The sequence below is a fragment of the Roseimaritima multifibrata genome (genome assembly GCF_007741495.1).
Taxonomy (GTDB): Bacteria; Planctomycetota; Planctomycetia; order Pirellulales; family Pirellulaceae; genus Roseimaritima; species Roseimaritima multifibrata.
The window spans coordinates 4,440,700-4,556,042 of sequence record NZ_CP036262.1; the positions used below are offsets into that span (position 1 = coordinate 4,440,700).

General features: G+C 53.5%; 95 protein-coding genes and 2 pseudogenes (2 of these 97 only partly in view). 50 read left to right on the forward strand and 47 right to left on the reverse strand.

Features of this window, described 5'->3' with window-relative positions:
* From FF011L_RS16020 to FF011L_RS16035, 4 genes are all read left to right on the forward strand, one after another.
* Positions 1 to 954 carry the 3' portion of an AAA family ATPase gene (locus tag FF011L_RS16020; RefSeq protein WP_145352638.1) on the forward strand. It extends 27 nt beyond the left edge of the window, so only the last 954 of its 981 coding nucleotides appear in the window; the start codon falls outside the window, past its left edge; its stop codon occupies positions 952 to 954.
* A gap of 4 nt (positions 955 to 958) precedes the next feature.
* On the forward strand, positions 959 to 2,041 hold the full coding sequence (locus FF011L_RS16025) for an ADP-ribosylglycohydrolase family protein (RefSeq protein WP_145352639.1): 1,083 nt from the start codon (positions 959 to 961) through the stop codon (positions 2,039 to 2,041).
* A 329-nt stretch (positions 2,042 to 2,370) separates the two neighbouring features.
* Positions 2,371 to 8,811 carry a DUF3320 domain-containing protein gene (locus tag FF011L_RS16030; protein ID WP_145352640.1) on the forward strand — a complete coding sequence of 2,147 codons (6,441 nt, stop codon included), beginning with the start codon at positions 2,371 to 2,373 and terminating at the stop codon, positions 8,809 to 8,811.
* Positions 8,812 to 9,066: 255 nt separating this feature from the next.
* Positions 9,067 to 9,570: a rhodanese-like domain-containing protein gene (locus tag FF011L_RS16035; protein ID WP_218932669.1), complete on the forward strand. Its 504-nt coding sequence runs from the start codon at positions 9,067 to 9,069 to the stop codon at positions 9,568 to 9,570.
* Positions 9,571 to 10,507: 937 nt separating this feature from the next.
* On the opposite strand, the gene FF011L_RS16040 is transcribed toward FF011L_RS16035, so the two are convergent.
* Positions 10,508 to 11,509 carry a DUF3179 domain-containing protein gene (locus FF011L_RS16040; protein WP_145352642.1) on the reverse strand — a complete coding sequence of 334 codons (1,002 nt, stop codon included), beginning with the start codon at positions 11,507 to 11,509 and terminating at the stop codon, positions 10,508 to 10,510.
* 140 nt (positions 11,510 to 11,649) lie between these two features.
* On the opposite strand from FF011L_RS16040, the gene FF011L_RS16045 reads away from it, so the two are divergent.
* Both FF011L_RS16045 and FF011L_RS16050 read left to right on the forward strand, forming a co-directional pair.
* Positions 11,650 to 11,829, forward strand: a complete 180-nt coding sequence (locus tag FF011L_RS16045; RefSeq protein ID WP_145352643.1) for a hypothetical protein — start codon at positions 11,650 to 11,652, stop codon at positions 11,827 to 11,829.
* Between the two features lie 600 nt (positions 11,830 to 12,429).
* The gene (locus FF011L_RS16050; protein ID WP_218932670.1) at positions 12,430 to 13,092 is read left to right on the forward strand and encodes a DUF2726 domain-containing protein; all 663 of its coding nucleotides are present in this window, start codon (positions 12,430 to 12,432) and stop codon (positions 13,090 to 13,092) included.
* A gap of 239 nt (positions 13,093 to 13,331) precedes the next feature.
* Here FF011L_RS16050 and FF011L_RS16055 read toward each other — a convergent pair whose 3' ends face one another.
* From FF011L_RS16055 to FF011L_RS16070, 4 genes are all read right to left on the reverse strand, one after another.
* Positions 13,332 to 14,051: a phospholipase D family protein gene (locus tag FF011L_RS16055; protein WP_145352644.1), complete on the reverse strand. Its 720-nt coding sequence runs from the start codon at positions 14,049 to 14,051 to the stop codon at positions 13,332 to 13,334.
* Positions 14,052 to 14,134: 83 nt separating this feature from the next.
* Positions 14,135 to 14,611: a DUF6884 domain-containing protein gene (locus FF011L_RS16060; RefSeq protein ID WP_145352645.1), complete on the reverse strand. Its 477-nt coding sequence runs from the start codon at positions 14,609 to 14,611 to the stop codon at positions 14,135 to 14,137.
* Positions 14,612 to 17,083, reverse strand: coding sequence for a DUF2357 domain-containing protein (locus FF011L_RS16065; RefSeq protein WP_145352646.1), 2,472 nt, complete (start codon positions 17,081 to 17,083; stop codon positions 14,612 to 14,614). It abuts the gene before it with no gap.
* A 2-nt stretch (positions 17,084 to 17,085) separates the two neighbouring features.
* Positions 17,086 to 20,172, reverse strand: a complete 3,087-nt coding sequence (locus tag FF011L_RS16070; RefSeq protein WP_145352647.1) for an MrcB family domain-containing protein — start codon at positions 20,170 to 20,172, stop codon at positions 17,086 to 17,088.
* A gap of 1,258 nt (positions 20,173 to 21,430) precedes the next feature.
* Here FF011L_RS16070 and FF011L_RS16075 point away from each other — a divergent pair.
* Positions 21,431 to 22,315: a TIGR02452 family protein gene (locus FF011L_RS16075; RefSeq protein WP_145352648.1), complete on the forward strand. Its 885-nt coding sequence runs from the start codon at positions 21,431 to 21,433 to the stop codon at positions 22,313 to 22,315.
* An 80-nt stretch (positions 22,316 to 22,395) separates the two neighbouring features.
* On the opposite strand, the gene FF011L_RS16080 is transcribed toward FF011L_RS16075, so the two are convergent.
* Positions 22,396 to 23,967, reverse strand: a complete 1,572-nt coding sequence (locus tag FF011L_RS16080) for a protein kinase domain-containing protein (protein ID WP_145352649.1) — start codon at positions 23,965 to 23,967, stop codon at positions 22,396 to 22,398.
* A gap of 2 nt (positions 23,968 to 23,969) precedes the next feature.
* Here FF011L_RS16080 and FF011L_RS16085 point away from each other — a divergent pair, with 2 nt between their 5' ends.
* From FF011L_RS16085 to FF011L_RS16105, 5 genes are all read left to right on the forward strand, one after another.
* A complete protein-coding gene (locus tag FF011L_RS16085; protein ID WP_145352650.1) occupies positions 23,970 to 24,230 on the forward strand; it encodes a 4Fe-4S dicluster domain-containing protein in 261 nt (86 codons plus the stop codon).
* Between the two features lie 975 nt (positions 24,231 to 25,205).
* Complete coding sequence (locus tag FF011L_RS16090; RefSeq protein WP_145352651.1) at positions 25,206 to 25,769, forward strand: hypothetical protein; 564 nt, start codon at positions 25,206 to 25,208, stop codon at positions 25,767 to 25,769.
* 71 nt (positions 25,770 to 25,840) lie between these two features.
* Complete coding sequence (locus FF011L_RS16095) at positions 25,841 to 26,560, forward strand: alpha/beta fold hydrolase (RefSeq protein WP_145352652.1); 720 nt, start codon at positions 25,841 to 25,843, stop codon at positions 26,558 to 26,560.
* Positions 26,561 to 27,160: 600 nt separating this feature from the next.
* Positions 27,161 to 28,303 (forward strand): hypothetical protein, encoded by a 1,143-nt coding sequence (locus FF011L_RS16100; protein WP_145352653.1) that lies wholly within the window; start codon positions 27,161 to 27,163, stop codon positions 28,301 to 28,303.
* A gap of 745 nt (positions 28,304 to 29,048) precedes the next feature.
* Positions 29,049 to 29,966: an NAD(P)-dependent alcohol dehydrogenase gene (locus tag FF011L_RS16105; RefSeq protein ID WP_145352654.1), complete on the forward strand. Its 918-nt coding sequence runs from the start codon at positions 29,049 to 29,051 to the stop codon at positions 29,964 to 29,966.
* An 825-nt stretch (positions 29,967 to 30,791) separates the two neighbouring features.
* Here FF011L_RS16105 and FF011L_RS16110 read toward each other — a convergent pair.
* The 9 genes from FF011L_RS16110 to FF011L_RS16140 all read right to left on the reverse strand — a co-directional run bounded on the left by FF011L_RS16110 (position 30,792) and on the right by FF011L_RS16140 (position 40,621).
* The gene (locus tag FF011L_RS16110; protein ID WP_145352655.1) at positions 30,792 to 31,475 is read right to left on the reverse strand and encodes a DVUA0089 family protein; all 684 of its coding nucleotides are present in this window, start codon (positions 31,473 to 31,475) and stop codon (positions 30,792 to 30,794) included.
* A gap of 761 nt (positions 31,476 to 32,236) precedes the next feature.
* Positions 32,237 to 32,641 (reverse strand): leucine-rich repeat domain-containing protein, encoded by a 405-nt coding sequence (locus tag FF011L_RS16115; protein ID WP_145352656.1) that lies wholly within the window; start codon positions 32,639 to 32,641, stop codon positions 32,237 to 32,239.
* A 532-nt stretch (positions 32,642 to 33,173) separates the two neighbouring features.
* The gene (locus FF011L_RS16120) at positions 33,174 to 34,403 is read right to left on the reverse strand and encodes a hypothetical protein (RefSeq protein ID WP_218932671.1); all 1,230 of its coding nucleotides are present in this window, start codon (positions 34,401 to 34,403) and stop codon (positions 33,174 to 33,176) included.
* 95 nt (positions 34,404 to 34,498) lie between these two features.
* On the reverse strand, positions 34,499 to 35,851 hold the full coding sequence (locus FF011L_RS16125) for a DUF1552 domain-containing protein (protein WP_145352658.1): 1,353 nt from the start codon (positions 35,849 to 35,851) through the stop codon (positions 34,499 to 34,501).
* 1,185 nt (positions 35,852 to 37,036) lie between these two features.
* Entirely contained in the window at positions 37,037 to 37,435 is a 399-nt protein-coding gene (locus FF011L_RS16130) for a four helix bundle protein (protein ID WP_246109447.1), read from the reverse strand.
* A 20-nt stretch (positions 37,436 to 37,455) separates the two neighbouring features.
* Positions 37,456 to 37,578: a hypothetical protein gene (locus FF011L_RS27055; protein ID WP_261342538.1), complete on the reverse strand. Its 123-nt coding sequence runs from the start codon at positions 37,576 to 37,578 to the stop codon at positions 37,456 to 37,458.
* 35 nt (positions 37,579 to 37,613) lie between these two features.
* A complete protein-coding gene (locus FF011L_RS26385) occupies positions 37,614 to 37,808 on the reverse strand; it encodes a hypothetical protein (RefSeq protein WP_218932672.1) in 195 nt (64 codons plus the stop codon).
* A gap of 6 nt (positions 37,809 to 37,814) precedes the next feature.
* Positions 37,815 to 37,937, reverse strand: coding sequence for a hypothetical protein (locus tag FF011L_RS27060; RefSeq protein ID WP_261342539.1), 123 nt, complete (start codon positions 37,935 to 37,937; stop codon positions 37,815 to 37,817).
* Positions 37,938 to 38,122: 185 nt separating this feature from the next.
* A complete protein-coding gene (locus FF011L_RS16140; protein WP_145352659.1) occupies positions 38,123 to 40,621 on the reverse strand; it encodes a DUF1592 domain-containing protein in 2,499 nt (832 codons plus the stop codon).
* Between the two features lie 1,095 nt (positions 40,622 to 41,716).
* Here FF011L_RS16140 and FF011L_RS16145 point away from each other — a divergent pair.
* The 16 genes and pseudogenes from FF011L_RS16145 (at position 41,717) to FF011L_RS16225 (ending at position 54,168) form a co-directional block, all read left to right on the forward strand.
* Positions 41,717 to 43,114 carry an alpha/beta hydrolase family protein gene (locus tag FF011L_RS16145; RefSeq protein ID WP_145352660.1) on the forward strand — a complete coding sequence of 466 codons (1,398 nt, stop codon included), beginning with the start codon at positions 41,717 to 41,719 and terminating at the stop codon, positions 43,112 to 43,114.
* A gap of 285 nt (positions 43,115 to 43,399) precedes the next feature.
* Positions 43,400 to 43,670, forward strand: a pseudogene (locus FF011L_RS16155) (CoA-binding protein); the annotation flags it as partial.
* Positions 43,671 to 43,834: 164 nt separating this feature from the next.
* Positions 43,835 to 44,296, forward strand: a complete 462-nt coding sequence (locus FF011L_RS16160) for a hypothetical protein (protein WP_145352661.1) — start codon at positions 43,835 to 43,837, stop codon at positions 44,294 to 44,296.
* On the forward strand, positions 44,286 to 44,738 hold the full coding sequence (locus FF011L_RS16165; protein ID WP_145352662.1) for a MarR family winged helix-turn-helix transcriptional regulator: 453 nt from the start codon (positions 44,286 to 44,288) through the stop codon (positions 44,736 to 44,738). The genes FF011L_RS16160 and FF011L_RS16165 overlap by 11 nt, the downstream gene beginning before the upstream one ends.
* 4 nt (positions 44,739 to 44,742) lie before the next feature.
* Complete coding sequence (locus FF011L_RS16170; RefSeq protein WP_145352663.1) at positions 44,743 to 46,143, forward strand: alkyl/aryl-sulfatase; 1,401 nt, start codon at positions 44,743 to 44,745, stop codon at positions 46,141 to 46,143.
* Between the two features lie 194 nt (positions 46,144 to 46,337).
* Entirely contained in the window at positions 46,338 to 46,760 is a 423-nt protein-coding gene (locus FF011L_RS16175) for an ACT domain-containing protein (protein WP_246109448.1), read from the forward strand.
* A 610-nt stretch (positions 46,761 to 47,370) separates the two neighbouring features.
* A complete protein-coding gene (locus FF011L_RS16180; RefSeq protein ID WP_145352664.1) occupies positions 47,371 to 47,685 on the forward strand; it encodes a hypothetical protein in 315 nt (104 codons plus the stop codon).
* On the forward strand, positions 47,672 to 47,947 hold the full coding sequence (locus tag FF011L_RS16185; RefSeq protein ID WP_145352665.1) for a DUF3302 domain-containing protein: 276 nt from the start codon (positions 47,672 to 47,674) through the stop codon (positions 47,945 to 47,947). The genes FF011L_RS16180 and FF011L_RS16185 overlap by 14 nt, the downstream gene beginning before the upstream one ends.
* Entirely contained in the window at positions 47,944 to 49,260 is a 1,317-nt protein-coding gene (locus FF011L_RS16190) for an HlyD family secretion protein (RefSeq protein WP_218932673.1), read from the forward strand. Before FF011L_RS16185 ends, FF011L_RS16190 begins: the two co-directional genes overlap by 4 nt.
* 65 nt (positions 49,261 to 49,325) lie before the next feature.
* The gene (locus tag FF011L_RS26390; protein WP_218932674.1) at positions 49,326 to 49,694 is read left to right on the forward strand and encodes a hypothetical protein; all 369 of its coding nucleotides are present in this window, start codon (positions 49,326 to 49,328) and stop codon (positions 49,692 to 49,694) included.
* A complete protein-coding gene (locus FF011L_RS16200; RefSeq protein ID WP_145352667.1) occupies positions 49,682 to 51,331 on the forward strand; it encodes an ABC1 kinase family protein in 1,650 nt (549 codons plus the stop codon). The genes FF011L_RS26390 and FF011L_RS16200 overlap by 13 nt, the downstream gene beginning before the upstream one ends.
* A 69-nt stretch (positions 51,332 to 51,400) precedes the next feature.
* The gene (locus tag FF011L_RS16205; RefSeq protein ID WP_218932675.1) at positions 51,401 to 51,643 is read left to right on the forward strand and encodes a hypothetical protein; all 243 of its coding nucleotides are present in this window, start codon (positions 51,401 to 51,403) and stop codon (positions 51,641 to 51,643) included.
* Positions 51,555 to 51,773 (forward strand): DUF1214 domain-containing protein, encoded by a 219-nt coding sequence (locus FF011L_RS16210; protein ID WP_246109449.1) that lies wholly within the window; start codon positions 51,555 to 51,557, stop codon positions 51,771 to 51,773. The genes FF011L_RS16205 and FF011L_RS16210 overlap by 89 nt, the downstream gene beginning before the upstream one ends.
* Before the next feature lie 107 nt (positions 51,774 to 51,880).
* Positions 51,881 to 52,912, forward strand: a complete 1,032-nt coding sequence (locus FF011L_RS16215) for an HAD family hydrolase (protein ID WP_246109450.1) — start codon at positions 51,881 to 51,883, stop codon at positions 52,910 to 52,912.
* 38 nt (positions 52,913 to 52,950) lie between these two features.
* Positions 52,951 to 53,280: pseudogene (locus FF011L_RS16220) on the forward strand (alkyl sulfatase dimerization domain-containing protein); the annotation flags it as partial.
* A 192-nt stretch (positions 53,281 to 53,472) separates the two neighbouring features.
* Positions 53,473 to 54,168, forward strand: coding sequence for a transposase (locus tag FF011L_RS16225; protein ID WP_145352669.1), 696 nt, complete (start codon positions 53,473 to 53,475; stop codon positions 54,166 to 54,168).
* A 106-nt stretch (positions 54,169 to 54,274) separates the two neighbouring features.
* Here the strand turns inward: FF011L_RS16225 and FF011L_RS26865 are convergent, their stop codons facing one another.
* Entirely contained in the window at positions 54,275 to 54,451 is a 177-nt protein-coding gene (locus FF011L_RS26865; protein WP_246109451.1) for a hypothetical protein, read from the reverse strand.
* Here FF011L_RS26865 and FF011L_RS26870 point away from each other — a divergent pair.
* Positions 54,437 to 54,724, forward strand: coding sequence for a Rossmann-fold NAD(P)-binding domain-containing protein (locus tag FF011L_RS26870; protein WP_246109452.1), 288 nt, complete (start codon positions 54,437 to 54,439; stop codon positions 54,722 to 54,724). The two genes, FF011L_RS26865 and FF011L_RS26870, sit on opposite strands and share 15 nt — an antisense overlap.
* A 764-nt stretch (positions 54,725 to 55,488) precedes the next feature.
* Here the strand turns inward: FF011L_RS26870 and katG are convergent.
* Together katG and FF011L_RS16240 are read right to left on the reverse strand one after the other, a co-directional pair.
* Positions 55,489 to 57,729 carry a catalase/peroxidase HPI gene (gene katG, locus FF011L_RS16235; protein ID WP_218933214.1) on the reverse strand — a complete coding sequence of 747 codons (2,241 nt, stop codon included), beginning with the start codon at positions 57,727 to 57,729 and terminating at the stop codon, positions 55,489 to 55,491.
* 372 nt (positions 57,730 to 58,101) lie between these two features.
* Positions 58,102 to 58,995, reverse strand: a complete 894-nt coding sequence (locus FF011L_RS16240; RefSeq protein ID WP_145352671.1) for a LysR family transcriptional regulator — start codon at positions 58,993 to 58,995, stop codon at positions 58,102 to 58,104.
* 217 nt (positions 58,996 to 59,212) lie between these two features.
* Between FF011L_RS16240 and FF011L_RS26395 the strand changes: the two genes are divergently transcribed.
* Both FF011L_RS26395 and FF011L_RS16245 read left to right on the forward strand, forming a co-directional pair.
* A complete protein-coding gene (locus FF011L_RS26395) occupies positions 59,213 to 59,389 on the forward strand; it encodes a hypothetical protein (RefSeq protein ID WP_218932676.1) in 177 nt (58 codons plus the stop codon).
* A gap of 138 nt (positions 59,390 to 59,527) precedes the next feature.
* Entirely contained in the window at positions 59,528 to 61,213 is a 1,686-nt protein-coding gene (locus FF011L_RS16245) for a di-heme oxidoredictase family protein (RefSeq protein WP_145352672.1), read from the forward strand.
* A 61-nt stretch (positions 61,214 to 61,274) separates the two neighbouring features.
* Here the strand turns inward: FF011L_RS16245 and FF011L_RS16250 are convergent, their stop codons facing one another.
* The 6 genes from FF011L_RS16250 to FF011L_RS16275 form a co-directional block, all read right to left on the reverse strand.
* Positions 61,275 to 61,511 carry a hypothetical protein gene (locus FF011L_RS16250; RefSeq protein WP_218932677.1) on the reverse strand — a complete coding sequence of 79 codons (237 nt, stop codon included), beginning with the start codon at positions 61,509 to 61,511 and terminating at the stop codon, positions 61,275 to 61,277.
* Positions 61,512 to 61,519: 8 nt separating this feature from the next.
* On the reverse strand, positions 61,520 to 62,626 hold the full coding sequence (locus FF011L_RS16255; RefSeq protein WP_145352673.1) for a hypothetical protein: 1,107 nt from the start codon (positions 62,624 to 62,626) through the stop codon (positions 61,520 to 61,522).
* Positions 62,623 to 65,298: a serine/threonine-protein kinase gene (locus FF011L_RS16260; RefSeq protein ID WP_145352674.1), complete on the reverse strand. Its 2,676-nt coding sequence runs from the start codon at positions 65,296 to 65,298 to the stop codon at positions 62,623 to 62,625. The genes FF011L_RS16255 and FF011L_RS16260 overlap by 4 nt, the downstream gene beginning before the upstream one ends.
* The gene (locus FF011L_RS16265) at positions 65,295 to 65,954 is read right to left on the reverse strand and encodes a sigma-70 family RNA polymerase sigma factor (protein ID WP_145352675.1); all 660 of its coding nucleotides are present in this window, start codon (positions 65,952 to 65,954) and stop codon (positions 65,295 to 65,297) included. The genes FF011L_RS16260 and FF011L_RS16265 overlap by 4 nt, the downstream gene beginning before the upstream one ends.
* 212 nt (positions 65,955 to 66,166) lie before the next feature.
* Complete coding sequence (locus tag FF011L_RS16270) at positions 66,167 to 66,394, reverse strand: carbon storage regulator (protein WP_145352676.1); 228 nt, start codon at positions 66,392 to 66,394, stop codon at positions 66,167 to 66,169.
* A gap of 88 nt (positions 66,395 to 66,482) precedes the next feature.
* Positions 66,483 to 66,788, reverse strand: a complete 306-nt coding sequence (locus FF011L_RS16275; protein WP_145352677.1) for a hypothetical protein — start codon at positions 66,786 to 66,788, stop codon at positions 66,483 to 66,485.
* 287 nt (positions 66,789 to 67,075) lie between these two features.
* Between FF011L_RS16275 and FF011L_RS16280 the strand changes: the two genes are divergently transcribed.
* Entirely contained in the window at positions 67,076 to 69,025 is a 1,950-nt protein-coding gene (locus tag FF011L_RS16280; protein WP_145352678.1) for a phosphatase PAP2 family protein, read from the forward strand.
* Positions 69,026 to 69,130: 105 nt separating this feature from the next.
* On the opposite strand, the gene FF011L_RS26400 is transcribed toward FF011L_RS16280, so the two are convergent.
* From FF011L_RS26400 to FF011L_RS16330, 10 genes are all read right to left on the reverse strand, one after another.
* Positions 69,131 to 69,379 carry a hypothetical protein gene (locus FF011L_RS26400; protein ID WP_218933248.1) on the reverse strand — a complete coding sequence of 83 codons (249 nt, stop codon included), beginning with the start codon at positions 69,377 to 69,379 and terminating at the stop codon, positions 69,131 to 69,133.
* Positions 69,380 to 69,427: 48 nt separating this feature from the next.
* Positions 69,428 to 70,951, reverse strand: coding sequence for a right-handed parallel beta-helix repeat-containing protein (locus FF011L_RS16290; protein WP_246109453.1), 1,524 nt, complete (start codon positions 70,949 to 70,951; stop codon positions 69,428 to 69,430).
* 119 nt (positions 70,952 to 71,070) lie between these two features.
* Complete coding sequence (locus FF011L_RS16295; RefSeq protein WP_145352679.1) at positions 71,071 to 71,283, reverse strand: hypothetical protein; 213 nt, start codon at positions 71,281 to 71,283, stop codon at positions 71,071 to 71,073.
* Between the two features lie 59 nt (positions 71,284 to 71,342).
* Complete coding sequence (locus FF011L_RS27245) at positions 71,343 to 71,480, reverse strand: hypothetical protein (RefSeq protein ID WP_218932678.1); 138 nt, start codon at positions 71,478 to 71,480, stop codon at positions 71,343 to 71,345.
* Between the two features lie 445 nt (positions 71,481 to 71,925).
* Positions 71,926 to 72,918, reverse strand: a complete 993-nt coding sequence (locus FF011L_RS16305; protein ID WP_246109921.1) for an HAD family hydrolase — start codon at positions 72,916 to 72,918, stop codon at positions 71,926 to 71,928.
* Between the two features lie 110 nt (positions 72,919 to 73,028).
* A complete protein-coding gene (locus FF011L_RS16310; protein ID WP_391560940.1) occupies positions 73,029 to 74,573 on the reverse strand; it encodes an arylsulfatase in 1,545 nt (514 codons plus the stop codon).
* Positions 74,574 to 74,684: 111 nt separating this feature from the next.
* Positions 74,685 to 75,083, reverse strand: coding sequence for a response regulator transcription factor (locus tag FF011L_RS16315; RefSeq protein ID WP_261342570.1), 399 nt, complete (start codon positions 75,081 to 75,083; stop codon positions 74,685 to 74,687).
* A 139-nt stretch (positions 75,084 to 75,222) separates the two neighbouring features.
* Positions 75,223 to 75,849: a response regulator transcription factor gene (locus FF011L_RS16320; RefSeq protein WP_145352683.1), complete on the reverse strand. Its 627-nt coding sequence runs from the start codon at positions 75,847 to 75,849 to the stop codon at positions 75,223 to 75,225.
* On the reverse strand, positions 75,846 to 77,615 hold the full coding sequence (locus FF011L_RS16325; protein ID WP_218932680.1) for a sensor histidine kinase: 1,770 nt from the start codon (positions 77,613 to 77,615) through the stop codon (positions 75,846 to 75,848). Before FF011L_RS16325 ends, FF011L_RS16320 begins: the two co-directional genes overlap by 4 nt.
* Before the next feature lie 1,103 nt (positions 77,616 to 78,718).
* Complete coding sequence (locus FF011L_RS16330) at positions 78,719 to 79,300, reverse strand: hypothetical protein (protein WP_246109454.1); 582 nt, start codon at positions 79,298 to 79,300, stop codon at positions 78,719 to 78,721.
* A gap of 160 nt (positions 79,301 to 79,460) precedes the next feature.
* On the opposite strand from FF011L_RS16330, the gene FF011L_RS16335 reads away from it, so the two are divergent.
* The gene (locus FF011L_RS16335) at positions 79,461 to 79,799 is read left to right on the forward strand and encodes a DNA polymerase beta superfamily protein (RefSeq protein ID WP_145352685.1); all 339 of its coding nucleotides are present in this window, start codon (positions 79,461 to 79,463) and stop codon (positions 79,797 to 79,799) included.
* A gap of 466 nt (positions 79,800 to 80,265) precedes the next feature.
* Here FF011L_RS16335 and FF011L_RS16340 read toward each other — a convergent pair whose 3' ends face one another.
* On the reverse strand, positions 80,266 to 80,451 hold the full coding sequence (locus FF011L_RS16340) for an SPFH domain-containing protein (RefSeq protein ID WP_145352686.1): 186 nt from the start codon (positions 80,449 to 80,451) through the stop codon (positions 80,266 to 80,268).
* A gap of 48 nt (positions 80,452 to 80,499) precedes the next feature.
* Here FF011L_RS16340 and FF011L_RS16345 point away from each other — a divergent pair, with 48 nt between their 5' ends.
* The 4 genes from FF011L_RS16345 (at position 80,500) to FF011L_RS16360 (ending at position 88,976) form a co-directional block, all read left to right on the forward strand.
* Positions 80,500 to 84,102 (forward strand): DEAD/DEAH box helicase, encoded by a 3,603-nt coding sequence (locus tag FF011L_RS16345; RefSeq protein ID WP_145352687.1) that lies wholly within the window; start codon positions 80,500 to 80,502, stop codon positions 84,100 to 84,102.
* Positions 84,099 to 87,215, forward strand: coding sequence for a sacsin N-terminal ATP-binding-like domain-containing protein (locus FF011L_RS16350; protein ID WP_145352688.1), 3,117 nt, complete (start codon positions 84,099 to 84,101; stop codon positions 87,213 to 87,215). The genes FF011L_RS16345 and FF011L_RS16350 overlap by 4 nt, the downstream gene beginning before the upstream one ends.
* 582 nt (positions 87,216 to 87,797) lie before the next feature.
* Entirely contained in the window at positions 87,798 to 88,442 is a 645-nt protein-coding gene (locus FF011L_RS16355; RefSeq protein ID WP_246109455.1) for an SDR family NAD(P)-dependent oxidoreductase, read from the forward strand.
* A gap of 102 nt (positions 88,443 to 88,544) precedes the next feature.
* Positions 88,545 to 88,976, forward strand: coding sequence for a DUF4437 domain-containing protein (locus FF011L_RS16360; protein WP_145352689.1), 432 nt, complete (start codon positions 88,545 to 88,547; stop codon positions 88,974 to 88,976).
* Here FF011L_RS16360 and FF011L_RS27250 read toward each other — a convergent pair.
* From FF011L_RS27250 to FF011L_RS16375, 3 genes are all read right to left on the reverse strand, one after another.
* A complete protein-coding gene (locus tag FF011L_RS27250; RefSeq protein WP_145352690.1) occupies positions 88,883 to 89,572 on the reverse strand; it encodes an RNA polymerase sigma factor in 690 nt (229 codons plus the stop codon). The genes FF011L_RS16360 and FF011L_RS27250 overlap by 94 nt on opposite strands.
* Positions 89,573 to 89,611: 39 nt before the next feature.
* Positions 89,612 to 90,013, reverse strand: coding sequence for an RNA 2'-phosphotransferase (locus tag FF011L_RS16370; RefSeq protein ID WP_246109456.1), 402 nt, complete (start codon positions 90,011 to 90,013; stop codon positions 89,612 to 89,614).
* Between the two features lie 136 nt (positions 90,014 to 90,149).
* Complete coding sequence (locus tag FF011L_RS16375; RefSeq protein WP_145352691.1) at positions 90,150 to 90,680, reverse strand: NUDIX domain-containing protein; 531 nt, start codon at positions 90,678 to 90,680, stop codon at positions 90,150 to 90,152.
* 714 nt (positions 90,681 to 91,394) lie between these two features.
* Here FF011L_RS16375 and FF011L_RS16385 point away from each other — a divergent pair.
* The 3 genes from FF011L_RS16385 to FF011L_RS16395 all read left to right on the forward strand — a co-directional run bounded on the left by FF011L_RS16385 (position 91,395) and on the right by FF011L_RS16395 (position 94,111).
* Positions 91,395 to 92,288, forward strand: coding sequence for a glycosyltransferase (locus FF011L_RS16385; protein ID WP_145352692.1), 894 nt, complete (start codon positions 91,395 to 91,397; stop codon positions 92,286 to 92,288).
* Positions 92,281 to 92,466, forward strand: coding sequence for a hypothetical protein (locus tag FF011L_RS16390; RefSeq protein ID WP_145352693.1), 186 nt, complete (start codon positions 92,281 to 92,283; stop codon positions 92,464 to 92,466). Before FF011L_RS16385 ends, FF011L_RS16390 begins: the two co-directional genes overlap by 8 nt.
* Positions 92,467 to 92,566: 100 nt before the next feature.
* Complete coding sequence (locus tag FF011L_RS16395) at positions 92,567 to 94,111, forward strand: aKG-HExxH-type peptide beta-hydroxylase (RefSeq protein WP_145352694.1); 1,545 nt, start codon at positions 92,567 to 92,569, stop codon at positions 94,109 to 94,111.
* Between the two features lie 59 nt (positions 94,112 to 94,170).
* Here FF011L_RS16395 and FF011L_RS16400 read toward each other — a convergent pair whose 3' ends face one another.
* Genes FF011L_RS16400 through FF011L_RS26880 form a run of 4 tightly spaced genes read right to left on the reverse strand, consistent with a single transcriptional unit; the run spans position 94,171 to position 96,388 of the window.
* On the reverse strand, positions 94,171 to 95,163 hold the full coding sequence (locus FF011L_RS16400) for a hypothetical protein (RefSeq protein WP_145352695.1): 993 nt from the start codon (positions 95,161 to 95,163) through the stop codon (positions 94,171 to 94,173).
* Between the two features lie 40 nt (positions 95,164 to 95,203).
* Complete coding sequence (locus tag FF011L_RS27255; RefSeq protein WP_145352696.1) at positions 95,204 to 95,410, reverse strand: DUF1569 domain-containing protein; 207 nt, start codon at positions 95,408 to 95,410, stop codon at positions 95,204 to 95,206.
* 58 nt (positions 95,411 to 95,468) lie between these two features.
* Positions 95,469 to 95,822 carry a TroA family protein gene (locus FF011L_RS26875; RefSeq protein ID WP_246109457.1) on the reverse strand — a complete coding sequence of 118 codons (354 nt, stop codon included), beginning with the start codon at positions 95,820 to 95,822 and terminating at the stop codon, positions 95,469 to 95,471.
* Positions 95,822 to 96,388, reverse strand: coding sequence for a TroA family protein (locus FF011L_RS26880; protein ID WP_246109458.1), 567 nt, complete (start codon positions 96,386 to 96,388; stop codon positions 95,822 to 95,824). Before FF011L_RS26880 ends, FF011L_RS26875 begins: the two co-directional genes overlap by 1 nt.
* 135 nt (positions 96,389 to 96,523) lie before the next feature.
* Between FF011L_RS26880 and FF011L_RS16415 the strand changes: the two genes are divergently transcribed.
* Both FF011L_RS16415 and FF011L_RS16425 read left to right on the forward strand, forming a co-directional pair.
* Entirely contained in the window at positions 96,524 to 96,916 is a 393-nt protein-coding gene (locus FF011L_RS16415; RefSeq protein ID WP_145352697.1) for a CoA-binding protein, read from the forward strand.
* 442 nt (positions 96,917 to 97,358) lie between these two features.
* Entirely contained in the window at positions 97,359 to 97,622 is a 264-nt protein-coding gene (locus FF011L_RS16425) for a hypothetical protein (protein WP_145352699.1), read from the forward strand.
* 74 nt (positions 97,623 to 97,696) lie between these two features.
* On the opposite strand, the gene FF011L_RS16430 is transcribed toward FF011L_RS16425, so the two are convergent.
* Positions 97,697 to 98,803: a serine hydrolase domain-containing protein gene (locus tag FF011L_RS16430; RefSeq protein WP_145352700.1), complete on the reverse strand. Its 1,107-nt coding sequence runs from the start codon at positions 98,801 to 98,803 to the stop codon at positions 97,697 to 97,699.
* A 472-nt stretch (positions 98,804 to 99,275) separates the two neighbouring features.
* On the opposite strand from FF011L_RS16430, the gene FF011L_RS16435 reads away from it, so the two are divergent.
* Both FF011L_RS16435 and FF011L_RS16440 read left to right on the forward strand, forming a co-directional pair.
* On the forward strand, positions 99,276 to 100,511 hold the full coding sequence (locus FF011L_RS16435; protein WP_145352701.1) for a polysaccharide lyase 6 family protein: 1,236 nt from the start codon (positions 99,276 to 99,278) through the stop codon (positions 100,509 to 100,511).
* A 403-nt stretch (positions 100,512 to 100,914) separates the two neighbouring features.
* Entirely contained in the window at positions 100,915 to 101,178 is a 264-nt protein-coding gene (locus FF011L_RS16440; RefSeq protein WP_218932683.1) for an alpha/beta fold hydrolase, read from the forward strand.
* A gap of 150 nt (positions 101,179 to 101,328) precedes the next feature.
* On the opposite strand, the gene FF011L_RS16445 is transcribed toward FF011L_RS16440, so the two are convergent.
* Entirely contained in the window at positions 101,329 to 101,838 is a 510-nt protein-coding gene (locus tag FF011L_RS16445) for a hypothetical protein (protein ID WP_145352702.1), read from the reverse strand.
* 25 nt (positions 101,839 to 101,863) lie between these two features.
* Between FF011L_RS16445 and FF011L_RS16450 the strand changes: the two genes are divergently transcribed.
* On the forward strand, positions 101,864 to 102,634 hold the full coding sequence (locus FF011L_RS16450) for a ribonucleotide reductase N-terminal alpha domain-containing protein (RefSeq protein ID WP_246109459.1): 771 nt from the start codon (positions 101,864 to 101,866) through the stop codon (positions 102,632 to 102,634).
* A gap of 317 nt (positions 102,635 to 102,951) precedes the next feature.
* On the opposite strand, the gene FF011L_RS16455 is transcribed toward FF011L_RS16450, so the two are convergent.
* Together FF011L_RS16455 and FF011L_RS16460 are read right to left on the reverse strand one after the other, a co-directional pair.
* Entirely contained in the window at positions 102,952 to 103,332 is a 381-nt protein-coding gene (locus FF011L_RS16455; RefSeq protein ID WP_246109460.1) for a hypothetical protein, read from the reverse strand.
* 69 nt (positions 103,333 to 103,401) lie between these two features.
* Entirely contained in the window at positions 103,402 to 103,854 is a 453-nt protein-coding gene (locus FF011L_RS16460) for a macro domain-containing protein (RefSeq protein ID WP_246109461.1), read from the reverse strand.
* Between the two features lie 526 nt (positions 103,855 to 104,380).
* Here FF011L_RS16460 and FF011L_RS16465 point away from each other — a divergent pair.
* Both FF011L_RS16465 and FF011L_RS27260 read left to right on the forward strand, forming a co-directional pair.
* A complete protein-coding gene (locus FF011L_RS16465; protein ID WP_145352704.1) occupies positions 104,381 to 104,614 on the forward strand; it encodes a hypothetical protein in 234 nt (77 codons plus the stop codon).
* Positions 104,615 to 106,211: 1,597 nt separating this feature from the next.
* A complete protein-coding gene (locus FF011L_RS27260; RefSeq protein WP_391560877.1) occupies positions 106,212 to 106,706 on the forward strand; it encodes a hypothetical protein in 495 nt (164 codons plus the stop codon).
* On the opposite strand, the gene FF011L_RS16475 is transcribed toward FF011L_RS27260, so the two are convergent.
* Positions 106,617 to 108,362, reverse strand: coding sequence for a hypothetical protein (locus FF011L_RS16475; protein ID WP_145352705.1), 1,746 nt, complete (start codon positions 108,360 to 108,362; stop codon positions 106,617 to 106,619). The genes FF011L_RS27260 and FF011L_RS16475 overlap by 90 nt on opposite strands.
* A gap of 1,513 nt (positions 108,363 to 109,875) precedes the next feature.
* Between FF011L_RS16475 and FF011L_RS16480 the strand changes: the two genes are divergently transcribed.
* The 3 genes from FF011L_RS16480 to FF011L_RS16490 form a co-directional block, all read left to right on the forward strand.
* Positions 109,876 to 110,274 (forward strand): hypothetical protein, encoded by a 399-nt coding sequence (locus FF011L_RS16480; protein WP_145352706.1) that lies wholly within the window; start codon positions 109,876 to 109,878, stop codon positions 110,272 to 110,274.
* A gap of 187 nt (positions 110,275 to 110,461) precedes the next feature.
* Positions 110,462 to 114,733, forward strand: coding sequence for a M36 family metallopeptidase (locus FF011L_RS16485; protein ID WP_145352707.1), 4,272 nt, complete (start codon positions 110,462 to 110,464; stop codon positions 114,731 to 114,733).
* Positions 114,733 to 115,343, forward strand: the start of a protein-coding gene (locus tag FF011L_RS16490) for a pyridoxal phosphate-dependent decarboxylase family protein (protein WP_145352708.1). The gene runs 1,636 nt beyond the window's last position; the window shows 611 of its 2,247 coding nt (coding positions 1-611); its start codon is at positions 114,733 to 114,735; its stop codon lies beyond the right edge, outside the window. The genes FF011L_RS16485 and FF011L_RS16490 overlap by 1 nt, the downstream gene beginning before the upstream one ends.

Below are 115,343 nucleotides of genomic sequence, written 5' to 3' on the forward strand. Positions count from 1 at the left end.
TATGCACCGCTGCATCGCGGGCATCAATTGATTATTGAGCGAGCAATTGCCGAGAACGACCACACCATCGTAGTGATCTACGACGCACCCGAAGTCACACCCGTTCTGCTGGAAACGCGAGCCGGTTGGATCAGGAAATTGTATCCGAGCGTCGAGGTCCTCCTGGCGAAGGATGGGCCAACCGTTGTGGGCAATACCCCCGAAATCACCTCGCTCCATGACGCCTATCTGCGTCAACTTTTGAAAGGCCGAGACGTCACGCACTTCTACAGTAGTGAATTTTATGGGCATCACGTGAGTCAGGCGTTGGGGGCGATTGACTGCCGCGTTGATGACGATCGAAAGCAAATTCCTATTTCCGCAACTACAATTCGCCGAGCCCCCTATCGTTTCCGCGACTACTTGGAAACCATCGTCTACAGTGACCTAGTGACAAAGATCGTATTTCTCGGGGCCCCTTCGACGGGCAAGACAACGATCGCTCGTGAATTAGCTAAACGCTTAAAGACGAAATGGGTACCGGAGTTCGGTCGCGAGTATTGGGAGTCACATCACGTCGACCGCCGGTTAACGCTGGAGCAGCTCGCGGAGATCGCGGTCGGGCATCGCGAACGTGAGGACCAGATCATAGCGAATGCGAACCGCTATCTGTTTGTCGATACCGATGCGACTACCACGTATCAATTCTCTCTTGACTATCATGGCAAGGCGCACCCAACGGTGGCAGAGTTGGCGGACTCATGTCGTGATCGATATCGTTTCTGCTTTGTTTGCGACACAGACATCCCGTATGATGACACATGGGATCGCAGTGGCGAAGTGCACCGCGCGAATTTCCAGATGAAGATTGAATCGGATCTCATTCGCCGAAATATCGACTTTATCAAACTCTCCGGTTCGCTCCAGAGTCGTGTTAACCGGGTCATCAAAAGTCTAATGTCGCTGAATTCATGAACACATGAACAAAGTTTCAAAACGTGAAGCCATTGTCGGATGTATCCTAGGAACCGCGGTCGGCGATGCGTTGGGGTTGCCCTACGAAGGCGTTTCATCGCAAAGGGCACCTAAATTACTTGGGCCGCCCGATCGCTACCGATTCCTGTTTGGTCGCGGGATGATTTCCGACGACACCGAGCACACATGCATGGTGGCTCAGTCGCTGATTGAAGCTAACGGCGACGTTGATATCTTCACCAAACGTTTCGCCAGTCGATTGCGGTGGTGGATCTTGGCGTTTCCGGCGGGCGTTGGCAAAGCGACCGCTCGTTCGGGGATCAAATTATGGCTAGGAGCAAAACCACAAAATGCCGGAGTCTTTTCTGCAGGCAACGGCCCAGCGATGCGAGCCGCGGTTTTTGGTGCGGCGATCGACGATTGTACGTTATTGCTGCATATGGTGCGAGCATCTTCACGGCTGACGCACAGTGATCCGAAAGCCGAATACGGAGCAATCGCCGTAGCGTTGGCAGCGAAGCACTCAAGGGATAACGAAACCGCAGACGCGAATCTATGGCTCGAGCAAGTTGCCGAAGCCGTCGGCAACGAAGGAGTCGAATTAACGGATCTGCTTCGCAAAGCGGACCAGAGCATCCGAACTGGAGAATCCACACCCGACTTTGCACAAGGTCTGGGGCTGGGCAAAGGCGTCACCGGATACACCTACCACACAGTTCCAGTCGCGATCCATGCTTGGCTAGCACACCCCAAAGACTTTCGCCAAGCTGTCGCCACCATCATCCGCTGCGGAGGCGACGCCGACACGACCGCCGCGATCGTTGGTGGCATTGTTGGAGCAGGCGTCGGTCGTGAGGGCGGGGAAGGGAATATTCCCGAAGAGTGGATCGATGGCCTGTGCGAATGGCCGCGGAGCGTAACATGGATGCGTTCACTCGGCGAATCGCTGGCCGCCTCAATCGATGCAAATCCGACCACTGGCACAAAGCCTCCCTCCATCAATCCGCTCGGAGTCCTACTTCGCAATCTACTGTTCCTTCTAGTCGTCCTCTTTCACGGCTTTCGACGGCTTGCCCCGCCTTACTAAAGACCACAAATTCATAAATCGTCATCCGCAACAAAATCAAAGCCAACCTCAATCTGCAAGTCCAACAACCTGCGCTAACTGAGCCTTCCCTACCGTCTTCACTCGATTTCTCAGTGACTTAGTCTTCTTGGCCTTTTACCAACTTACCTCGCACGTCCACGAATAAGAAACGAATGTTGATCGGCTTCTGCCTTTCAAGTTAACACTGTGATTCGGATACCTTCTTTTCAAATGTTGTTTTGCCGATTTGGGCCAATGAAAGATCTCATCGACTATACTTATCCAACGATTCGACCAGCATTTGGATTTCTTAGGGCAATGATCGCGGCATGACAGACAGTAAGCACAACGGCGGGCAGCAACAAAGCGAAAACGCAAGCGACAATGAACTGGACAGTCCTTGTTCCTGCTCGATTGAAGTCGTCGCTGAAGAGTGTTTCAATTATGCGGCTTGGCAGAACGCAGTGCCATTGTTACGTGAGTTAAAAGTCGTCAATTCCACAGATTCAGATCTGGCGTCACTCAAGGTTGAACTGACTGCGAATCCTGCGTTTGTTTCAAATCATGTATGGAGCATTGACCGGGTCGGTGCCAACAGTGAAGTTTGCATCAAAAACATTGACATCCAAATTCAGGCCGATTATCTGGATGGACTGGACGAAGCGATTCGTGGCACGCTTGCGTTTAGAATACTCAGGGGCGACGATGAGCTAACAGCAACCCATCATGAACTGCGAGTACTCGCTCGCGATGAATGGGGTGGTGTGACGGCAATGGGCGAATTACTGCCAGCCTTTGTAACCCCAAATGATCCGGCACTTGCACCATTGCTAAAGTCGGCCGCAGCCTCAATGCAGCTTCATGGCCATTCGCCAGCGTTAGATGGATACCAATCAGACGACCCGAACCGCGTTTATCTGCTAACTGCAGCATTGTGGTCGGCAGTCGCTGAGAAAGCGCTGACCTATGCCAATCCACCAAGCAGTTTTGAACGAGTTGGACAGAAAACTAGAAGAGTATCGGCAGTGTTGGCCGATGGTTTGGCGACTTGCTTGGACTCAACCCTCCTGTTTGCTGCTGGACTGGAAGCGATCGGGTTGAACGCTGTTTTGGTAATGGTACAAGGCCATTGCTTTGTCGGTGTCTGGCTGATCGACAAATCGCTGTCGAAACGGATTTCAACGGATCCGAGTGAGTTGCGCAAAGCTTACGTTGCGAAAGAGTTCGTCGTATTTGAGACAACCATGGTTACTCAACGGCCTCCCGCGATGTTCAACGATGCCGTAGCCGTGGCGGTCGACGCAATCAGTGAGGCAAAGGAATACGAGTTCGTCGCAGCGATCGACGTAGCGCGCGCTCGCATGTCACAGGTCCGCCCGCTCGCGTCTCACGGCAAGCGGTCAGAGGTGATAGAGAAAGCCAGTGAAAATGGCCCTCTGCCGTTGCCAGCTTCGCCTGGGTTTAAGACACCAACAATAGACGACGATCCAATTCCGCAAACACCAGCGGGCCGCATCGATCGCTGGCAACGCAAACTCCTGGATCTATCGCTACGGAATCGTCTGCTGAATTTCAAAACGAACAAGCAAACCGTACCGGTGCTGTGCCCTGATGTTTCGCGTTTGGAAGACCGGTTGGCTAGCGGCGGACGACTGCGGCTAGTATCACTGGTCGACGAGAATCAAGTGGCAGACCGAGATTCCAAGCTCTTCCAAGACCGAACTCAAAAGGACGTCGATCGAGAGTTTGCGAGAGAGGCATTGGCACGCGACGAAATTGCCTGCCAACTTGGAGCAAACGACCTTGATCGGCGTCTGACCACCCTATTCAGAAAGGCGAAAAACGATCTCGCAGAGGGCGGATCCAATACTCTGTATCTCGCGGTCGGTTTTTTGCGTTGGAAACAACAGGCTTCTACGTCGAGTACCTATCGGGCTCCTTTGCTGCTTATCCCCATCAAATTGACTCGCCGTAGTGCTTCATCGCCGTTTCACCTCAGCCATCACGATGACGATGTTCGATTCAACGCAACACTGTTGCAGTTGCTAAAAAAAGACTTCGACTGCGATTTAACGAATTTGGAATCAGACCTACCGACCGACGATAGCGGCGTGGATGTCCCCAAAGTACTTGGACGCGTTCGACGTGCCGTGCGTGACATTCCAGGGTTTGAAGTAGTCGAAGAAGTAGCAGTCGGATCATTTTCATTCGCGAAGTACTTGATGTGGAAAGACCTAGCTGAACGCGTCGATCAACTGGAAAAAAATCGCGTAGTTCGCCATTTGGTTCGAGACCCAGACAAGGCATTTTCGTCGGATGTGGGTTCACCGATGCCGAAACCATTCGAGATCGACACGCGTTACCGACCGGTAGATGTGGTGCACCCGTTACCAGCGGATTCGTCGCAATTGGCCGCCGTGATGGCCGCATCGGAAGGCCATGATTTGGTGATTGTCGGCCCGCCCGGTACCGGCAAGAGCCAGACGATAGCGAACCTAATTGCGCAGTGTTTATCCGTTGGCAAAACGGTATTGTTCGTTGCCGAAAAAACAGCGGCTCTTGACGTCGTGCATCGACGATTGAAGGAACACGGTTTAGGCGACTGCTGTGTTGAGTTGCATTCCAACAAGGCAGAACGCCGGCGGATGCTAGCCCAGCTTGAGGCGTCCTGGAAGCGAAGAGAGCGTCCAACCAAAGACAATTGGTTAGAAGTAAGTGAACGTCTAAAGATTCGGCGTGACGAACTGAATGCTTACGTTCAGGCAATTCATGCCACCCACGAGAATGGCTGGACCGTTTACGACGCCATGGGCGTGAGTGTCCGTGATCGTTCATTTCCTGCCGTTCAACTAGATTGGCCGCGAACGACGATCCATGATCGCGATGAATATAAGGCGCTGCACCAGTGTGTCGAAGATTTGTCGATCGCTTGGTCAGCATTGCCCCAAAGTGCAAATCTTGGGCGAGTTTGCGCTAGCGAATGGTCGATGGGATGGGAGACTGACTTTCTATCCTGTTGCGACGAACTAAAGCACGCTTCGACTGTCCTATCGGATTCGGTTGCGGCGCTTTCGACATCACTCGGGCTTTCGCTTGGAGATGACATTGTTGCTAAGCAGTTTCAAGCGGTCTATCGATTCACCAAAGAACTAGCAGCCGAGCGTCTTCCGCCAAGTGAGTTACTGCTTAACGATGAACTTGAATCATTAAAGTCAAAATTGGACGAGAGAAGTCATCTGCTTAATCAATACGATTCCGCAGAACGCGAACTGAACTCGGTAGTCATGAAGTTCGCAGCGTTGCTTGGTAGCGAAGAAACCTCCGACGTCCCCGAATCGACTCGTCCAGCACTCTATCGACTGGCAAACACAGTCGTACGGGGCGACCTACCACCAGACGCACTGGTTTTCCACACAAATTTTGACACCTTGCCTAACCTTCTTGCCGAACGCAAAAGGTTACTGGAACTGCGAGATGAAACGGCTAGAGCACTAACGGCTCGACAGTTTGATCCGGTGTTGATTGCAAAAATCAAACTTGAAGAAATAGAATCGGAATGGCAGAAAGCGAACAGTTCGTTCTGGCCGCTTTCAACCCTGCGAACCAAAGCGGTTGTGAAACGACTTAAGTCTACCATGTCCCCCAACGGAGAACCGAACCCAGAACTGGATCTATCTCTCCTTTGTGAGCAACGCGATCACATCTCCACGTTGAATGAAAACCTATTGTCTCTTGGCTTACCTGATGACCTTCAATCGATCGTTCAAGAAAATCCTTCGGGTTTGGACTTAGCGCTGCAGACCGCAGAAAGAATACGCACGAAGATAAAGGAAAGCGGATGGCTGCTTGAAACCGTAGCGAAGGCTTCGAGAGGATCCTTAAAGACGATTCGGGATGCGGCTAAAAGGCTGTATCCACCGGGGCAGAGACTGGAAAAGACCAAGGTATTGCTACGAGAGAATCTTGAATCACTTGGCCTGAAGAAAACGCTAACTGAGAAGGTTGACAAGGACGCTTCGGCACTCGAGACAGAACTCGAAGCAGCACTGCGAATTCGCGACGCATCGCGCACAATCGGCTTGGACAATGATAGCCTGCAGCGGGTGATAGAAGCCACAGCCGATGAACGTGTCAAGCATGTCAAAAAGTTTCAGCAAGATGCAAAAACGCTCGGTAATGCGTGGAAAGCTTATACGAAAATCGCTGGTATAACTCCAGCGTCGAACGAAACAACCCGCATGGCTAACGATGCGTTGGAGCAGGCTGAACGCGTTCTAAACAACCGAAAAATGCTGAAGCAATGGGTTATGTGGACGGCCGCAACAAACCGTGCGAAGAGTCTCGGACTGAACTCGTTTTGCGACTCACTGGTCAGCGGCGATACTAATTCGAAAGACTTATCAGAACAGTTCCGATTGGCTTATGCCCGATGGTGGCTTCCTATTGCCGTGGATAAATCTGATTCCCTACGGACGTTTGGGCGTGTGCAACACGAAGAGACCATTCGAGAATTCTGCAGACTGGATGAACTTGCACGCCAAGCGGCTGCACCACGCGCGAAACAGGCGATCTACCATGACCTGCCTAACTCCAATGATGTACCACGAAAGTCGGAACTTGGACTGTTGCGACATCAAATGGGGCTGAAACGCCCGAGCAAGTCGATTCGCGAAATGATCTCAGGGATGCCAAATTCATTTAACAAACTGGCACCTTGCTTGATGATGTCACCACTATCCATTGCACAGTACTTACCGACAGACCAAGAATTATTTGACGTCGTCGTGTTTGATGAAGCATCACAAATTCCGACTTGGGACGCTATCGGGGCCATCGCCCGGGGAAAGCAGACGATTATCGTTGGCGATCCGAAACAACTTCCGCCTACAAACTTCTTTGGGAAAACAGAAGACGACGAAGAAAATGACGAAATTGACGAGTGTGAGAAGGATCTTGAGAGCATCCTGGACGAGGCACAAGCGTCCGGTCTGCCAACCTTGCAATTGAATTGGCACTATCGCAGTCGTCATGAATCCTTAATCGCATTTTCTAATTGGCACTATTACAACAACGAATTGGTCACTTTCCCTGCAGCTCATTCGGAAGAGCGGGGTGTTTCATTGGTTCATGTTGCGGATGGTATTTATGATCGCGGCAAGAGTCGCTCAAATCGCAAAGAAGCGGATGCCATCGTCGATGAATTAGTGGTTCGTATGAAGCGATGCATGCAAAAATCGGAGGAAGAGCGACTGACCTATGGTGTGGTCACATTCAACAGTCAACAGCAGACGTTGATTCAAGATTTGCTAGATGAGGCTTTACGGAATTCACCAGAATTAGAATGGTTTTTCTCAGACGAACGAATCGAACCGACTGCCGTTAAGAACCTGGAAAATGTGCAGGGCGACGAACGTGACGTGATGTACTTTTCGATCACTTTTGGAAAAGACATAACCGGAAAGTTCCCTGTCGATTTCGGAGCACTTAATCGCACCGGCGGTGAGCGACGTTTAAACGTCGCGATTACACGTGCGCGCGTGGCACTTTGTGTTTACGCATCCTTCCTACCCGATGAACTTCGCGCGGAACGCTCAGGAGCACGAGGAGTCCACGATTTAAAGTCGTTCTTGAATTACGCACATCGTGGCTTCCAGTCGATCGCCGAACAGAACGAAGGTTCGGTGGGCGATTATGAATCCCCCCTTGAGGAAGCTGTTGCCCAAGCACTCATTGAACGTGGTTGGCAGGTTGAACCACAAATTGGTGTTTCTGGATTCCGAATCGACTTAGGCGTGATCCATCCTGATCGACCTGGTGCATACTTGGCTGGCGTCGAGTGCGATGGAGCGACCTATCACCGTTCCGCAGTTGCACGCGACCGCGACAAAACACGTCAACTTGTTTTAGAGAACCTGGGTTGGAATATTGCTCGAGTTTGGTCAACGGATTGGTGGTACGATCCTGACACGGCGATTGATGCACTACAGCAGGAGCTAGAGAAACTGCTGGAAGCGTCCAAGCACGAAATCCCCCCCCTCCCGAAGAACGCTCCCCAAACTAACGCAGTCAGCGATTTGCTCCCAGATGATACCACGCAGTTTAATGACTCGGATTCGGACGAACCTGCAAACGAACCGCAACAACCTCAAGAGATCCCCGATAGATCAGAAGTGTTCGCTGCCGCTACTGAAATATCACTCGTGTCGGAAAATAGAGACGCACAAAAATCAACGTCGGAAACATCTAAGTGCCGTACATCGAGTGAACGAAAGCTCTATCAACCTCTCATGCTCGAAGACGCAACCGATCGCCAAGCAGAATTCTTCGACGAAAGCTATACGGAGACCATCCGACAAATGGCGCTGGCCGTGGTGGACGCTGAAGGGCCTGTTCGCGACGACTTGGTCGCGAAACGGATTGCACGCGTTCACGGGTTTGCTCGCACCGCAGCAAAGATCAAGCAACGCATCATGGCTACGATACCAGAGCTCACCAAAACGAAAGAATCTGCGGGAAATTTCCTATGGGCCAATGAGAATCCGGATCAATCTATACCATTTCGATACGCCGGTAAGGGTGACGAGCGGCGACGATTGGACGAAATCCCCATCCAAGAGTTGTTCGGCCTCATTCAATCAGAAAGGCACCTACTTGACAGCGAAGATCCGGCCTTAGCCTTAGCCCGAGAGATCGGGCTAGCCCGACTATCTAAGTCCGCACGCGAACGAATCGAAACAGCGATAGAATCAAAGCTCGGTAGCAGTATTTAAGAATAGCCATCGAAACGCATCTCGGGCACTTTGTGGCTCAGCTTGAAGATGCATTGCAGGAACAAGATCGAACGAATGACGTATAAAATCCAGCATTCGAAAAATCCTGCGTCAACGTGACCAATCTCACCACCTGGGAAAATGGTTCCGCCGAATTCACTTTTCGGGGCAGCATTCCGAATGGGTTGCGACCACCCGGATGCTGCTTGTAGTATCCCGTTGCCTGAAAGCTTTCCTTCCTTGTTGAGGTTCCTCGTGCCACGTCTGTTCGCTATCAGTGTCGCCGCGCTGCTCTTTGTTGCGATCCCAACAATTTTGGTTGCACAATTCGGAAAGTTCTTTTTCGGATCCCCGGCGGTTCCGGAAGTGACGGTCCAGCAATTGCAGAAGTTGAACGCGAAGCAGCCCGAGGAACTTTACAAAATCAATGAACAGTATCTGATCCTGGATGTAAGGGCCCCCGAAGAGTACCAAGTGTCAATGATCCCTGGAGCGATCACGCAAGAGCAGTTTGAAAAGAATCAAGCAGAGTATCGCAACCGAACGATCATCGTTTACTGCACGATCGGATATCGGTCCGAAAAGTATGCAAAGAAACTGATTGCGGATGGTTTTATCGCCCAGAATTTTAAAGGTAGTATCCTAGATTGGTGCCGCGCAGGAATGCCGCTGGTGACCATGCAAGGTGAACAGACGAATCGAGTGCACACCTACAGCTCCGAATACAAAGTCCCTCCCAACTACACGGCAGTCTACTGAACAGACGCAGCACAATGCTGTTGGAGCCTATTCATACGAATGCCGAATTCTTTGATCTTTAGGCCGAGCTGCCGATCCTGCACACCAGCGAATACGATCGCAAGACATCAACCGGCGGATGCGGATTGCCTGACAGCTGTCGATCGTTAGCCAGACAGGAAATGTTCTTAACCTACTTGTTGTTCGCGTCACGTCCCATCGATTGAATCGGAAGCCTAGAAAGTTTGTAGCCTTTCGCTCGGGACGTGAAATCTATAAATGAAGGGTATGCAGCAGTCGACGAGTCTACATGAGGCCGAGTGAACACGTAGCCCGGAGGGCGGCAGATACTTGCCGGCGGCGCGAGCCGCCGGAGTGGGGATCGCGAAAAGGAAAGCCCAGCGGGCGACAGAACCACCCTTGTCTGTCCACGCTCTGGCGAGCGCAGCTACCGTCGCCAGACGGTGGTTTCCAAGTGGGGTTGCTGCTGTGCGGCAATGCATCGCGCCCCCCCAACCCGCCGCGTAAGCGAGGGATTGCAGACAGTGTTCCCGGTCCCTCGGTTACGAAGCGGCTTGGGATTAGTTGCGTCGACGCTGCTAGCCCGCAGGCTTCCGAAAGAGTTCCGTTTCCGGGCTTGCCCCGGCGGCCTCACAACTGGCAGCTACCCTCATATGCGTTCGAAGCTGCCGGAGAAGGATGAACTGAAATCCAGCAACAGGGTAGCTGCCGACGCAATAACCGGCATGAGCCCAATGCGATCCACTTTCTTAGCGGAACGGCGCAAGCCGTCCGGCAATCGCACAGAAAACAGGATGGATTTTCCGGTCCGCTTGCGCCGACCGGCTAAGAAATCCGCCCGCAGAAAGCATTGGGCGCAAGCCGCCGGCATGGCTGACTAACAGGTATCGCTTACGATGCGTCTAACCATTCTCAAGGAACAATACCGAAGCTAAGGTCAGCGTCCCACAATTTCGGTTGCGGGACGAAACGCGTACCAGGGGAACCAGAACGTATTCATCCATTGAATTCCGGGATCGGCTTTGACGACTCGAATCGTTTGATCATCAGCGTCGAAGGCTACCGTGAACTTTTTGCTGCCAAGAGACTTTTCGATTTGCGTCGACTTTCCTTCGAACGCAGAAATCGGAATCGCCAGCGAATTGGCGTCGTCCCAAACGCCCAGCACCGTTTCCTTCAAAGGCAACGCGTTGCTGGTTGGCTTTGCCGGGAACATCAGATTGGGTTGTTGAAAATAGCGAGCGTACGGGCTGGTTTGATAGTTTCGTCTGTGGCCGGTTTCTGACGAAACCACCAATGTGTTGGGATTGCGTTTCTGCCAAGCGGCCCACGTGGTCAGCTCCATCGGCAACGCGGCCAACTTCATTCCAGCACCGGGGCCGGAAACACCTTCGCCTTTCACCTGCGACCAGAGGCTTTCCGTTTTGGATCGGTCGTACATCAACACGTTGCTGTTGTACAGCAATCCTGATACGCCGAACTCCCGTTCCCCAAGCGGAGTCCGACGATCAAACACGACCGCCGAATCGCACAGTGGGCAATAGGTCACAGCGATCGGAAGCTCGCCGATGCGATCGTTGATGATCTCGTGGTAGTTCAAAATGGGCAGTGGGTAAGCACGCGATTCCCGCCCCGACACCACGCCGATCACTCGATCGTTGGGGCGCAAGTAAGTCGCTTCGGCGGCCGAGACCATCATTGGATTGGACAGGGCAGGGATACCATCTTTGGGCGGTCCCCCGGCGCGAATTTCTTGGACGGGAATGGTTGCTTGGCTCAAGTCGAATCCAACATCGGCTTGTCCTCGAAGCTGCACCACATGCACGCTTAACGGATCGCTGTCATCACGATCAACCTGACGCGGCAACGACCATAGAGCCGCTAACGTTAACGAAGTGAAAATCAACAGACTGCGGATAAATCTGGACGGAATACTCATTTCAGATCAACTCCAATTCGACCGATCGACGTGTTGGTGACTTCAACGCTTCTGTGAGCTAGCTCACGGACAGGCGGAACAACAGAACGCAATACTCTGTCCCGATAAAACGAATTTCTTAACCCACGAAGGAAAGAACGATGTTCAAGACCCTGCAACGTACCCTGTTGGCGATCCTATTTTGCACTCCGTTGCTCGGCTGCACCCCAAGCAGTTCGCCGGAACCGGTAGACTCACCGGCCGCAGCAAGCACCGACGATCAACCGAGCACGCCAAACACACCAAAGACTCCACCGCAGGGCTCAGGCACCTCGAATTAGCGACAGCAACGACCGCCAGGTTTGGTCAAACAAAACAATCCATTCCCAACGCGGCAATTGCATTCTCCCAAGGCCGCGTCCCAAAGGTTGTGAAGCAACTCACAATTCCCAAAAGACCAACACCAAAATTCTCCCGCAAGGCCCCGTCGCGATGCAGAGCTATTGAACTCATACTACAGCGTCGACGCTGCACCATTCTCTGCTCCCCCGCAGTCGATTGATTGGTTGGCACGACTAACTTGGACTCAATGTCTAGAGAAAGTTACCAATCAAAGAAGCGGCAAGGTTCGGGGACATTCCCCAGTTGTTGCCATGCGTCGACTCATCACCGCAATGAATCACCAAGTCCACTTCCGGAGCCTGCAATCCGAGATGTTCGTTGTGAATGTCAGGAATAAGCTATTTCTTCATGCGGAGTGTTCTCGAAAAAAGGAGTGCTGTAAACCCAGCGGTGCTTGAGTTCCACAGAAAACGGATTCAGACGATGGTCTGACATTCGATGCTTTGATCGAGGGTAGCTCCGATCCATGATGCAAGGCGAACTCTTGATTTGGTAGACTGCATCACTGTAATTTTTACGTGACGCAAGGGCAATGAACTATGGCGAGATCGCAACAAAGTGGCTGCCTGGGGATCTTTCTGAAACTGTTGGGCATCGGTAGCGGAGCCGGACCGGGAAGTAAAAATCAAGATCTTCCATACCGTGTACGCGACAACTTCCTGTCAGCCGCCGAGTTGGCCTTCTATCGCGTTCTTGAACAAGCGGTCGGGCAAACCTACTCGATCAACAACAAGGTGCGACTATGGGATGTGCTGTATGTTCCGCGAAGCGACGAGAGCCGCAAATACGAGAATAAGATCAGCAGCAAGCACCTCGACTTTCTGCTCTGCGACCCGATAACCATGCAGCCGGTCTTGGCCGTCGAACTCGACGACGCCAGCCACGATCGCAAAGACCGACAAGATCGTGACGCGTTTCTCGATCAAGCACTCGCGACCGCTGGCCTGTCCATCCTGCACATCACAGCCGCTCGTACCTATTCGATCGCAGAAGTCCAACAACAAATCACGAGTTTTTTACCCGACGAGGCAAATACCTCGCCAGCTCCACCACCATTGCCGACGAAATCAAACGCCCCCTCCTGTCCGAAATGCCATACCGCAATGGTCCAACGCAAAGCCGCAAAGGGAGCACACGCCGGCAAGCATTTCTGGGCTTGTACCAACTACCCACAATGCCGCGAAATCATAGGTATCGACTAACTCGCGGATATGTTCGGTCAATTTCTGGTTAGCAGAATTATTAATTGCTTGTCTAGTCGCTTGCATCACCTTGCCGATGGCCATGGAATGCTCACCAAAAGCGAGCCACTGAAAAGAAGAGCTGCGACGGCATCTGCAAAACCATCCCTAAATACAATGCGGCGTTTCATTTAGCTGCAATTGTTTTAGTGAATTGCTTGTGAGCAACGACAATAATTCGCACTCGTCAAGCCTCTCTTTTAAACCATCAAGTCGGCGGGCCAAATGAAATAGGGTCCGAAACGCGGGCTGGTGCGAAATTCGCCTCCAGCAGCTTTACCTTTTTCGGTTAGGTACGGCGTGCCGTCCTTGTCTTCCACGAGTCCCGTGGCGATCAACTTTTCTAACAGTTCCTTGGTCTTGACGCCCATCTGCTTAGCAAGTTTCGAAGTTGTCAACTTGTCGTATTTCTTTTCGCTTGAATCAGGGTTCGGCAGTGGCGTTGGCTCAACTGAAACGATTGGCGGATCCTCTACTCGCTCGGCTGACATCCGCACCGTGTCACTGACTCGAAGGATTCGCTGGACCTCTTCCTTCGCGTCCGAATAGAGCTGTCGATCGTCAGTAGCATCGAAATAGATCCCCATTTCATTATTGTTGACTTGACTGAACTCATAGAGATTCATACTCGTCACAATACATCCGTGCTCGCTCATGTAACACTTCGCATGGAGGTTCTTGCAGAAACTGGTACGGACCAGATCCAGGTTACGTAGCCAAGTGATCTCGTCCGGTCTTAGCTCAACCTTCCCGTAAACGATTCGCACATCAATCTTCAATCGGTTTTTATCTTCCAGCAGCTCACGAATGCGGTCGTTTAGCTGAAGGTACGGACTTACAAGAACCAATTGAACGCTTGCATCCTTGATTAGGTTCTGCAAGTAAAAGTTCACACCGGTCGTATCGAGGAATTTTGCCACGTAATTTTGCCCCTGTTCAAATAAAGGTTGTTTGAGGAAAGAGAATATTAAATCCGATCGAATCCGAGAAGTCGACTACACGTTTACGAATCTTCGGACTGTTCACTCGCTTGTTTAGTCGCTTGCATCGCCTTGCCGATAGGGAGGCCGGCGAACGGGAACGTTGGTTCAACTCTAGTGCTCTCAAATGCAGCGACGATTGCGGCTCGATATTCCTTGCCTCCGAGTCCAATCACGTCCGCGTATTGGTCGAGTTTCATCATCGCGACTTGCTGCTTAAGTATTTCTGTGGAGACGGGACCAGACGAGTTCCGTTTGAAGGTGACTTCATACGGACCAGGAAGCTCGAAGTCGGGCAAGATGAAGCCGTACTTCGCACTGAGGATGATCCAGTTGTTCCCCTTTCGTTCCGCATATTTCCGATTTACTTTAAACGGTGAGCCGGTATAGGCATCTTTCGCAAAAATCGGCCCGACAGTGGGCTGCTTGGCCCAGATCTTCGCCCTCCCGCATGGCACGACGACGAGAATGGAATTTACATGGAATTTGTCGGATGACATTTAGGTTTCCTGATGCTGGATAAAGTCTCTCAGCGAGAAGTAACGCTCATCGCCATCCTTAGGACGCCAGAGAAAACCGTTTGTCCCGTCGAAGCGAACCCGATCGCCTGATTCAAAATGGAACCAAGCTCGGCCCTTGGGATTCTGAGCGTCTTGGTTCTTGGCAGACGCGAGCCGAACAGAAAACTGTTTATTGGTAGCACGCAACCATTCCAGTAATCGCCATTCCGGCTCAGTCTCCAACGCAACTTCAGAAACGGACCTTGCTCGTTCCAGCCCCAACCTTGTTGTCCAGCGTCCCTGCGTCGGCATGAAGTCCTGGGCGGTGAACTCAATATCACGGTTCATTGGACGGATGGGGCTTAAACGATATAGCACCATGAGTTCGTTGCGACGAGGCGGCCACGGGGTCGCGATGTCCGAGCGATCCACAATTTCGAACGAACGAACGTCGGCCACGTGTCGGATCCCCGGACTGCCCAAGCTAGCGGGCGTGTAGATCGCAACCTGCTTAACATGATATTGTCGTGGTTGTGTTTTGGCGTAAGGTTGGTAGTAAACTCGTTCCGACATCACCCAATCGAAATGCTCTCGTGTGCCGGGCGCACGCAGCGTTCCAATCAGAACCGCTTCGCTGGCCGCGATTCGCCAGTCACGCGATCTCTCGTCCGCCGAATTCGCAATCGCCCGGTCGGCCATCGACCAACCGCCTTGGCGAACGGCCGAAAGCAACCATTCTTTCAAGAAAGCAGTATTGCTGGGCAGTACCGGAATCGCCCCGACACCGAGTCGCTCCAGGGATTCCCACAAGCGGCTGTCATGAAAATTCTCGTCAGGCGATGGATTCATCGGAAACAATGCCGCCGCTTGAATGACAGAACGCTTTAACTCAAACGTATCCGATTCACTTTGGTCAATTTCCAGGATCGCATCGCGGTAACGATGTAGAACATTGATTGCGTCAGCAGGCGGGCCAAACGCGCCAAATTGCTTGCGATAGTTATCCGTCGCGTCGATGCGATACTTGGCATCCGCGACCAACTGAATGATGGGCCAGCCGTCTTCCTCGAACCGAATCAAAATGTCCGGCTTCTGAGGAATCAGAGTTGTGTCATGATTTGAAAACTGCGGGTTGTACTTCACCCGAATCTTTCGATGCTTTCCAGTTGAGAATGCAACTTGCTGCGTCTCCCCCTGCTTCAACTGAACTGACAAGCCGGACGATCGAACGCGGAACAGCGAGTCAAGATTCTGCGGCGGACCGTGTTCATCTTGGAGGATGCGAACAACGGTCAGATACGTCCAGTACTCGTATAGCACCTCCAAATCTTTAACCGCCAACTGAATCAGATCGCCTTCCAGACGCAAACCCATCTTCAAAAACATCAGCAGCCGATACGCTTCACGGTAACCCGGTGCCGACACCAGTTGCAGGGAAGCGAAACCGATCGGCGGATCGCCGTCTGCTTCTTTGATTGGTTCCAGGTTCAGCAGCCGCGACACACGACTCTTCAAACGAGTGATGCCATCCAACGTTCGCTTTCGTCGAGACGTCAATTCGGCTTCGGAATCGTAAATGTTCGCAATCTGACCGAGTGTTCGCTGCACATCGACCAGTTGATTACGCAACCAGCGGTGTTCCATTGTGTCGAGCGTTAACTCCGCCGGTCGCTCAACGATCTGCTCACGGACAGAGATGCCGTTAAGGCGGACAAGTGAGCCTTTACCCTGGCCGCGGCGAACCTGCGCCCGCACGCGCGAATCCACTTTTCGGATCCGTTCCAGCCGAGATGTTCGCTCACGCCGGACTAGCGCTCGCGTTGGTCGCTGAGCAATGTGATTCATCGCCGTGTCGAGTTCGTCAATGATCTGTTCGATCAAGACCAGCCACTCGAGCTTCGATGGCGGACGATCACTGGACAGTTTGCCCATCTGGTGAGTCGACCGCAGGTATTCGTAAGCGAGGTTTGTCAGAATCGACTGCACATCGGCGACGATGTCTTGGTAGTCCGATTTGTAGTCGATCTTCGTTGGAAAGACTTCGACTTCAAAATCGAGCGTTCGATTTCCATTTACGTATATCGAGAACAGGCTTCGTCCGATTTGTCCCCGGAAATTCACGCTACCATGAACCACCCGTCCGTTCTCTTGCGAGTTCAATGCCCGCGTGATCACCGGATCGCGGTGGCGAATCTCGACCGTGTCGCCTTCGTTTGCGCCGCGAAGGTAAAGCTGGTATTCGGTCTGTTCGTACAGCGGTGGCCCGTTTGTATCGCTGGCGTCAGTGGCAACGGCTTGCGGCACACCACTTCGCATCATTGAATCACGCCACTGCAGACCACTGCCGTGAGAAATCAACTGTAAACGCCCCATGACCGGCATCGAATGAGCCAACACGGCGTGGTCGCTTTGGCGAACACGATGCCAATCAAGGGTGAAACGATTCGTAGCGATACAGAACAGGTGCTTCATGGCTACAACCAGAACGATGTGTAGCCTTCGGACGTCAATCGCTCCCACATCAAGCAAAGCCGTGATGCGGTGCGCGGATAAGTCGCATGCTCGATCGCGTCGGGTCGGCCCGCTTTGGCCCAACTTTCAACCGCGGTCTCGGCATCATCCGAATCGCTCGCCAACTGGCTTACCGACTGACCATGAGCCAATCCCAACAACCCAATCATGGTTCGCCGAATCGCGTTGCTTCCCCCAACCAAGCGCGGCAACACTTTCATCATTAAAGCGAGGTCCAATGGATCGACACGTTCGCCATTGCGTGTGATAAACGAATCCGTCAAATCATCCGCGTTCAACAGGAATAAGATGACTTCATCGCGTGTCCGGTAACCAACCTGCAACTGACTGTGGACCAAGCATTTGTTGGCATCTTGAAGAACCGTCGTCGCGCGAGCGGCGGCGTCCTGAAAACGGGAGTCACCATGGTCGCACTCTGAAATTCGTGTTGCCCGGCAATGCCAAAACGATGCCGGCCAATAAACCGGATCCACTGATGCGTCAGACGGAGTGGACTGATCCAAGTCCAAGTCGACTTCAGACAGTTCCAGCGTGAATGCACGGTCCAGCACTTTGCGGCTGAAACCGTGCGAACTCTCGTCCATGTTTACCGTTCCGACGATCCCAAAGTTTGCTGGCATGGTCTGCTCTTGCCATTGTTGGAATGTTGATGGCAATGTTTGTGCGACCAGCTTCGTCGATTCATATCCTCCCGAGAGAGACTTCTTTCGGTCCTCGATCGCACTAAGCACTTCCGCAAAATAGTGTTCGACGCGAGCGATATTCATTTCATCCAACAAACAAACACAAAATCGTTCCGTGTCCGTCGAAGCGCCCCTCGCTGCCTTCAATACAACACCCGGGCGGAATCCATCCTGCAAATCAACGTAGCCCAGCACATCCGAACTGTCCGTCCAGTCGGGCCGAACCGAAACGCGATCGATTTTGCCAGTCGTCAACTCCGCTACCAAAGCCGGCAGCTTTGATTTCCCCGTACCCGAAACGCCCGCCAAAATCACGAACGGTTTCGTACGCATCGCCGTGATGTACGTCGCAATCTGCCACGGATGAAATATGAACCCCTTCGCGGCAATCGCGTCAATCAAATTGCTCGTCGCCTCCGCCAGATCGGTTTCAGCTGGCGGTACGATCACCGGCGGGTCGATTTCTTCACCGCAATCCAATCCTTCCAGTCCGGGTACACCTTCATACGTACGCCGCATTTCACAGAGAAACGGCTGATTTGATTCCATTGGCGAAAGCGTATGCATAGCTAAGACAAGCGTTGTCGGCATGTCGACCTCCTTGTCACTTTTCCAATCGACGGTGCGCACGTGCGGATGCGGAACATCCTGGTCGCGGTACTCGTAACCGCCCGTGATCACGCCCCAACCATAAACTCCGCTCCGACCTCTCTTTGCAAAAACAACATCCCCCGGGGTCATCTTCTCGCAAAAGTGCCAAAGCATGCGAGCGACTGCCTTGCTTCCGTAATCTGGGTAGGTTTCAGACGCGCGTGCCGCAACCGCATCAACGCTATCGAAATTCGAGAGATCGCCAACTTCTTTCCATCCGATATTGATGATGCCAGCCGTTTGCCAAAGGTCCCAAAGAACGCCGCCCTCGCCCGGAGCTAACAACCAATATTTCGGCATCGCATTCACCACCGTCTTGTTAGGCCACCACTTAGTTTTAATCGCATCAAGAACTCGCGATTGACAATCCCCATCCTGCAGCATCTGCCAATAGGCCTCCTGAAGCCGAGCATGTGACACCTTTTCCCTGATTTTCGCTGGCGTCGGGGCTGAAACATCGAGCAACTCATTTGTGTCGTGATGAGCGAGCATCCAAAAAAGATCACTTGCCAGGCGGCCAAACCCTTCAGCCAACTGTTGCTCACCGATCTCTTCGCCGTGCTCTCGCATTCGTGTGATGAATCGAGGCAGCAACCAACCGAAATGAATGTTATTGTCCAGCAGTTCTTCATCACGAATCGCCTCGATCACCAACGCCAGAATCACCGGTTTGTAAAGCTTGACCGTCTGCATCGACTTTATCAGCGAGATGAAGTTGTCCGCTCGCTGGCGATCGTCTTGAAACGCGATCGCCATTTGCCGGTCAGCCTTCAGACCTATTTCTGGCATCTGCAAGTAAAGGATTTGAACAGCGACGGTGTTATCAATCTCTTTTCGATGAGCTTCGCCGCCATTCTGCCTAAGCCACGCAAGTCTCGACTCAAAGGCAGACGCCGTGACTCGGGCCGGGCTTTCTGAATCAAGACGCTGAACCGTACATCCACGATCATCGACATCGCTGATGCAGTAGCGGCTGCCTTGCTTAGGGCTCACCAACACAACGCGTTCGTTTGCCAGCACTTGCATTAAACCAACAAAGTCAGTTTTCTCTGGTAGAATCAGTCGTTCTTCAACCCACTGCTTATAAGTGCTCATCAGTGTCTTAAGCGACTGAGTCAACTCAATCGGTGAGCCCTTGATTTTATCAAGATCGACAAATTGCTCGAACACCATCCCTTTGTCGTAACGCCGTGCTAACCCGCCAGAACCAATCGCTGTTCGCTCGGCTGTACCGCTAACCACATCCACGAACCCAGACTCCGTCAATTCCTGCCGGCTCTCACTACCAAGCTCCTCCCAAACTTCGCCCGCTTTTTCGTCCTCGCGGCCTCGAAAAGCGGTTGCAGCAACCCCCAATCCAATGCGAATCCCCACCGAAGTTTCGGAGGAAAAATGAATGACAGGATAGACACCCTTTTGGGCGCTGGTGGTTTCGCGGCTGTCGAAGAAAGCAACCCAGGGAACCGCTGCCCAATTACCTTTACCAACCGAGGCCTCTACGACCCAGTGCTCGTTGTCACAAAGCACCGAGAGCAACTCGGCTCCCCGTTCTTTCAGCTGACGTTCCAGCTGTTTCGCTTCCGCGTCCCCGCTCATCGTCGCCGGACGATCGGGATAGATGGTTAGAAGTTGCGAACAGGACGCCCAAAATGGAGCCCATTGACTGGCCTCATCATCGTTAATCTGATACTTCACGCCTTTGCTGCTCCTTCAATATCATTCAAGAAAGACGAGTAAGGATCAATCGCGTTGACCACCAGCTGACCTCTTGATCGATCGCAGGAAACGCAGAGTAGACGACGTCGCAGGTTTACGCCTAGCGAGCCCCAGAAAATATTCATCAAGCTCCGTACTTCGTCAGATCGTAAAGCGAGGCCAGCCGCCCGATGAAGTGCCTTAATCGTCTTGCCTGATCGCGCCGTACTCCACACACGAGCTGGCACTTTATAAAGCATTTCGCCAATCGCTTCTTGAGAGGGATGCACGAAAACGGCCCGTCTATCCAAAAATACGAAGAGAAGCCGAAGTAAGCTTTCCACACTAGACATAAAAAGGTTCACCTACTTGCACTTGAGCTCGAAACAATGAGCTCCCAATGCATACTCGGGTACTCGCAAGGAAGGGCAAGAATGTGCTCATCAAAAAACGGGACTTCGGAGTCTTAAACAATGTTGCAATTTGAAAGAAGAGTCCCAACAGCATACGGTCAGTTCAGGGGTGCCACAATCACCTATCGAACTAGACCGTTGTCGGTCTAAAAGTTTTGTTGATACGCGGCCGATAGAATTTTGCAAACACAACCAAAATGAAGTTTCGAATTAGCTTCGCCCTTACCCGAGCCGATCTTGCGCAACAGATAGACGTCAGGATTTTGCACCACAGCAAGGTCCAACGAATCCGATTGCGCTCCGTGATTATTTGCGAGGCGCATGCGGATTGGCAGGATGAACAGATTCAGTCGATCAATGAATCGCTTGAATCGTTGGCACGAGTCAACGCTGATCTCGTAGTGAAATCAGCACGAACTGTAATTGACCTCTATTCTGCAATTGACGATGTCCGCAAAGTACCTGTGTTGAACTTGTCAGTGCGTGAGTCATGTAGTGAGAAAGGCTAATAATCTCCAAACGCCGTTTGAATTAAATGGGATGAACAATCAGCGGGGGCGAATTTGCTTTGAATAGCAATTTGGACCAGTGGACGTACGAGATGTCGCGATGAAAGCGGGTTCTACAGAAGGCATGATTGATTCCATGAAGGCACCCCCTTTTTTGGGACATTACTCGCTGACCGGCACGCCGACGCTGTTGACGGCTGATATTGCTTGCTCAGTCTATAGCGTTGCAACGGTGGAAAATGGTGGTGTATCTCCGAGATGAAGGGCCCCGAACTGAATATGGTTATATTCTGTTGAGTGCAGACTGTGCGATCGAGGTAACCGGGAGAAAACGTGATGAGTAAATTGCGATTTGGTTCGTGTGTTGATTCGGATGAATTGGCTGGTGAGAACCGGCGTGTTCTTGAAATTCGCTATGAGATTGCGGAGTCGCTTGGACGTTCGGCTCTTGATGCTATCGATAATGGCGAATACCTGACCGATGATGGGTTGGTCGATTGGTCGGGCGAAATTGAGGCGGCCGAAGCGGCTAAGATTTCGATTCCTTCCGATGCGACTCTTCCGGAAACTGGACGAGGATCGGAAGGTGGCGGGCATGCGGAGACTTTGGTGACCGTTGTGAATCGAACCACTCTGTCCGCCGCTTCTGCACTGGTCGAGCAGGGGCATCGCCCGTTGGCTCTTAACTTTGCAAACGGCGTCGAGCCCGGTGGTGGTTTTTTGAGGGGTGCGACCGCTCAAGAGGAGACGCTTTGCCGATCGAGTGCGCTGTACGCGACTCTGTTCGACGATCCGATGTACGACTTCCATCGCAATCACGATCCGGCCGCTTCAAGCGATTGGGCCATCCTGTCGCCTGACGTACCCGTTTTCCGAAACGATGCGGGCATGGAATGCGATAAACCCTGGTCACTCAGCTTTCTGACCTGTGCAGCGCCGTATGCGCCGACCGTCGGGCGACTGACTGCAGAACCTATGCTTCGCCAACGGATTCACCGCGTGCTCTCGATCGCAGAAGCCTACCGGTACGAGTCGCTCGTGCTGGGCGCGTGGGGATGTGGTGTGTTCGCAAATGATCCGCTGCAAACCGCAAAAGATTTTCGAACCGCCCTCGAAAGCGATTTTGCTGGAGCTTTCTCACACGTGGTCTTTGCCATCACGGATTGGTCGCCGCAGCGCAGGTACTTGCGCCCGTTCTGCGATGTGTTTTCGGATGCGTGACCAACTCGTACGTCAGTTCAGGGCCGGGAATCGACGACGTGGTTTTGCCATCGGTCCGAGCAGGGCGGATTCTTTACCAGCTAGACGTCATTTGATGCTGCGGACAGTTCACCAATAATATCAGTAAGATTCAGCTGACGCTCAGCGGGTGAAGTGCGAAGCGTATTGAGCATGATACGCCGAAACGGTTCCGGAACCGTGCTGATGGCAGAGGATCCTAACTTGAGGTCCCAAAGTGTAACCGCCATAGCTTCCTGCAAACTTTCACCTGCGTTGGGAGGCTTTTTGAGCAGAAGCCAGTGGAGGAGCCCACCGATGGCGTAGATGTCGGTTTTGGGGCCAATGGAACCGAACGCGGGGTCGATCTGCTCGGGTGCAGCGAACCCCAACGTTCCACCAAGGACTTGAGACCCGCTGAAACCTTCAGACGCCGATCGCGATGAGGCTTGTGAAAAACCAAAGTCGGTAATCGTGACTCGATCTTCCGCATCGACAAGAACGTTCGTCGGAGTCAGATCGCCGTGGACCAGGCCCGCGCGATGCACGGCTTGGATCGCTTCACAAACCTGCAGCAGCAAATCAACTATCCGTTTCGGTGCGGCATCGACGACATCTTGCAGTGAATGCCCCTCGATCCACTCGCTGATAACATACGGTCCCCCATGGGGCGATTCACCGTACCCGAGATAGCGAATGACGCCGGGGTGCGTGATTTTCGAAGCGATATTGATCTCTCGCAAAAACGACCGGCGAGCACCTTCGCTCTGCCAGAACGCTTTCCGCAAAAATTTTACGGCAACGATGCGGCCGTCGGACTGCATGCTGGCACGATAGATTTTTCCAAAACCACCGCTGCCGATCAGTTTGCCGAGCACAAACTGGTTGTATTGAACTCGCGGCAGTGTCGGCGTGCTTCGTGCCACGTGTGCGGCGTCCTTCGTGATCGTGGTATCCGGGGCGAGCCGGTTACGCACTCGCGACAGGCGGCGACGCACGGTTCGTTCGTCGATGCCAAGCGTCTGGGCCAGTTCTCGTTGCGTCTGGCCTGCCAGGACGCCCTCAACGATTTCCACTAAATCGTCTGGCAATTCTGCCTTCAGAATCGCGAGGAATTCGCCCGCCTGATCATTGGCACTGGAGGTGTTGTCGCTGGCGGCTTGAGGCTGGACATCATCGAGGGCAAATCGGCCCAGATCGCCGCCTCGTTTGAGCGCCGTCTGACGCTCGATGGACCGGGCCATTTTGCGACGTGCAAATGTTGCGAGCAATCGCCACAGCGAAACACTAACACTGACTTGAATGCGACTCTGTCTGGCGGCATCAAAGAAGCTGCCCATTGCGGACTGAACGATTTCGCTCGGATCCATCGAGCCGCGGAAACGTCGGTTCAGGCGACTGGCCACCAAGGCCACCAAACGTATTGCGTAGCGATCGAACAGGACGTTGGCAGCTCGTTCATCACCTGCTTTCCAGGCGTGCAGCAACCAACCATCCGGCCGATCCGTGATCGATTCGAAAATTTCGGTTTCTTTTTCGTGGTTGCTGTCCGGTTCCAAACTCGCTTTCTCACTTCCTAGACGACACGGTGCTTCGCCACCGTGATGAACATCTACACCAGCGGTGGCAACACCGTTATACAAGAGGAGAGACAAGAATGGCGATGGTGGTTACCGATCCCTGCATAGGGTGCAAAGACAAAGCATGCCTCCCGGTCTGCCCGGTCGAATGCTTTCACAGCAACGAAGACGAGCCGATGGTCTACATTGATCCGGACGAATGCATCGACTGCGGAGCCTGCGTGTCGGAGTGCCCGACGGAAGCAATCTTCCACGAAGACGATGTACCGGACCAATGGAAAAGCTTTATCGAACTAAATGCCGTAAAGTCAGCGACGTGTCCGTCTGCACACGAATGAACCGACTTCGGCAAGCGACCGCCGAATGCAGGCAGTCGATTTAGTGGATACTGCAAGAAAGGCCGGACGGCTTGCGCCGTTCCGCTAAGAAGGGACGTTCGAATTCAAAATCTTAGCGGAAGGGCGCGAGCCCTCCGGCCTGCATACCAATCTGCGAGAAAGGCCGGACGGCTTGCGCCGTGCCGCTAAGAGGGGACGCTCGAATTCAAATTCTTAGCGGTTGGGCGCGAGCCCTCCGGCCTGCAAACCACTCCGCAAGAAGGGCCGGACGGCTCGCGCCGTGCCGCTAAGAAGGGACGTTCGAATTCAAATTCTTAGCGGAAGGGCGCGAGCCCTCCGGCCCGGTAACCACTCCGCAAGAAGGGCCGGACGGCTTGCGCCGTTCCGCTAAGAAGGGACGCTCGAATTCAAATTCTTAGCGGAAGGGCGCGAGCCCTCCGGCCCGGTAATGACTCCGCAAGAAGGGCCGGACGGCTTGCGCCGTGCCGCTAGGAAGGGACACTCGAATTCAAATTCTTAGCGGTTGGGCGCGAGCCCTCCGGCCTGCATACCAATCTGCAAGAAAGGCCGGACGGCTTGCGCCGTTCCGCTAAGAAGGGACGCTCGAATTCAAAATCTTAGCGGAAGGGCGCGAGCCCTCCGGCCCGGTATCCAATCTGCAAGAAAGGCCGGACGGCTTGCGCCGTGCCGCTAAGAAGGGACGTTCGAATTCAAATTCTTAGCGGTTGGGCGCGAGCCCTCCGGCCTGCATACCAATCTGCAAGAAAGGCCGGACGGCTTGCGCCGTGCCGCTAAGAAGGGACGCTCGAATTCAAATTCTTAGCGGTTGGGCGCGAACCCTCCGGCCCGGTATCCAATCCGCGAGAAAGGCCGGACGGCTTGCGCCGTGCCGCTAAGAGGGGACACTCGACTGGAATAACTATGTTAAAATCACGACCGTATCCGTTATGAAACTCTTGCCCCCATGGTTCTGATATGGCATGGCGACCTGAACGACTTGTGAAGGCTGGCGAACTTGATAACTCCACACTCGGCTGGACGATCGGCTGGCTGGAACTTGAAGGGATCGACCAGCGACTACAACTTAAATTGGCCGGCAACTGCCACCCAGACCTGGCTGGCTGGAAATTTCGCATTAATCGCATAGAACCGGAACTGCCTGAACCTGATACGTCGCCCGACAATCCGGATATTAGTCTCGACCAATCCGGCCACGTCGGTGACATCACCGCGGACCAGATGGTCAAACACCATGAAATGTCCGACAGCGAATTGGTGCGTCGCTTAGTGGCTGGTGAAAAGCCGCCGTTCACTTGGCGCAAGTGTCTGTACTTGGAGTGGTTCAGCAACGCCAACGGCCGCATCGTGATTCAAAGCACACGACTGGAGGTCGAGCGGATCGGAGAGCGAGCGTTTGAGCTGACCGAGGATGAATGGAAAGAACAGGTACAGCAAAATGCCAACGAACTTGGCCACTCCATGGTTCAACTTACCGATGCGTTGCAAGAACGCGAAGACGAGGACGAGGACGACGCATGAAAGATCATGTGAATCGAATCTCAATCGGCATATGCAGCGATTTTTAAAGATGAGCACGAAAAAGGGCCGCTATGGTAACTGAACCGAAATCGCCGTTGGTCCTGCTATCAGGGCTTGCCGCGGACGCTCGAATCTTTACGCCGCAGAAGGTTGCTTTTCCGCAACTAAATTGCCCGCGTTGGTTGGTTCCAGAACGATCCGAGTCTCTAAACGACTACACCCGACGCTTAGCAGCAACACTCGACAGCGAGCCTTGCTTCATCGGTGGTGCGTCTTTTGGCGGCATCGTCGCCTTACATCTGGCGGAACATGTCGACGCCAAAGCCGTCATCCTGATCGGAAGCATTATATCGCCGTCAGAACTACCACTTTACGCCCGCTGTGCTCGACCGTTTCGTTTCCTGGTTCCCGTGATTCCGATCCGGCTTCTGCAGTTCCTCATTCGACCGCTCACGATCCGAATCGTGCGGCGACATGCACCGATTGTATATGGATTTGCCAGTCAATTTCGCGACTCAGACCCGGTAGTCTTCAAGTGGTCTTTGTCACGGATCTTGGATTGGTCAATCGCACCGAACGTTTCTTGCCCCGTCTTTCATCTGCATGGCGACCGCGACTGGATACTCCCGCTGCGATATACCTCCGCCGACAGAATTGTCGCGGGCGGCGGGCATCTGCTTTCGCTAACTCACCCAGACGAGGTGAACTCCTACATCCGGCAAATCGTTAGCCAGCTTACGTCACCATCGGCTGCTGCAGACGACAGCAACGAACCGGGACAGGATGGGTAGGGTGTGAAGGACTGTTAGTGTTCGCGGGGGAGTGAATTTTTTTGATGACGTCATTGCCGTAGCTCCGCCTCTCCGAGGCGGAGAACTCGGTAACCACGAGTCTCGGAGAGACTCTACTACGTGCCACCGGAATGGGGATCGCGAAAAGGAAAGCCCAGCGGGCGACAGAACCACCCTTGTCTGTCGCCCGCTGGGCTTTTCTCATGCGCGCGCTCGGGTTTCCGTTGGCTTACGCCAACGGCAAGTATCTGCCGCCCGCTGGGCTAAAATCACTGCACTCAAACTTGGGTCGGCAGGATTGAATCCTGCCTGTAAGTTTCACGTCCCCCGCGAAGGTAGCTGCAGGGGAGCGTTCTTTCGCGGGGGCATGTGAAATTTATTCGTGACGTATGGCGAGCCCTCCGGCCTGCATACCAATCTGCAAGAAAGGCCGGACGGCTTGCGCCGTGCCGCTAAGAAAGGGACGCTCGAATTCAAAATCTTCGCGGAAGGGCGCCCGCCCTATTTCCTGCGTGCCCCCTTCACCGCTGGAGCACAACCTCGAACAATACGGTTTCGCGAATGTGATACTCCGTTGCAACAAAGTAGGATGAGGCACCGATGTCCGAATACCAATGGGTCGAATTCAGGGCGATCGAATCACCGCTTGATCGAGAAGCCATCGAATTCATGCACACGCAGTCTTCGCGGGCGGAGATTGACCAGTGGCGTTTTGCCAACGAGTACCACTATGGCGATTTTCACGGCGACGCCTTGGAAATGCTCCGTCGAGGCTACGACTTGCACGTGCATTATTCAAACTTCGGCAACCGAACGCTCTATTTTCGGTTTCACGACGGATTTCAGTTTGCGGAATTGGTCGATCAGTACACCGATGATGAACAAATATCCTGGCAATCGGATGAGAAGGGTAGCGGCGGTATGCTGATGATCACCCCTGATGGCGCCATGGAGATGGCCGAAGAGATCTGGGACCCTGAAACTCTAGCGTCCGATTTTGTTCCACTGTGGGAAATGATCAATCGCGGTGACATGCGACCGGTGTATTTGGCCTACTTGGCTCTCTGCACTTGGTTTGACGCCGAAGATGACAATGATTTAGAACCGCCCGTTCCTGCTGGATTAAAACAATCCCACCCCAGCCTAGATCGACTGTGCGTCTATTTGGAAGTGGATATTGATCTACTGGACTTGGCGTCAGAGGCTTCGTCTGAGTTACAGGACCAATCGCTTAATTCAGAGCGGATTGGTGAATGGTTGAAAAGCCAAGACCACGAACCAATGAGGGCAATGCTACAAAGAGTTTTATGCAATCCACACGAAGAACCGCAACGATTGCTCCGGGAAATTGCAGCCGAACTGCACTCGCCAATCGCTCCCACTGAGAGTCGCAGGAGTCTGCGTGAGATGCGGCGGCAAGCCGATGAACGGACAATACAGCGGAAAGAAGCGATAGAAGCTGAGAACGCTCGAAAAAAAGCCGAGGTCGAACGCTTGGCCCGCAAGATTCATGAGAATCAAATTCAATCCATCACGAAAGATCCGAATCCAACTCTCCTCCGGATTGAAAAGGCTATCGAAGAGAAGAACCGACCTGCATACGAACGAGCCGCCAGCGATTTGAAACTGCTTCAAGAGGCGTTTGGTCATGTCTACGCCGGGGCCAAGGCTGACGAGATACGAAGCAAGTACTCCAACCGGCCTGCACTCCTCGCGGAAATCCGAAAAGCCCTCGAGGGTTGACCACGGTGACTGCCGTTCAGGCACAGCCCGGCTGATTCGGTGGCGTCTCTTTTTACGAAGCGACCGGACGGCTGTCGCGTCCGCTTGCGATTTCGGAAGCCAGAGAGCATACGGACGGGCAAAATGGCCCATGTTAGTTCCCACTGCGATCGGGTCCCAGAGCATCGATGCAAGTCATTCCAGCCTAATCAGGGCGGAAGCAATCCGAACTGAACCGAAAAATCCATTAGCCTATAGCCCCGTGGGCTGTGGATATATATTGCCCGGATGGAAGATTGTCGTCTTTCGCTCCGCGAGAGTTCTTTTCAGGGGGCGTTCTTTCGCGAAGCGAAAGGCGACAATCTGAAATTCGTTGCCTTGCTGGGCTCAATACATTTCCGAAAGGTGCCGGACCATTTGCTCGCATTCGTTTCGAGGCATCGGAAGGAGAGCATTCATCCTTGTTGGCAACCGGAATCGACGCGTTTAGGACTTCCCTCAAACCGGACTGGACGGATGACCGCCTGGTAGCTTTCACTGCTGGCGAAAATCCGCGACAATTCCTGTTTGCCTTTGTTGCTGACGCCAAATGCCTGATCCAAAACATCTCGTGACCGACGGCGCGGACTTTTAAAAATACGGCGACTCACTAGCCTCGACTTTCAGCCGAAGAACCCGGCATTACCGTATCAAGAGAAAACGCTTCATCATGAAAGCTGTCTGCGCGAAACAGTATGGTCCTCTCCAAAACTTACAAGTTTGCGATATGCCCAAACCTGAGGTTCAGGCGTCCAAAATATTGGTGCGAGTGCACGCCGCCGGACTTCACATCGGCGATTGCTTCACGGTTCGTGGGACACCTTTTGTTGTACGAATGGAAACGGGTTGGCGCCGACCGAAAAGCGGGGTTCCTGGCTACGACTTTTCCGGCGTGGTCGAAGCGGTCGGCGAAGGTGTCACCGATTTCGCTGTGGGCGACGAAGTTTACGGCGAATGTCCTGGCAGCTGCGCCGAATTTGTTTTGGTGGCCAAAGACAAGCTGACTGCGAAACCTAATGGCTTGTCACACGTCGAAGCCGCCGCCATGCCCACGTCGGCACTAGCGGCGCTTCATGCTTTGCGCGATGTCGCCAAATTGCAGGCGAGCGAATCGTTGCTAATCAACGGAGCGTCGGGCGGCATTGGAACTTTTGCCGTTCAGATTGCCAAAGCGTTCGGCGCCGAAGTGACAGGAGTTTGCAGTGGGAACAATGCGTCACTGGTCAAGTCGCTTGGTGCCGACCATGTGGTCGACTACAACGCAGTCGATTTCACCAACTCCGGAAACCAATACGACTGTATCTTTGACAATGTAGAGAACCGCAATCTGTCAGATATCCGTCGCGTGCTAAAACCGTCCGGGACACTGATCTGCAATAGCGGAACCGGAGCGAGCGGATTGGCGTTCTGGATTCGTTTACTGAAACCGCTGGTTCTTTCGCCGTTCAGCAAGCAACGACTTTGCCGATATCTCTCGGTGCCAACGCGTAAAGACCTGGAAGTGCTTAGCGAAATGGTAAGCGATGAAAAGCTAAGGCCTGTCGTGTCGGAAGTCTACCGGCTCGACTCGGTCGCAAAAGCGTTGCAGGACCTGGAATCCGGACGCACCGTCGGCAAACGAGTCGTGAGGGTAATCGAAGCATAAACGCATCACGCCAGCGATTGGCTCGGGCTTGACTTGGTGAGCTGAACGAGTTGTCGTTACGACGGCAAGTCACGCTTCGACCAACTGCAGAGCGTAAGAGTTGGTGCACTGGCATTTTTTTGTACCGGCTGCGCTGAATCGGCTCCGACATAGTTTTGCTTAATGGAACTATCCCAGCACTTGAACCCGAATCGGACCACTGATTCCGATTCACTCTTCATCGCACATGTTTCGACGGCGAACCAGAAAGTGCTGGCCGGCCGGACGGCCGGTGAGAAATTTGGATGAATCGACGGCGCGGTCGATGCCAAGGAAATGCGACCAGATTTTAGTCCGATTTTCTCTTGTTACATGGATCAGTTTCTGGGGTGTAGATCAGTTCGTTATACTCTTACTTAAGGCGTTTCGTTTGCTGCTGGGAACACTGGTTAGCAACTCCTCGCCTTCCTACGCAGAATGATTGAAGCTACCTCGATAGAAGCGATCACAAATCGTAATCAACCTTGCTCTATCTGCGACGCTGACTTTCCATGTAATCGCAGATGGGATCAAAGCGGCGAAGTGCACCGCGAGAGTTTCAGAGGAACTTTAAAGAGGATCTCATTTGCCGAAACATCAACACTTCAAAGCCGATCAGTACGCTACAGTGTCGTGTTAGCAAGGACATCGGAATCTAGTGCCGCTGGATGTAGGAACCTAGCTTCACAACGCCAGGCCATTCGCGGAAAATTTCCGAGAACCACGAACGGCAAGTTGCTCGTAGCCCCAGCAGCCACCTAGAACGGACGTACGAAAACACCCGTTGAGCAATAGAAATTAGTCGCTTTAGTTCTTCGCAGATTGATTTCGGTTTACTCGGCGGTCACGCCCGACAACGAATACCAATGCACCAAATCCTAATATAGCGAGAGAGGTTGGTTCCGGGACTGTTCCCGGCGCCGACGCCGAATCGACATTCAGAATGTCGAAAGCCCATTCAGCAGTGCGGGCATCTCCGTTGACGTCATTAAAAAATGGGTTGGAGCCATACATTTCATCGAACGTAAAGTTGGGATTGCCCTCATGAAGAAAACCTAACGAAATATGGTCCCCGAGTCCGCCAGTGAAGAAATTGTCAAATTGTGAGACGGCTACAGTATAATCGCCAACCGCCAATGGTATCGACAAGAAAGTGTCATAGTCTGAGCTAGTAACGGGGTCGATCCCAACGTCAGGGAATGAACCGTCGTCGTTTGTTCCGATAAGGTTTCCACTTGAGTTGAATAGCGAAAGTATGGGGTCGAATCCGCCTGCCGAGATGATGTTCCCCTCTGAATTTGTTCCCCCCGCATAGGATAGTGTTTTAAGGGTAACGGTGGACGGTGCACCGACACTAAAATCAAAAAGTAACACGTCATCGTCTTGTCCAAAGACTCCAGTAAATGAGAAATTCATCAAGCCAGCTTGCACCTGCTCCGCCGAAGTTACAAGCATCGTCAAACACGCAAACGCAAATATAAATCGTTTCATTTTCGTCCCCTAAAAGCACCTTCTTCGCGAAGGTTAGATGAGTCGTAGATTAAATTAGATCGAGTGCAACACGCAGCAATCCACGCATCGCATTCGCGGCAATCAGCGTCATGATTTTCAACGGATAGAATCGTTGAGTATCTATGAAGGTCTCAAGGGACATAAAGAGTGAGGAGATTGTGCCAGATGAATGTCATGAACTGACAATCGCCATCGCAATTCTGCGACGGGCAGTAGTGTCGCCACTCGATCCCACGCGGGAGACGCAAATTCAGCATCCGTGGAGGACAATGAGAGTGCCGCAAGTGCCCCGATGGGTAGAGTGTATCGAAGGTGCTCTTTATGTTCCCGGTCTCTTGGGGGAAGTACATCCGGAACTGACACGGCCCCACTTGCCTGTGAGATATGCGGACCTGCCTGTGAATTGAGCATCACCCCTGCCTTCGCCATCGTCGGACAAAGCATCAACGCACAAACCAGCAGGGGGGCTCGAACATCCATACAACAAAACTAAAGCACCACATGGGGGGACGCAAGCACCAAGTCTCCGTTAGTCTAAAGAAAATCCAAATTTTCCTTGCCGTCATGATTCACTCGTTTTCTTTCCACCATCAAAGCAAAAGAAAGGATACACCCCAAGTGGAACTATCTCGTGGCTCAGGGAATGAATACAAATTTATCTAAAATGTCAAACCATTTTTGGTGCCGTAGCACGGTCGGTTGGTTCGAACTTGATGGGACCGGCAGCAGCAGATAACGGGTTACGAAGAGAGGATCTCTGCATTGGGCAGGCGTTCACGCAGTGCTTTTATTCCCTCTGGAGTGAGCTTCGTGTCGGCGACATCGATGTAGTTGAGGGCCATTGCGATGAGAGTGGGAACCGATGCGTCGGTCACCAGCGTTCCGCACAAGTTAAGTCGCGTGAGGTTTGGCAGCTGTGCAATCAGCTCGATCGCTCGATCGGTAACGCCGGTTTCCCAGAAGCTGATCCCATCGAGATTTGGCAGCGAAAGCAGCGGCTGGACGTCTGCGTCGGTAATCTCCATTTTGTTGAAGTCGATATCGACGATGTCCTCGTTCGGAATTTTCTCGCGGCCGCGAAAAGGTTCACCGAGGAACGAGAAGCGAACTCCTCGGTCCGTCAAAGCGATCATAGCAGCATCCATTAAACCTCTCTCCATCCTGAACCGTTAATGTTTAGCTGGTCGATAAGCGAACGCTCCGTCTGTGGGCTTCTGACGGATTGCATTCCGCGGCTCCCATGCTTCTCCGGCGATGACGCGTCCCCTCTTCATTCTTTTCCCAATCTCCGGCGGCTCAAGGCATGATGCTGTGTTGAAGTTTTGGGCAAGAAAATGGGGGCAAGAAAATGATGTGCGGATCGGGACTGGTCCGGGGCGTCCTGTCACTAAGTCTCTTGTTTAATAATAACGTACCGGGAAACCGAAGAGGATGCTGCGGACGCTTCGGGCCACAGCAGTACGGATAGATGCTGGTTGACTTACTTGCTCAGGCGAATCGTGCTAAGTCGTCGTTAATCGGAACGGTTACTCCCTTTTCCATTCGCTCTAGCGGCTTGACGCCAAATTCGCTTTGGTGTCTTGCTGTACTTACACAGGGAAGGGGACTAACGGTAACGCCGAATCTGCCTATAAACGCATTTGCTAAAACCCTGGAAAACCGATCGAAGGAAGATGGTTAGTACTTGGGAAAGATGGCCGGAGTCGGAAAGCGGTCTTCGTGGTCGAAGTTGAACAAGTATTCCTCGCGAGGCAATTGCATCTTGGGCCAGCTTTGCGGGCGGACGCGGACGATTCTTGTGGGGCGGATGCCTTCGATAATCAGGTCGGTCTCATACTGAATTTGGATGCCGCTGCTGCCGAGCGGGATTTTTCCCGTTGCCTGAGTGACGTCAAGGATTTTGCCGGCGGAAGCCATGTGCGAGGGGCCGTAGTGGCCGGAAGTGTGTTTCAAGGTGTTCTCGGCTGCATTCATTTGTGCCCCGACACCTTTTTGGAAATCGGCGTAGAGGGAGGGATCCATTCCACCGAACAGTGTCGCGGTGACCGTCGCGCGACCGAACTTTCCATATTCGACCGCATCCACCCAGGCTGGCATCCAGCGGCTGCGGATGAATACTTTGTGCGTCTCGGTCTGCAATTGGGCGGCGTGTCCGATGGAGGCATCATCCAACCAGATGTCCGAGATGTGGAAGCGTGTGAAAGCGCCACTCAGGCCATCTCCCGCTGCGGGTTTCCACGTGATTCCAAGCAGAACCGCTTGGCCGCCCAGGTCTTTCTTGCCGCTCGCGGGCCATGCATCTTCGGCGATCATGTCCGCAACGGTGATGCGTTCGCGTCCGCGCCAGATTCGGGTGGCGGAGTCGAAGGTCAACTCTTCATCGCTGAAGTTGCCGTCTCCGCCTACCTTCGGCTGGCGGCTAGCGATGATCCTACCCGTATTGTTCTCAAGCTCCACTTCCTTAAGCTTCCAGACCATTCCCTGGTCCAGGCAGTGGCTGGGTTCGTCTTCCAGCAGGAGCACATGATTCTCCGCCGGCGTGGTGCCGATGCCTCGATAATGCCCTACGTCTTTCGTCTTGCTATCGACCGGCAATACAGGCACGGCGGAAATTTTCGGGTCAGGCGGTAGGAAAGCCTGGGCGTGCATCACGGTACCAAGCGGGATGTCGCGAAGATCCGCCGGCGCACCGTGATACCGGATGACACCGTAAGGAAGCATTGCAAAAGGCTGCGGATCGTTTCGGTAAAATTTACCGGTCCCTTCCACACGGAGACTACCGCGGCGGTTCGCATGGTCCACGAACACAATTTCGCCTCGATAGGCGTGCGCCTTTTCCAATGGCGGAAACTTCCCAGCTTTGGGACGGAACGGTTCATTCGCGATCGTCAAAGTCGGGGTCAACATTAAGAGCGATAGACAGAACGTTGCGGCTGGTCTCATGTTTGCGGGCGTCGTTAGCGGGTAGCGGGTAGAGTTGAGCGGCTAAAGCTGAAAGCTTCTTAAACTTCAATCACCTGGTTGCTGTCAGCGAATTGGTCGACTTCGACCCCCATCCGCTGAGCCATCATCAGCAACAGGTTACTCATGTGGGCGTCCGGATTCGCAGGGCGACTACAGAGCCGATAGTGTTCTCCGGGTCGGTCTAGCTGATATCCGTCGAAATGGCCTTGGTTGAAATCGAGATGACTGCCGTGCCGCAGACCGAGTTCCGAACCGCCGGCGAGCACCAGAGGGAGATTGGCGTTGCCGTGGCTGTGACCGTAAGACATGCCGCTGCCGAACAACGACATCGTCGAGTCGAGTAACGGTTTGCCGTTAACGTCCTTGGTCTCGGCAAGCCGGCTGAGGAAATAGCCGAACTGCTCGATGGCGAAGGTGTCGTAGTTGGTCAGTTTCTCCATGTAGCCCGGATCACCGCCATGGTGGCTAAGTTGATGACGCGACTCGGTGATGCCGATTTCGGGAATGGCAATCGCCTGGCCTTCGCCCCCCATGCTGAAGGTGGCCACGCGAGTCACATCCGTCTGAAAGGCGAGCACCATCAGGTCGTAGACCGTGCGGAAATAGTCTCCGGCCATGGTGACGGCGATGTCGCGGTCGGTACGTTTACGATCATTTTCCGAGATGTCGGGCAGCGGAGTGTCCAGCCACGCATCGGCTCGCCGCGTGCGGATCTCCGCCTCACGCACCGACGTCATATACTGTTCCATACGTCCTTTGTCAGCAGCCCCCATCTTCTGCTCCAGTCGCCGCACTTCGGCGAGGTTGTCGTCCAGCACGCTGGCTTTACGACGTAAGGCTCGACGCTGGGCTGCGACGCCTCCTTTGGGTTTCTCGAATAGCGACGCAAAGATCTCACTGCAGCGACGCAGCGGAGGCAGCCCAACTCCATCGGCCGTCCAGGCAAGCGATTCCTGGTTGATGGCAATTTCCATCGATGGGTAACGCGTATGCTGGGCCGTGATTTCGGCCATCTTCTGGTCCACCGAGATGGAATTGCGATCCGTCGGCCCCAGCTTACCGCCGGTAAGCCAGATCTTAATGCAGTTGTGGTGGTGGCCGAGACCTCCCGGGTGATGCAGACCGCTGATCGGGGTGATGACACCGCGATACTTCTCCAAAGGCTTTAGTGATTTGGAGAATTCGTAGCCCTTGCCCGGCGTCGTTATCTGGTAATTCAGCGAATGGACGCCGTTGGCCAGATAGATGAAAGCACTGCGCCGCGGTGAGGATACTGGTTCTGACGCACGAAGCGGAATCATGCATTCCAGCATTGGCAGCGAAATGCAAGTACCTAGTGCGCGTAGAGCGTGGCGACGGTTGATCAGCCAGGATTGGGAGAGGAAAGTCATTAGGTTTTTCTTGGGCTGGTGGCTTTGGGTTGTGCTGGTGGGCTGCTGCGTTGCTGGAGGAAAATGATTAAGTAGTAATGGAAATTGGAGAATTCAGAATGGGTGCTTTTGGTTGTGGCTTATTGCGGGGTTTTGTGACTCGGGCTTCGTGGTTCGGTTTGTTCTGCGGGGAGGAAGCTGCGTTGCTTGGAAAGGAAATGAGTAAGGAGTAATGGAAATTGGAGAATGCTGAATGGGTGGTTTGGTTGCTGCTTTTTGCGGGGTTGGGCGATTCAGGCTTCGTGGTTCGGTTTGTTCTGCGGGGAGGCTGATGCGTTGCTTGGGGAGGAAATGAGTAAGGAGTAATGGAAATTGGAGAATGCAGAATGGGTGGTTTTGGATGTGGCTTTTTGCGGGGTTGGGCGATTCAGGCTTCGTGGTTCGGTTTGTTCTGCGGGCAGGCTGCTGCGTTGCTTGGAAAGAATGATTAAGGAGTAATGGAAATTGGAGAATGCAGAATGGGTGCTTTTGGTTGCTGCTTTTTGCGGGGTTGGGCGATTCAGGCTTCGTGGTTCGGTTTGTTCTGCGGGCAGGCTGCTGCGTTGCTTGGAAAGAATGATTAAGGAGTAATGGAAATTGGAGAATGCAGAATGGGTGGTTTTGGTTGCTGCTTTTTGCGGGGTTGGGCGATTCAGGCTTCGTGGTTCGGTTTGTTCTGCGGGGTGACTGCTGCGTTGCTTGGAAAGAATGATTAAGTAGTAATGGAAATTGGAGAATGCTGAATGGGTGGTTTGGTTGTTGCTTTTTGCGGGGTTGGGCGATTCAGGCTTCGTGGTTCGGTTTGTTCTGCGGCGAGGCTGCTGCGTTGCTTGGGGAGGAAATGAGTAAGAAGTAATGGAAATTGGAGAATGCTGAATGGGTGCTTTTGGTTGCTGCTTTTTGCTGGGTTGGGCGACTCAAGCGATTCGACGTTGGGAGTTGGTTGTGCTGGTGGGTTGATGCGTTGCTTGGTGAGAATGATTAAGGAGTAATGGAAATTGGAGAATGCAGAATGGGTGGTTTTGGTTGTTGCTTTTTGCGGGGTTTTGCGACTCGGGCTTCGTGGTTCAGTTGGTTGTGCTGGTGGGTTGATGCGTTGCTTGGAAAGAATGATTAAGTAGTAATGGAAATTGGAAATTGCAGAATGGATGCTTGTAGTTGTGGCTGTCAGTTTTTGTCGGGCTGTGAATGGTTGGATTTGGCTGTGACTAGTGACTTGGCGATGATCTTGCAGAGTTGATCGCACTCGTCTCGTAGCTGTTCGAGACGTTGTTCGGGTATTAACTCGGACTTGACAATTAAGCGTATCCAAACGGAGCTTTCTCGCAGTTCTTTTAGGACGATTGCCAGTTTGTGAATAAAATCCTTCTTGCTTTCCGCGGCACATGCTTCTGCATAATTCGGAGCAGGAGACGTACCCGACCGAACAATCTGTCCGGCAATGTGCCTTCCCAGCCGGGTGCTTGGCAGCGCATCAACTGCTTTCCCAACTCGAACAGCAAACTCCAGCAATCGTTCTTCAATATCCGCTCCCTTCCTCTCCACACCTCTCCCTTCATTTTGCATTTTCCAATCTCCATTAAATATTAATCATTCCCACTCCACTTCACTTCGTCGCTTCCCCAAAGCACCAAAATCCCCACCAAAACCAAACCACCAACAACTCCGCATTCCTTCTCAGTAAAGTCTCCCAAAAAGCCATTCTGCAATCTCCAATTTCCATTACTCCTTAACCATTCCCACTTCACCTCACTTCGCCGCTTCCCCAAAACTCCAAAACTCCAAAACTCCAAAACTCCAAAACTCCAAAACTCCAAAACTCCAAAACTCCAAAACTCCAAAACTCCAAAATCGCCACCACAACCAAACCACCACAAACTCCGCATTCCTTCTCAGTAAAGTCACCCAAAACAGCCATTCTGCATTCTCCAATCTCCATTAAATATTAATCATTCCCACTCCACCTCACTTCGCCGCTTCCCCAAAGCTCCAAAATCGCCACCAAAAACAAACCACCAACAACTCCGCGTTCCTTCTCCGTAAAGTCACCCCAAAAGCCATTCTGCATTTTCCAATTTCCATTACTCCTTAATCATTCACACTCCACCGCACTTCGCCGCTTCCCCCAAGCTCCAAAATCGCCACCACAATCAAACCACCAGCTCCGCATACCTTCTCCGTAAAGTCTCCCCAAACAGCCATTCTGCATTTTCCAATCTCCAATAAATATTAATCATTCAACCACACCTCATTTCACCGCTTCCTCAAGAGCTCCGACATCGCCACCGCACGCACAATATCACGGACTCCGTGTTGATTCTCTTTCGCTTCGTCGAAAATCGCTTGGGTATCTTCTAAATCATCCACGGTCAGTACGCGGCGTAGCGCGTAGGTACTTAGGTGCTCGATGAACGCTTGCAGGAACGCGTCACGATCTTCTAGCAGCAATTGTTTAAACTGATCGGAATCGCTGAACTCGCGACCATTGGGCAAAACTCCCGATGCATCGACTTGCGGATCTTTGCCTTTTCCACCTTCGACGCGTTCGTGCGTGCGCCACTGGCCTATCGCGTCATATTGTTCGAACGCAAAGCCAAGCGGATCGATGTTTCGATGGCAAGCTGCACAACTGGCGTTCTGGGCGTGAACCGCCAACCGTTGCCGAATGGTGATCTTATCCCCTTCAGGCGGAACCGGTTCGATCGGCTCCACATTTGCCGGCGGTGGTGGTGGCGTTTTGTTGAAAATGGATTCACTCAGCCATGCACCGCGGTGAACCGGGCGATGACGGGTGCCGTCGGATGACAAGCCGAGCACTGCCCCCATTGTCAGCAGACCGCCGCGATGATCGTCCGGCTTAAGCGAAACTCGCTGAAAACCACCCGAAGTCGACTCCGGCAGGCCGTAAAAGTCACCCAATCGAGCATTGGTCATCGTCCAGTCCGAATGAATGAACTCATCCAGCGGAAGATTCTTTGCGAACATCTCACGGAAGAATTCAACCGGCTCGTTCCGCATGCTTGTTTCCAACCAGTCGTCGTAGCCGGGGAAGAGATTCTTATCGGGCGGGAACATGCCGACTCGGTGCAATTGCAACCATTGCCTCGAGAAGTCTTCGATGAATCGATGGATTCGAACGTCCGTCAGCATCCGATCGACCTGTTTCGCAAGGACGAAGGATCCTGTCTCTGGAGTTTCGGAATCGCTCGACTGGCGGCCTGGCGCACATAGGAAACCACTGCCAGCGGCCGCATTAAGATCATCATCGGGCATCGAACTCCAAAGGAAATAAGACAACCGCGAGGCGAGTTCCCAATCCGTCAGCCGTTCGCGCGCTACCAAATCGCCCTCAACTAGGTAGATAAAGTGCCGTGACGTCAGCACTCCCTTCAACGCGACCTCATAGGCATCGGCCAGGCTTTCGCCCGCATCGCGTTCGGCTTGGTAGGATTGCAGATAGTTTTGCAACTCTTGCATATTCACCGGACGCCGCCAAGCTCGCTGGGCGAAACGCTGCAGATGCTCCGCAACCACTTCGGGCGTCGCGTCTTCTGGAGGGAGCACGCCACTGCGCCGCGATTTCTCCGCGTCCGTTACCAGCGGCCCTTCCCACTCAATCCAATCGAGGATGACCGTCGAAAAAAGGCCGTTCCCCTTTTCATCAAACATTTGTGGGGCGTTGGGGTTCAGCAGCAGAGGTTCGCTGCTATGCGTGAAAATGTATCCACCGCCGCTGGAGAGCACGTTGCGGAAAGCGGAGCCTTTTCTTTCATCGACCATGTCGGTGGCCACGACGCAGAATTCTAAATTCGTTGGCATCTCGAGGAGCGTTTCGAACTCATAGACCTTTGGAGCGTCCTCCGGTGCAGTGATGTCAAATTCAATCAGCCCGTTGACGTTTTCCCTGCTGGCGCCTGTCACCTTACCGATGCTTAGGTGTGCCGGTTGGCCGCCGGGGGGCCGAGTTCCGCTGGCCTGGATGCGGACTTTGTAGAGCCCACTATGTTCGGGGCCGGTTCTCCCAAACCACCTTGACGATAACGCGTTCTGGACTCGACCGGGAAACAGGAGGTACCGCAACGGCCGTTCGATGCCGAGGCGATCCAACGCTTCTTGCTGAGGCTTTCCGCCTCCGTAACGTAACTCGGCCGCGGTTTTGCGAACCTTGCGAGCCTCGCCGGATGCTTCGGAGAAAGCGCGGTCTAGTACGACTTCCGCGGCGTGATAATAGCGGTCAACATGCGACGGGGAGAGTGAAAGTTCCGAACCAATCCGTTCGTAACCGTGCCATAAAGTGTCTTCGTTTAACTCACCTGGCTGAGTCGGATCATAGCGCACGCCCAGTAGGTCATAGACCGTGTTCTGATACTCCTTGCGGCTCAGTCGATAATGAGCCACCGGCGCGCGAGCGGCCATCCGCGCAGCCTTGCCTTCCTTAATCTGAGAATGGAGCTTCGAGACGAACGCTGCGATCTCATCCTGAGTCGGCTGCGGCTCATCCTCGGGAGGCATCTGTCCGGCGTTGATCCGCTCAATGACCTCCCCCCAGTGCTGGGCATCAACGCCTGACGAGAAGTCGCGAGAGAGCTGATCAAGACGTACCTCGCCCTCATCCGCTTCCGGCCCATGACAGCGATTACAGTGCTGCGTAAGAAATGCCTCGAATGGGTCAGCTCCACGAACAGCACCAGCCAAGGAAAAGCTGGCGATCATAAGCACGATTGAACGAGCAAAGAATTGAAAAACTAACATGGTTGATGAGAAAGCAAATCGCTTATCGGTGGTGGGTGGAGTGTAGTGAGTAGACAAGGTGGAGTCCGTCGCACGACAGGAGATTAAACACGTTCTGTCATCGCCTCGCCTCCCAGTCGATTCGTGTTGCCTGCAATTTCGACACAAAGTTCGTCGATTGTTTCATCGCATTGCCCTGTCGGCCAAAAGTCCATTATACGCTCGCAACGCTTGATGCTTTCTCCTAAATCAACCTTTTTGATGGCGTCTTGGAAACTGCCGGAAGAATCCGACCAGCAACGCGTTGGAGGCAACAAATCGTCAGCACGCCGCGAGCTCCGATTACAAGCAGTCGAATTCTGCGTCGATCGCGAGACAAGTTTGTAAATCTCGTTCGATACGCAGCTGATCGACCAGACCTTGGTTTTGTCAGGATCCACAGGTCTACCAGCATCCGTCGCACGAAATACGGCAACACGTTGGTGTCGATAGTCACGCGACCATTGATCACAAATTGCGAATCCGCATCGATCAGGCTGGCGTGAAAGCGACGGCGTTCGGTCCGCTATTTTTTTTCGACCGGTCGGACCGTCGAAGCAGTGCCAGTCGCACAAAGTTGCCGCCCGCCAAACTCCGGCATCATACCTCTTGATCAAACAGCGCCGCATCTCACTGCCTCCTCAAAACCGATCCCCAGCGAACCTAACGAAATGGTACCGCCGTAAGGGCTAAATCGAAGAAGGGTTTACGATGGTAAACAGCTTTGCGACCATAGTTCCCCGGAAGATCCTGGTTGCCATACCGGCAACCATCGAACATGTTAAACTCGCCGATTGGAAGCTTAGCCTTGCCCGCGAACGGGTGTCCGGCAATTACTTGTGTTCACGATTTCGCGTCAGAAAGCGGTCCGTTTAATGAAGCGATTAAAGAGGACAGCTTGGGACCTGCACTGGAAGCAAAGTTGTCACTCACCTGACTGGCCGAGCTGTCGGTTTCGTGATTGTCGCCTTTCGCTCCGCGGAAGAACGCTCCGTTAAAGCTAGTTACGCGGAGCGAAAGGCGACAATCTTTCTCCGTTTTCGATTCAATCGACAGCCCGTGAGGCTTGGAGTTATTATGAAAAAGATTCAACTGCAATGGCGGCGTATGGCATGCTCCGGAACCAAAACCTTCGCCTTCGCTGTGTGGATGTTCGCGATGGTCATGCCCGCCTTTGGGCAAAAGCTGAACACCGAAAATGAACGCGTCATTCAAAGCGAGCGGCCTGACGGTCGACACGTGAGCACGCGAGGATTCCAGCAGCATCTGCTCCGTAACGCCAAACCGAAACTGGCATTTAATCCGGAATTCACCCCTGAGGAGTTCGAACAGTGGCGGTCCCAGGTACGCGTCAAGCTGCGGGAATTGATGAACTTCCCCGAACCGGTTCCTCAACCTCCGCCGCGTAAGCTTTGGTCCCAGGAACGCGAAGGTTATGTGCTGGAGAAATGGGAGCTCTATCCCGAGCACGGCAGCGTGGTTCCGTTTCTGGTGCTGATCCCAGACAACGCCACGCCTGAGAGTCCGGCGCCCGCGATCATGTGTCTGCCGGGTTCCTCAGGCACCAAAGAGAATCTGGCTGGCGAGCCGCCGCTGGTAGCGGCATTCGAACCGGATGACCGCAATCATGACGGCTGGCTTCACGCACAACGCAATCAGCAGGCCGTGCAATTCGCCAGAGCTGGGTTCGTTGCGGTAGCGGTCGACCATCCAGGAAACGGCGAACTCTCCGACTTGGCAATGCATCGCGGCAGCACGATGGACGATCGCAGCACACTTTCGCGATATCTCATCGACATGGGCCGCAGTTACATTGCTCTCTCCGTGTTTCAAAAGCAGCAGATCCTCACCTGGCTGCGCGAGCGACCGTACGTCGATGACTCACGTGTTGCCGTAAGTGGTCATTCACTTGGCACGGAGGCTCTGCTGGTGCTGTCCGCACTCGACCCGCAAATTCAAGGCATCGTTTGGAATGATTATCTCGCCGCCACGATCGAACGGGCGAAAGTCAGCACCATGCCCAATCAACGCGGTATCAGGCCGACGGCAAACTGGCTGGGCCACTGTATTCCGGGGCTATGGGAGTGGTTCGATTACCCTGATTTGGTCGCCGCCTTAGCACCGCGTCCATTGATCGTGACCGAAGGCGGACCGACGCATTCACTGAACCTCGTGCGCAAGGCTTATCAGATCGCCAGGGCACCGGAAAAGGTTTCAATTCACTACTATCCCCAATACAGTGATCCGAATGATCGACGTGATGGCAAGCCGATTCCAGAGGGTCTGAACGCGACCGAATGGTTGGACCACGCCAACGTGAATGCCGCCCACCACTATTTCAAAGGTTACCTAGCAGTTCCATGGCTGAGTCGCCAATTCCAACTGCCTGATCCCGGGGAAGTCTATCCGCCCGCGCCGCCCGAGGCTGTGAGTGGAGGAGTGAAGGAGTGGAGGAGTGAAGGAGTGAAGGAGTGAAGGAGTGAAGGAGTGAAGGAGTGGAGGAGTGGAGGAGTGGAGGAGTGGAGGAGTGGAGGAGTGGAGGAGTGGAGGAGTGGAGGAGTGGAGGAGTGGAGGAGTGGAGGAGTGGAGGAGTGGAGGAGTGGAGGAGTGGAGGAGTGGAGGAGTGGAGGAGTGGAGGAGTGGAGGAGTGGAGGAGTGGAGGAGTGGAGGAGTGAAGGAGTGAAGGAGTGGAGGAGTGGAGGAGTGGAGGAGTGGAGGAGTGGAGGAGTGGACCTTCGCGGTCGCCGACGCGTCTGCTTGTACGGATACAAAGTCTTCAACGCTCTGATTGCGTCCGGCCGCGACACCTATCCCTTCAACCCGATTGCCGAAGAAATTGAAGGGCACAAGGCCTATCTGAAAATCGCGGAACTTCCCATTACTTTCGATCATCACGCCACCAGAGGTCACACGCCAAATCATCGCCGATGCAATCGCAGACGGCGTTAAAAGCATCTGGATGCAAACCGGTTCCAAAGACGAGCAGGCCAGTGCATCGGCGGGCGAACCGTCCGCTGCTCACAAGCCTTAGACCATTCAAAATACTGGATTGAGTGAGGTTGCGCCAATATTTTTTTGACAAAAGCGTTGACTTGCGGACCAGTACCTGTAACATACAGCCATCTCGCTCGCGAGACTTTACTTTGCGAGTCAGATGAACAAACGTGTAATCTCAACTCGCATGACCCGAGCGATATGCCTTCATTAGAAAACCGCAGCGTTCGACTCCCACGTCTCGCCTTCGTCGTGCGGCTACTGTTCGCACTGTTCCTTGTCGGCACCGGGATCATGACGATGGGTTTTGGCGTGAACGGGTATCCGGTTGGTGATCCGCCAAATGAACTCGATCAGTTCATGCTCGCACTAGAGAAAACTGGCTATCTGATTTTTTGGGTTGGCTTTCTCAAAACGGTCGCTGGCGGGCTGATGTTCTTCCCAAGGACAACGCCACTTGCAATCCTGATGGCGCTTCCCTATGCATTCAATATCTTGCTGTACGTGACCTTCTTTGCTCATCAATACCTTGTTGTCGGGATTCCCGATTTCGCAGCGTGCGTTCTACTAATTTACTGCTATTTTGATTGGTATCGCCCGATCTTTGCCGGGCCGACAACCGCCGCGATTCAGGATGCTTCCGGAGACGAACATGCACTTTGACTCAGAATCCTCGCCCGGATTCGCAATCGGGCGTGTCGCCTATTTGATTCGTTCGGGAATGTCTGCGGTGCTGAAGAGCAATGGCTGGCCTTTTTCGCCTGAAGAAACACAGACACTAATTACCTTGTTGGATGCCGGTAAACGGCTCAGCATGAACGAGTTGGCTTCGCTGATGATTCGTGATCCAACGACGGTGAAACGGCAGTTGGATCGACTTGTTGAACAGAAGTTTGTCGAGCGAAGCGTATCGGAAGAGGACGCTCGGATTGTGATGGTCGGATTGACTCGCCGCGGCGAGCAGAAACTTCAAACCGTCCTTCCCCTGCTAGACGACTTGCGAAAAACCACGCTTAAAGGCATCTCGAAGTCGGAACTGGAAGCGACGCAAAACGTTCTGCGAAAGATGCAGAAGAACTTGACCAACCACCTTTCAAAGGAATAGTCACATGCACAAGATGTTCTTCTCTCTTTGCTTCCGCACAAGCTCGAAAGCAGTCGGTCTACTTTGCATTCTTTCACTGACCGGCGGACTTGCCAGCGGACAAACGCAGGTCGATCCCGAAACGGCACTTCGAATGCTCAATGCTCAGCAGCAACAGTTCGACAAGGGAGTCGTCAAAGTTGCGGACAATGTTTTCACCGCGGTTGGGTTTCACGGAGCGAACACGTCGATGATCGTCGGCACGGACGGCGTCATCATCGTCGATACTCTTTTCGGTCCAACCAGTGCGGCCAACGCGGCTGAAGCTTTTCGACAATACAGTGACAAGCCGGTCAAGGCGATCATCTACACCCACAGCCATGGCGATCATATCGGGGGCGGCAGTGCCTTCGTTGGCGATGAGAAACCGGAGATCTACGCCACCGAAAGTTTTGGCTCTGCCGAAGGCGTCAATAAAGCAGTCGATCCGGTAAAGCAGAAACGAAACATTCGCCAGTTCGGGCGGCAGCTCTCACCGTCAGAGATTACGAATCGCGGTGTCGCGCCGGCGGGCACAGAGGATAGCGACCGCGGCAAAGGATTCCTTCCACCGACCGTCACCGTTCCCAGCAGCGGACTTAAAACGACGATCGCGGGTGTCGACATCGAATTCCACATCGGCCCGGGGGAAACCGACGATGCGATGTTTATTTGGCTGCCCAAGGAAAAAGTGTTGTTTGCGGGCGACAATTTTTACAGCTCCTTTCCAAACCTGTATGCGATTCGGGGCACGGCCTATCGTGACGTACTGAATTGGTCCGAAAGCGTTGGCAAGATGGCTGCGTTAAAACCACGCGTTGTCGTCCCTGGCCATACGATGCCCATTCAAGGATCGCAAGCGGCTACGGAGGCACTGACCGACTACAGCGAAGCGATTCGCAGTGTGTACGAACAAACGGTACGAGGCATCAATGCAGGAAAAGGTCCCGATCAAATCGCTCACGAAGTCAAACTCCCTGAGCATCTAAAAGACAAACCCTATCTCATCGAGTTCTACGGCACTGTGCCGCATGCGGTCCGAGCAATCTATTCAGGTCTGTTGGGCTGGTACGACGGAAACCCAACGACGCTGAGTCCGATGGAACCCAAATTGAAAGCGCGCAAGATTGCCGAACTTGCCGGTGGCACTCAAAACTTGACCGAGCAAATGAATGTTGCATTGGCGGAGCAAGACTACCAATGGGCACTGGAGTTGTCGGACCATTTGAAATGGTTGGACGACGGCGACAGTAAACGGGCTCGCAAAGTCAAGATTGAGGCACTCAGAGGACTGGCTGCCCGAGAGTACAACGCGCCGAACCGGAACTACTACCTCAGCTACGCCAACGAACTCGAATCTGGCAAGTTGAGCGAGCTATGGTTTTAGCCATCGGGTTGAATGCAAAAGTCGTTACGACTTTCTGCGTCGTTGATTTGAACAACGATCCAATCGCATCGTCACCCGAGACATCGACGTGATCATGAAGGCCTACACGGAATCACGTCGGTGTTTTTGGGGAACGGACTCCCGCCTCCACGTAAGAATTTGATGACTACGGCTACAACCGCTGCGAAAATACGATGGCAAACCAAATGAACGGCGAGGCGAATCTACGGACATTGCTTCAAAACATGCGGCCCGAGCTGCAAGATGGCGAATACGTGTTTTGCTCACTGGAACCTGCGGTCGTGTCCGAACTTTGCCTTTCTCCCATCGGTCAATTTCTTGAAGAGGAAGGTTTGACGCTAATTCTTGCGAAGGACGAAGCGGAAGCGAACCATCTGGACTTCACGTTTCCCTGCAGGAAGATCACTCTCAAAGTGCACTCCAGCCTAGACGCGATCGGTTTCCTTGCGATCGTAACGGAAAAACTCGCTGAACATGGCATCAGCGTCAACGCAATCTCAGCCTACTTCCATGATCACCTTTTTGTCCCGTCTGAAAAAGCTGAAGATGCGATACGTGTATTGAGCGACGTCGTCGAGCAATCGCGTCGCTCGTAGTTCGCGTTCGAGACGTCGTCATGATGGTCGGTGCTGACAAGATGCAAACTTTCTACTTCTCGTGATGATTGCTCGCTCCTCAGCGGAGATCGCCAGTTTCGGCATGAAATGCCGTCAACACAAGCACATGGCGCAAGCGAGTGGGTTTTGACGTAAATGACTCACTGGCTTGTACCACGTGTTTGTATTAGCCACAAAAGCGGCGTTTTCCATCTAGAAATCGTGTTGTAACACCGTCCCTCAAGGGGCCCACTCGACTTTCGTATTGATTTCGTTCCCCACAGCGAGCCTCCCGCGGCAGAATCCGCATTCCTCCCCGCCTGGCATCCCTAACTTATCCCTAATCGCTAGTGATGCCTCTCGTTCAAAACCTTTGGACAATGAGTGGGTTGTTTGGCGGAACCACAGCTCGGCGAACGGAGAATCTTGCCATGTCAAAATACAACTGGCCACGGCTTACCCCAAGGGAGCCGGCTAAGGGCTCCACAAGCCATAGCGGCCCAGCGAGTACGAGTTGGTCAAGCCATTGAAGATGCGGACACCTCAGGCGCCGCATGCGGCCTCGCGTGCATGCCTTTTGGAAACGAAACAAGCAAACAAGGAACAACTTATGAAAATCTGCGATGATTTTAAAATCATCTCCACCGGGCCCCTGATCCATGTGCGAGTCCACGACGATTCTCGGCAAGCCGCTCCGCTGGTCCACGCGCAAGCGATCGATCGCCAGGTTCAGGAATTTGGAAGCGTTTGCGTCCTGATGAAAGTGTGTCTAGCGGCGAAGCGGTCCGCCATGGCCTGGTGGCAAACCTCCCGTGGTGACTTCAAGGCCATTCACTGCGATCCCATCAAGCTCGATGAGGCGAAACAGTCGCTTGTGAGTGTTGGGCATCAAGAACGGGAGGAGCGCAACGATGGGATTTCTTGATATCTTTGCGATACTCATTCTCTTGGTTCTGGGTGTCACGCTGGTTGGCGTTTGGGTCTTGCTGGGGATGATGCCCGGTCGGATTGCCCGCGGGCGGAACCACCCGCAAGCCGACGCGGTTCGCGTCTGTGGATGGTGGGGCGTCCTCACGATGGGGCTGCTGCTGCCGGTGGCGTTCATCTGGGCCTACTACAAACCGGTGGTCGCCCAAGACACCGAAGCTTCCGATGTCGCAACCTCAACCAAAGGAGACGCAGCGTGATTCTTTTCCTGACCTTGATATACGTGGCGTTCTTGGCCATTCTGGTCAAGTTGAAAATTGTCTGTTTCAACTTATTCTGGAAACTCTCACCGCTGCTTTGGATGTTGATGCTGACGGTGGTCTTGTTCATACCGATGCAGTGGGGAGCACCCTCGGGGGCGGTCAACGTCTATCGCATGGTGGTCGAAATCGTTCCCAACGTCAGCGGCGAAGTGATCGAAGTCAACTCGCAGGGCAGCAAGCCGATCCGTAAAGGTGACGTGTTGTTTCGGCTTGACCCACAGCCTTACCAAATCGAATTGGATCGATTGATGGCGGCTGTCAAGGAAGCTGAGCAGGCAGCCAAAATGCTGCCCGCTGGCCTCGCGGAAGCGGATGCGAGCGTCGCTCAGGCCGAAGCAGCGATCGTCGCCGCGAAGCAGCAAGCCGCCTCCCTTGAATCCGCGTTTGTTGCAGCGAACGCCAGCGTTGCGAAGTCTCAGGCTCAGCTGGAGTTGGCTAAAGCGGAAAACAGGCGTGCCCAAGAACTGGTTGTCAGCAAAGCGATCTCAAAAGAAGAAGCCGAAACCAAGCAACGGAACCTAGAATCGGCAATTGCGTCCGTCAACGCAGCCGAGGCTTCGCGTCAACAGGCACAACTTGCGTTGGAGTCCACCATTGAAGGCGTCAACACCAGTGTCATCGAAGCGCAAGAGCGATTGAAGGCGTCTCAAGCAGCAAAGCAGAAAGCGGAGCTTGCGGTTTCGTCCACGATCAACGGCGAAAACACGCAAGTGGCCCAGCTTCGAGCTCAATTGGCGACCGCTCAATTCAACCTTGCACAAACCACCGTCGTTGCTCCTTCGGACGGTTCTGTGATCGGGATGACACTGCAGCCCGGTCAGCGCGTGGCCGCGTTCCCTGTCCGCACGTGGATGGCTTTCGTCGATTCGTCCAGTGCACAAATCGCGGTTGGCATCGATCAAAATAGGTTGCGTCATGTGAAGCCAGGGCAGAAAGCAGACGTCGTGTTGGAGCTGTACCCAGGTCGGACATTCTCCGCGACGGTGGACCGGATTGCCTACATCACGCCACAGGGACAACTTCAGCCGACGGGCACGGTGGCCGCTGCGCCGTCAAAAGGTCAGCAGACATCGACTTTCGGTGTCGTGCTAACCCTCGACGATGCGGGGCCGGATGTTGACATCCACGAGTTGCCCGGTGGCGCAACTGGAACAGCAGCGATCTACACTGATTCGGTGAAGGCAACGCATCTGATACGCCGTGTGATGATTCGCATGGAGACTTTCATGAACTACATCATGCCGTCCTAACTGGCGGTTCCCCCTTCCCCTTAACCATCGACATGAACATTCTTTCCGAAAGCAGGGACAATACGATGACCACGCGACGAAACCACCACCTGCTAATTCTGGCAGCGATGGCTTTCTGTTCGCTCACAACCAGCGTTCAAGCACAGCCACCCAAAATGAAATACTCCACCAAGATTCCGGCGAACGTCGTCATCCCCGATCGGACAGAAACACGTCTCGGGGCTTTGGAGTTCGTGGATGGATTCCCCACCGAAGCGACTGCGGAGAAGGTGTGGGATCACATCGACTTCTCCCGCGCCATCGAGGCCATGATCATGACCACGCCCGCGGCTTCGCTGCAGGGATCGCTTACGCATCGGCCGGAGTTACTCGAAAAGAAGGTCAACGGCGAAATCTTACATTCTTGGGATGGTGAATCAACATGGACTTACTGAACCTGAATCAACATCGTGAAGAAGGGAAGCGTCTGGCGGAAATCGTCCAGGTGCTGGGTCGCTATGGATTGGCAGATTGGTTCGCCAAGGTTCCAGTGCAGTCGGTTCGTGATCTGTTGGCGAGCAAGGAAACGCAGGCAATTGCGGACTTGCCCATCGGCGAACGACTGCGGTTGGCTCTGACGGAACTGGGGACGACCTATATCAAACTGGGGCAAGTCCTCAGCACACGAGCCGACCTGGTCGGGCCGGATATCGCAACGGAACTGCGAAAGCTGCAAGCCGATACACCGGCCGACCCGGCGGAAGTGGTGCGGCAAACGATCATGGAAGAACTGGGACAGGCACCGGAGGAACTGTTTGCGGAGTTTGAAGCGGAGGCGTTTTCTTCCGCATCGGTTGGTCAGGTGCATCGCGCGAAACTTGCCGACGGACAACAAGTCGTCCTGAAGGTCCAGCACGCTGGCATCCAGGAAACCGTTCGCATCGACCTGGAATTGCTCGGAAAGCTGGCGAAGCTGATGGAAGAGTACGTTCCGGAGGCCAGGAATTACCAGCCGGAGGCGACGACTCGCGAGTTTCGTCGCACGCTGCTGCGTGAATTGGATTTCACTTGCGAACGCAGCAACATGGAGACCTTCACACGCAACTTCGAGGGTGACGAAACGGTTCACATCCCCACGCCGTACAAAGACCGCTCCAGTAAACGCGTGCTGACGATGGAATTGCTGGACGGGATTCCAGGGTCAAAACCGGAACGTCTGGCCGAGGCAGGCGTGGATTTGAACCTGCTGGCCAAAGACGCTGCCACGATCTTTATGAACATGATTTTTCGGGACGGATTCTATCATGCCGACCCGCATCCGGGAAATTTCTTTGTGCTCGATGGTCGCGTGGTCGGACTGCTCGACTGTGGCATGGTCGGTCGGCTAGATGATTCCACGCGTGAGTTGTTTGAAGACCTGCTATTGATGCTGATGCAGCGAGATGCCGAGGGGCTATCCGATACTTTGTTGCGTGCCGGTTCCGCGCCGGCCGACGTGGATCGAGTGGCCTTTCGAGCCGATGTCAGTGATCTGTTGGTGCAATACGGATCACAGTCGCTGGAAGACTTTGATATCGGTGGAGCAATAGATCAGTTGATGGACATTGTTCGACGGCACCATATTGTGATGCCATCGGCCGCGTCGCTGCTGCTAAAGACATTGGTAATGCTGGAAGGGACCGCACGTCTGCTCAGTCCGAACTTCAGCCTCAATGACGTCATCGCACCCTTCAAGAACCAATTGATTCGGTCTCGCCTGGACCCCAAACGCTTAGCTCGCCGACTGCAACAGTCGATGCGTGACGTTGATCGCCTGGTGCGAAACGGTCCCCGAAACATCGCCGACATTCTCGATCGTGCGCAATCCGGCAAGCTGCAGATGACGCACCAGGTAAACAACCTCGAACTGGTCGCCAACCGCATTGTCGGTGGGTTACTGATCGCGTCGTTGCTAATCGCGTCAGCCATGCTGTTAAGCAACAACGTTCCGCCTCGTCTGTTCGGTGAGTCGATTGCCGGAGGCCTGGGCTTCCTGGTTGCCGCGGGATTCGGCACTCGCCTGCTTTGGCGAATCAGAAAAGACATCAGGTAACTTCTAAATCAAAGAAACGAAATGCCAAAAAACCTTTTCTTTAACCACGACTCTATGAGAGGAAAAACGATGCTATCGAGACTTCCAATTTCGCGAGTCGCCATTGCGTCCATCGCAATCGCATTTGCCCTGACCACGCACGCCCAGACGCAGTTTCCCAAGATGAAAATGACCACCGAGATTCCAAAGTCGATCACGGCTCCGGATAAGGTCGAAACGTCAATTGGCACGCTCGAATACTTCGACGGAGTGCCAAAGCCGAATACGGTGGAGACGGTTTACGACTATCTACTTTGCCCCCAAAGCGTCTGAAGGACAGGAGGGCAACTGGCTCCAGACCATCCCCGGCAAGAGTTGGTGGATCGGCTTGCGAATGTATGGTCCCGAGCAGCCATGGATCGACAAGACCTGGCGTCCGGGCGAGATCGAACTGGTGAAGTAATCGTGACGGGGGCTTCCACCCCCAGCGAGAAAGAGCACTGCGGTTCCCGGCGCCAGGACAGCCACATTGGATAGAGCAAAACGACAAACCGTGAAAGAGAGATAAAAATGATTCAACAAGTAATGATGGGAATCGGCCTGACTCTGATGCTGGCGGTATCGGCAATGGCCCAGGAGCAGCCGCTGGCTAGCAGCATCAGTAGTACACGGCCAACGGATCCGCTGGGATCATGGAATGACGGACCGACCAAAGCAGCGATCCTTCAGTTCGTGCAGGATGTCACCAAAGAGGGTGGCCCGAAGTTTGTCCCGCCTGAACAGCGGATCGCGACCTTCGACAACGACGGAACCTTATGGTGCGAACAACCGGTAGTGCAGTTTGAATTCGCGATTCATCGTATTAAGGCGATGGCAGGCGATCATCCCGAATGGAAGGAACTGGAACCGTATAAATCGGTGCTTGCCGGCGACGTGCAACGTCTCGTTGACGATCTGACAAACGGCGGACATGAATTTCTGAAAGTGATCGAAACGTCCCATGCCGGTATGTCGGTGGAAGAGTTTGATCGCCACGTCAGGGATTTCTTTGCGACCGCCAAACACCCGAAGCTTAAAGTGGCGTACACACAGCTCGCCTACGTACCGATGGTTGACTTGCTGGCTTATCTGCGTGCCAATGGGTTCAAGACCTATATCTGTTCCGGCGGCGGAATCGATTTCATGCGAGCCATCTCGGAAGAGACCTATGGGATTGTTCCGGAAAACGTGATCGGGACTAACGGCCGAAATGTGTTCAAACAGGTCGATGGCCAGTGGCAATTGTTAAAGACGGCAGACCACCTGTTCTTCAATGACAAGGCGACCAAGCCCACGGGAATTGATCTGCACATTGGTCGCAAACCGATCTTTGCAGGCGGAAATGTGCGCAGCGGTGGCGACATCGGAATGTTGACGTATTGCCACAGCAACTCTCTGCCGTCATTCCAATTGCTCGTCAATCACGATGATGCCAAACGCGAATTCGCGTACACGGAAAAAGACAACGCGTCACTCAAGCAGGCGAAGGCACAAGGTTGGAACGTCGTCAACATCAAGTCGGATTGGAAGACCATATTTCCAAACGAACAAACAACTCGGTAAATGAGAAGCGGGATGAATAAGAACGAAGTCTAACGCTTTTGTTGTGCTGGTATGACGGAAATCCGACCACGCTAAATCCGCTCGAGCCGAAGCTCAAATCGCGAAAGATGGCCGACTTGGCTGGCGGCACGGAAACGCTAACTCGGCAGATGGAAGCGACTTTGGAGCAAGAAGATTATCAGAGGGCGCTGGAGCTTTCGGATCACGTGAAGTGGCTTGAGGACGGCGATCGTAAGCTGGCCCGCAAAGTAAAGATCGAGGCACTGCGAGGATTAGCCGCACGCGAATACAACGCACCGAATCCCAACTACTATTTGAGTTACGCGAACGATCTGGAGTCCGGCCAGTTAAGTGAAATTTGGTTTTAGAGTTTGCCCGTAGCGAACCGCGCGGAGCGTTTCAGTAGTAAACTGTAGCGGTGGCATCCTGCCGCCGTCCATGAAACTGTAGCGGTGGCATCCTGCCCCCGTCCATGAAACTGTATCGGTGGCATCCTGCCGCCGATTGATCAAGCATTTCACTCACCGGTGGCTGGAAGCCCCCGATACTACTGAGCTCCTATGAACGTAGAGAAAATACCCTTTCGTGGTTTCGATGAACGAGGCGAAGTCCGCGTGTACTATCACGGAATTCTTCCCCATTGGCGTCAAGCGAACTGCACCTACTTTGTGACATTCCGACTTGCTGACGCGCTCCCAGCCGGTGTCATTCGCGAGTTTGAATACGAGCGTGACCAGTGGTTGCTTCATCGAGGCATCGACCCGAAGCTGCTAAACGCGGAGGGATTCGACTGGAAGAACATCGGTGTGCAATTGCCGAAGAACGATCAGCGTCTTTATGAACGGACCATGGCGACGAAGCTCAACAAGTATCTCGACGCGGGACACGGAAGTTGCGTGTTAAAGCGTCCTGATCTCGCAAAAATCGTCGCGAACTCGCTGACGCATTTTCACGGTGATCGCGTTCTAACCGGTGACTATGTCGTGATGCCGAATCATGTTCATGTGCTAATGCGACCGATCAATGGCTTCGAGTTGGAAGACATCTTGCAGGCTGTGAAAAGTTTCACTGCGAACGCGATCAATCGGAAGTTGGGGGTGAATGGACCATTTTGGATGCGAGAGAGTTATGACCACATCGTGCGAGACCCGGAACAATTGGAGGCGTTCCAGAACTACATTCGCGCAAATCCGGAGAAGGCAATGTTGACGTCGCACGAATACCTATTTCAAAACGCCACCTACCGCCTCGAATAGTATCGGTGGCATCCTGCCGCCGCGAGTGTTAGCCGTTGGCAAGTGTTAGCCGGTGGCATCCTGCCGCCGGGCCCTTAAGCGGTGGCAGGATGCCCCCGGTACGTCCCTACCTTACCTTGACAAACAGGGGATCACCGTGGACGGTTTTTAGCGCCAGCTTGGCGTAAACCACTTCGGTCACTTCCTCCTGTGCGAGTCGCTCTTCAATCGGATCGAGCAGTCGGCTGGACGCATCGTGGTCGTCGGCAGCGATGTCTACAAAATGGGAGTGAAGAGAATTCAATTTGAGGACCTGAACTTCGACAAAAACTACACCGCCTGGAGTTCCTACGCCCAAAGCAAACTTGCACAGATGATGTTCGCCTACGAATTGCAGCGGCGTGTTGAATCCGCCGGCAAAAGCGTCACGGTCCAGGTCTGCCATCCCGGCGCCTCGCGAGCCAATCTGTTGAAGGATACAGCAAGCACCTTCAGCAAGATTCTCTGGTCCATACTCCCAAGAGTCATCGCCCAATCCGCGAAGAAGGAATCGTGGCCGGAAGTGACCAAAGCGTAGGCGGCGGAGCGCTGAGTATCCGACGGCTTGCCTCGTCCAACGGTCACCGTGGTAACACTATCGCTAGCCCGGCGAGCACGCCGGTGATGATAAGTGCATACTTCATCTGCAAATTCGTTAAAAAGATAAGGTCTGGCGCGGCGCAGGCGATCGAATCGCGATCGTCGAGAGCTCAAAACCGTATCGAACGGATGCCGCTCAGAAATCTAGCTTGCCGTAAGCCGACATGACCGATTTTTCGACATCTAGATTTACCCAACGTCGGCGATGTTGAACTCGCCCCCCAAGGCTCAGAACAACCACGCAAACGTTGCCCCCTTTCTTCAGATAGCCCTGGAGGAATTCATGACCTGAAAGCCAAGAAGTACAGAGACACGAGAGACCTTTGCTTAAGATCGCCCCGGGGACCGTTTCGGCGTCGGCCGGATAGCACTTTTCCAGAGACACATCGTGAGAACTTTCGCCGGCCAGCGTTGACGTAGGTCCTTGCCGGAGCCGCGATAAAAACGAAAAAAGACCGGCATGAAAACCATGCCGGCCTTTTGTTCTTCTGCGCTGCTTTCGCGAGGGACGTGCGATAAATAAGTTGACGATTTCCGCTCAGGCTGCTCTTGTTTGTTTCCACCGGGCTCGTCCCGGTCGGTACAACAACTGGCAGCTACCTGAATGCCTTTACTGACTCGATCCTTCTCCGCCAGCCAGTGGACATTTTCGACTCGCATTCAACTCTGTCCCGACCACAGAAACCTTGCGTCCGGCGTTAATTAGCGTACTGATGTCACCAGTTCTTCGTGTTTTTCTGAACCAAGATCGTATCGATCAAGGTTCATTACCTTGGTCCACGCATCGACAAAGTCGCTAACGAACTTCGCCTCAGCATCGCCGCTCGCGTAAACCTCTGCGATGGCTCGCAGCTGCGAATTGGATCCAAAGACTAAATCCACGCTGCTTGCGCGCCACTGGACCTCATTAGTCTTTCGGTCACGCCCCTCATAGAAATGATCGCAAACTTCTGACACGGACCACATCGTGTTCATGTCCAGCAGGTTTACAAAAAAGTCGTTGGTCAACACGCCAACTCGCTCGGTCAGCACCCCCAATCGCATCTCGTCCGTGTTCGCGTTCAAAACACGCAATCCGCCAACAAGCACAGTCATTTCCGGTGCCGTCAAGGTCAGCAATTGGGACTTGTCAACCAATAGCTCTTCCGCGGGACGGTCAAGATTGGCAGCGGTGTAGTTGCGAAACCCATCGGCGATCGGTTCAAGGACAGCCAATCCGTCCACATCGGTCATGTCCACTGTGGCATCCGTTCTTCCGGGACGAAAAGCAATGCTTACTTCATGCGACGCTTTTCTCGCAGCTTCCTCCACGGCGGCGTTTCCGGCCAGCACGATCAGATCCGCCAATGAGATCTTCGTTCCGTCGGTTTTGTACTGATCGAATTTGTTCTTGATATTCGTCAACTTGGAAAGAACATTCTCCGTTCGCTGTGGATTATTCGCGGCCCAATCTTTTTGCGGTGCCAGTCTGATTCTCGCCCCATTCGCGCCACCACGACGATCGCTGTGACGATAAGTCGAAGCAGACGCCCAAGCCGTCGAAACGAGTTCCGATATGCTGAGACCTGAGCGAAGAACCGCTTTCTTCAGCAACTCAACATCGGCTTCACTGACCAGTTTGTGATCCACTTCTGGCACCGGATCTTGCCATAGAAATGACTCATCGGGAACTTCCGGGCCGAGGTAACGAGAAGTCGGCCCCATGTCACGATGCGTCAACTTGAACCACGCCTTGGCAAAGGCCCGTTCAAATTCTTCCGGATTCTCGTAGAAACGTCGCGAGATCGGTCCGTAGATCGGGTCGACTTTCAAAGCAAGGTCGGTCGTAAACATCATCGGGGCATGCGACTTCGAAGCGTCGTGTGCGTCTGGAACGGTCCCCTCAGCGGCGGAATCTTTCGGTTTCCACTGAAAGGCTCCCGCTGGGCTTTTCACCAATTCCCATTCATATTCAAACAAATTCTCAAAGTAGCCGTTGGACCATTCGATGGGCGTCGAGGTCCATGCGCCCTCCAGTCCACTGGTGATCGTATCGCTCGCGTTGCCAGTGCCGTAGCTGTTCTTCCACCCGAGTCCTTGCTCGACAAGGTTGGCACCCTCGGGATCAGGTCCAACATTCCCTTCAGGTGGTGCCGCGCCATGTGATTTGCCAAAGGTGTGTCCGCCAGCAATCAGGGCGACCGTCTCTTCGTCGTTCATCGCCATCCGACCGAACGTTTCGCGAATATCTTTGGCTGCCGCGAGCGGGTCCGGTTTTCCGTTAGGGCCTTCGGGGTTGACGTAGATCAGTCCCATCTGGACAGCGGCAAGCGGATTGGCCAATTCGTGGTCACCCGAATATCGGGCGTCCCCTAGCATCTCCGTTTCCGGTCCCCAATAAACGTCCTTCTGCGGTTCCCAAACATCGACTCGCCCGCCGGCAAAACCGAGTGGCTCAAAGCCCATGGACTCTAAAGCGACATTGCCCGTCAGGACCATCAGGTCCGCCCAAGAAATTCGCTTGCCGTATTTCTGCTTAACCGGCCAAAGTAAGCGACGAGCCTTGTCGAGGTTGGCATTGTCGGGCCAACCGTTCAGTGGTGCGAACCGCTGTGTACCGTAGGAGGCACCGCCACGACCGTCGTTAACACGATAGGTTCCCGCACTGTGCCAAGCCATTCGGATGAAGAGTGGGCCGTAGTGCCCATAGTCAGCTGGCCACCAGTCTTGCGAGTCGGTCATGACCGCTTCGATGTCCGCCTTGACCGCTGCCAGATCAAGTTTCGCAAATTCCTTCGGGTAGTCGAAATCTTCGTCCATCGGATTACCCTTGGACGAGTTCTGATGAAGAATCTCGAGATTGATTTGATTCGGCCACCAATCGCCGCTGCTGTAGGTGCCTGAAACCGTATGACGATTTGGATCGACTTGACCGATCACTGGACATTGACTGGCTGCTGCCATGCTTTCCCCTTTTTGCTGACTCTGGTTCGACGAATTTGAATCTTGAGCGACCGCCGGCAACGCAACGCCCAGACTGACGAAGCCGACCATCATTGACCTTGCAGAAGTTTTCCAGCGCATAGCATTCTCCCGTTCGATTTTTCGCTTCATCCACGCAAGAAGCCGACAAAGCTTCTTCCTAACAAGGATGATTGCACGTCGGTAGTATTGGCTGAATCCTGCACTGCGTCCAATGCATTACCCACATGATGGCAATGCGTTTTTCGCATTGGATAGCGATCCAGATGCATCAGCGATGATTTCGACCCGCGCCACCAACCCTGCAAACACCGGACGCTTCAGCACCCTCGTCTGGCGTCTTCGGACAGCTGCTTATTTGTCATTGACGAACGTTTCGCAGTAGGAGTGCAGGAAGCTTCGGAACTCGCGTAGCAGTCGACTTTGGAAGCGATACGGATTCCAAACTGCCGCGATGGTCCGTTTTGGTTTGACACCCTCAATTTGCCGATATAGACGCCCGCTACCTCTATCAAGCTTCTGGGCCATTTCAGGAATCATTGATACGCCGTGCCCAAGTGATACAAGCTCTTGAACCATGACAAGTTGATTGGTGCGTTCGACTGCCACGGGAAGGATCGATCGTTGTCGACAAAACGACGAAATCTGGTCGGTTAAGCAATGAGCTTCATCAAGCAAGACAAACGGGCAGTTTTTGACATCCGTGAGTTTGATTTTCTTCTTCTTAGAAAGCGGATGCTTTTCGGGGAGGACGAGCAAGAGTTCCTCATCAAAAAGCGATTCGATCTCCACATATCGAGCGGTTACCGGCAGCGCAAGAATTGCGACATCGATCTCTCCTTGCTTGCAGCACTTCATCAAGTGGTCGGTCGTGTTCTCCTGGACAATTAGGCTCGCCTTTGGAAACTGGTCCGAGAATTGCCGGAGCAGGTTTGGCAAAAAAAACGGGGCAATCGTCGGTATTGCTCCTATTCGGATGCGTCCACTTTGACCGTCATCACAAATCTCTGCTTTGGTATCTTCGATAATGAGCAAAATTTGTTCGGCTCGACTTTGAAACATCGTCCCAACTTCCGTCAATTCGACGGAACGCGGCTTGCGATCGAACAGCGGTTGCCCCAATTCTTCTTCTAAACGCTGAATCGAGCGACTGAAGGCGGACTGCGAGATGCTCATTCGCTCAGCTGCCCTGGTGAAGTTCTTTGTGTCCGCCAAGCACTGAAAGAAGCGAAGTTGTTCAGAGTCCATCGTCAGTATTATGCTCGGCAATCGAGGAAACCGCTTCGCCAGCGGTCAAACAGGTCGGCTGTAAATCCATCCATCATTGTTGTCCGGAAGGACTGCGACAAAAAGGCGGCGTTGAGCAAGTCTGTTTTGAGAGCCGGCAAGCTTCTCGCTGGCCGGCCCAAAGACTACCGGCATGTGAAGCGAGTCGGTCGGCCCATTCTCAACATCTGGTGAAGCGGTGATTCAACTGTCTGACATCACGTTTTGCGTCAATACGATTCATCGAATCGTGGTCCTGCCATCGTCCTGCCATCGCTTGGTTAAATCCCTTCACCAACCTATCGCCAATCCCAATATCATCGTGGTAAATGACCGACCATGGCATGTTGGATTTGCCAAAGGGCACCACGCTTGATGCGATTTTGAATCCGTCCCAATAAAGTTTTTTTGCCGTTCGCGTTGCATTGAGCGGCGGTTTTCGTCCTTACAGTGTATCGGGATTGCTACGCCGCTTTTCCGTTTCTCTTTTCGAGCACCGCCGAGGAAACGTCTCATGGCTTTCAAGCATCGGTACGGATTGGCTAGGTTTCTGATTTTGGCCCTGATGTTGGCCCTGATCATCGCCCCTCAAGCAATCGCTCAGGATACAATCGCGGGCCGCGAACTGTTTGAGCGGGAATGGGAATTCGTCGACCGTGCACCAGCATTCACGGAATTGGATTCAACGCATCTGGAGCCGCAGCGGGGACATCGGGGACGGGGTCGAGGAATGGGGCGAAGTCCCCATCCGCAACACCGCGACAATGGTCAAGAGTTGGCATCCACGCTCCCAGCTGATGGACTGGGGCCACTGCACAACGCGATCTCTTGTGCAGCGTGTCACCCCGGCGGTGGAGCCTCGGGCGTGAATCACAATGTGACTCAGATCACTGTCGACCCGCGCTCGCCATTTCTTAGTCAACCGACTAATCGTGGTGGCCACAGAGATCCCGCAAGTTCAGTCATCGATTTCTTTCCGGGGCTGTTGTCCGGTAACTGGCTGTCGTTTAACACGGTCGTTCATGACCTTTCCACGCGGCCCGGGTATGAAATCATTCGCCAACGTTTGTCCGTTGGAGTGCCCTCCGGTTTACAGCCAGAATGGTTCAGTCCTCAAGAGCGAACGGTTGATGCAATCGCAAAGCAACCCGTGGTTGCCGGGAGATATGGAACGCTCGACTATTATCTCAGCCAACGCAATTCACCGCCGCTTCATGGCATGGGACTAATCGAGCGGATCTCCGTGAATCGGTTGACAGCAATCTCACGTTCCCAGAGTCGATCCTCCGGTGGTACCATCTCTGGCAGAGTGGCTGGGAAGTATGGCTGGCGGGGCCAAGTCAACACGTTGTCCGACTTTGTTGCAGGAGCTTGCGCGACAGAGATGGGGCTGAATGTGAGCAACATCGCTCAACAGGCCAATGATCCGGCAGATCCTCACTACGTCAGCTTGGCAGCCGATATTTCAACGAGGCAAGTCGCGGACCTAACAAGCTACGTCGCCGACTTGCCAGCCCCAGCCAAGCAATTGCTACCTGCGGAAGACCGCAAACGGGTTCGCCGTGGAGAACGTATTTTCAGCTCAGTTGGATGTGCCGCTTGTCACATCGCTGACATACTGCCAGCACGAGGCATCTTCAGCGATCTATTGTTGCACGACATGGGCTCCGACCTGCAAGATCCATTCCCGGCTCCTGCGAACCAGTTGACTAGCACCAACTCAACTGCACCTGCGAGTGCTTACCAGAGTCAATACGGCGGCGAAACATCCTCTTATCGTATCGGCTCTTCACCCAACCGTAGTGGGGCTCCCAACCGTCGCGGGCCGCCGCCCAATCGCCGACGTTCAGCCCCCAGCGTCGTCAGTTCCTTGATACCGGCGGGGACGCCTCAAGCGATTGCGATGGATTATCCCGAGCAACCACAGTTTCCCCGCGGCGATGTCAGTCAGGCTGAGCTGAATGGCCAACACCGATTCTCATGGGATGCGCTACAGCGGGAATGGAAAACACCGCCGCTTTGGGGAGTCGCGGACTCGGCACCCTACCTTCACGATGGTCGCGCCGAAACCCTGACCGATGCAATCCAATGGCATGGGGGCGAAGCGGATGAATCCAAGCGAAACTTTCTCAAGCTGAATGAAGAGCAAAAGGAATTAATGCTTGCGTTCTTAGAAAGCTTGAAGGCACCGTCGGACTGATCGCCTACTGCGGAATCCCATCGTGAAATGGTGAAAGGATTATGCAACGTCGTGCGGTATGCTAAGAATCCGACCGAGCTGCGGGGGCAACCAACACGAACAGGCTGCTGGCCGGAGACCACTCCAATTGAGCGGGAATGTCAAACCGCAAGCGAACTGCCGTGCAGGACACCGTGATCATCGCGGCGGAGATGGCGGAGATGGCGGTGAAGATCAGCAGATTGGCCGCGTTGTACAGATCGCTCATCAAGTCGCCCGCGATCTTGTGCAGATAGCGGTTCGATGCAAGCTGATTCATGTCGTGCCTTAGCGGTGTTGGGAAACCTTCGACGCGAGAGGCTCCGGATGTCGATGCTTCCGTCTCGCAGCGATCGCTGCGGCCGTCACAATCGCAATCACGGGATAGGTGATCCTTGGAATTTCAAACTGATAGATGCTGTTGATGGGTTGCACTTTCGAGCCTGCAATTTCGCCTAGTGACGCCATGATTGCGTCGAGGGCCACATCTGAAATCGGAGGCGTGGTTCCGCTGGCAATCATCTCCAACGAACGATGCAGATTCACCGTTGATTCCAGTTGCACGTCTAACCAATCGAGGCCAGCGATGAATGCGTTGGCCGGTAGCAACACTTGGTCGACAGCGATCATTCCCCCTGGCCCACGGAACCAGGCCGCAATCGCTGCGTCAGTGATTTCAGCCTGATGATTCGACGCTTGCTCGATCACCAATCGGATGTGCGGGGCTACCCCGGAGTCCAGCTGCCACGGTTGGTGGTGTTCGTCGACCGGATCATCAATCGAAAGCTCCAGGTTCGAGGGTGACAAGTCGATCAATCCATTGGAAGGTTCTTCACTTGCTGCCGAAAGACCAGCGGTAAGCGGCGAAATCTGCCGTTGGTTCGAGGCAACGCCGGTGACGGAGTTTCCTAGAGGGCGAGCTAGTGAGTCCTCTGCTACTGGACTCGTCACCTGGTCCACTATGCCGGTGACCAGTTCGCTGAAGGTGATTGCCGCGATGGCTGCATCAACTGCCGAGGCAGTCTGTCGGTTTGCAACTTCGGCCGACGACGATTGCTGTGATTGCTGGTCTTCGATCGGTGTCAGCGTTACAGTTGACTGCGTTACAGTTGACTGCGAATCGAAATCGACTTGCGCGTTCGGCGTAGAGCCGCGCTCATCGTTCGACGGATTGGTACGGTCTGATTGCTGGACAATAGGTCCATTGTCGTTTCCTATCGTTCGCACTTCCTGTGTTTGGTTCGCTTCGACGTTCTGCTGTGAACCGCTGGACGCCGCGCTATCGGCGAAGAGATCAAGTGCAATTGCATCGCCAGCGAACAAATTGCCCGCGAGCAGCGAACGGTTTTCGAGCGGTTCGATGCGAAGCATGCGACTTTCGTGGTTCTCTTTCATGACTCCCCTCTCAGTTGTTTCAAGTTGATTTGCTGCGTTTTGAGCGATGTTTTGTATTTGATGCTTTTCGGCGCAAGCTCAATCGCACGCCGTTGATGTGCGATCGCATCTTCGTAAAGAACCGCGGCCTCATGGCGATCGCCGATTCGATCAGTCAAGAACGCGAGATTGTTCAAGATGCCCCCCAGCATGTTTTGGACCTCTGCGTTTTCGCAGTACACATCCAACAACGCGCGTCCGTGTTGGACCGCTTGCTGTAACACCGTTTGTGCCTGCTTCAGGTCGCCGCTCGCCGAAAGCGATAGCCCCAAATGGTTCAGGCTGATGACCAAATCGCGGCGGTAAATCGGTTGATCGGGCCAACGGGTGTGGAGCTGACGTCCAATCTCAACCGCTTGCCGGAGCGATTCGGCTGAGTCGGCGTGATTTCCAGTCTGGGTTTGCGTGTCGGCGAGAGTATTGAGTGTCAGCATGACCTGGGTGGCAAGTTTCGGATCGCTTGGGGCTTCTTCCAACAACCCAAGTTGATACTGAAGCGATTGACGCGCTAGTGTTCCCGCTTGGTTAGGATCACGCTTGGCAAGCAGCCCGGCCAAATTCGATTGAATGGTTGATTCAAGTGCCCGTTCTTCGTAGTGGCCGACTCTGTGAGTCCCCTCGTGCAGCTGGGACTGTTGACCTCGCCTACTACAGTCAAGCAATCCCAACGCACGCTCATACGCTTGCTGCGACTGCTCAGCCCGGCCCGCGCCGGACAACATGCCTCCCAGGTTATTGAGTGTCTTGGCAAGCTCGACGTCGTTTCCAAGTCGCTCCTGCGTGGCGATTGCTTTTGCGAACCACTCGGCGGCTGACTGCCATTCGCCAACGCCGGCGAGCCTTTCGGCGAGATTGTTCTGACTGATCGACCACTGTAGGTTCACAGCCGCATCATCGGGAACGTCTTGGGCAATCGCTGCGTAGAGTCTTTCGGATTCTCGCAGCGAAGCGGTTGCATCGGCCGTTTGACCGAGTTCACTTTGGAACACGCCCATCTTTCCGTACGTCACCGCGAGGTCGATGCGTTGCTGATTGTCACGATCATCAATGACGCTGGCCGCCGCGATCTGCTTGTAGTAGTCGAGTGTCTGTGAGAGCAATCGTTGTCGCACCGAATTCGCATCGGGAAGGTCAGCCAACAACTCTGAAATTTGCATTCCCAACAGATCGACGGCTTCTCGCGTGATCTCCCTGTCATGCTGCGCCTGAATCAACAACGCATCAGAGACTTTTTTCTCTGCAGCCAGCAACGTGGTGCCCACGGCAAGACCGGCGAGAGCCAAACTGCCAACCAAGACGGTGGTGATGACGGCCGTTCGGTGTTTGGCTGCGTGCCTGACGAGGCGGTCGATAAGCGTCGGAGGACGAGCGATCGTTGGTTCGCCTGTCAGCACGCGCCGCAAGTCATCGGCGAACTCCTTCGCAGTGTCGTAGCGGTCATCACGACGTGGCGACATCACTTTGGCGACAACCGTTTCAAGATCACGAGGCAGGCCGGGACAAAGCTGGCGCAAGGGCGTGATGTCGTTGTCGTCGATCTGGCGAAGGATCGCTGCCGTGTCGTCACCGCCATATGCCGGCCGAAGCGTGAGCATTTCGTACAACGTCGCAGCAAGCGAATAGATATCACTCCGTCCGTCCACGATCGCCGATTCACCGCGTGCCTGCTCGGGACTCATGTAGCGTGCCGTACCGACGACATCGGATGACCCCGTCAGTGCAGCGTCGTTTTGAATTCGCGCGAGTCCGAAATCAGCAATCCAAACATTATCTCGATGATCGAGCAACAGATTCGACGGCTTGATGTCACGATGAACGATGCCGTATTCGTGTGCGGCCCCGAGTCCTTCAGCGACTTGAATGGCAAACCGTACCGGCGTTCGCCAATCGCTGACATCGTTCTCTTCGTAGCGGAACTCGCCAACAGTTTCGGCGTTAGGCGTCGTGGACCGAAAATCTTGGCAACGTCCGCTACGGTTGGTTTGGATTTCGCACTGTCGCCGCTCGATCCACTGGTCCAACGATTCGCCGTCGATGTAACGCATCGCAAAAAAGTGAACGCCTCGCTCGTAACCGATCGTATGCACAGGGACAATATTGGGGTGCTGCAAGCTAGCCGCCGCCTCCGCCTCGTGCTGAAATCGCTTCAGTTGCCTTGGATCGAGAACAGAGGCCATCGGAAGAATCTTGACGGCAACGGTACGGTTGAGCGATTTCTGAGTGGCGCGGTAAACGACTCCCATCCCGCCGCGTCCGATGATTTCATGAAGCTGGAAATCGCCGAGGCGTGTTGGCTCGGTATCAGACGTAGTGGACGAGGCTACGAGTCCTTCGGTGCTGGCGGTACTGTCGGCTAGAGACTCGTTGCCTCGTCCACTACCAACCGCCGGTTCGCCGCCCGCCATTCGATGCAGACTCTCCAATCCGCCAACGCAAACTCGCAGCGGTTCGCGAAGCTCGGGTGCCGACTTCGTGAGCTGCTCCACCGTCGGCGGAACGCCGGACTCCATGGCGGCGAGATACTGTTCTAGCAGCATACCGAGTTTATCTTTCTGGTCGCCCGTCAAACCTTTCATGAAATCAGGTTCGTCATCGTCGTCGACCAATTGGCTGTGACTTCCAAGCCAAATCATGTTGCGTCTCCGTTCTTATCCATCTGACAAACGTCTTTGAATTTGGCAATCGCACGGACCCACAGCATTCGCGCCGCTCCCGACTTGATCTTCATCCGCTCTGCGATCTCGTCGAACGTTAGCCCCTGGAGATTGCGATAGACAATCACATCGCGGTAGCTATCTTTCATCTTTGCCAATTGGCCGGAAAGCTCGGCAGCCAATTCACGCCGCATCATCACTTCGCTCGGCGATGCCGCTTTGTCAGTTGCGATGTGTGCAAGCCTCGCCATGCTGTCGTCCAGACGTTTCGCCATCGTGTCCAACCCAACCTCACGTCGAATGTCTCGCTTCTTGGCATAGACATTCTTTTCGATCGCATGACTGAGGCAGTTGCTCAGAATCTGACGCAGCCATGCCATCAGTTCTCCCTCGCTCTTGCCACGAAACTGAGCGAAGTCGCGATGAGCGGCCAGCATGGTTTCTTGAACCAAATCCGACGTACTCAAGCGTCGCCGCAGACGATTATCAAGCTGCGTGCTCGCCAGAACTGCCAAATAGTTATGGTAAAGCTGTAGCAAATCCCCAAACGATTCAGCGTTGCCTTCGCGCACTTTGGCGATCATCTGCTTAACAGAATGAGCGGCATACGGAGTGTTTTTGAAGTCGCTTGACATTGCAGTCTCTAGGAAAGCCCCACTGGGCCAATCCATGGCAATGTGCGTCGCTGGAATTCGACGGGGAACTTCTTTGTAAGGACGAAACGAACAACAAAATGTCACGCCAAACGAATTCTTTCGAGAATTTTTCGGAGAATCTTTCGGCCGTCACGCATCCCAAATTGGCAGGAAGGCACCGTACGAGACGGATAAAAGCAAACGTCGTTCCCTCACGCGGGGATTTGAAGGCTTTGGCGATCACCGCGACTGACTTCTGGTTCGGAATGTGCGATTTGGCGATCGATCGGTCGCGACACAAGTTCGTTGCGACGAACAGCAATTTGCTTGGGAGCGTCAATGCCGATCGTCACCCGACCGTTGGCGATTCGGGTGATGATGATTCGAATGTCTTCGCCGATTGTGATTCGCTCGCCAATTTTTCGAGATAATACCAACATGGTTTCTTCCTTGAATGAGAATTGGTTAAACAGGTTGCAGATCAGTCCTCTGCAGATAGGAACTCAGGACACTTCTCCATCGCTGGTGTCACAAAAGATTTTTCTTTTTCATCCCTCGTCTCGATTTTGCAAATAGTCGTCCATGTTGCGAATGCAGTTGTCCAACGGATCGATGTTGATCGAAGAAGGCATCGTTTCGTACGCGGCAATGCGATTGAATGGGCAAAGTCGATTGACGCTCAGGTTGAGAAACATCGCGTGCCGTGCGTCTTGAGTTTGGTGAATGCCAGCCGTAATCCATACTGGTCATCCGGAAATTGCTGATCCCCGATAGCGGAGTTACTGGAATGTGATGGTTCAGCGGTTGGTGAATGGTTGGATGTCGGTTCGACATGGTGATTCACCCGGTGAAAATCTGTGGGCGGCGTCGGCAGTTTGGTTGAGCGAGTTGACTGAAACGTTCCTTGATTGCCGTTACAGCGATGTGGCATTTTTCGATGTTTAGCACTGCATCGGGCGAGGTTACTGAAACCGACAAGGGTGACTGCCGGATCGCTGCGTAACAAATAGCGACGTGTTCCGTACCTAAGTAGTACGCCGCTGGTTGTCGCGAGTGCCGCGTCACGCAACTGGCCCCTCTTCTCTTGAACAACACGCCTCAAACTCGACGTAGGTGATGACATGACATCATTTTGGAATCGCTGGACCGGACTTCAGAAATCTTCTCGTCGAAAAAATCGAAAACGAACACCACTGCGGCGACGACCACGTGCCGAGAACTTGGAGACTCGTCAGCTCCTTGCGGCCAACATCTTTCATAACGAGCCGATGCCTGAGGATGTCGATCAAGATGGGATCGTCCTGGCGGTCGACACTCTGACCATCCTCAACCAAATGAACCGCCAAGGTGCAAATGCTGGTGGAGAAGTTGACGGCAACGGCCAACAGCGCGGACAAGCCCGCATAACCGACGTGAACAATGACGATCAGGACACCGCGCTCGATGCGTTGATGGCAGGCAATCGTCTCAACCGCGACCGAGGCGGAGTTGGAGGTTCAACGGATCCCGCAGACAATCCCGTTGACACGCCTGTCGATGATACAACCGACAACACTACCGAAGATTCCACCGACGTTGTCATTGATGACGACACGACGCCAACATCCCAGACCGAAACCGATGTGGTGCTGGAGTGGAACGATCTCTTCGGCGAAATCCTGGTCGACGATACGCAGAATCAAAACCCTGGGTACGCCTCGCGTTCCCAGGCGATTTTGAACTTGGCGATCTATGACGCCGTGGCAATCGCGACAAGTGGCAATGATGCGGAAACCTTCTATGACTACGACCTCAACCTCAGCCAAACAGATAAAATTTCAGCCGAAGTCGCCGCGTCCCAAGCAGCGTACACGGTTCTGAGTTCGCTGTATCCCGATCAACAAGGCACGCTCGATGCATTCTTGGAAACTAGCCTTTCTAGCTTGAGCAACGACGGCAATTTTGCAGACAGCTTAGAAGTTGGCACTGAAATCGGCAACGAAATTCTCGCCATTCGAGCGAGCGACGGTTCGGACGTCATCGCCGAATACACTTACACCGATGAGGCCGGCTACTTCCAACCCGATCCATTGAATCCCGATGTTGCCGCATGGGGTCCGACCTGGGGCGACGTCGATACATTCGCCATTTCCTCCAGCGATGACTTTCGTCCCGAAACCACGCCTGCACTGACCAGTGAAGAATACGCCGCTTCGTACAACGAAGTCCTCGAACTCGGCTCGGCCGACAGCGAGACTCGTACGGCAGATCAAACGGAAGCGGGCATTTTCTGGGCTTATGATCGGGAGGGATTAGGAACTCCAATCGCGCTCTTTAACGACGTCCTGCAAACCATCGCCGTGCAAGAAGGGAACACGATCGAGGAGAACGCTGCGTTGTTCGCTCAAGCCTCGGTTGCGATGGCAGACGCTGGCATCACGGCATGGGATACGAAGTTCACGGAAGAATTCTGGCGACCGGTCACCGCGATTCAGGCGGGCGACACCGATGGCAATGACCTAACCGAGGGGGACGCCGACTGGGTCGCCTTGGGAGCCCCCAATGGTGAAGACACCACCGGCTTCACTCCTCAATTCCCCACCTACATCTCGGGACACGCCACCTTTGGTGCGGCACTGTTCGGCACGCTACAAGAATTCTACGGCACCGATGACATCTCTTTTGACGTGACTTCGGCCGAACTGGAAATGCTGCTGGAAAACCCTGAACTGCAAGAAGCCTACGGATTGGACCTTGATGACGCGACTCGCACGTTCGATTCGTTCAGCGAAGCAATGGCCGAAAACGGAGTGAGCCGTGTCTACCTGGGCATTCACTTCGACTTCGACGATCTCGTCGGTCAAGAAGTCGGCCAGGCCATTGCGACCAGCGTTGCATCGGAGTTTGTAGTCGCGAGCGATGACGAAAGTGGAGACAGCGGCTTTGTGAACCACAAAGAAGATGGTGGCAACTTTGCCGGTCAAGGCGGAAACAACAATGGACAACAGGGCCAAGACGATCCGACACGTCGTCGTCAGCGCGACAGCCGTTTTGCTGCCGTCGATTCAGTCTTTGCGCAGGGACTATTCTGAGCCCTATAGCGATGAGCTGGATGTGTACGGGGTCACGAGCCTTCCGCCCGCCGCGTCCAAGCGTGCCATCACGTCGCCGATCAAGTCGGGGTACATTTCACGGAGCTATTGATTGATGTCGACGTACTCGTCGTCACGGTCGGGTTGGTAGCCCCGCACTAGCTTTTTATCTTCAAACGGATGCCGCCCCATGCGGATCGTCTTGCACACATTGTGCTCGGTTTCTGTTTGAAGATCCGCAATACCGCCTCGATCCGTCTTCTCGAGAATTCCAGCCACGTCGAAAAGGATGGAGGTGCCATGTTTTCCATGGATCGCGACGGCCGTGACGTGATGCCACCGACCGTCACTCAAAGTTGTCTGCCCTGGGTGACTCCTCCCGCAGACAACCGCAGCAGACTGCTATTGCCCTTTCCCAATACTCGACGCTGTTTTCTGAAATTCGAAAGCTCCGATATCGGTGCCGCCGGTATCAATAGGTGTTCGCACTAAATCCTTCCCCCCCGAATTCTCGATCACAACCCCGGCATCGACGCACGGAGAGCCGGATCTTAATTGATACCCACGGAGTTCATTTAACGTCATCAGATCGATAAGGAAACCGGCTTTTCCTGGTCGTTCAAACTCGGGATCGTCCACAATCGCCTGGGTTTCTGAAGGATGCGGTTCAATGTTGTGGTACACGTTGTTGCGGAACACGGTGTTAATGCCTGTCGCATTGGGCCCCCACTGACCATTCCCTTCAAAAAAGAAAATGTTGTTTTCAAAGGTTGAATTTATCGGAGTTCGCCCTTCTGCAAAAACCTCTACGTCCAATCCCTTTCGAACATAGTGCGTGTTGTTGTAGATGTGCACATTCTCCGCCTGTTTCCTTCTATCAAATCCGTAAAAGTAAATGCCGTGCTTGTCGTTCTGGCTGATGTTGTAACGAATGACAACATTTCTCGTCGGCTTCTTCATGATGCCGCAGAACCACAGATTATCGTGACTGTAGTTATATTGGATGTAGGTGTTGATACAGTTGTAGTCGGCATCGAACCCACCGCGATCCGATTCGCCGCCGCCATCTTTGTTGTCAGTGTCCCCTACATTGCCATAGGCTTCGTTGTACTGGATCTTAATGCCATCTGTGTTGAAACAAAAAATGCTGTGTCCTGTATCGCGACGGCTGCTATTGGCAAGGATGTTGCGCTCATAAATCGCATCTTTGCTAGCTCGCGCAATCACATTGTTGCGCCCTGTGGTATCGACTCGATTGCCGGCCACGTAGACTCTGGTCCAAAGATTTATTGCCTGATACCCGTCCTTCTGGAGGTTGACTTTAGCGCAAGTGGAGTTGTTGCCGATCCCCACGCCGCCAATGTTTTCCACCCGATTGTTGGTTATTCGCAGGTCATCGAACTTTGAATTCTTGACCTTTTTCATGTGTACATGGATACCCCCGCGCCCCTTGCCGGCAACCATCCCATTTACATTGTGGACATAACAGTCGTTGATATGGACATGTCGGTAGGTTCCTTCCACTCTCTCAACCAGCACATAGATACCAAAGAGATTGCCCTGATCCTGATCCGAGCCGTCGGTATTGGTGACCTCCAGACTATCCACCTCCCAATAGGAAGGATTCTTAAGCATCACGCCGGCCAGGTGGTTCCCCTTGGCATGGATCACCGGCCGGTTGCCATCACCATACGCGCCGATTCGAACCGGTGCGTCTTCGGAACCATTTCCTCGCGGAGCCAACATCCCGGTAAACGTCATCCCTCGTTTCAGCGATATCGTATCGCCCGGCTGCAATTCAATGGTGCGGATCTCATCGAACTTCTTCTGCGTGTCCACGCGATAGTCTTCCGCAAGGCACACAGCTGGAATGAGCAGCAACAACCCTAGTGTAAATTTAGAGCATTTCATGATTGCATCACTCACGGGAATTTCTTGTCGAACGTTTTATATTCGGTGAACATAGCCTTCAGCCGCTGAAGGACCTGTCTCTGTTCAGGTTTCTCCGCAAGGTTTGTCCACTCATTGGGATTCTTTCGATAGTCTTAGAGGTCCATCGACCCGTCATCATATTCGATATAACGGGGAAAGCCAAACTGCACGGATTTGTGGTCGTCCTCCTTGAAGGTGAAAGCCGGGTATTCCCAAGGTTCGGAAGGATTATCCAACAACGGTTTGAGGCTACTACCGACCACATCGTCATTGGGAGGAAGTCCGCAACGATCCAACAACGTTGGATAGAAATCAGTCAGGCTCACCACCTGATCCCACGCTCCAGTCTTTACACTGCTATCCGCGGATTTCGGCACCTTGAGAATCAATGGGCCAACCCGGAGCGATTCCACAGGGTGTGCTTCTGAAAAGGTTTTTTATCGCCCAGGTGATACCTGTGATCCGACCAGAGAATCACGATTGTATTATCACGATACGGACTGGCATCCAGAGCATCCAACACCTCTCCAATCTAAGAATCGGCAAGCGTGATGCTGGCCCTATAGGCATGAATATTATTCCGCCACTGATTTTTTTGGATTGCCCATTCCGTTCTTGAACAGCCCTCGTTGAACACGCCCAACGCTGCCTTCCAAAGATCGTCGAAGTCGTTGGGAATGTAAGACGACAGCCCCCGCTTCTCCTTGCCAGACTGGTGAAAATACTTCTGCGGAACATACCAGGGAGCATACGGCCGAAGAAGTCGGACCATCAGCATGAAGCGGACATCAGTCGGGCCGATACCAACCGGACCCAGATGTCGTTTGGGTTTTTCTTGCCTTGATCAAGCATGTCAGCAAATCGATGACGCTTACATCTTGGGCGTTCGAATGAACGTTGCGTTCTGATTAGTGTTCAGATTAATCGAGCGATACATTTCCGTGTGGCGACGTTGAGCCATGCAGCGACTACTTGTCGGATGTGTTTGTATCCAAAGCATTGTCGATCCATACTCGATTCCAATCCTTTTTCATGTCCGCCACAATCCATCCCTTGGACTTCGCATCATCCAGCCCTTTCGAGAGTTGACCGATTTTGGATGTGCGGTCATACGCGTACTCGCGATCAGCATCCGTATGATGAACGACGAGGGCAAAGCGTAAACCCTCGCCACTTGTTGTCCACTCAAGCATTTGATAGTCCCCATCGGAATTACCAAACGCCGCAATGGGGCGACGGCCTATGTGATGGTTGATGGCGACGGGCTTCCCTTCTTTATCGTCGAAAAAGTTCAAGGCGGGCAGGCGAACGAGAGAAGGTTTTCCATCACGCAATTCGTATTTGGTCTTGATACTACTGCCGATGACTTGCTCGGGTGGTATGCCATACACGCGCTGAGTCCATGGACGCATGAATTCGATTCCGCCGCCGGAAACAATAAAGACCTTGAATTCTTTTGCTTTTAGATAATCGATCAATTCAAGCATCGGTTGATAGACCATCTCCGTATACAGTTTATCTGTTTGGGGATGCCTAGCAGTAGCGATCCAGTCGACAACAATTTTTTCAAACTCCGCCGTTGTCATGCCAGCATGGGTCGCCATGACAAGTTCGGCGATTGCCTTCTCGCCACCAGCAGCAGCAGCTTTAAGATCTCCCTTCAATACTGAGGCAAAGGGCTCTTGATTTCGCCACTCTGGATGCTGCGGAGCAATTTCCCTCAAGCGATCAAGCGTAAACAACAATTGAACATAGACCGGTTGCTCGGCCCAGAGTGTGCCGTCGTTGTCGAAAGTGGCGATCCGGTCAACGGGGGCTACATAGTCGGGCGAGTCCTTCGCGGTCACTTTTTCAACGAACGCGATGACTGATTGCTTGGCCGCGGTGTCGTTCCACGACGGCAAGGGGTCGGCGGCACGCGTGCGGGCTGCCAAGCTGGCTATTACGAAAACAATCAACAGCGAAAAGGGGTGGTTCTTCACAGTTTTTCTTCTACTTTTTCGATATTCAGCCTAGAACTAGAAAATGGCGGGCGCCCCTCAGGAGGCGCCCGCCAGATGATTCAATCCGATCACTTGCCGCCCGGATTCATGTCCTTGATCTGCTCTTCAAGCGTTGAGAGACTCCAGTCGCCAGGCGTCTGACTAGGCGGATAATCTTTCATGGTCATGAGGAACTTGGACGCGACGACCTGCATCGGCGCCAGCAGGTAAACCTTGTCCATATACCAGTCCTCGTAGGTGTTCGAACCGGCCTGAGCCTTCTCGAAGGGGTCGCGACGCAGATTGTATAAATGCGGCGTCCGCAACTTGATAAAGGGTTCCCGCCAGATCTGCAGGCGATCGGCCCGGTTCTCTAGGTACGTAGCTTTCCAGTCCTTGACGCGGATGGCGCACACTTCACCGCCGTCGGTCGTATAGATGAACTCTTGGCGGGGGGATGCCTCGATATCTTCGTCGATGGTCTCAAAAGTTCCAGCCTTCTTGAGGTAGTCGAGCATGTTGTAGCCGTCGATGTAATTCTTGTACTCTCGACCGATCAACTCAACTCCCTCGCGCAGCTGCTCCTTGATGTCCGGATTGCCCGCTGCGGCGGCGAAAGTGGGAAGCCAGTCCTCGTGCGAGACGATGCCATTGACGGTCGCGCCGGCGGGCCATTTGCCGGGCCAGCGGACGTAACAGGGAACGCGGAAGGCACCTTCCCAGTTGGAGTTTTTCTCACCGTGGAAGGGAGTCGTCCCCGCATCCGGCCAAGTGTTGTAGTGGACCCCGTTATCGGTGGAGTACTGGACGATCGTGTCGTCCGCGATGCCAAGCTCATCGATCAGATCGAGCAATTCTCCGACATGGATGTCGTGTTCGACCATGCCGTCGTGGTACTCATCTCCCGTTTTGCCTGCGAGGCCGGTGTGCTCTTCCTTGACGTGGGTGCGGAAGTGCATCCGGGTTCCATTCCACCAGCACATCCAAGGCTTGCCAGCTTCGTGTTGGCGCTGGATGAAATCTTTGGCGGCGGCGAGAGTTTCCTCGTCGACGGTTTCCATCCGCTTCTTGGTCAGCGGCCCGGTATCCTCAATCTTGCCGTCAGCGGTGGCCTTGATCACACCGCGGGGACCGAACTTCTTGCGGAAAGTCGAGCCGTCGGCAAGCTCCATATCGGCTGGATAGTCGCGGTCCTCCGGCTCCTCTTCTGCATTCAGGTGGTAGAGATTGCCCATGAACTCGTCGAAGCCATGGTTGGTCGGCAGATGCTCGTCTCTGTCGCCTTGGTGGTTCTTGCCGAACTGGCCGGTGGCGTAGCCTTGGCCCTTGAGGACGGCGGCGAAAGTGACGTCCGTCTCCTGCCAACCTTGCGGAGCTGCAGGCAGGCCGACCTTGGTCATGCCGGTACGGACCGGCACGCTGCCATTGAGGAAGGCCGCGCGACCCGCCGTGCAGGATTGCTGACCGTAGTAGTCGGTGAAACTAATACCTTCCTTGGCGATGCGGTCGATGTTGGGAGTCTTGTAGCCCATCATGCCACGGTTCATGTGGCTGATGTTCCAGACTCCGATGTCATCTCCCCAAATAACGAGGATGTTGGGCTTCTTGGAGTCGGTTGACTGGCCATGAGCCATGGTAGAACAGGCGATGCCTACGCTACATGCAAGGAAGAACGATAGTAGAGGACGAATTCGAATCATCTAAATTCTCCGGGTGAAAAGGCAAAATTTGTAAGTGAAGAAGGTCTATTCGCCGAGCCTGCAATTTTCACGAGGAGCCTGCAAGGCTTGCTTGACAGCATCAAGCAGATCTCGTCCAAGGAATGGTTTTTGATGATAACTGCTCGCACCCAGCCTTCCGGCCCTGTCGCGAAATGCGGAGTTATCAAATGACGTAATAAAAATGGTCGGCGGCGAATCTCCATCGGGCAAGGAGTATTCAAACAGGTCAAGTCCCGACATGCCCGGCAATTGAATGTCGAGAATCAAGCAGTCTGCAGTTAACAAAACGCCCGCTTCAATAGAGGCTTCTGCCGAACCGAACACGATTGGCCTGAAACCACCTACTCGCAGCATTCGTTCAATGGCTCGACGCATACTGGGATCGTCTTCAACAACGACGATTTCGAGTAGGTCGCTCGGCATTAAAATGCTCCAGCTTGTGTCAAGGCTATTACCCGAACAGTCTGAGCGAGTTGATGACGATTGCAATTGTCCCTAGGGGCAATTTCAACTGCCCTTTGGTGCAAGTGGCCAAACGTTCACATGCATCCGCCGTCCCGAATCAGTTTTTTGGGATCGGCAGATTGAGCTGGACGGCCGACGCGATAAGACCGGCTAGCGAAGTGACTTGAAGCTTTTCCATCAGATTGGCTCGGTGCGATTTGACGGTGCGTTCTGAGATACCGAGTTCTGAGGCGATATTTTTGTTGAGCTTTCCATCGACTACGAGTAGAAAAACGGAGACTTCCCTTTCTGTTAACTTCTGGAACCGAGCACGCCGGAGCTTCAGGCTTTCATAGTTTACCCGGTTCAATGCGTCACTTGAGATTGCATTGCGAACGGCAGACAACAGCGAATCCCGCTTGACCGGCTTCGTCAGAAAATCGATCGCTCCCGCCTTGATTGCTCGCACGCTCATTTGAATGTCACCGTGTCCGGTAAGAAAGATAATGGGAAGCGCATTATCGAAGTCGTTAAGCCCCTTTTGAAGTTCGAGTCCGTTGAGACCGGGCATGCGAATATCCAGTACAACGCAACCATGTGTGTGACTTGCCCGCGAGAGTAAGAACTCGGCCGCAGAAGCATGCTCGCAGACTTCGTAACCGGCCGCGCGCAGCAAACGGACTATCGATTTACGGAAAGAATCGTCATCATCAACAACATGGACTGTCGGGTTCGGTAACGTCATCCGGTTTGCTCCTGAGAGACACATGCGAACGGACTCGTTTCGTTTAATGACTTTTGCGCGAGCGGAACAGTGAACCGTACACCCAATCCGATGTGGCAGTTATCGTCAACCCAGATGCGACCTTCGTGAGCTTCCACTAGCGTTCGAGCAATTGAAAGCCCTAACCCCATGCCCTCCTTCTTGGTTGTGAAGAAAGGATCGAACAAGCGAGAACGCCTTTCCGTTGGAATCCCAGGCCCAGAATCTTGGACCAAGAATTCCAAATTGTCGCCCTGAAGTTGAGTCTGCACAAACAGCTTCTTCGGCTGGTTCAATTCTGACATTGCTTCCATACCATTCAATAATAGATTGAGTAGCACCTGCTGTAAGTGCACTTTGTCCGCGATGACTAGCGGCCCGCCAGGAGCGAGTTCCGTGTGGACGGCAACGTCACGCCGCTTCGCCTCACGGTGGATAAGTCGTATCACGTTTTCGATCAATTCATTCGGTTCAATAGCTTGCAATTCCAGCTCGCGATTTCGCATCAAGGCTCGCAGTCGCTCAATGACCTCGCAGGCGCGTAAATCGTCCTGGCGAATGTCTACCAAAATTTGCCGCAGTTCATCCATCGATTCAGGCGAAGAATCGATCAGCATCTCTGCGGCGTCCGCATTGCTTAAAATAGCACCAAGAGGCTGATGAATCTCGTGCGCAATCGACGCCGTCAGTTCGCCGACGGTAGCAAGTCGTGATGCGTGCGTCAGCTCTCTTCGCGTCTCATCGGCTTCCAATTCTGCCAGGATGCGATTTCTTCTTTCGAATAACAGACCGATCAGCAGCGCGGCTTGAAGTGCCAAGACGAAAGTTGCTGTTAGCACCGAGCTGCGGTGTTCTTTCCATAGCGAACTTTGGCGGAACCGCATATCGCTTCGCGCTGGGAGGCGATCTTCACTTAATCCCCAGCGGGCCAATTGGCGACAATCGACGATTGACAAATCCTTGCCTGGAAAATAGGGCGCGATGTTTTCAGGCTTTTCGCCCGCCAAAATTCGCAGAGCTAAATCTCCCGTCTCCCGACCGACTTCCTCGAACGTATCCATGCATCCGCCAACAATCCCCGTTCCCATATAAGTGTCGTAGGTTCCATAGACAGGGACAGCGGACGCGTTCGCCACTAATTTCGCCGCATCGGCGGAAAGGAAGTATTCTCCCTCCCCGTCGGTGAAGAACGTTAAAAAGATCACCACCGCATCAGACGGGAGGTCACGCAAACGCTCCAAAAGCGTTTGCATTGGCAAGCCTGAGAGATAAGTAAATTCAAGCCGAGATTCGTGATTGCGAAATCGTTCTCTCGCTAAATCGTCCCACGCGCGATCAAAATCCGAAGCTCCGGAGACAACAACGACTCGTCGCGTTTGAGGTTGCAATTTCATCGCCAACTCTAACGTCGGCAATGGATCAAGCTTCATCAAGATCCCAGTTGCACGATTCAGCTCACCCCAGCTGGCACTTTCCTCGCGAACACCCGTAAAGACGACCGGAACATCGGGAAATAGGGCGTGTCGCCGGTCGGCCAGAAGATTGAGAGCTTGAGGTCCCGCCGAGATAACAAGGTCGAAGTCTCGACCTTTGTATTTTTCCCGGAGCATGTCCGCCGTCCGCGAAAGATGACTATCTCCAGGAAACCGTACAAGATCGAGAAACTCGCTATAAAATTCGATGCGATCGGGATAGCCTTGACGCATTTGGTCGACCATAGCGTTGCCGAGCGAGATGTTTGCTGGCAAGAAACTCTCGTTCGAATACAGGATCAAGACACTTTTGGTCTCGGCGGCATCTACGGTGATAGGCGAACTTAGGACAATAGCAACAACGATGCCCCACGAACTGCCCCCCCATCTAAACTTGCTCCAGGCGTGAAGTAGGAAACCACGATATTTGCTCAATTCCTTTGGATGTATCATTCGGTGCCTAGGGAGTCTCAATTTCAGGACAAGGATTCACACGTTCACGGAAGTCAAATTCGAGTTCCGTTTCTTGAGGAGTAAGGTTCCTAACTTCGCCTTAGTGTGCATTTCGTTATTCACGCCTACCGTCGACTTGGAACTCTGGGGAGCACTCGTCGGTTTTCGCTGATTCAGCTGGATTAGTTGAGTTTAATCCCTCACCAGTCACACTCGTCACAAAAAATCAGTTCCCAAGAACCCCAAAAGATCGGAGCAAAATTCGTCTGCACGGCGTGGTCTGGACCGTAAATCCGCTGGTTTTATCCAATACCCCAGTATTATCGGGCCGCCAGGGGACGCCTGCTTACGCAGTTCAGAGAGCTAGCCCGCGTGGCGATGCGACGACGATCCGTTTCAGAATGCGGCTAGACATGTTGCGATTCATCGCCGCCCGCGATCGGTGGGGCGCCGCAGGGTGCGGCGTGATGGTTTGGGAGCTTGAAGAGTCGTTCGGACATCGGCTTATTCGCCCCATGATTTCATTGGGTTGGTGTTTGGTCGTGGCTTGGCGGTGTTGCCTCGCTTTGTTCCGAACCTATCGGGGCGCGTCGGTTTCATCAAGCTTGATGTTGGTTTGTGTCCAGATACAAAAAACGCCGTATCAAATCGGAGCCTCCATCAACAGGACAACTGATGTTGCGAAGCAGTGTCGAATTTTCGACGCCCGGCGAAGAGGGTGGTAAATCCTACGAAAAGGTAAGGCATAATATTACGTTGGTCATGCCCATAAGCGAATCCGCTGACGGACCATAAATCCGATCCTACACAGCATCACGGCAATCTCTCGCACTGATCGTAGTGGATCTTGTTAAAGATCCCTCATCTACTGATCGTAGTGGATCTTGTTAAAGATCCTCATTCCACAACATCCACCCTCAAAATCATTAACAAGACCGACTAGCCATCTCAAACCGCATTAAACCTTTCTTCCTCAAATACGAAACCGTTCGATCAAATTCATCCCAAAAGCTCGCTTCAAATGGCCGAAGCTGCGGATACCCAGGGACCACGACGCCCGTAAACGGGTAAGTCGCATATCCATCGTCCGGAACCAACCCCGCTCGCTCTGGATTGCGAGCGATGTAATCACAAACTTCCCGAAACGAATCCTCGCTCCGTTCAGATTCCTTAAGAACATGATCATAAGCTTGATCCTGCAAACCAAACTCAATTCGTTTCAATGACTCATTCACCGACTTGCGAAAATGCTTCATCGCCAGCAGTTGATCCGAGCCATCGAACAATCCCATCCAAAGCATATGAAAGTGGTCCGTCATCAAGCAAAACATCGGGCAAGCGATCCCATAGCGGAACATTGCATGTGCCAACAATTCACGAAAGCGATAGTAAAACGGAGGTGTCAACCAACCAGTCTTTCGTTCGCGAATGGTCAGTGACCAATGGACCATCGCAAATCCACGATAATGCTCTGGCGACAGTCGCTTCAAATGATCCCGTTTCGACATCTCCAGCCTCCCGAAATACCGACAATTCCCGTAGTTAAAGATCCCACCATCATACAATTCCCGTAGTGGATCTTGTTAAAGATCCCATCATCATACCGAATCCCACAGCCACAAAGGATCTTTAACAAGATCCACTACCCTGATAATCGGCTACGACAAGATGATGCAGAACGTCAGCGTGCATCATCACCCGCTGCTGTTCGTTTATCGCGTCCTGTTGACCGGCATCCATCTGATGCGCACCGGCGAAGTCGAAGCCAACCTTGTCAAGCTCAACGAAACCGCAAAGCTACCATTTCTCGAAGACTTGATTGTCCAAAAGCGAAACCGCCCCGAGAAGGGAACGTTCAACTCGGCTGACCTCGATTTTCACACGGCGCAGTACGAACAATTGACCGCTGAATTGGAAGCCGCATACGATGAGAGCAAGCTCCCCGACCTGCCATCAGCAAGACCGGCGCCGAACGACCTGCTCGTTCGTCTGCGCCTTGGCAAGTAAACGCGAATCTGTCGGTTCGCTCGCTGTGCCATTGAAGTTGGGTTGCTTAGTAGGCACCCCGACGCCGCTGGCGCCGAATGTCGCATGCACAGACCAATACGTTGTCAAGGGCGGTAAATTGGTTGCCTACCGCTGAGACAGTGAGTCGGAACTGTAAGGCGACAAGTTCATTTGGGGCGAAACAGAATAAAAATCTATCTCGATGATGAACGAACGACGCCTGAAGGCTGGACGCGTGTGTATTGACCCGATGAGACTATCGAGCTACTGACGATCGGGACAGTCATCCACCAAAGGCATCAACTTATCTCGGTTTTCTTGGAAGGTCCGTAGGCTTGCATTTCCGCGTCCACCTTTGCTCGTAACCACTCAGCTTCTGCTTGCTCTCGTAATCGAAATGCTTCTGCGTTCGCTTCAGCATCTTGTCGCATGATTCCAACTCGATCTGCTCGACTTCCGGTCACGTTCAAGCCACCACCAACTGGGCTTGGCTTTGTTGCTCCGCCGCCAACACTCGGTTCATGATCTCCTGCAGGTTTCCTGGGAAGATCAATTCCTTCACGTCAGCTCGACGAATCGCAACACCGTAGTCATTCTCAGACTCCATTACGTCCGTAAGGATGAATACCTGGATCTTATCTGGTAGAATCACATGTCCCTCCCAAAACGACCTGCTACTCCTGCTACTATTGCCTGCTTCATGAACGAACTTTTACATTTATCAACCAGAGCATTTGCGGGTTTCTTGTCGATTAACTTGCCGCAGCTCGGTGACAATTGGTGGCAGAAGTTTGTGGTTAGCGCGCTGAGTTTCCAGCAACAGAGATTGGTCGCAGAAAAACGCATTGACGATGTGAAGCAGTTCGACTTTGCAGCACTTGTAAGGATTGTCGATCAGAATTGGTACAACCTTGCCAGGTCGCTCAATCTGCCTCGTGAAGGTCGTAGTTGGATTAAGGAACTTCAAACCATTCGCAACCGATGGGCGCACCTGTCGTCGGAGTCTGTTTCTGCAAGTGATCGCTATCGAGATGCCGATACCCTTGCCCGAGTTCTAGCGATGCTGGACGCCGACGGGGTGTTGCGTGGCGAAGTCGAGAAATATAAGAACAAAGCGATTGCTGAAATGTCGTCGCTGAACTCAACCAAAGAACCAACCCCAAAATCAGATCAGAGAGATGCTGTCGACGCCCCTATTTCAACACCGGTTGCCGAACCGGATGTCGAGCCAGAGCATGCTACAAAGTTTTTTCGCTTAGGCGATATCGTTGCACTACGGTCAGATTCTTCAGTGTTGGTTCCCATCATTGGGATCGACACCAGCGGAAGCGAAGTTCGATACAGCGTCTTTCATGAGGGAGCGACCGCTCAGTATTACGAGAGGCAGCTTACGGCAGATCAGCAGCCCAGCGTCGAATCCTCCGCGTTGACTGCTAAAGAATTGCACGCCCATTTGACTAGCCTGATCCTGCTTTCGCCTTCATCAACGAAGCTGTTCTCTCTCCGCAGCGGGCGAGTGCAATTTGTTCCATATCAGTACCGGCCAGTCTTAAAGTTGGTCCGTGCTGATCGTCCTCGATTGCTGATCGCCGATGAAGTTGGGGTCGGTAAGACGATCGAAGCAGGTTTGATTATCAAGGAACTGAAATCGCGGATGGACATTTCATCCGTGCTCATCATTTGCCCAAAGGCGCTGGTTGCGGAACGTAAATGGTTCTTGGAGATGAAACGATTTGACGAACAGTTCACCGCTCTGGACGGATCAACGCTTCGCCATTGCATTGAGGAAACGGATCTCGAAGGTGAGTGGCCACAGCAATATGAGAAGGCGATCGTTCCGTTCTCATTGTTTGACTCCAATTTACTGTTCGGAAGTGAGGGGAAGAGTCGCAGGGCAAAAGAAGGCTTACTTTCCCTCGATCCACCACCAAAATTCGATTTAGTGATCGTGGACGAAGCCCACCATTTGCGAAATCCGCAAACGTTCTTGCACCAAGGAGTTCGCTACTTTTGCGAGAATGCCGAAGCTGTCGTTTTCTTGTCCGCGACTCCGGTGCAACTTGGCAGCGAAGATTTGTTCACGCTGCTTAACGTCTTGCGACCGGACTTGGTTATCGACCATGCCAGTTTCAATCAAATGGCCGCGCCCAACAAACCGATCAACGCCGCGGTAAGTGAGTGCCGTTCCGCAGAAGATGGCTGGCAAGGCCGCGCAGTTGATCATTTGCAGGAAGCCGCTGATACGCAATGGGGCAAGCTGTTCCTTCGCGAATCGCCTGCATTTCAGTCTGCGTTCGACCTGCTGCGCAGTGACGAAATTCCGGACCAAAAACGAGTCGCGGTCACTCGAACAATCGAGGAACTTTACACGTTCAGTTCGCTCATCAATCGAACGCGGCGTCGTGACATCGGCGAGTTCACTGTACGAACCCCTGAAACGCTCAATGCCCAGTTCACAGCCGGGCAACAAGAGCTACACGACAAGCTGCTGGAAACGATCGCGAACATCCTGTCCGCATCCCATGGTCAACAGAACGTTAAGTTCATGATGACTACCGTTCGTCGACAAGCGGCAAGCTGTTTGTACGGACTTAAACCGCTTTTGAGCGATATCCTTCGAGGGAAACTGAAAGACTTGGAGGTCACGGACGAGTCAGGTGAAGCACCGACCGAACTTGCGCCTGCGTTATTATCCCAGATCAAAGCATGCGTCGATGAAATTATTTCGCTCGCTGAAAATCTTGATCATAATGATCGCAAAGCGGATGAGTTACTCAAAGTGCTCCGCGACAAGGGCAAGATGCAAAACAACAAATCCCTTCTGTTTACCACGTTTAGACATACGCTGAGCTATCTTGCTGACCGCTGTGAACAGGAGGGTTTGCGTTTCGGCGTGATCCATGGCGGCATACCCGACGAGGAACGTGCTAGTCTTCGCAAGCGATTTTCCTTTGACAAGGAACGTGATGATGCGATCGACGTTCTTCTTTCGTCAGAAGTGGGATGCGAAGGTCTCGACTTCCAGTTCTGTGACTTGCTCGTCAATTATGACTTGCCTTGGAATCCAATGCGGATCGAGCAACGAATCGGTCGCATCGACCGATATGGGCAAAAGAGCAAATCGGTTGCAATTGTCAACTTGATCACGCCGGGCACGGTGGACGCAGAGATCTACGAACGGTGCTTGCTTCGTATCGGCGTGTTCAACCACTCGGTCGGTGGTAGTGAAGAAATACTCGGTGAGATCACGGAACAATTACGGAGCATCGAGGAAAGCTTCGCACTAACCGCTGAGCAACGCGAGTCGCAGTTGCAGCAGTTGGCCGATAACGGCATTCGGCGAATCCAGGAAGAACAAGCCTTAGAATCGAAGCAAGCCGAACTATTCGGTTTGAATGTACCGAACCAAACTTGGGAACAGGAAATTGAGGAGGCGGAATCGTTCTGGCTGTCTGCGGAATCGTTGCAGAAGACGGTGGAGGCGTATCTTGCGAGCAAACTCGAACCGTTAGGAGAATACATCTTGGGCGAGAAGTCGCTCAAGACGCTTCGACTCAATCAAGAAGCTCGGGCAACGCTGCTCGATGCTCTTCGGAGGTCTCCGCGTTCAACCGAACCAGTTTGGCGACATTGGGAAAAGTGGCTTAAGGGAGACATGCCTACGCTTTCCGTCACATTTGATCAAAAATCGGCTGCCGAGAACAACGGTTCGACCTATCTCAACGTCCTGCATCCCCTGCTGCGACAAGCCGCCGAAGAATTGCAGCGAAATGAAACGCCGACCGTTGGCCTGGAAATCGTCGATACCACACTCGTTCCAGGAGACTACGCATTCGCTGTTCATCAATGGCGGAACACTGGTGTTAAGCCAGACGAAACACTCGTCGCTGTTTGCGACTCGCCCGAGATCGAGGCTCGGCTGATGACTTTACTTCAGACTGCGACTGATTCCACCGATGGCACGAGCTTAGAAGCTGAACAGACCAAAGAACTGGACGCCCGACATCACTCGAAATGGAGTGACGCTCGCGCTGAACACATCGCTCGCAACGTCGAGTTAGTCCAGCACCGAATTCAGAGTTTACTTGCCAGCGGAACAGCCCGCTGCCAATTGCTTGAAAATCAAATCAATGCTGCGACGAATGAGAAGATCGCATTGATGAAAAAACGTGAGCTTGCGTCGGCGCAGCGTGATGGTAAACGTCGGCTTGAAGAGTTGGAAAAGTCGTCCGAAACGGCGGACATCCACGCGAAGCAAGTCGTTGTCGGTATTTTGCGAGTGAAGTCAGGAGTCGCAAAGTGAACTTTATTGAGAGAGTGCGAAGTGAGAACGAGCCTTTGGCGGCGGTCCTGAGAAACGAAAGATTTTCTGGCATTCGTCAGATTGTCGAGCAACTCTACCCCGATAAGGCACACTTCATCTATGAGTTGCTACAGAACGCCGAAGATACCGGCGCGAGAATTGTTCAGTTCCGATTGGAGAAGAATCGGCTGATTTTTGCCCACGATGGAAGAACGTTTACTGAGGATGATGTTTGGGGAATCACCAATATTGGCAAAGGAACAAAACAGGACAACGAAGACAAAATTGGTCGTTTTGGTGTCGGTTTCAAAGCCGTGTTTGCATATTCCGAGACTCCTTCAATCTGGTCGCCAACACATAATTTTAGGATTTCCGATCTCGTTCTTCCCACGGAAATTCCACCACGCAGTGCAGCAGACAAAGCGACCATTTTTGATTTTCCGTTTAACAACCCGAAGAAGTCAGCCGCATCTGCGTTCGATGAAATTGCCGAAGGGCTTCAGCTTCTTTCAGAGGAGTTGCTGATTTTCTTGAACCACATCCATCGAGTGAAATGGGAAATTGTCGGTGGCAATCAAGGCGGTCTCAAACGCATCGACCGGCCACCGAATTTGATCAAAGTGCAAAAAATTGTGGGCGGTAGAATAATTTCCAGTTCATCGTTCCTGCGATTCATGAAACCTGTTGATGGTTTATCGTCGCAAAACGTATCGGTTGCGTTCCCATTGGAGGCAAAAGACAGCGAGTCCCCGCAGCGTGATTCAGTCACTATTTCCGAAGTCTTTCGCATTGTTCCTGGCACACCGGCGCGAGTGTCCGTTTACTTCCCAGCAGAAAAGGAAGTATCGGGCCTGCGTTTTCACATACATGCTCCGTTTGTTCCCGAGTTGAGTCGCGCAAGTATCAAGGATACGCCTGCGAATGATCCGTTGTTCCACCAACTGGCGAGCCTGATGCCAGAGGCGCTTGAGAAAATTCGAGATCTTGGTTTGTTAACAGCCGAGTTTCTAAACGTACTCCCACATGACCAGGACGGAATTCCTGCCAACTATCAGCCAGTTCGTGATGCAATCGTCGAGGCGATGAATACAAAGCCGCTAACACCAACGCAGTCCAAAACTCACTTGCCAGCGAGACAGTTGTTGCAGGCGAAGGCGGTTTTGAAGGAACTATTGCCCAGCGAGGACCTGCGTCAAATCCAGGAAGATGATGAAGCATTTGATTGGGCAGTAGCCGCTCCACAACGAAACAGCAATGCAGATCGGTTTCTTTCAGGACTTGAAATCAAACGCTGGGACGTTGATCGTTTCGTGAGCCTTCTTGAGCGACGAAAAGGAGACGGACGGTACTGGAGTCAACACACTTACCGATATCAAACATCAGAACCAGACGAGGGATTCGACGTATGGCTCGCATCTAAGGATGCAGGTTGGCTTCAGCGATTGTATGCAATGCTGCATCGAGAGTACGGAGAGAATGGGGGCCTTGATCGCTTCAAATCAATCCAAGTCGTGCGACTTGCAAATCAGTGCTTCGCGAGACCGGATCAATCGTTCTTCGGCAAAAACGGGATGACGAACGACGATCGATTTCCTCGTGTCGATTCGCAAGTTTACAAGAGCGGCAAAAGCAAGGCAGACCAAGACGCGGCAAAAAAGTTTTTGGAAGATTCAGGTGTACGAGAAGTTGGTGAAGCGGAGCAGGTAGAAGCAATTCTGGCTTCATTCTATGTTGGAAAAAGCGAACGCGAGTTTAATGCTCACATCGGTGATCTAAAGCGATTCTTGCAGTTAATTCATTCCGACCCCAACGCCGTCAAATTGTTCGCTAAACGTGCTGTCCTGCTTAACATGAGCGGTAAATGGTCAATTCCTTCTGAGATTTACCTTGATGAACCGTTTCTTAAAACAGGTTTGTCGGATTTTTACAAATCGGTTGATGCTGGCCCCAGGCGAGTCGCTTTGTCACCAAGGTACGCCGATGTCCGGAGCCATGCGGAAATCCTATGCGAATTTGCTGAGACCGTTGGGGCATTATCTAGCTTGCGGATAAGTCAAGTGAGCTGCGACAGCAATGCGAACGTCGCCTTTTTGGTTCATCAGGCACCAGGAAATCCGAGTCGCCACAAGATTGATAAGGACTTTCAGATTATTGGATTGGTCAATGCGTTACAAAACCCAACAGTTGAGTTAGCCAAACTACTTTGGACAACACTTGCACGACAAGCGGACACGAACTGGACACGTGCAAAATACCGCAGCAATCAAACTCAGCCACTCCGCGAAGATTTTTCGCAACTCGCAGTAACCTTGCGAAATGCACAATGGTTGCCCCAGGGTCATGACTTTGTGCGGCCTGCTGAAGCTGATTTCCGCCTACTGCCCGAAGACTTCGAGTACGCGCCTGGCTGGAAATGGCTTCCTGCGATTGCGTTCGGCGTAAACGCTAAAAAACGAACCGAGGAGTACAAAAAGAAACAGGAGTTCGCGGCTGAGTTAGGCTTCAGCGATGATCAGTCGCTCGAGGATGCGAAGTGGTTTGCGGCTCTAGATGCCGAAGCCCGGCAGTTGTTCAAATCGGAGTATCGATCAAGAACAAATGTTGAACTGCCTGAACGCTCGCCGTCTAATCCCGAGCGACGCGGCGACAAAGTCGGTCAACTTGCCCTGGACGCACCCGAGGAGGAAAAAGAGATCCGACCGAGATCAGTTTCGACCGTCAGCCCAGGCGTCAAAAAAGAAATAAAGCCATATTTACGCGACCAGTATACTAACGCAGATGGAATTATGTTTTGCCAGATCTGTCAGAACGCCGTTCCTTTTTCTTTGGCGAACGGTGACCCCTACTTCGAGACGGTTCAGTTCATTCCCAGGACGGCGAAAGTGTACTTCCAAAACTATTTGGCTCTCTGCCCGAACCACGCGGCGATGGTTCAGTTCGCAAATGAATCCAAGGATGCAATCGCCGAGCAATTCGCTATCCTTGATGCTGATCGTTTACCGATCGACCTCGCTGGAGAGTCATTTGATGTCTACTTCACCGAAACACATCGGAAAGACCTTCAGGCTGTATTGAAGGCAGACGACAAGTCCGAGAATACCTTAGATCGCTGACAGGTCACGGAATCAGCAAGACCAGCTTGTGACAACGCGGGCAACCATCATTCATCACGAAACTCAGCAATCTGGTGGCTGGCCTCGATCGCTTCATGCAAGGTTCCTTGAAATTTTTTGAGAACATCGGAGTTGCATATTCAGATTGGAGTTGGCATCAATGTGCTTGATGGCTCGGCGATTGAAGACGGCGTCTTTGACTTGCATTTCGGATGTCTGGGAATTGAGTGGAGGTCCGGACAATTCAGGAAAATGGTTTTGTATCGGACGTCTCCGCTTAGGACGACTCTAGGAATCGTTGACCGTTTTTTTCCCGATAGCATTCTGGGACTTCATAACCTGGAGGTCAAATAGTACAGAGACACCAGAAATCTTTGCCCAAGATCGCCCCAGCGACCGTTTCGGCGGCGGCCGAAAATTACTATTCCAGAGACACCCCGAGAGATCCCTGCGGATCGGTCGTTGACGTAAGTCCTTGCCAGGGCTGCCGTAAACCACGAAAAAAGCCGGCGTCACTCGTGAAGACCAACGTCGGCTTGTTCTGGGAGACGCTGCTTTCGCGGAGCGAAATGCGACTTTAAGTTGCGGGAGCCGAACACCATTCAAAATGGTCTCTACGCACAAAGCGTAGCCGACAACGGGACTTCCGCTGGCGTCGCGCAAACCATCGCCGAACATCCACAGATTGATATCCTCGTCAACAATCTGGGGATCTTCGAGGCCGTTGACTTCTTTGACCTGACGGACGAAGCCTGGCAACACATCTTCGACATCAACGTGATGAGTGGCGTGCGTCTTGCCCGGTATTACCTCAAGCAAATGCTTGAGCAAAACACTGGACGCATCATTTTTATCAGCAGCGAATCCGGCGTCGTGCCCGCTCCTGAAATGCCCCACTACGCGATGACCAAAACAGCCCAGCTTGCCGTCTCACGTAGTCTGGCTCAGTTGACCAAAGGAAGCGCCGTCACGGTCAACACTGTTATGCCTGGTTCCACGTTGACACCGGGAGTGAAAGAGTTCGTCGGCAACTTATTTCCGAACGAAGAATATGACTCGGCTGAACAAAAATTCATGGCGGACAATCGGCCAACCTCCTTGATTCAGAGATTGATCCAGCCGGAGGAGATTGCCAATTTGGTAGCGTTTGTTGCCAGCCCACTCGCCTCGGCCATTAACGGAGCACCTTTGCGAATCGACGGCGGACTTATTCCAACCATTGCCTGAAGTTGGAATGCGTCCGCAATTGCCCGTCGCCGGACCACTTCCCTGACCAAGATTTAGAAGTCGTGACAAATGATACTCCTAGCTAAAACAAGATCACAAACAATGGCAATCAGAATTTCCTTTGCTCACAAACCCAAGAGGAGGCTCCTGAGAGCATTGCTACTGCTTGCGTTTGCGATCGCTGCTTGCGCAACCGCATCCAACGGCATCGCTCAAGAAACGGAAATCACGCCAACTTCCTCCGTCGTCTTAGCGTCTGAAGTCGAGTGGACGCACCTCAACCCTACCCGAGGCGAGGCCAGCCCACAGGCAGCAACGCTCTGGGGCGACCGAGCAGGAACGGAAGCGACGGGATTCCTCGTCAAATTCGGCGACGGATTTTCCTCGCCACCTCATATCCACAACGTCACTTACCGGGGCGTGGTGATCGGTGGCGATGTTCACAACGACAACCGGGAAGCCGAACCGATGTGGATGCCCGCTGGCTCTTTCTGGACGCAGCCAGCAGGTGAACCCCACATCGCCGCCTCGTGAGTGGCGATCGCCCATTTGCGATCGAAGCTCGCTTCTGGTGTCTTCCCATCTTTCGGTTCACACAGATATCGGGCTTCTGCATCGTGACAATCCAGCGACAACGTCAAGCTGGTTCCACCCCGCTTTTGTATCGACTCAGAACGCCATTGTTTCGCGGCAAAGTTCTTCAGCGCCGTCAGGAGAAACGCACGGAATTTCCCTCTTTGGGGATCGGCGTCCCGTAGACTTTCGCTCTCCAACAAACTTGCGAAAAACGATTGGATCAGGTCTTGCGCATCTTGATGGGCATAGCCTCGGCGACGCGCATAGGCATACAGCGGGTACCAATAGGTTTCGCATAACATCGAAAGCGCGACTCGTGCGATGGGTGATGCAGTAACACCCGCAGCCACGACCATGCTCCACCGAGTCGTTGTGAAACGATTGCCTTGACGATCTGCGGGGTTTTGGAGTTCGGAATTTGAGCACATGGCACCATGATGACAGCAAATGTCCATGTATGCCCTGCGCCAAACACAACCCAAAACGCATTTTTTGAAGCGATGGCCGCCACGAAATGATGTTCTGGTGCCAAGCGTTGACGATTGCCTCGACATCCTAGTAGGGCAAGCTACCTTTCACAATCTTAAGACGGTTCACGGGCGGCTCACCTGGGAAAAGTCAGGAAGTTGGTCGGCACTGAATCGACCAAACCAGACTCCGTTGGCAGACAGGTAGAATTTGGGTTCATCTTGACGCATGGCCGCGGCATCGACGTGAAGAATTATCGGCTCAGCACGCCGCGCGCCGACTTTGATCGCTGTTGCCTCGTCGGCAGCCAGATGGACATGATTTCGAGATCGCTTCTGCAACCCGCCGGCTCGGATTCCTTCGACGAACGCAGCAGGGGGCGTAAAATTTAATAGAGAGCGATTTGCAGGTCTCTGAATGAAAATGGACCATGCCAGCTTGTCTGGATTGAAGCACAGACCAAAGAGCCGGTTGGACCGAAATTTTCCCGAAGGGAAGAACACAAATCTAGACAAATCTACACGCATTGAACACGAATCAAAACCGGCAGCCGATACGCCGGAAGAATGCGTGTACGATTAGCGAAGATCAGTTCCCAACACGTACCACCCATACAGATCAAATCTGTGAAGATCCGTGTTCATCCGTGGCAAAAAAAAATATTCAAAGCTCAGTGTGTACCAGTTTATCAAATAAGACCTTTAAAAGTTGGACCTTGCGATCGGAATTGTCCGACAGTCGATCGCGAATCTGATCGACCGTCAGCCATTCATACTCTGACACTTCGGCGGGGTTGCAGGTGATCGAAGTATCCTTAGCGACCTTGCTGAGTGAACCATAGTAAGCCTTCCCCTGCATCGGCCGGATGGAAAACTTAACATCGCGGCTCCCTTGCCGCTCCGGGATCGCTTGGCGTCCCAGCCAAACCGAGCGACGAAAGTGCATCTGGTTTCGCCCGATTCCAAGCTCAACTTCCAAACACTCAGTGGTCGCCCGTTCGACGGAAACGTCGGGTTGGATTCCTTCCTGCGGTGGCATCCAAGCGTCGCGACTGGCCGCGGGCTGAACAAACAAGAACGCATCCCGCTCGAGCGATTGAATTAAACAAATCACGACCGGCCGATAGCCCAACAAACGCTCGCGCGTCGGCCGATCATAAGCCAACTTCCCAGCAACCTTGATCCAATCAAGCATCGGCGTCTCCCTTTCCCACCCAATGAAACTTATCCGCTGACTATACCCATTCGCCATCCCAGCGATACGCCACTAACTTTCCGCCCTTCGCCAAGCTGTAGTCCGTGCAGGCCACGTTGGCCGCCAGCAGCGTGGCCGCCATAACAACCGCCGGCGACGTACAAAGGCAACGTCTTCACACTACTCACGTGAATACTGAACGCTTGCGAGTTGCGCTTCTTTGGGAAGGCTGGTGACGTCCACAGCAGGCGATGGTTGCCGTAGGAGCAAAAGACTTGCGGCTTCTGTGCCCGGTCGACGCTTTGCGCGTCGTTGATCGCGGAATTCAGGGGGATCTTTTGGGGGCGAATGATAGCTTGTCGATTTCGGCGGGCTGGTGGGCGAACCGGACTTTTCTTTCGCACCTACGTCGTTGATCGCGGCTGAATTTCAGACAGTCGGATGTTCCGGGATTTAATACTCGAGTCTTGATTGCGCAACACGATCTCTCTCTCGCTGCCTGCTCCCGCCGCTTTGGCAAGCGGTTGCCATGCTCAGCGAACCGTCAAATGCTAACCTCGGATTGCTGTTTACATCGCAGAGCAAAATCGACTCTAATGGGGGGGCTAACTGACATCTCGCAACGAATTTTCGATCGTGTCCGAGCATAACCCAACATCGATCTGCAGGCTTACCCCAACGTCGCCAAGCGAATCGCCACGGGCGACCGTTATCATGACGACGTTTCGCTCTCCCGACTACCTGCATCGAGTGCTCCAAGGATACTGCCATCAATCGACTTCGGCTTTTGAAATGGTCGTCGGCGAGGACGGATGCACCGAGTCAACACAAGCTGTCATCCTCCGCTTAGCTGCACAGGCATCGTTCTCGATTCGTTACCTGTCCCAACCGTACCAAGGATTCGGAAAAACACGCCTTCTCAATCGGGCAATCCAAGCCGCCGCGGCCCCCTATTTGATCTTCACCGACGGAGACTGTGTTCCGCGAGCCGACTTTGTCGAGCAACATCTAGACCTTTGCCGCCCTGGACATTTTCTTTCCGGGGGCTGCTGTCGCCTACCGCGCCGGCTGACCAATCGAATCCTGAAGGGAACTGTCCCGTTCCCAAATGTCACGAAGCTATCCTGGCTGAAAGCGGAAGGCTTCGCTCCGTCCTCCAAATGGACCTGGATCGACCGCCGCCCCCAATTGGCCCCTTGGTTCGACTGGGCCACCACCACTCGCCCAACCTTTAATGGGCACAATTCTTCGGCTTGGAAACAAGACCTCGTGCGCGTCAATGGCTTCAACCTGGAGATGCGTTATGGCGGGCTCGACCGGGAACTGGGCGAGCGACTGGAGAATGCTGGGATCCGCGGTTTGCAAATTCGTCACCGTGCGATCGCCTATCATCTGGACCACGATCGCGACTATGTCAACGAAGCCGACTGGCGGCAAAACGGTGCCATTCGCCGTCAGGTTCGCCGCAGCCGGATCACCCGAGCACGACGGGGCCTTCAGGAATTACCGGGCAAGGCCCTTGAGCACCCCATCCTCTCGTATCGACGCAAGCGCCGAGGCGTTGATACGATTTATTTCCAATCGGCCGGAGCAACTAACGATGGATAAGATAACGACTCGCAAAGACATCCGCACCAGCGCCAGTGTGCAGACCCAAGCCGACCAGATCTTCGCAGCTCTCGACCAGCCTACCGCAGAGCTCGACGGACAAAAAACCTTTCCTCAGGATTTTTCCGCTTCGGGCGCAGGAAAAGGTGGTGGCGGAGTCGCCAGCATCGAAAACTGATCGCAGCGCATCCCACCTCGCATCTATCATTCGCTTGCTCTCCCGCGGCTTCACCGTCGCGAGGGAGCCGGTGGGATGGGCAAACGGACTGACGAAAATCATGCAAATCGACCTCAAAAAAAACAGCGGACTACTCTGGACCGAGGCCTCCGTGCTGCAGTGGAAGCACGAAAAGACGGTAGGCGTCCTGCTAGCGCTGGACAAACTGTTTCGATCCGTTGCCAAACCGAGCGAAAGCGAAGCGGAATACAGACGATTACTGGCCTGGTGCCAACAGGCGGAAGAAGCATCGTTTACGCAGGTTTTCTGCGACCCGCGCGCTTACCACTGGGCTCGCGTCGCGTTTGACTTGGTGGCGGCGGTGCATCGTGGCGCAGGCATCTCCACAGGAACCGCAGAATACCTGCGAGACCTGGAAATCGCCGATCCGCAAAAAGCCCTCGCGTACCACCTGAATCAATTCAACGTATTCGTGGCAGCCCTGGCGGTGCAATCCCATGTGTCGGTCGCCTTCGCACCAACCCTTCTGAACACTCCGGCCTTCCTACCAGGAACCGCATTGTCGATTTCGCATCCATCGTCCCAGATTCATCTCTGCGGGGTGCAACCCGATGGCACGCTGGTGGTGCTTGTCGATGGAGCGAAACGACGGTGTTCGACGCGGCCCCCGTTGCCGCAAACCAACGACAAACCAACCCAGCATGTTGAACCAACCCTGCACGTTGGGCCGCAAGTTGCATGCGGCAAGGGCAGCATCACCCTCCAACCACACGCCTTCAACGTCCCTGGTTTAAAGGACATCCGTTCGGTCGTCTCGGCGCAAGTCGAAGACCAGCGCGATGTCATCGAGACGCTCTCCAGCTGTCTCGAAACGATCCTCCGATTCGCTCCGGAAACCCATCGTCAAATGGAGCATTCACTGCGTGTGATCGCATTCAAACCGCCGGGCGCCGGAGAGGTTTTCAATACCAGTTGCTCGCGGCTTCCTGGAGCCGCGATTTTTACCGCATCTCGCCACCCATTGATGCTGGCCGACGACCTGATTCACGAATTCTATCACAACCGTTTGTTCGCTTTGGAAGAGCGCGTCGCTTTCTTGGTCGATGGCATCGACGCAATTCGTCCAACCACGTTTTACTCGCCCTGGCGCGATGACCCCAGACCGATCTACGGCCTGTTTCATGCAGCATTCGTATTCGAGCGGGTCCACGCGTTCTGGATCTCTGCAGTCAAATCAGGTTACTTGGCCGACATGCAATTGGCCTACGCAAAGTCGCGTGCTGCGAAGCTGGGACACCAGCTACAGATCACCCTTGCCCAGTTAATGTGCTGGGGCGAATTCACCACGGAGGGTCGGTCGATTTGCGAATCGATCAGCGATTCGCTGAAGGCGGATCTAATGGTTGCGGAATCGCTGCGGATCAACGGCGATACACCGTTGGTTGATTTTGATGACCAAACGGGCTTCCAGTTCGACGTTGACGAAGCGGGAGAGCCGATCCGGACTCGAGACGATGTTATCCGGCACATCCGGGAATATGATCTAAACCACCGAACGGCTCAGGTAGTCAATAATCACTTCGACGAGGTCCGCGATTTTGCCGTCGCGATGCGAGAATTAATTCCAACGGCAGTCGAGCTGTAATCTTGCCGCGATGGAGACGCGGCAAACCGCTGCCCCTTTCCTAAGCGGTTGACATTTACTCACGCGACCCGCCGTCGCTGGCCACGCCTCAACCGCTGGTAAACGGCGCGGGCCGGGATTTCGGCCGCTCGCCACAGCGGCACGACGCGTTTCGCAGACAGTGGTACGTGACCGCTGCGGTCGTCGATCTCACGCGTCGCGTCGAAAAAGCGAGCATCGAACCAATCCTGCACCCGGGCGCGAACCGGCCCCCCGTCGCCGTAGTCGACCGGCATCATGGGGTTGGTGTTGATCTCCCAAACCTGCAACCTTCCCTTGCAGACGCCATAATCAATCCTACCGAAATCGATGCGAGCGGTATCGAAGATCTGTCGCAGTTGCCTTTGGTGAGGGTCTTCCGCAAGGTATCGCCATTCTTCGTCCAGGTAGTTTTCCTCCAGATGCTCCCAACCTTTCACACACCAATGACTGGCGAAGAACAGATGCCGAGGAATGATTCGATCGCCAATTTTGAAGGCTGCGTACTTTCGGTAGACGCCATCGCCGTCGGAAACGTCACAGAATTCAACCACCAACTTGCCGTCGCGGCCGCCGCAACGCTGCTGGAAGAGCTGCCCCCACCGCTCGAGCTCGGGCTGATTGTAAAGCAGTGGTGACAGTGGCCCTTTGTGATCGTCTTCGCCGCGGATAAAAACCGGAAAGTGAGCGGGCTGTGGATATTCGGCCAAGCGGTAGACGCAAAAGTCGTTGAGGCCGCGTTCGGCGAGCGTGTTCAGCAGATTGAAACGAAGCTGAGTTTCGCCGGGAACATTTAGAACGTGAAAGCGATCATCGCTCCGCATTCGCCGTTCGATTTCCGCCGCCCGCCTTGTGGCCGTTGCATCGAGGCGTTCCAGGTCGGAAAAGATGTACGTTCCCGGCGCATAGCGTTGCTGCAGAAACAGCCGACCGTAACACAGCGGGCGAACGCGAGCTGCCAGCGGAGCTCCCCGAGACGCCAAACACTTTCGAATCGTGTAGTTGTGTCGTTTGGTCGTCAGGAAATAAATCATCGCTCGTCCAGGCTGGCATCCATAGGGGGAAGATACAAAATCATCGTTTCGGGGATACCCAATCCACCCCACACCGGTCAACGGCGATTCGCCCCGTGGCAGAAGCTTCCAGCCTGTGACGAAAGGACGCGAAGAGCGGCATCCACTTCGGATAGCCATCAACGATCGGATCTTGCCCGTACACGATAGGGCGACAAATTTGCTCGAGTGACCATTGCCCATGCCGATCGTTGCCACTGTCCAACAAGGCCTTGGCTGCAAGGCCACAGCGTTCAAATCATGGAACTACAGCGATCGCAAATCAGTCATGGAGCCCTGGGTATTAAAGTCGCCTTGGGCAATCCGGTCGGCAACGGATGCAAATTGGGATGCAACGTGTGGGCGAGAATTTCCAGACTGTCGACCAACCGTGGTCCGGGACGGCTGAAGTATGCCGATCCGTCGACCGCATAGACTCGACTGAACCGAACGCATCGAAGCGATTCCCAATTCGGAAACGCTCGCAAGATTGGCAGGTCCTCCAGCGTCCGTTTAACATCAAAGCCACAACACGCGATGATCATAACTTCTGGGTCTGCCGCGACGATCTCTTCCCACGGCGTCGTCACCGATCGTTCGCCTGCAACACCGATCGCCTCGCGCCCGCCAGCGAGAGCCACTAACTCAGGACTCCAATGGCCCGCACAAAACGGCGGGTCGATCCATTCGAGCAAGAGGACCTTCGGCCGCGACGTGACCCGCTCTGTCCGGAGAGCAACTGCATCGACGCGTGCTTGAATTCGGAAATGAAACGCTCGCCTTGATCCACCGCGCCCGCGGCCGTGGAGACTTGCCGAATGCACTGCATCACATCAGCGAAACATGTCGGTTCGAGATTGATTACCGCCGGATTGCCGGGCAGCGAGCAAGCTGCCGATCGCACCTCACTTTCGGCAACCGCACAGACGTCGCACAAAGCCTGCGTGACGCTTAAATCCGGCTTGAGCGATTCGAGCGTCTCCATTTTCAGCGAATACCACGCCTTCTCGGTCTTCAGTCGCTCGCGAACCAACGTGTTGATCTCGCCGCTGGTCGCGTCGTGCGGAATCAGCGTCCCGGTGACTGCGGGCAGTTGCTCAACGCCCCGCGGATAGTCACATTCGTGTGTGACACCGACTATCTGATCGCGAAGCCCAATGTCGCAAATGATCTCGGTCGCACTGGGAAGGAGGGAAACAATTCGCATGCCGAGCCGTCAAACCATGGGATATTGGAAAAGTAAACGCTCTTCAATAACGCTATCGTAGAGCGTGTGCTTACCAGCACCATCACGCTAACTTTCACCGCAAGCTGAAAACAAACACTCGAAAGGTAAACGGTCATGCCCGAAATCCAACAATTCCTGGCCGCGACAACCTACGCGGTCGCCGGCGCGTCCGCTCGCACGCACAAGTACGGCCACAAAGTCTTCATAGCCCTACTCGGTTCCGGCCGCGAAACCTATCCGCTCAATCCAATCACCGAAGAAATCGAAGGGCACAAGGCTTATCCAAAAATCGCCGACCTTCCCGTCGTCCCCGAAGCCCTCTCGATCATCACGCCACCGGAAGTCACACGCCAGGTCATCGCCGACGCGATTCGTGCCGGAGTGAAACATATTTGGATGCAGCCCGGAGCCGAACACTACGAAGCTAGCCAATCCGCACGCGAAGCGGGCATCAACGTCATCGACGACGGCAGCTGCATCCTCGTCTTGCTGGCTCGCCAATCATGACGCGAGACACAGTAAATGTTCGCAATGCCACGAACCAAGATCGCGATGCGATTCTTTCGGTCCATATCAATGCCCTCGGCGCCGACGAAAGTCCAGTGCTCGCCATGCTCGTTAAGGAAATGCTCGTTAAGGAAATGCTCGTTGAGGAAATGCTCGTTGAGGAAATGCTCGTTGACGCATCCGGCGAAGGAAGCGTTTTTCCACTGATCTGCAACAAACAAGGAAGCAAATCATGTAAGTCGCGCAAAAAAATCAGGCAAGGACGATGCAGCGGCTGTGGAGATCGAGAAACTTGGCATGCACCCGGTGGTGGACTCGTGCGATATCCCCGGACTTGCAATGGTCGAACAGGTACTCCGGTCACAAGCCGTCCAATGTCCCAACGTGATTTCTGGGAAGGCAATGCATCGTTGCCTTCGATCACGGATTGTATACCATACCAATGGGTTCGCTGCTCAAAACCGTAACGCTGATGGAGGTGATGAAGATGCCCAGAGAAGCTCGTGGGGAAGGGATCGATCCGAATGCGATTCAGTCCTGCACTGGATCGCGTGGTGCGTCCGCAAAGCGTGGCTTTTTGGAACCGATCCCGCTACTGGTGAGTGTTGCGAGCACCGTAGCGTTTGGATCCGCGATCCGAATCGAGTTCCTGGCATCGGTGGTCACGCCCGATTGCCTGACTTTTTCAATCATGAATGAAAAGTGAGTGGCTGTCTTTCCTTTGCAAATCTGCTTAATTTGGAACGTCCGCGGACATGAGATCAGCCATCCGCTCTGAATTTAGGCGTCGAGCGTTTCGGCGACACCACGGGACACCAGCTCACGAGGGTGCAGCGTGAGCGCTCGACCGGGTAGCGTCGTCAGCACAACACAGACAGAATCGGTGGTGGGATCCGCCCAGCAAATCGTGCCTGTCGAACCGGAATGCCCGAAGACATCCTCTCGGGCGGGGCCCTTCAAATCGCTTCCCAGATCGAATCCAAGTCCACGGGCTTTCATGTTAGCTGGATTGTGATTCTGGATCATCATGCGTGCTGTCCGCGCTTGCAGCATCTTGCCTTGAGGATGCAGGAACGCATCGAGGAACCGCGCCACGTTAGGCGACGACGAAAACGCTCCACCCCAGGGAGCGCCCAGACGCCGCCAATAGTCACTATTCCAATCCCAGGATTTGGCGGCGGGGTCTCCGGCGCCGGATTCGGGAGCGGCGCGTTCGACTTGGCACCGCATCAATGATTCTTCGTGCAATCGACCGATTCCCAGTGCCGTCTGTTTCAGCTGCAGCGGCTGACAGACAACTTCATCGACCAGGACGGCAATCGGCTTCTGCGTGACTCGCTGAGCCACTTCGGACGCCAGCAGAATGGCCATGCTGGAATAACTGTATTTGGCCCCCGGCTTAAACAGCAATGGAGTCCGTATCGCAGCAGAAATAAATTCCGATAATGGCGCGTGAGACGCTCGCAGTTTCGCATTCTCGGGCAACTGATCGGGCAGTCCCGAGTTATGAGTCAACAGTTGCCGCATCGAGATACTCTCCCGGCCATCGCCCTGAAACTCGGGAAGATACTTCACGACTCGATCATCTAGTTTGAATTCGCCTTCATCGAACAGCGACATGATCGCCGCAACCACCATCGGTTTTGAGATGGATCCCAGCAGGAAGCTGGCATCCGCCGTTGCGGCACCTCCGTAAGCCTGTGAGAAGATATCGTCCTTCCACCGCACGTAGAAAGTTGCGGATTCGATTACACCGGATGCGGTTGCATTTCGCAAAATCTCAGCAGCAGCATCGAAGCGACCTTTTCTAACGGCAGCCAACAGCGGCGTGACTACGACCAAGCCCAATCCGGCTTGAAGAATTTGGCGGCGTTTCTGACGTTTCATAATTCGACTCTCTTTGGCTGACTGACTCGGGCGACCATCAGAAGAATTGTAACCGTTGATTGAATGACGCGAGGAAAGACATAGCAGCAGCCCCAACGACAATCAGTCTAGCAATATCACCTGTCGCTGCACGAAAGCGTCATAGACTCCGCGATTTTCAGCAGCATGCTACGTTGGCGGAGCGAAATAGGCCCATAGCCAGCAACACCGAACTCGCTGCGATCGGTCACACGTTGCCACAGAATACTTGGATCCCGCTCCACCGTCCCGAGGAGGCTAGCGTTTATGGGGACGCCAAATTAGGCTGTTATCTTCCCTGAAAAGAGGGACTATCTTCCTGCTTGGGAGTCATGAAAAAATGAACGTAACAAGCGAACAGAGAACGAGGCCCTAAACCTAAAAGGGGTTGGAGGGCAGATAGCGCTAATTCCCCCTCCGTTTTTCGATCTCGCGACCTAATCCAAGGCTGCTGATGACCAACTCTATCTGCCGACTGGTACTCTCCGTTTCCCTGATCGCCCTCGTACTGCGCCCCCACACAACTGCTGCTGCGGGAATCGATAACGTAGTTGCCGCTCAAGCGAGCATCAACGCGGCCCAACCGGGGGACGAGATCGTGCTAGCCGCCGGACAGTACGATGACTGGGAGTTAACGATTGAGAAGTCCGGTACGGCGGAGTCGCCGATCACGCTCCGCGGCGAAGCCCCGGGTGCCGCGGTCTTCAGCGGCAGCAGTGCGATCGTCGTCACCGGTGATCACGTCCTTGTCCGCGATTTGGTTTTTAATGCCTGCGAACCGAAGTCAAGGCGGAGTGTGATCCGTTTCGACGATGCCGAAGCTTCTCGAGTCACGGCGAGTGTGTTCCGTGATTCGCGAATAAAATCCGGAAGCGCCGTCGTGGAAATCACCGGGAAAGCGAGCGACTGTCGTGTGGATCACTGCCGTTTTATTGGCACGCAATACCTTAGCCTCCGTGTTGTCGTCGACGATGCCTCGCTCCGAGATGGACCGCCCGTTGGCACACGGATCGACCATAATATTTTTCGCGAGATTCCGCCACTTGGCGCAAACGGTGCAGAAACGATCCAGATCGGCAGTCGCGCCTATCCTCATTGCGAACTGGAAACATTCGTCATGGTAGAGGAAAATGTATTCATCCGTTGCAATGGAGAAGCCGAAATCATCAGCGATAAGACGTCGGAGAATACATTTCGCAAAAATCTGTTCCTTGACTGTCGCGGTGAACTGGTGATCCGACATGGCAACCGGAGTACGATCGCCGATAATCGGTTTGTCGGTTGCCGCGGCGGGATTCGACTCTCAGGCGGGGGACATACCGTCACCGGCAATACGATCATCAACAGCAGTGGTTCGGGGATTCAGCTGTATTACGGAGTAGAGGACTCCAAACATCCCGCTGCCTACTTGCCTGTCACCAATTGTGTAATCCAGACCAACACAATTATCAACGCGAGCGGAGTGGGTTTGATGATTGGTGCGAACCGCAATCAAAGCTGGCACTCGGCGCGATGGGCAAAAAAACCATACAACGCCTCCGCATCGATGTCAGCCACGATCGCGCCAGCGAAGAACAAGATCAGCGAAAATACCATCATTGGGAAATCCGACCGTTTGATCGTGAGCGATGAAGCTCCCGACAATGAGATTCGAGATAACGTGCTAATCGATTCAGCCAGAATTCCCTGACCCACCCGTTGTCTGCCGAAAAGGAATCCGGCACTACCCACTGTCCGGGCCCGATCTGGCGTTACTCGCTTTTCGACATGTCGCCTGACAAGCCCACTTATTATGGCGGCGTTCTCGATTCTTGCAGTGTGCGTCGCGACCAGGGTGGAGGCGGCCCAAATGTTACGAATTTGTTTTCGTCAACAGACCACCGCAACCAGTCAGTTGAACAGTTCCGCAGTTCATAAGGAAATACGGAGCTGATTCAAAACGACAGAAGCGCGATGAACGTCGAGTCGATCGTGATCAAAAGTGCGTTCTGAGATCATGCGTGATTTCGAGGACGGGGACGATTCTAGGACTGCAACAACGACCTGTTCATATTCGCCCTTTACCAGATGCTGATCGGTTTATTCCAGTCCTTGTGCAGTTGGGATTATTCTACGACTACCAAAACAACATCAAGCAGTACACCAAGTGGCAACAGTACTTGCGTGACAATCAACCACCGGTGCTAATCGTCTGGGGCGAGCACGATGCGTTCTTTCCTGTGCCTGGTGCCGAGGGATATCGCCGCGATGTGAAAGACGTCGATTACAACATCCTCAACACCGGGCACTTCGCCTTGGAAGAAGAAGGACCGTTTATTGCAAGAAAGCTCCGTGAATTTCTATCATCGCGTTTGTAAAAAATCGTGCTGGCGATTCAATAATCTCTGAACACTCTCAATCGGAAAATACAATGAACCAGAAAGTCGTTGACTCATTGTGTCTTGCCGTGGCCGACACCTACTATCGGCGAACCAAATTGAAGAGCAGGGTGCCGATCCTATTTCTTCCTACGTTGGGGTGTCCTGTTCATACCGCCCGATCTTGTCGGCAACTTGGCGACGGTTTCGCTCGACAGACTTTGGCGACTGATTTGGGAAGAATGGCAAGTCTTCGATCGCGCCCCCCATTCTGACCAATGGGAATCGCCATTGATCTGCATCGCCGGAATTGTTCATGATTGGCGATGGGCGACGTAGAAACAGTTCTCGTATCCGTGGCACGGCGGTTGACGCCTGCGGACCCAAGCGAACCAGCGCCGCTCGGATCCCATCCATCGTTGAGCGTCGATCTTGCCCAAGCGGCATCGCTAGAGCGTCGTCCAGCATTGCATCGTTTTTTGGCATCGCGTGCTTCGGACCAAGGTCGGCCAAGGTCGCGATCAATGGTGCCGCTTGTTGATAGACCTCAGGCGAATTCCAAAGCGCGAGATACGTTGGACCTGAATCGGTGAACGTCCCCGCGGGGATGCTTGCCAAACGCTCGCCTAACCCGACATGCCTGACTATCCCGCCGTTCATCCTGTATCGCACCGAGCACGCGCGCATGAGAGCGATTCGCGGCGACGACCGGCAGCTCGATTCGCTGGAAGATCGCCAGCAATCCGAAGCGCGATTGCACGTCGAGATCGAACCGGGCGTTCGCGCCGATCGGCTATCGAGCGACCTCCGTTCGTTCGACCTCAACAAGATCGCCGACGCTTTACAGCCATCGCGTGATCGAGATTTCCGCTACCTCGGTTTGCAAACGATTTACGATCGCTACTTGACGCACATCGAAGGCCGCCGGATCGAAACGCCGCAGTACTTTTGGATGCGAGTCGCGATGGGATTGGCACTCGCCGAAACCGAAAACCGCGAAGACCGAGCGATCGAATTTTATGAGCTGCTGTCTTCGCTGCGGTTCACCAGTGCCACGCCCACGCTGTTCAATTCCGGCACGCCACATCCGCAACTGAGCAGTTGCTATTTGACCACGGTTCAATACGATCTGGACCATATTTTCAAGTCGGTCGGCGACAACGCTAGGCTTTCCAAGTGGGTCGGCGGCCTGGGTATCGACTGGACCAACATCCGCGCCACCGGTGCTCGCATCAACGGCACCAACGGCGAAAGCCAAGGCGTGATTCCGTTTTTGAAGATCGTTAACGACGTCGCCGTCAATCAAGGCGGCAAACACAAGGGTGCTGTGTGTGCCTACTTGGAAACTTGGCACTTGGATTTTGTTGAGTTCCTGCCTCTTCGCAAGAACACCGGCGACGAGCGGCGACGGACTCGTCTTTCATTTCGATCACGTCGTTCTCGAACCGTTCTTTAAGCTCTGCCCGCTTCGCCGAACGTGTTTTGCGGTCAACACCGTACGCAGTGGGACGATGGTTCGCGACATCGCGGATCAGGCTCGCAATATCTGAGGCTGCATAATTTGTAGCTGCCGCAACAAAGTCCTTTCGATAATCGACCCAGCTAGAGAGGAAATCTTGGTGGATCGTTTCAGCGACAAGGCTCTCCATCTTTTTAAAGAGCGTGTGATCTGCTCGCATCTCGCAAAGGCATGTTCACGAAGGCGACGACGAAGGTCTTGCTAAATAGCCAAGCGAAACGTGGATCGGTATTACACCAGCTCAAATCTCTATTTCAGAATGCTCCGGCTGACGGGACGGTGCGAGCGATCGCTTCGCGGTCAGTCAGTTGGCCGGCCACGTAGTCGATCATCGCGTTGTCGGTTCCTGCGAATCCCAGGATTCCAGGCTTCTTGAATGCGTCGTGACGCAGGAGCGTGTTGAGGCTCATTCGCAGTGCTTGCGGTCCCATTTGTCGGGCGATCGCCTTCCAAACGAGCGGTCCCTTGGCTGCGTCGGCCAACAAGTCCCAGCGAACTTTACCGAGAGAGTCGCCGGCGATTAGCGTTTGGGCTTCGGCCGTCTCGGCTGCTCGGTAAGCGACCAGTGACTGCACCGTCGATGGTAGGTCGTCAGCCTGCGCTGGTGCCCACTTCTCGACTGGCTTGTCGGTCAACCATCCGCGGCTACTTTCAGTACATCACCGGCTTGGATATTAATCTGCATTTGATCGGAACCAGTCTATTCAGTTTTTCTGAAATTCAACGATCACGATTCGCCCCTCGAAGCTGACGGTCTCAAGTACATCCTTCATCAGGTCAAGAACAGCGCCGGTCGACCCGCCACCGGTGCCAGCACCGATCAGTGGCAACGCGATCGAATTAAATTTCTTCTCCTCAGCCATTGCCAATGCATTGCGACAGGATTCCCGGATCGATTTTTCACTTGATCGCCACCACATGCTGATGCCAGCCACATGGATGATGGCTTTGAATGGCAGATCGCCCGCGCCAGTCAGCACCGCGCCGCCAAGCGGAATTGCCCCGTGCTTTGCAAGCTCGCGAAACGGAGCGTATCCACCACGTCGCTTAATCGCTCCCGAGACGCCCTGAGGAAGCAGCAGCCACCAAGGAATGATGTTTCGATTCCAAGCGTTGACGATTACGTCGACGTCTTGATCGAGGAGGTCGCCCTTCACTATTTCGATTTTGCCCAAGAGTGAGTTACCTCGGAAAAGTGATGGCGCCGCACGCCGCAAATCGGACGTCACGAAAACTAGTGGAGGTTTGGAGAATCCGGAAGACCGGTTTTGTATCGGAGGAAACGTTGACCGCTTTTTTCCGATAGCATTCAGAGAATTCACAACCTTGAGGTCAAATAGTACAGAGAAACCAGAAACCTTTGGCCGAGATCGCCCCAGAGACGGTTTCGGGGGCGGCCGGATAGTACTTTCCCAGAGACAATCGGAGAGATCTCTGACGATCGAGCGTTGACGTAAGTCCTTGCCTCTTCTCCGGTAAAGCACGAAAAAAGCCAGCGTCAGTCGTGAAGACCAACGTCGGCTTGTTCTAGGAGACGCTGCTTTCGCGGAGCGAAAGGCGACTTTAAGTTGTGCGAACCGAACTCCGTTCAAAAGGTCTCTCCGCACAATTTATCCACAGTGGAACGCTGGCCGCCCTCCTACAAAAAGTGGTAAACGCCGGTCAAGAACAGCCCCCTCCTGAATGGCTGCACACCACGCGATACTAAGACTTCATAACCCGGAAATCGGGTTCACGGAATTGCGATATCTTGGTTTTCGCGGGCTGGGAGCCTCAACTAAGATCGATTTGTCAACCGTTTCGTCGATCACTGAAGGCGAAGATTCACGCAATGACCCAGGCGACCAGCATGGTCGAATCCCCAACGAACGCTCTCAGGCATCAAATTGTTGCAATCCTCTGATGGGTGCGGTATAAACCACCTACTTGGTTTTATGCATTCGTCGGGGCACGTCAATGTTGCGGGCAGCAAGAGAACAGTCGTCATCTGTTGACATTCCAGAAAAGCTCAATGAGGGGCTGCAGACGCTGCAGGAAGCACTCCAATACGCTCGTGATTTGGGTATTGATCCGTGGGAGTTTGCGGTTTCGATGTCCCGACTTGAGCAACTTAGATTCAACCCCAGCGACCTTCGCTGGTTGACTCTCAAAGGATTGGCCCAACATGCTCGCGAGGTGACCGTCGAAGGAGATGATGGCCGTCAGTTTCGTCCAACAGGCAATCTAACATTCTGTGAATGTACGTGCGTGGTGTTAACGGACTTTGGTGCGAGTCTAGTTGGCAGTCACCTAGCCAAACAATCGTCATTGTCAGGTGTTATCGCCGCACCGGATACAAATCTTCGATTGACAGCGAAAAACAATCCAGAGTGGAAATCTCAGTCACGGCGACTCACTTTCAACGGCTTAGAAGTTAAGCGGTTTAAATGGCCAGCTTCCAACCAAGAAGCAGTTCTTTGTGCATTTCAAGAAGAAGATTGGCCCGAACGAATTGACGATCCTCTGCGTCCGCATCCAGACCAAGATTCGAAACGACGGTTAGCCGATACGATCAAGTGCCTAAATAGAAAACAAGTAAACAACCTGATTCACTTCCGGGGAGACGGCACGGGAGAGGGCGTAATCTGGGAGCCACGGAACAACGATCGGATCGGACAAAAACTCTGACGTTCAACTTTCGTCCCAATTCATTCAGTAGCCAAACGAGAAATTGTTTCGTTCAATTTAAATTAAAAGATGTCAACAGGATCCGAGTCTGGATTGTCGCTTCGAGCGAAGCGAAGGAGGCACTTCCAACGGGTCGAAACATTTTTTTATAAGGTCACACGTAATCGATGCAGCAAGAAGGGAAATGGCAGCACCGATACCGGGGCTTATTTACGATCGACTTTCAAAGGGGATGCCCGATTCGTTGTTGAAACTCTTGATGGTCTCTCGGATAAAACGTAGGTGGCTATGACAGAGTTCGCAAGAAGCTGGGATGGGAGTAGACGCTAGGCAGTCGGTCGCCTTCGACGATCACATCGAACCGAAAGGGTTACATGACCGCTTTCGGCTCGGGACGTGAAGTTTATGAGTGACGAAAGTCTAGATTTATAGCGTCGCCCCTTCGGGCCCGCATACTGTCCGAAGAGTTCCGTTTGCGGGCTTGCCCCGGCGGGCTCACAACTGGCAGCTACCCTCTTGTGCGACCGAATTGCGGTACTCCGCGAGCCCCGAATCGCCTAGGCGATTCGGGGCTCGCGGAGAAGGATAGAGTGGGCAGAGGCATTAAGGTAGCTGCCAGTTGTTGTACCGATCGGGACAAGTCCGGCGAAAACAAACAGGAGCAACCTGATCAGAAATCGTCACTTATTCTTTCATTGTCCCATGACAATCTATCGAACCGAGGTGCCCCCCAATGCGGTTCCAAATTCAGTGATCCACATCGGGCCGCATCTGGTGGCCAGTGTCGGCGTCGAGATTGTTTTCGCTCCCACCTTGATGGCAAGGAGTGGGGGAGTGAAGGAGCTCCGTGTCTCCCACCTCCCACCTCCCACCTCCCACCTCCCAACTCCCAACTCCCAACTCCCAACTCCCAACTCCCAACTCCCAACTCCCAACTCCCAACTCCCAACTCCCAACTCCCAACTCCCAACTCCCAACTCCCAACTCCCAACTCCCAACTCCCAACTCCCAACTCCCAACTCCCAACTCCCAACTCCCAACTCCCAACTCCCAACTCCCAACTCCCAACTCGTTCCAAAGCGCCCAGTGGGAGTCGACCCCACACTTCCGCCATAGCAAGGCAGCAGCGAAACGATACTGCCCTCAGGGATTTGTAGGAGAGAACTGGATAGGGTTAACCAGAAACTATAAAGCAATCCGCCACCAGAGGCTCTTTTGGAGGATGCTAAACAATTGGACGATCAAGTTCCCGTTACAGCCCTTGTTCCGGCGTCTCGGCCTGTTTACGCCGCTCGAGCTTGTTCGCGACACGGCGGAGATTCCGATCGGCAGACGGAGGTGACTGATTCGGAAGGACTGGCAAGTCCTCGATCGCGACCCCCATCCTGGCCAACGCTAATCGCCACTGACCGGCATCGCTGGAGCTGTTCATGATTGGCGACGGGCGAATTAGAAACAGTTCTCGTATCCGTGGCACTACGGCCGATGCCTGCGGCCCCAAGCGAACGAGTGCTTCGCGAATGCCTGCGATTAATGTGCGTCGATCACTCCAATGCGGTAGCGCAATCGCGGTATCGAGCATTGCATCCAGTTTTGGTATCGCGTGCTCCGGACCAACGTCCGCCAAAGTCGCGATCAGCGGCGCCGCTTGTTGGTAAATCTCAGGCGAGTTCAAGATAGCGAGGTAGGTCGGACTTGGATTGGCAAACGTGCCCCGCGGGAAACTCGCCAATCGTTCAGCTAACAAATGGCGCAGACTTGCCGAGGTATGTTCCATGGCAATTCGATCGATAAAGGCATCCTTCATCGCGGTGGGCGTCTGGTTCTTCGGAAAGACGTTCTTGATCACCGCATCAAGGTCTCTGACGCGATCATCGGCCACGATTCTCGCGATCAGTGCATGGTTACCCGGCTTTGCGTCAAAGAAGAAAAAGCCGAGGTAGCGACGTGCCAATTCGAGCTGGGCGGTCGTTGCCATCGGGTCATCAAGTGTTTGCACGGTTTGGTCCCGCAAGACTTCCAACGCCTTTGCATCACACACCGGAACGTTGAACTTGATCGCTTCCAGCAACGCGGTTTCCGGCTTGAGCGTCCACTGGCCAGACTCGATGAGCTGACGCCCGACATAAAAGGACGCCGAGACGGGACCACCGGACATGTTGGCTTGGAATCGAAAGTAGAACATGCGAGCGGGTACTGCCTGCTTTCGATAGCTCTTGCGAAAACGCACCTCGCCACTGGAATCAAGAATCGTGAGCCGACGAAGAGTGTCCGTTGGTTGATTCAATGGGTTATCAATGCGGATGATCCAGTCGGCCGCCTCAGCTTCGATCTCTTTGACTTCCCGCAGTCGCTCTTGGCCGGCCAATCGCACCGCCCAATTCGCCTCCACCGCTTTGATCGACGTGAAAAACTTCTTGCCACGATTCGCTTGAACCAGCGGCGGATACTTGCGGACGATCTGGCCCGGCTCATTCGGAAAAATGCCAACGGCGGGATCTGCCTTGGCGGAGACCAAGGCATAGGCGGCGGAGGGCTGAGTATCCGACGGCTTGCCTCGTCCAGCGGTCACCGTGGTAACACTATCCACGCCAGGCGACTCGAGCACCGCAAGAGTCAAGTAGTCGCATTCAGGCTCGCGGCGATGATCAGGCCTTTCGATACGAACATCCCCATCAAGTTCGATAAGTTGACTGCTTAGCACATCGGGCAACTCGTCCGCACGATACGCATCCAATGCCGCCACGCGATACGACTGCATGACAGCCCATCCCAGCAGCAGGGCGACACCGAATGCCACTGCGGTTGCCTTCATGGGGGAGGAGATGGGTAACAGTCGCCGAACAACCGCAGTCACGGTCAAGTAAATGAACACCGTAGGCGCGATTGTGAGAACAAACCCCGGCACGATCAATAGGAAATACCCAAACACCACCAGTCGGGGAGCCGTAATCGCTAGCCCGGCGAGAACGCCGGTGATGATAAGTGCATACTTCATCGGCAAATTCGTTAAAAAGACAAGGTCTGGCGCGGCGTAATCGATCGAATCGCGATCGTCGAACGCTCAAAACCGTAACGAGCGGGTACCGCTCAGAAATCTAGCTTGCCGTTAGCCGGCATGACCGATTTTTCAACATCTCGATTTGCCCAACCCCGGTGATGTCGAACACGCCGCCCAAGGCTCAGAACAACCACGCAAACGTTGACCGCTTTCTTCGAACAGCACTACAGGACTTCATAAGTCCTGAAGGTCAAATAGTACAGAGACAAGAGAGACCTTTGGCCGAGATCGCCCCGGAGACGGTTTCGGCGGCGGCCGGCTAGCACTTTCCCAGAGACACATCGAGAGAACTTTCGCCGATCGAGCATTGAAGTAAGTCCCTGCCGGAACTGCAATAAAAACGAAAAAAGGCCGGCAAGAAAACCATACCGGCCTTTTGTTCTTCTGCGCGGCTTTCGCGGGGGACGTGAAAACTATAAATGACGATTTCAACCCTGCCCACCCGAGCCTGGGTGCAGTGCTTTTAGCCCAGCGGGCGGCAGATACTTGCCGTTGGCGTAAGCCAACGGAAACCTAACGTGCGTGCGTATTAAAGCCCAGCGGGCGACAGACAAGGGTAGTTCTGTCGCCCGCTGGGCTTTCCTTTTCGCGTTCCCCACTTCGGCGGCTCGCGCCGCCGGCAAGTATCTGCCACCCTCCGGGCTAAGTGTTCACTCGGCTCCATGTAGACTCGTCAACAGCTGCAAACCCTTCATTTATAGATTTCACATCCCGAGCGAAAGGAGACTTTAAGTTGAGGGAACCGAACTCCTTTCAAAAGGTCTCTCCGCACAAAGTTATCCACAACGGTTGTCTAACCGCCCTCCTATAACAAAGTGGTAAACGTCCGTAAAAACCGCCTTCTGCTGAACGCAGATGAATACCTGCACATCACGAAATGCTACGACTTTATAACCCAGAAATCGGGTTCACGGATTTGCGCTATCTTGGTTTTCGCGGCTTGGACGCCTCAACTTCGATCGATTCGTCAACGGTTTCGTCGATCACGGAAGGCGAACATTCACGCATTGGATCTAGGCGATCAGTTTGGTCCCCAACGAACACACTCAGACATCAAATTGTTGCAACCCTCTGTTGGGTGCAGTATAAACCACCCACTTGGTTTTATGCATTCGTCGGGGCACGTCAATGTTGCGGGCAGCAAGAGAACAGTCGTCATCTTTTGGCATTCCAGAAAAGCTCAATGAGGGGCTTCAGGCTCTACAGGAAGCATTCAGATACGCCCATGATGTGGGTAGTGAACCGTGGGAGTTTGCAGTTTCGATGCTTCGACTTGAGCAACTTGGATTCAACCCCAGCGATATTCGGTGGTTGACTCTTAGAGGCTTGGCCGAACATGCACGTGAGGTCACCGTCCAAGGGGATGATGGCCGGCAGTTTCGGGCAACAGGCAACCTAACATTTTGTGAACGCACATGCGTTGTTTTAACGGATTTCGTTGCGAGCCTAGTTGGCAGACAAACAATCGCTTCCTTCATGCGTTATCACCACACCGGATGCAAACGGACGACTGGCGGAGATCAGTAAACCCGAGTGGAATCCCCAGTCACGACGACTCTCGTTCAACGGCGCAGAAGTAAAGCGGTATAAATGGCCCGCTGCCAACCAAGAAGCAGTTCTTTGTGCATTTCAAGAAGAAGATTGGCCCGAACGAATTGACGATCCGCTGCATCCGCAGCCAGACCAAGATACAAAGCGACGTTTGGCAGATACGATCAAGTGCCTGAACAGAAAACAGGTGAACGAATTGATTCACTTCCGAGGTGATGGCACCGGAGAGGGCGTAACCTGGGAGTGGACAGGAGACACACACCATCGTCTTCAGGAACGCCTTGGGATTGAACCCTGATCACTTGGTGGCAGTCACTCTGCACACGGTCGTCTCTGCTGCGTCATGCCAATCTCTTGATCCGGGCACATCATTCACCTCAGGGGAACGCCTCAACCTTTTCGTCCCCATTCGCTTCCGTATCACCGTTCTTTAGCACCGAGACAATCGTCTGAGTTCTCAGAACTCTAACTCTCGCTGCTTTGACATGACCGATCAAATTGTATTCTTTGACTTGGGCGACACGCTTGGATCGCCCAAACTATCCCCACCACCAAATGTTTCCTTGGTCGGGTTCGATCTCTACGACTATTCAATACCGGTCCTGCGATCTTTAGAGAATCGGTCGAACGTAAAACTCGGGATTATCTCGAACACTGGTGATGACACCAAACGCGTGCTCGACCCCATCTTGACCGGCGTTGGCATTCTTCCGTTCTTCCAGGATGGACTGATTCTTTACAGTGGTGATGGAAATCCACGGAAAGACTCACCGATAGCCTTTGAGAACGCGGCGACGCTTGCTGGTCATGCGAAGTCAGCCGATCGTTGTGTGTTTGTTGGTGAAGACGCAAGCGAGCGCTTGCATGCGACGAACGCATTTGGCACGGCCGCTCCAGGAATGAAAGTCTGCCCACATCCTTTACTGATAGGCGAAGTACTTGACGGGCAAGACCTTCACTTTGTTTCTGTCAATATTCCAGGTACGGAGCAAGTTGCCAGTGCGTTGAAAGTCTTAAGAACTCTTCCATTCGTGCCAATGAAGGTGTTCGGCGCCAACGCGAGAATCATTGGAATAACGAGTATGCGAGTAGCTGTGCAGCTCGTTGACATGAGCTTCGGTCTTGAGTTCCTCGGCGAAGCAAACGCACCTAATTCGAGCGATCTCTTTTTGCTCAAAGATGACAAAGCCAATGCGTCTGGCTTCTTAAAATCTGAGGGCCAAGCCGCTGTATTCGCGAAGGATTCCGAGAGTTCGCGTGCGCTGGTAGGCACGGATTCCAGTGGACTACTGGTTCAAATCCCGGGAAATCAATCCGTCGAAGAATTTCATTTCGACGTTGCGGCACACGGTCACAATCTGAAATTGGTTGCTTCGCCATCAATACTAAGGGTCATTCCCTCAGTTCCTGCAGAAAGCGTCGCTACCTTTGATTCTCGCGGCATAGCCCTCAGCAATGCCGAACTCCAGGCCCTATCAAAGATTTCCAAGGAAGACATTAGGAAGCGAGTCGAACGCTATTCGGGTCTAACGGTATCACCTCCCAATCCAAAGATTCATAGTCGGCACATTCATCATGCAGATAACGCAATAGCTGTTTCGCTAATGGCTCAAGAGTTCGGATCGCTTGGGGCGGGAGAACTTAAGGTTTCGCTGCAACCGTTTACGCATGAAGGCCGTTCGCTGCACAACATTATCGCTGAACTACCAGGGAGCAAGAGCGATGCTGGTATCGTTCTCGTCACAGCCCACCTGGACTCGACTGCTGCCTCTAGCTCTCCTTTTGTGCCTTCGTCCGATATGGCTCCAGGCGCGGATGATGACGCCAGTGGAGTCGCCGCTGTCTTGGCAATCGCCGAGAACCTTATTGAACTTTCCTCGGCATCGTCGTTTGAGAGAACGATTCGCTTTGTCTTATTCAACGCTGAAGAGCACGGGCTCGTCGGAAGCCAGGCGTACGCTCGTATGCTCGCTTCTTCATCGCCGGTTGCTGACATCGCAGCGGTCTTGCAAATGGACATGATCGGATACAACGTCCGCCCGCCACGATCTTGGGAGGTTCACGCAGGGTTTAGTGTGTCTGATGCCGTCGAACAGAAATCGATCGTACTGGCGAAAATCGTTCAAGATCTCACTCCGATCGTTTCGCAAACGCTACAGAAACCTCAGCTCTATCAGACGACGGGATCGCCGCCGAGCGTTCAGTTAGATCCCGCCGAAGGACGGAGTGACCATGCTTCATTCCACAACCATGGCTATGCCGCCTGCGTGGTCTCCGAAGACTTCTTTCCCGGGCCGGACCCTAGTTCACCTTCGCCGGAAGCCAATCCGCATTACCACAAGGTCGGTGACCAGTTTGTGGACTACGAGTATGCCGCTGATATCGCGCGAGTGATCGCCGCAACAACCGTTGTTGTGGCTCGCGGAACCAACCAAGCACCTTCCCCCACACCGAATCCAGCTCCGTTTCAGTCCTACTCAAACCATATGGAAACTCCCATGCCTGTTGAAATCGATATCCGCGAGTCTGCACTGAAGCAAGCCGCAGGATTGCGCGACAACGAAAGTCCGGCGATCCAGGTCCGACTAGATAACGAAGCGATGCCAGAAGCTTTTGGCGGCTCCGCTCCTCAAGTCGCCGGCACCATCAATCCGCTCACACGCACGCCTCGCAAACTGAGTGTCTCTTCGTTTCAGGCACAATCTTCGTCAAGCGATGACAAGAAGATCGAGCAAGCGATGACGGCGATGCAAAGCCTGAGTCGTGGATTTACTGGGGGATCGTATGTGCCGCAGTACTATCCAGATACCTTCGTTCCCAAGACAGCGGCGGGAACGAGTGTTGTCAGTCTGCATCAGGTCTATCGAGGAGTTCCAGTTTTTCAGATGACTGAAACAGTCCGTTTCTCTTCATCAAGAGGATTAGAGAAGGTCGGCGACACCGTGATGTTAGATGCTGTTGAAACTTCTGTCGCACCAGAAGTGGCGGCGGACGAGGCAGTGAAAACCGCGATTGACCATTTGGCAAACTCTCTAAATGGTCAACCCGGACACAGTCATTGGGAATCGCCACACAGTCACCCAGAGTCGTCCTCCATTCAGTTTAGTCTTGATACGTCGCAGGTAGCGCCGAAAGTGATCGCAGTTTTCGCGATGCCAAGTCGTCCGACCGTACTAAGATCTCAGCCATTTGACGATCCGATTGCCGCCAACCTCGTTTGGTTCTATGCAGGTGATGAACAAAATGGAAAAAAGAAGCTCTACCTTGGTTGGTTTTTTGACATCACACTGCCAGGAGCGATCGCACAGTATCACGTCATCGTTGGAGCGTCGGAAAGTCAGTCCGGAAATATTCTTTTTGCAACGGAAGCAAGTAAGTCAGCGCAGGGGCCACAGACCGTCTCCGGCAACGTTTACGAAACTAACCCGGGCGATGACGCGAACGTCGACAGTCGTCGTACCGTACCTTTTCCGCGTCCCATCGCCGACTACCCGCTTCCGCCGCCCGTAATACCGATCCCACCGAACTTTCCAATGCCATGGATTGTTGGTGACGAGTCCGAAGGTCATGCAACCGATGGCAAGGTTGTTGTGCAAGAATTTCCCAGATCGGAGGAGCGAGTTAAGGGACAAAGAAATGAAAATCATCTGACATTTAACCCCATCAGTCGCGACGGAGAAGACCAACAAGCTCTCAATGAATTCTATTTTTGCAACTATATGCACGACTTCTTCTACGTTCTTGGCTTTCGGGAAGGTGACGGAAACTTTTCCGGGAACGACCGCGTGGAAGCTTTCTCGCATCCACGCCCGGTATTCGGAACGGCAAATATGTTGACGAGAGTTGAAGGATTGAGTCCCACCATGAACATGGGGCTAGTCGCTTCTACAGGCCGACACACTGCCTTCGATGCCGATGTTGTATTTCATGAATTCCTCCACGGCGTGTCGAATCGTTTGGTGGGAGGTGGCAACAATGTAAATGCTCTGAACATGCCCCAATCCGGCATGCAAGGAGAGGGTTGGGGCGACTACTTTGCATTGACCATACAGAATTTTGGCCAGGCAACCGAACGCACTACTACCGGCGATTGGGTTACCAATAGTAGCGGTCAAGGGATTCGTCGGTTCCCGTACACCGACGGGTATCCAGAGGATTTTGGGAACATACGTCCTGGTGGGACGACACAGGTCCACGCCGGAGGCGAGATTTGGTGTGCCACTTTGATGCACATGACTCGATTGATGGGCCGCGAGCTGAACGATCAAAATCGCGCCTATTATATTGCTTGGCAAATCGTCGTTGACGCCTTCAAGCTTTCGCCAACCAACCCCAGTTTTTTGGACAGTCGCGATGCCATCTTCGATGCTCTTGACGACTTGAACAATGCCGGTGCTGTGACGTCACCAGAAAGAAACGCATGCCGCCGTGCCATCTGGACTGCTTTTGCCGGCTTTGGGATGGGCCCCGGCGCATCTTCGCTTGGAGCGTCCATTCACGGCGTAATCACAGACTTCCAAGTTCCCAGTGAACCGGCGATTGGTCTCAACGGAAACGTTATCAATCGACCGCGTGATACGAGCCTTCAAGCCAATCCTGGTGCCGACGCTTGGAACGCGGCCAAAGCCGCTAACCCGTCAGTCGGTCATCAACAACTACTTCAGAAACTGTCTGCTCTGCCGAGAGATCAGTCCAATGCCATCGTTACCATCATCGATGCCTATCTGAATTCGCAGAACCAAAAAGGAGGCGCGTGATGACGAAGTCGAGGGACTCGCAAAGCCAAGGTTTTCGCGAAGCTAAACAGGCGGTCCGAAATTTGCCTTCTTCGGCGTTCTTGACGGATCTGGATTCCGCTGGTTCCCGGGCCGTCGAGGCTTGGTTCCTAGGCCCAAAGGGAGAAAACGCTGACGAGTTGGAGAAGCTTGTCGTGCAAGCGGTTCGAGACCAAGCATTCTGGCGTCGCAACTTTCATCCCAACGATCCGACTCATATTTCCGAGGAGATCAAGCGGACCGATGACTATGTCGAAGCGCAAGGGGCGCTGCGGGAAGGATTTGAAGAGCTACTGGCTTTTCTGAAAAAGTCCGTTCCGTTTTTTAGCATGCGATACCAAGGGCACATGAATTGGGACACGACGATCCCAGGTATTCTTGGCTACTTTGCAGCGATGCTATACAACCCCAACAACGTGGCATTTGAGGGTTCCACCGCAACGACCATCCTGGAGCTTCTCGTTGGAGATGATCTGTGCCAAATGCTTGGCTACAGAATTCCGTCGGAGGACGAAAGTACGACGGGAGCGATCCGGCCTTGGGGACACATTACCTGCGATGGCACGGTCGCCAATATCGAAGCGATATGGTC

What these genes read in the sequence shown, in the direction of transcription:
- FF011L_RS16025 (WP_145352639.1), top strand. Translation starts at nt 959, where the DNA reads ATGAACAAAGTTTCAAAACGTGAAGCCATTGTCGGATGTATCCTAGGA.
- FF011L_RS16030 (WP_145352640.1), top strand. Translation starts at nt 2,371, where the DNA reads ATGACAGACAGTAAGCACAACGGCGGGCAGCAACAAAGCGAAAACGCA.
- FF011L_RS16040 (WP_145352642.1), bottom strand. Translation starts at nt 11,509, where the DNA reads ATGAGTATTCCGTCCAGATTTATCCGCAGTCTGTTGATTTTCACTTCG.
- FF011L_RS16045 (WP_145352643.1), top strand. Translation starts at nt 11,650, where the DNA reads ATGTTCAAGACCCTGCAACGTACCCTGTTGGCGATCCTATTTTGCACT.
- FF011L_RS16050 (WP_218932670.1), top strand. Translation starts at nt 12,430, where the DNA reads ATGGCGAGATCGCAACAAAGTGGCTGCCTGGGGATCTTTCTGAAACTG.
- FF011L_RS16060 (WP_145352645.1), bottom strand. Translation starts at nt 14,611, where the DNA reads ATGTCATCCGACAAATTCCATGTAAATTCCATTCTCGTCGTCGTGCCA.
- FF011L_RS16065 (WP_145352646.1), bottom strand. Translation starts at nt 17,083, where the DNA reads ATGAAGCACCTGTTCTGTATCGCTACGAATCGTTTCACCCTTGATTGG.
- FF011L_RS16075 (WP_145352648.1), top strand. Translation starts at nt 21,431, where the DNA reads ATGAGTAAATTGCGATTTGGTTCGTGTGTTGATTCGGATGAATTGGCT.
- FF011L_RS16085 (WP_145352650.1), top strand. Translation starts at nt 23,970, where the DNA reads ATGGCGATGGTGGTTACCGATCCCTGCATAGGGTGCAAAGACAAAGCA.
- FF011L_RS16090 (WP_145352651.1), top strand. Translation starts at nt 25,206, where the DNA reads ATGGCATGGCGACCTGAACGACTTGTGAAGGCTGGCGAACTTGATAAC.
- FF011L_RS16095 (WP_145352652.1), top strand. Translation starts at nt 25,841, where the DNA reads ATGGTAACTGAACCGAAATCGCCGTTGGTCCTGCTATCAGGGCTTGCC.
- FF011L_RS16100 (WP_145352653.1), top strand. Translation starts at nt 27,161, where the DNA reads ATGTCCGAATACCAATGGGTCGAATTCAGGGCGATCGAATCACCGCTT.
- FF011L_RS16105 (WP_145352654.1), top strand. Translation starts at nt 29,049, where the DNA reads ATGCCCAAACCTGAGGTTCAGGCGTCCAAAATATTGGTGCGAGTGCAC.
- FF011L_RS16110 (WP_145352655.1), bottom strand. Translation starts at nt 31,475, where the DNA reads ATGAAACGATTTATATTTGCGTTTGCGTGTTTGACGATGCTTGTAACT.
- FF011L_RS16115 (WP_145352656.1), bottom strand. Translation starts at nt 32,641, where the DNA reads ATGGATGCTGCTATGATCGCTTTGACGGACCGAGGAGTTCGCTTCTCG.
- FF011L_RS16120 (WP_218932671.1), bottom strand. Translation starts at nt 34,403, where the DNA reads ATGTTGACCCCGACTTTGACGATCGCGAATGAACCGTTCCGTCCCAAA.
- FF011L_RS16125 (WP_145352658.1), bottom strand. Translation starts at nt 35,851, where the DNA reads ATGACTTTCCTCTCCCAATCCTGGCTGATCAACCGTCGCCACGCTCTA.
- FF011L_RS16130 (WP_246109447.1), bottom strand. Translation starts at nt 37,435, where the DNA reads ATGCAAAATGAAGGGAGAGGTGTGGAGAGGAAGGGAGCGGATATTGAA.
- FF011L_RS26385 (WP_218932672.1), bottom strand. Translation starts at nt 37,808, where the DNA reads ATGGAGATTGGAGAATGCAGAATGGCTGTTTTGGGTGACTTTACTGAG.
- FF011L_RS27060 (WP_261342539.1), bottom strand. Translation starts at nt 37,937, where the DNA reads ATGCAGAATGGCTTTTGGGGTGACTTTACGGAGAAGGAACGCGGAGTT.
- FF011L_RS16140 (WP_145352659.1), bottom strand. Translation starts at nt 40,621, where the DNA reads ATGTTAGTTTTTCAATTCTTTGCTCGTTCAATCGTGCTTATGATCGCC.
- FF011L_RS16145 (WP_145352660.1), top strand. Translation starts at nt 41,717, where the DNA reads ATGAAAAAGATTCAACTGCAATGGCGGCGTATGGCATGCTCCGGAACC.
- FF011L_RS16160 (WP_145352661.1), top strand. Translation starts at nt 43,835, where the DNA reads ATGCCTTCATTAGAAAACCGCAGCGTTCGACTCCCACGTCTCGCCTTC.
- FF011L_RS16165 (WP_145352662.1), top strand. Translation starts at nt 44,286, where the DNA reads ATGCACTTTGACTCAGAATCCTCGCCCGGATTCGCAATCGGGCGTGTC.
- FF011L_RS16170 (WP_145352663.1), top strand. Translation starts at nt 44,743, where the DNA reads ATGCACAAGATGTTCTTCTCTCTTTGCTTCCGCACAAGCTCGAAAGCA.
- FF011L_RS16175 (WP_246109448.1), top strand. Translation starts at nt 46,338, where the DNA reads ATGGCAAACCAAATGAACGGCGAGGCGAATCTACGGACATTGCTTCAA.
- FF011L_RS16180 (WP_145352664.1), top strand. Translation starts at nt 47,371, where the DNA reads ATGAAAATCTGCGATGATTTTAAAATCATCTCCACCGGGCCCCTGATC.
- FF011L_RS16185 (WP_145352665.1), top strand. Translation starts at nt 47,672, where the DNA reads ATGGGATTTCTTGATATCTTTGCGATACTCATTCTCTTGGTTCTGGGT.
- FF011L_RS26390 (WP_218932674.1), top strand. Translation starts at nt 49,326, where the DNA reads ATGACCACGCGACGAAACCACCACCTGCTAATTCTGGCAGCGATGGCT.
- FF011L_RS16200 (WP_145352667.1), top strand. Translation starts at nt 49,682, where the DNA reads ATGGACTTACTGAACCTGAATCAACATCGTGAAGAAGGGAAGCGTCTG.
- FF011L_RS16205 (WP_218932675.1), top strand. Translation starts at nt 51,401, where the DNA reads ATGCTATCGAGACTTCCAATTTCGCGAGTCGCCATTGCGTCCATCGCA.
- FF011L_RS16215 (WP_246109450.1), top strand. Translation starts at nt 51,881, where the DNA reads ATGATTCAACAAGTAATGATGGGAATCGGCCTGACTCTGATGCTGGCG.
- FF011L_RS16225 (WP_145352669.1), top strand. Translation starts at nt 53,473, where the DNA reads ATGAACGTAGAGAAAATACCCTTTCGTGGTTTCGATGAACGAGGCGAA.
- katG (WP_218933214.1), bottom strand. Translation starts at nt 57,729, where the DNA reads ATGGCAGCAGCCAGTCAATGTCCAGTGATCGGTCAAGTCGATCCAAAT.
- FF011L_RS16240 (WP_145352671.1), bottom strand. Translation starts at nt 58,995, where the DNA reads ATGGACTCTGAACAACTTCGCTTCTTTCAGTGCTTGGCGGACACAAAG.
- FF011L_RS16245 (WP_145352672.1), top strand. Translation starts at nt 59,528, where the DNA reads ATGGCTTTCAAGCATCGGTACGGATTGGCTAGGTTTCTGATTTTGGCC.
- FF011L_RS16250 (WP_218932677.1), bottom strand. Translation starts at nt 61,511, where the DNA reads ATGAATCAGCTTGCATCGAACCGCTATCTGCACAAGATCGCGGGCGAC.
- FF011L_RS16255 (WP_145352673.1), bottom strand. Translation starts at nt 62,626, where the DNA reads ATGAAAGAGAACCACGAAAGTCGCATGCTTCGCATCGAACCGCTCGAA.
- FF011L_RS16260 (WP_145352674.1), bottom strand. Translation starts at nt 65,298, where the DNA reads ATGATTTGGCTTGGAAGTCACAGCCAATTGGTCGACGACGATGACGAA.
- FF011L_RS16265 (WP_145352675.1), bottom strand. Translation starts at nt 65,954, where the DNA reads ATGTCAAGCGACTTCAAAAACACTCCGTATGCCGCTCATTCTGTTAAG.
- FF011L_RS16270 (WP_145352676.1), bottom strand. Translation starts at nt 66,394, where the DNA reads ATGTTGGTATTATCTCGAAAAATTGGCGAGCGAATCACAATCGGCGAA.
- FF011L_RS16275 (WP_145352677.1), bottom strand. Translation starts at nt 66,788, where the DNA reads ATGTCGAACCGACATCCAACCATTCACCAACCGCTGAACCATCACATT.
- FF011L_RS16280 (WP_145352678.1), top strand. Translation starts at nt 67,076, where the DNA reads ATGACATCATTTTGGAATCGCTGGACCGGACTTCAGAAATCTTCTCGT.
- FF011L_RS16310 (WP_391560940.1), bottom strand. Translation starts at nt 74,573, where the DNA reads ATGGCTCATGGCCAGTCAACCGACTCCAAGAAGCCCAACATCCTCGTT.
- FF011L_RS16315 (WP_261342570.1), bottom strand. Translation starts at nt 75,083, where the DNA reads ATGCCGAGCGACCTACTCGAAATCGTCGTTGTTGAAGACGATCCCAGT.
- FF011L_RS16320 (WP_145352683.1), bottom strand. Translation starts at nt 75,849, where the DNA reads ATGACGTTACCGAACCCGACAGTCCATGTTGTTGATGATGACGATTCT.
- FF011L_RS16330 (WP_246109454.1), bottom strand. Translation starts at nt 79,300, where the DNA reads ATGTCGAAACGGGATCATTTGAAGCGACTGTCGCCAGAGCATTATCGT.
- FF011L_RS16335 (WP_145352685.1), top strand. Translation starts at nt 79,461, where the DNA reads ATGATGCAGAACGTCAGCGTGCATCATCACCCGCTGCTGTTCGTTTAT.
- FF011L_RS16345 (WP_145352687.1), top strand. Translation starts at nt 80,500, where the DNA reads ATGAACGAACTTTTACATTTATCAACCAGAGCATTTGCGGGTTTCTTG.
- FF011L_RS16360 (WP_145352689.1), top strand. Translation starts at nt 88,545, where the DNA reads ATGGCAATCAGAATTTCCTTTGCTCACAAACCCAAGAGGAGGCTCCTG.
- FF011L_RS27250 (WP_145352690.1), bottom strand. Translation starts at nt 89,572, where the DNA reads ATGTCGAGGCAATCGTCAACGCTTGGCACCAGAACATCATTTCGTGGC.
- FF011L_RS16370 (WP_246109456.1), bottom strand. Translation starts at nt 90,013, where the DNA reads ATGCGTGTAGATTTGTCTAGATTTGTGTTCTTCCCTTCGGGAAAATTT.
- FF011L_RS16375 (WP_145352691.1), bottom strand. Translation starts at nt 90,680, where the DNA reads ATGCTTGATTGGATCAAGGTTGCTGGGAAGTTGGCTTATGATCGGCCG.
- FF011L_RS16385 (WP_145352692.1), top strand. Translation starts at nt 91,395, where the DNA reads ATGACGACGTTTCGCTCTCCCGACTACCTGCATCGAGTGCTCCAAGGA.
- FF011L_RS16390 (WP_145352693.1), top strand. Translation starts at nt 92,281, where the DNA reads ATGGATAAGATAACGACTCGCAAAGACATCCGCACCAGCGCCAGTGTG.
- FF011L_RS16395 (WP_145352694.1), top strand. Translation starts at nt 92,567, where the DNA reads ATGCAAATCGACCTCAAAAAAAACAGCGGACTACTCTGGACCGAGGCC.
- FF011L_RS16400 (WP_145352695.1), bottom strand. Translation starts at nt 95,163, where the DNA reads ATGATTTATTTCCTGACGACCAAACGACACAACTACACGATTCGAAAG.
- FF011L_RS26880 (WP_246109458.1), bottom strand. Translation starts at nt 96,388, where the DNA reads ATGCGAATTGTTTCCCTCCTTCCCAGTGCGACCGAGATCATTTGCGAC.
- FF011L_RS16415 (WP_145352697.1), top strand. Translation starts at nt 96,524, where the DNA reads ATGCCCGAAATCCAACAATTCCTGGCCGCGACAACCTACGCGGTCGCC.
- FF011L_RS16425 (WP_145352699.1), top strand. Translation starts at nt 97,359, where the DNA reads ATGGGTTCGCTGCTCAAAACCGTAACGCTGATGGAGGTGATGAAGATG.
- FF011L_RS16430 (WP_145352700.1), bottom strand. Translation starts at nt 98,803, where the DNA reads ATGAAACGTCAGAAACGCCGCCAAATTCTTCAAGCCGGATTGGGCTTG.
- FF011L_RS16435 (WP_145352701.1), top strand. Translation starts at nt 99,276, where the DNA reads ATGACCAACTCTATCTGCCGACTGGTACTCTCCGTTTCCCTGATCGCC.
- FF011L_RS16445 (WP_145352702.1), bottom strand. Translation starts at nt 101,838, where the DNA reads ATGAACGGCGGGATAGTCAGGCATGTCGGGTTAGGCGAGCGTTTGGCA.
- FF011L_RS16450 (WP_246109459.1), top strand. Translation starts at nt 101,864, where the DNA reads ATGAGAGCGATTCGCGGCGACGACCGGCAGCTCGATTCGCTGGAAGAT.
- FF011L_RS16465 (WP_145352704.1), top strand. Translation starts at nt 104,381, where the DNA reads ATGGCTGCACACCACGCGATACTAAGACTTCATAACCCGGAAATCGGG.
- FF011L_RS16475 (WP_145352705.1), bottom strand. Translation starts at nt 108,362, where the DNA reads ATGAAGTATGCACTTATCATCACCGGCGTTCTCGCCGGGCTAGCGATT.
- FF011L_RS16485 (WP_145352707.1), top strand. Translation starts at nt 110,462, where the DNA reads ATGACCGATCAAATTGTATTCTTTGACTTGGGCGACACGCTTGGATCG.